At 59.8% G+C, this 115343-nt stretch carries 96 protein-coding genes and 5 pseudogenes (2 of these 101 cut by a window edge); 47 read left to right on the forward strand and 54 right to left on the reverse strand.

Translation table 11 applies throughout. The annotated features are described in order from the left end of the window. Nucleotides 1-654 (reverse strand): annotated as a pseudogene (locus AACY08_RS30465) (PAS domain-containing protein); its annotated part reaches 114 nt to the left of the window's first position; the annotation flags it as partial. Between the two features lie 239 nt (nt 655-893). Between AACY08_RS30465 and AACY08_RS13935 the strand changes: the two are divergent. Next, nucleotides 894-1274 carry a RidA family protein gene (locus tag AACY08_RS13935; RefSeq protein WP_339420219.1) on the forward strand — a complete coding sequence of 127 codons (381 nt, stop codon included), beginning with the start codon at nt 894-896 and terminating at the stop codon, nt 1272-1274. A 170-nt stretch (nt 1275-1444) separates the two neighbouring features. Further along, nucleotides 1445-3424 carry a peptidase U32 family protein gene (locus AACY08_RS13940; protein WP_339469936.1) on the forward strand — a complete coding sequence of 660 codons (1980 nt, stop codon included), beginning with the start codon at nt 1445-1447 and terminating at the stop codon, nt 3422-3424. Here AACY08_RS13940 and AACY08_RS13945 read toward each other — a convergent pair. Next, entirely contained in the window at nt 3402-4307 is a 906-nt protein-coding gene (locus tag AACY08_RS13945) for a DMT family transporter (RefSeq protein WP_339469938.1), read from the reverse strand. The genes AACY08_RS13940 and AACY08_RS13945 overlap by 23 nt on opposite strands. Before the next feature lie 109 nt (nt 4308-4416). Between AACY08_RS13945 and AACY08_RS13950 the strand changes: the two genes are divergently transcribed. Further along, nucleotides 4417-4857, forward strand: coding sequence for an Lrp/AsnC family transcriptional regulator (locus AACY08_RS13950; RefSeq protein ID WP_049708345.1), 441 nt, complete (start codon nt 4417-4419; stop codon nt 4855-4857). Nucleotides 4858-4889: 32 nt separating this feature from the next. Here AACY08_RS13950 and xylB read toward each other — a convergent pair whose 3' ends face one another. Genes xylB through AACY08_RS13975 form a run of 5 tightly spaced genes read right to left on the reverse strand, consistent with a single transcriptional unit; the run spans nt 4890 to nt 10848 of the window. Beyond that, on the reverse strand, nt 4890-6350 hold the full coding sequence (gene xylB / locus AACY08_RS13955) for a xylulokinase (RefSeq protein WP_339469940.1): 1461 nt from the start codon (nt 6348-6350) through the stop codon (nt 4890-4892). Between the two features lie 14 nt (nt 6351-6364). Next, nucleotides 6365-7357 (reverse strand): LacI family DNA-binding transcriptional regulator, encoded by a 993-nt coding sequence (locus tag AACY08_RS13960; protein WP_339469941.1) that lies wholly within the window; start codon nt 7355-7357, stop codon nt 6365-6367. A gap of 21 nt (nt 7358-7378) precedes the next feature. Next, nucleotides 7379-8311: an ABC transporter substrate-binding protein gene (locus AACY08_RS13965; protein WP_339469942.1), complete on the reverse strand. Its 933-nt coding sequence runs from the start codon at nt 8309-8311 to the stop codon at nt 7379-7381. Between the two features lie 34 nt (nt 8312-8345). After that, nucleotides 8346-9323: an ABC transporter permease subunit gene (locus tag AACY08_RS13970; RefSeq protein WP_339420213.1), complete on the reverse strand. Its 978-nt coding sequence runs from the start codon at nt 9321-9323 to the stop codon at nt 8346-8348. Further along, nucleotides 9316-10848, reverse strand: a complete 1533-nt coding sequence (locus AACY08_RS13975; protein ID WP_339469943.1) for a sugar ABC transporter ATP-binding protein — start codon at nt 10846-10848, stop codon at nt 9316-9318. The genes AACY08_RS13970 and AACY08_RS13975 overlap by 8 nt, the downstream gene beginning before the upstream one ends. A gap of 323 nt (nt 10849-11171) precedes the next feature. On the opposite strand from AACY08_RS13975, the gene AACY08_RS13980 reads away from it, so the two are divergent. The 3 genes from AACY08_RS13980 to AACY08_RS13990 are packed head-to-tail and all read left to right on the forward strand — an operon-like array spanning nt 11172 to nt 14107. Further along, nucleotides 11172-12512 carry a sensor histidine kinase gene (locus AACY08_RS13980; protein ID WP_339469944.1) on the forward strand — a complete coding sequence of 447 codons (1341 nt, stop codon included), beginning with the start codon at nt 11172-11174 and terminating at the stop codon, nt 12510-12512. After that, nucleotides 12497-12880, forward strand: a complete 384-nt coding sequence (locus AACY08_RS13985) for a response regulator (RefSeq protein ID WP_339469945.1) — start codon at nt 12497-12499, stop codon at nt 12878-12880. Before AACY08_RS13980 ends, AACY08_RS13985 begins: the two co-directional genes overlap by 16 nt. Before the next feature lie 9 nt (nt 12881-12889). After that, nucleotides 12890-14107 (forward strand): EAL domain-containing response regulator, encoded by a 1218-nt coding sequence (locus AACY08_RS13990; RefSeq protein WP_339469946.1) that lies wholly within the window; start codon nt 12890-12892, stop codon nt 14105-14107. Between the two features lie 80 nt (nt 14108-14187). On the opposite strand, the gene AACY08_RS13995 is transcribed toward AACY08_RS13990, so the two are convergent. The 3 genes from AACY08_RS13995 to AACY08_RS14005 all read right to left on the reverse strand — a co-directional run bounded on the left by AACY08_RS13995 (nt 14188) and on the right by AACY08_RS14005 (nt 15172). Continuing rightward, complete coding sequence (locus AACY08_RS13995; RefSeq protein ID WP_339469948.1) at nt 14188-14322, reverse strand: hypothetical protein; 135 nt, start codon at nt 14320-14322, stop codon at nt 14188-14190. A gap of 11 nt (nt 14323-14333) precedes the next feature. After that, the gene (locus AACY08_RS14000) at nt 14334-14546 is read right to left on the reverse strand and encodes a hypothetical protein (RefSeq protein WP_049708360.1); all 213 of its coding nucleotides are present in this window, start codon (nt 14544-14546) and stop codon (nt 14334-14336) included. A gap of 80 nt (nt 14547-14626) precedes the next feature. Next, nucleotides 14627-15172 carry a hypothetical protein gene (locus tag AACY08_RS14005; protein WP_339469949.1) on the reverse strand — a complete coding sequence of 182 codons (546 nt, stop codon included), beginning with the start codon at nt 15170-15172 and terminating at the stop codon, nt 14627-14629. A gap of 405 nt (nt 15173-15577) precedes the next feature. Between AACY08_RS14005 and AACY08_RS14010 the strand changes: the two genes are divergently transcribed. Both AACY08_RS14010 and AACY08_RS14015 read left to right on the forward strand, forming a co-directional pair. Next, complete coding sequence (locus tag AACY08_RS14010; protein ID WP_339469951.1) at nt 15578-16987, forward strand: circularly permuted type 2 ATP-grasp protein; 1410 nt, start codon at nt 15578-15580, stop codon at nt 16985-16987. 2 nt (nt 16988-16989) lie between these two features. Continuing rightward, nucleotides 16990-17940, forward strand: coding sequence for an alpha-E domain-containing protein (locus AACY08_RS14015; protein ID WP_049708363.1), 951 nt, complete (start codon nt 16990-16992; stop codon nt 17938-17940). A gap of 64 nt (nt 17941-18004) precedes the next feature. Here the strand turns inward: AACY08_RS14015 and AACY08_RS14020 are convergent, their stop codons facing one another. Together AACY08_RS14020 and AACY08_RS14025 are read right to left on the reverse strand one after the other, a co-directional pair. Beyond that, nucleotides 18005-18946 carry an alpha/beta fold hydrolase gene (locus tag AACY08_RS14020; protein WP_339469952.1) on the reverse strand — a complete coding sequence of 314 codons (942 nt, stop codon included), beginning with the start codon at nt 18944-18946 and terminating at the stop codon, nt 18005-18007. After that, nucleotides 18903-19151 (reverse strand): annotated as a pseudogene (locus AACY08_RS14025) (helix-turn-helix transcriptional regulator); the annotation flags it as partial. The gene AACY08_RS14020 and the pseudogene AACY08_RS14025, both read right to left, overlap by 44 nt. Before the next feature lie 241 nt (nt 19152-19392). On the opposite strand from AACY08_RS14025, the gene AACY08_RS14035 reads away from it, so the two are divergent. After that, complete coding sequence (locus tag AACY08_RS14035) at nt 19393-19590, forward strand: hypothetical protein (protein WP_339439231.1); 198 nt, start codon at nt 19393-19395, stop codon at nt 19588-19590. On the opposite strand, the gene AACY08_RS14040 is transcribed toward AACY08_RS14035, so the two are convergent. Both AACY08_RS14040 and AACY08_RS14045 read right to left on the reverse strand, forming a co-directional pair. Further along, the gene (locus AACY08_RS14040) at nt 19580-21844 is read right to left on the reverse strand and encodes an ATP-dependent DNA helicase (RefSeq protein WP_339469956.1); all 2265 of its coding nucleotides are present in this window, start codon (nt 21842-21844) and stop codon (nt 19580-19582) included. The two genes, AACY08_RS14035 and AACY08_RS14040, sit on opposite strands and share 11 nt — an antisense overlap. Beyond that, entirely contained in the window at nt 21841-23487 is a 1647-nt protein-coding gene (locus AACY08_RS14045) for a VRR-NUC domain-containing protein (protein WP_339469957.1), read from the reverse strand. Before AACY08_RS14045 ends, AACY08_RS14040 begins: the two co-directional genes overlap by 4 nt. Before the next feature lie 186 nt (nt 23488-23673). Between AACY08_RS14045 and AACY08_RS14050 the strand changes: the two genes are divergently transcribed. Next, nucleotides 23674-23898: a YgdI/YgdR family lipoprotein gene (locus AACY08_RS14050; RefSeq protein ID WP_339457037.1), complete on the forward strand. Its 225-nt coding sequence runs from the start codon at nt 23674-23676 to the stop codon at nt 23896-23898. A gap of 159 nt (nt 23899-24057) precedes the next feature. Here AACY08_RS14050 and AACY08_RS14055 read toward each other — a convergent pair whose 3' ends face one another. The 7 genes and pseudogenes from AACY08_RS14055 to AACY08_RS14085 form a co-directional block, all read right to left on the reverse strand. Beyond that, on the reverse strand, nt 24058-25392 hold the full coding sequence (locus tag AACY08_RS14055) for a TolC family outer membrane protein (protein WP_339469958.1): 1335 nt from the start codon (nt 25390-25392) through the stop codon (nt 24058-24060). A 2-nt stretch (nt 25393-25394) separates the two neighbouring features. Further along, the gene (locus tag AACY08_RS14060) at nt 25395-26708 is read right to left on the reverse strand and encodes an HlyD family type I secretion periplasmic adaptor subunit (RefSeq protein ID WP_339469959.1); all 1314 of its coding nucleotides are present in this window, start codon (nt 26706-26708) and stop codon (nt 25395-25397) included. Beyond that, complete coding sequence (locus AACY08_RS14065; RefSeq protein WP_339469960.1) at nt 26705-28456, reverse strand: type I secretion system permease/ATPase; 1752 nt, start codon at nt 28454-28456, stop codon at nt 26705-26707. Before AACY08_RS14065 ends, AACY08_RS14060 begins: the two co-directional genes overlap by 4 nt. A 103-nt stretch (nt 28457-28559) precedes the next feature. After that, a complete protein-coding gene (locus tag AACY08_RS14070; RefSeq protein WP_339420180.1) occupies nt 28560-28928 on the reverse strand; it encodes an AprI/Inh family metalloprotease inhibitor in 369 nt (122 codons plus the stop codon). A 49-nt stretch (nt 28929-28977) separates the two neighbouring features. After that, nucleotides 28978-30411 carry a serralysin family metalloprotease gene (locus tag AACY08_RS14075; protein WP_339469961.1) on the reverse strand — a complete coding sequence of 478 codons (1434 nt, stop codon included), beginning with the start codon at nt 30409-30411 and terminating at the stop codon, nt 28978-28980. Between the two features lie 363 nt (nt 30412-30774). Then, nucleotides 30775-31881, reverse strand: coding sequence for a DmpA family aminopeptidase (locus tag AACY08_RS14080; protein WP_339469962.1), 1107 nt, complete (start codon nt 31879-31881; stop codon nt 30775-30777). A 9-nt stretch (nt 31882-31890) separates the two neighbouring features. Then, nucleotides 31891-33255 (reverse strand): annotated as a pseudogene (locus tag AACY08_RS14085) (APC family permease). Nucleotides 33256-33454: 199 nt separating this feature from the next. On the opposite strand from AACY08_RS14085, the gene AACY08_RS14090 reads away from it, so the two are divergent. Beyond that, on the forward strand, nt 33455-34240 hold the full coding sequence (locus AACY08_RS14090) for a helix-turn-helix transcriptional regulator (RefSeq protein WP_339469963.1): 786 nt from the start codon (nt 33455-33457) through the stop codon (nt 34238-34240). 45 nt (nt 34241-34285) lie between these two features. On the opposite strand, the pseudogene AACY08_RS14095 reads toward AACY08_RS14090, so the two are convergent. From AACY08_RS14095 to AACY08_RS14120, 6 genes and pseudogenes are all read right to left on the reverse strand, one after another. Further along, nucleotides 34286-34453, reverse strand: a pseudogene (locus tag AACY08_RS14095) (spermidine/putrescine ABC transporter substrate-binding protein PotF); the annotation flags it as partial. A 125-nt stretch (nt 34454-34578) separates the two neighbouring features. Further along, nucleotides 34579-35001 carry a hypothetical protein gene (locus tag AACY08_RS14100; RefSeq protein WP_339469966.1) on the reverse strand — a complete coding sequence of 141 codons (423 nt, stop codon included), beginning with the start codon at nt 34999-35001 and terminating at the stop codon, nt 34579-34581. A 235-nt stretch (nt 35002-35236) separates the two neighbouring features. Then, nucleotides 35237-36316 carry a polyamine ABC transporter substrate-binding protein gene (locus AACY08_RS14105; protein ID WP_339469967.1) on the reverse strand — a complete coding sequence of 360 codons (1080 nt, stop codon included), beginning with the start codon at nt 36314-36316 and terminating at the stop codon, nt 35237-35239. 60 nt (nt 36317-36376) lie between these two features. Continuing rightward, complete coding sequence (locus AACY08_RS14110) at nt 36377-36718, reverse strand: cupin domain-containing protein (RefSeq protein ID WP_049708379.1); 342 nt, start codon at nt 36716-36718, stop codon at nt 36377-36379. 26 nt (nt 36719-36744) lie between these two features. Continuing rightward, on the reverse strand, nt 36745-38151 hold the full coding sequence (locus AACY08_RS14115; RefSeq protein ID WP_339469971.1) for an NAD(P)/FAD-dependent oxidoreductase: 1407 nt from the start codon (nt 38149-38151) through the stop codon (nt 36745-36747). 48 nt (nt 38152-38199) lie between these two features. Further along, nucleotides 38200-39009: a helix-turn-helix transcriptional regulator gene (locus tag AACY08_RS14120; RefSeq protein ID WP_339469972.1), complete on the reverse strand. Its 810-nt coding sequence runs from the start codon at nt 39007-39009 to the stop codon at nt 38200-38202. Nucleotides 39010-39266: 257 nt separating this feature from the next. Here AACY08_RS14120 and AACY08_RS14125 point away from each other — a divergent pair, with 257 nt between their 5' ends. After that, nucleotides 39267-39539, forward strand: a complete 273-nt coding sequence (locus AACY08_RS14125) for a DUF1652 domain-containing protein (protein WP_049708382.1) — start codon at nt 39267-39269, stop codon at nt 39537-39539. 136 nt (nt 39540-39675) lie between these two features. Here AACY08_RS14125 and AACY08_RS14130 read toward each other — a convergent pair whose 3' ends face one another. Beyond that, on the reverse strand, nt 39676-42123 hold the full coding sequence (locus AACY08_RS14130) for a UvrD-helicase domain-containing protein (RefSeq protein ID WP_339469973.1): 2448 nt from the start codon (nt 42121-42123) through the stop codon (nt 39676-39678). A 219-nt stretch (nt 42124-42342) separates the two neighbouring features. Between AACY08_RS14130 and AACY08_RS14135 the strand changes: the two genes are divergently transcribed. Beyond that, nucleotides 42343-43038 (forward strand): pirin family protein, encoded by a 696-nt coding sequence (locus AACY08_RS14135; protein WP_339469974.1) that lies wholly within the window; start codon nt 42343-42345, stop codon nt 43036-43038. Between the two features lie 55 nt (nt 43039-43093). On the opposite strand, the gene pgm is transcribed toward AACY08_RS14135, so the two are convergent. The 4 genes from pgm to AACY08_RS14155 all read right to left on the reverse strand — a co-directional run bounded on the left by pgm (nt 43094) and on the right by AACY08_RS14155 (nt 49396). Beyond that, a complete protein-coding gene (pgm, locus tag AACY08_RS14140; RefSeq protein WP_339469976.1) occupies nt 43094-44737 on the reverse strand; it encodes a phosphoglucomutase (alpha-D-glucose-1,6-bisphosphate-dependent) in 1644 nt (547 codons plus the stop codon). Between the two features lie 105 nt (nt 44738-44842). Then, nucleotides 44843-46249 carry an aminotransferase-like domain-containing protein gene (locus AACY08_RS14145; RefSeq protein ID WP_339469977.1) on the reverse strand — a complete coding sequence of 469 codons (1407 nt, stop codon included), beginning with the start codon at nt 46247-46249 and terminating at the stop codon, nt 44843-44845. Further along, a complete protein-coding gene (locus AACY08_RS14150) occupies nt 46246-47670 on the reverse strand; it encodes a hypothetical protein (RefSeq protein WP_339469979.1) in 1425 nt (474 codons plus the stop codon). Before AACY08_RS14150 ends, AACY08_RS14145 begins: the two co-directional genes overlap by 4 nt. Before the next feature lie 703 nt (nt 47671-48373). Further along, entirely contained in the window at nt 48374-49396 is a 1023-nt protein-coding gene (locus AACY08_RS14155) for a zinc-dependent alcohol dehydrogenase family protein (RefSeq protein WP_339469981.1), read from the reverse strand. A gap of 247 nt (nt 49397-49643) precedes the next feature. Here AACY08_RS14155 and AACY08_RS14160 point away from each other — a divergent pair, with 247 nt between their 5' ends. Next, nucleotides 49644-50558 (forward strand): LysR family transcriptional regulator, encoded by a 915-nt coding sequence (locus tag AACY08_RS14160; protein WP_339469983.1) that lies wholly within the window; start codon nt 49644-49646, stop codon nt 50556-50558. Nucleotides 50559-50829: 271 nt separating this feature from the next. Here AACY08_RS14160 and AACY08_RS14165 read toward each other — a convergent pair whose 3' ends face one another. The 5 genes from AACY08_RS14165 to AACY08_RS14185 all read right to left on the reverse strand — a co-directional run bounded on the left by AACY08_RS14165 (nt 50830) and on the right by AACY08_RS14185 (nt 57701). Further along, nucleotides 50830-52437, reverse strand: coding sequence for a GMC family oxidoreductase (locus tag AACY08_RS14165; protein ID WP_339469985.1), 1608 nt, complete (start codon nt 52435-52437; stop codon nt 50830-50832). Nucleotides 52438-52506: 69 nt separating this feature from the next. Then, on the reverse strand, nt 52507-53724 hold the full coding sequence (locus tag AACY08_RS14170; protein ID WP_339469987.1) for a mandelate racemase/muconate lactonizing enzyme family protein: 1218 nt from the start codon (nt 53722-53724) through the stop codon (nt 52507-52509). Nucleotide 53725: 1 nt separating this feature from the next. Next, a complete protein-coding gene (locus tag AACY08_RS14175) occupies nt 53726-55045 on the reverse strand; it encodes an MFS transporter (RefSeq protein ID WP_339469988.1) in 1320 nt (439 codons plus the stop codon). A 156-nt stretch (nt 55046-55201) separates the two neighbouring features. Beyond that, nucleotides 55202-56626 (reverse strand): aldehyde dehydrogenase, encoded by a 1425-nt coding sequence (gene aldA / locus AACY08_RS14180; RefSeq protein WP_339469989.1) that lies wholly within the window; start codon nt 56624-56626, stop codon nt 55202-55204. A gap of 142 nt (nt 56627-56768) precedes the next feature. Next, nucleotides 56769-57701: a LysR substrate-binding domain-containing protein gene (locus AACY08_RS14185; RefSeq protein ID WP_339469991.1), complete on the reverse strand. Its 933-nt coding sequence runs from the start codon at nt 57699-57701 to the stop codon at nt 56769-56771. A gap of 380 nt (nt 57702-58081) precedes the next feature. On the opposite strand from AACY08_RS14185, the gene AACY08_RS14190 reads away from it, so the two are divergent. Continuing rightward, a complete protein-coding gene (locus AACY08_RS14190) occupies nt 58082-59317 on the forward strand; it encodes an MFS transporter (RefSeq protein ID WP_339469992.1) in 1236 nt (411 codons plus the stop codon). Here AACY08_RS14190 and AACY08_RS14195 read toward each other — a convergent pair. Further along, nucleotides 59255-60169 (reverse strand): LysR family transcriptional regulator, encoded by a 915-nt coding sequence (locus tag AACY08_RS14195; RefSeq protein WP_339469993.1) that lies wholly within the window; start codon nt 60167-60169, stop codon nt 59255-59257. The genes AACY08_RS14190 and AACY08_RS14195 overlap by 63 nt on opposite strands. A gap of 116 nt (nt 60170-60285) precedes the next feature. On the opposite strand from AACY08_RS14195, the gene AACY08_RS14200 reads away from it, so the two are divergent. From AACY08_RS14200 to AACY08_RS14235, 8 genes are all read left to right on the forward strand, one after another. Next, entirely contained in the window at nt 60286-61167 is an 882-nt protein-coding gene (locus AACY08_RS14200) for a HalD/BesD family halogenase (protein ID WP_339469995.1), read from the forward strand. 57 nt (nt 61168-61224) lie between these two features. Continuing rightward, nucleotides 61225-62454, forward strand: coding sequence for a M24 family metallopeptidase (locus AACY08_RS14205; protein WP_339469996.1), 1230 nt, complete (start codon nt 61225-61227; stop codon nt 62452-62454). Nucleotides 62455-62905: 451 nt separating this feature from the next. Next, nucleotides 62906-64540: an ABC transporter substrate-binding protein gene (locus AACY08_RS14210; RefSeq protein ID WP_339469998.1), complete on the forward strand. Its 1635-nt coding sequence runs from the start codon at nt 62906-62908 to the stop codon at nt 64538-64540. 75 nt (nt 64541-64615) lie between these two features. Further along, nucleotides 64616-65569, forward strand: coding sequence for an ABC transporter permease (locus AACY08_RS14215; RefSeq protein ID WP_339470000.1), 954 nt, complete (start codon nt 64616-64618; stop codon nt 65567-65569). Further along, the gene (locus AACY08_RS14220; protein WP_339470001.1) at nt 65566-66402 is read left to right on the forward strand and encodes an ABC transporter permease; all 837 of its coding nucleotides are present in this window, start codon (nt 65566-65568) and stop codon (nt 66400-66402) included. The genes AACY08_RS14215 and AACY08_RS14220 overlap by 4 nt, the downstream gene beginning before the upstream one ends. A 2-nt stretch (nt 66403-66404) precedes the next feature. Next, nucleotides 66405-68051 carry an ABC transporter ATP-binding protein gene (locus AACY08_RS14225; RefSeq protein WP_339470002.1) on the forward strand — a complete coding sequence of 549 codons (1647 nt, stop codon included), beginning with the start codon at nt 66405-66407 and terminating at the stop codon, nt 68049-68051. Nucleotides 68052-68212: 161 nt separating this feature from the next. Beyond that, nucleotides 68213-69319 (forward strand): hypothetical protein, encoded by a 1107-nt coding sequence (locus tag AACY08_RS14230; RefSeq protein ID WP_224793967.1) that lies wholly within the window; start codon nt 68213-68215, stop codon nt 69317-69319. A gap of 183 nt (nt 69320-69502) precedes the next feature. Beyond that, on the forward strand, nt 69503-70378 hold the full coding sequence (locus AACY08_RS14235; protein ID WP_339470003.1) for a LysR substrate-binding domain-containing protein: 876 nt from the start codon (nt 69503-69505) through the stop codon (nt 70376-70378). 62 nt (nt 70379-70440) lie between these two features. Here AACY08_RS14235 and AACY08_RS14240 read toward each other — a convergent pair whose 3' ends face one another. From AACY08_RS14240 to fae, 4 genes are all read right to left on the reverse strand, one after another. Beyond that, complete coding sequence (locus AACY08_RS14240) at nt 70441-71805, reverse strand: MFS transporter (RefSeq protein ID WP_339470004.1); 1365 nt, start codon at nt 71803-71805, stop codon at nt 70441-70443. 98 nt (nt 71806-71903) lie between these two features. Further along, entirely contained in the window at nt 71904-73337 is a 1434-nt protein-coding gene (locus tag AACY08_RS14245) for an NAD-dependent succinate-semialdehyde dehydrogenase (RefSeq protein WP_339470005.1), read from the reverse strand. Next, nucleotides 73334-74368, reverse strand: coding sequence for an aldo/keto reductase (locus AACY08_RS14250; RefSeq protein ID WP_034135577.1), 1035 nt, complete (start codon nt 74366-74368; stop codon nt 73334-73336). Before AACY08_RS14250 ends, AACY08_RS14245 begins: the two co-directional genes overlap by 4 nt. 10 nt (nt 74369-74378) lie before the next feature. Continuing rightward, nucleotides 74379-74891 carry a formaldehyde-activating enzyme gene (gene fae, locus AACY08_RS14255; protein ID WP_339470007.1) on the reverse strand — a complete coding sequence of 171 codons (513 nt, stop codon included), beginning with the start codon at nt 74889-74891 and terminating at the stop codon, nt 74379-74381. Between the two features lie 735 nt (nt 74892-75626). Between fae and AACY08_RS14260 the strand changes: the two genes are divergently transcribed. Together AACY08_RS14260 and AACY08_RS14265 are read left to right on the forward strand one after the other, a co-directional pair. Beyond that, entirely contained in the window at nt 75627-75830 is a 204-nt protein-coding gene (locus AACY08_RS14260) for an Arm DNA-binding domain-containing protein (RefSeq protein WP_339470008.1), read from the forward strand. A gap of 63 nt (nt 75831-75893) precedes the next feature. Further along, nucleotides 75894-76256, forward strand: a pseudogene (locus AACY08_RS14265) (IS30 family transposase); the annotation flags it as partial. A 38-nt stretch (nt 76257-76294) separates the two neighbouring features. On the opposite strand, the gene AACY08_RS14270 reads toward AACY08_RS14265, so the two are convergent. Then, nucleotides 76295-76765 carry an SDR family NAD(P)-dependent oxidoreductase gene (locus AACY08_RS14270; RefSeq protein WP_339470009.1) on the reverse strand — a complete coding sequence of 157 codons (471 nt, stop codon included), beginning with the start codon at nt 76763-76765 and terminating at the stop codon, nt 76295-76297. A gap of 302 nt (nt 76766-77067) precedes the next feature. Between AACY08_RS14270 and mexE the strand changes: the two genes are divergently transcribed. The 4 genes from mexE (at nt 77068) to AACY08_RS14290 (ending at nt 83668) form a co-directional block, all read left to right on the forward strand. Beyond that, entirely contained in the window at nt 77068-78306 is a 1239-nt protein-coding gene (gene mexE, locus AACY08_RS14275) for a multidrug efflux RND transporter periplasmic adaptor subunit MexE (RefSeq protein ID WP_339470010.1), read from the forward strand. A gap of 15 nt (nt 78307-78321) precedes the next feature. Next, nucleotides 78322-81501 (forward strand): efflux RND transporter permease subunit, encoded by a 3180-nt coding sequence (locus AACY08_RS14280; protein ID WP_339428247.1) that lies wholly within the window; start codon nt 78322-78324, stop codon nt 81499-81501. Next, on the forward strand, nt 81498-82913 hold the full coding sequence (locus AACY08_RS14285) for a TolC family protein (RefSeq protein ID WP_339428246.1): 1416 nt from the start codon (nt 81498-81500) through the stop codon (nt 82911-82913). Before AACY08_RS14280 ends, AACY08_RS14285 begins: the two co-directional genes overlap by 4 nt. 230 nt (nt 82914-83143) lie before the next feature. Then, nucleotides 83144-83668 (forward strand): hypothetical protein, encoded by a 525-nt coding sequence (locus tag AACY08_RS14290; RefSeq protein ID WP_339470011.1) that lies wholly within the window; start codon nt 83144-83146, stop codon nt 83666-83668. Between the two features lie 425 nt (nt 83669-84093). Here the strand turns inward: AACY08_RS14290 and AACY08_RS14295 are convergent, their stop codons facing one another. Then, on the reverse strand, nt 84094-85116 hold the full coding sequence (locus AACY08_RS14295; protein WP_339470012.1) for an AraC family transcriptional regulator: 1023 nt from the start codon (nt 85114-85116) through the stop codon (nt 84094-84096). A 170-nt stretch (nt 85117-85286) separates the two neighbouring features. On the opposite strand from AACY08_RS14295, the gene efeU reads away from it, so the two are divergent. Genes efeU through efeO (AACY08_RS14315) form a run of 4 tightly spaced genes read left to right on the forward strand, consistent with a single transcriptional unit; the run spans nt 85287 to nt 89510 of the window. Then, the gene (efeU, locus tag AACY08_RS14300) at nt 85287-86132 is read left to right on the forward strand and encodes an iron uptake transporter permease EfeU (RefSeq protein ID WP_339419100.1); all 846 of its coding nucleotides are present in this window, start codon (nt 85287-85289) and stop codon (nt 86130-86132) included. 10 nt (nt 86133-86142) lie between these two features. Further along, nucleotides 86143-87345, forward strand: coding sequence for an iron uptake system protein EfeO (gene efeO, locus AACY08_RS14305; RefSeq protein WP_339470013.1), 1203 nt, complete (start codon nt 86143-86145; stop codon nt 87343-87345). A gap of 14 nt (nt 87346-87359) precedes the next feature. Further along, a complete protein-coding gene (efeB, locus tag AACY08_RS14310; protein ID WP_339470014.1) occupies nt 87360-88664 on the forward strand; it encodes an iron uptake transporter deferrochelatase/peroxidase subunit in 1305 nt (434 codons plus the stop codon). A 27-nt stretch (nt 88665-88691) separates the two neighbouring features. Then, nucleotides 88692-89510, forward strand: a complete 819-nt coding sequence (efeO, locus tag AACY08_RS14315) for an iron uptake system protein EfeO (protein WP_339470015.1) — start codon at nt 88692-88694, stop codon at nt 89508-89510. A 60-nt stretch (nt 89511-89570) separates the two neighbouring features. Here the strand turns inward: efeO (AACY08_RS14315) and pssA are convergent, their stop codons facing one another. Beyond that, nucleotides 89571-90914 carry a CDP-diacylglycerol--serine O-phosphatidyltransferase gene (gene pssA, locus AACY08_RS14320; protein ID WP_339470017.1) on the reverse strand — a complete coding sequence of 448 codons (1344 nt, stop codon included), beginning with the start codon at nt 90912-90914 and terminating at the stop codon, nt 89571-89573. A 125-nt stretch (nt 90915-91039) separates the two neighbouring features. Between pssA and AACY08_RS14325 the strand changes: the two genes are divergently transcribed. Together AACY08_RS14325 and AACY08_RS14330 are read left to right on the forward strand one after the other, a co-directional pair. Then, the gene (locus tag AACY08_RS14325; protein ID WP_339470018.1) at nt 91040-91603 is read left to right on the forward strand and encodes a TetR/AcrR family transcriptional regulator; all 564 of its coding nucleotides are present in this window, start codon (nt 91040-91042) and stop codon (nt 91601-91603) included. A gap of 54 nt (nt 91604-91657) precedes the next feature. Continuing rightward, nucleotides 91658-92137: a nuclear transport factor 2 family protein gene (locus AACY08_RS14330; RefSeq protein WP_339470019.1), complete on the forward strand. Its 480-nt coding sequence runs from the start codon at nt 91658-91660 to the stop codon at nt 92135-92137. Between the two features lie 96 nt (nt 92138-92233). Here the strand turns inward: AACY08_RS14330 and AACY08_RS14335 are convergent, their stop codons facing one another. Then, entirely contained in the window at nt 92234-93391 is a 1158-nt protein-coding gene (locus AACY08_RS14335; RefSeq protein WP_339470020.1) for a PQQ-dependent sugar dehydrogenase, read from the reverse strand. A 12-nt stretch (nt 93392-93403) separates the two neighbouring features. After that, complete coding sequence (locus AACY08_RS14340; protein WP_339470022.1) at nt 93404-93718, reverse strand: hypothetical protein; 315 nt, start codon at nt 93716-93718, stop codon at nt 93404-93406. A 184-nt stretch (nt 93719-93902) separates the two neighbouring features. Between AACY08_RS14340 and ku the strand changes: the two genes are divergently transcribed. After that, nucleotides 93903-94736 (forward strand): non-homologous end joining protein Ku, encoded by an 834-nt coding sequence (ku, locus tag AACY08_RS14345; RefSeq protein WP_339470023.1) that lies wholly within the window; start codon nt 93903-93905, stop codon nt 94734-94736. Nucleotides 94737-94739: 3 nt separating this feature from the next. Then, nucleotides 94740-97217, forward strand: a complete 2478-nt coding sequence (gene ligD, locus AACY08_RS14350; RefSeq protein WP_339470024.1) for a DNA ligase D — start codon at nt 94740-94742, stop codon at nt 97215-97217. 19 nt (nt 97218-97236) lie between these two features. Here the strand turns inward: ligD and lpxO are convergent, their stop codons facing one another. After that, entirely contained in the window at nt 97237-98136 is a 900-nt protein-coding gene (lpxO, locus tag AACY08_RS14355) for a lipid A hydroxylase LpxO (protein ID WP_339470025.1), read from the reverse strand. Nucleotides 98137-98457: 321 nt separating this feature from the next. Here lpxO and AACY08_RS14360 point away from each other — a divergent pair, with 321 nt between their 5' ends. Next, nucleotides 98458-98844 carry a TIGR03067 domain-containing protein gene (locus AACY08_RS14360; protein ID WP_339470026.1) on the forward strand — a complete coding sequence of 129 codons (387 nt, stop codon included), beginning with the start codon at nt 98458-98460 and terminating at the stop codon, nt 98842-98844. 136 nt (nt 98845-98980) lie between these two features. Here AACY08_RS14360 and AACY08_RS14365 read toward each other — a convergent pair whose 3' ends face one another. After that, the gene (locus AACY08_RS14365; protein ID WP_339470027.1) at nt 98981-99793 is read right to left on the reverse strand and encodes a class I SAM-dependent methyltransferase; all 813 of its coding nucleotides are present in this window, start codon (nt 99791-99793) and stop codon (nt 98981-98983) included. A gap of 155 nt (nt 99794-99948) precedes the next feature. On the opposite strand from AACY08_RS14365, the gene AACY08_RS14370 reads away from it, so the two are divergent. From AACY08_RS14370 to AACY08_RS14380, 3 genes are all read left to right on the forward strand, one after another. Beyond that, nucleotides 99949-101187 (forward strand): MFS transporter, encoded by a 1239-nt coding sequence (locus AACY08_RS14370; RefSeq protein WP_339470028.1) that lies wholly within the window; start codon nt 99949-99951, stop codon nt 101185-101187. A gap of 142 nt (nt 101188-101329) precedes the next feature. Further along, the gene (locus AACY08_RS14375; protein WP_339418942.1) at nt 101330-102916 is read left to right on the forward strand and encodes an ABC-F family ATPase; all 1587 of its coding nucleotides are present in this window, start codon (nt 101330-101332) and stop codon (nt 102914-102916) included. A 224-nt stretch (nt 102917-103140) separates the two neighbouring features. Beyond that, a complete protein-coding gene (locus tag AACY08_RS14380; RefSeq protein ID WP_339470029.1) occupies nt 103141-104316 on the forward strand; it encodes an MFS transporter in 1176 nt (391 codons plus the stop codon). Here the strand turns inward: AACY08_RS14380 and AACY08_RS14385 are convergent. Both AACY08_RS14385 and AACY08_RS14390 read right to left on the reverse strand, forming a co-directional pair. After that, nucleotides 104310-105347: an alpha/beta hydrolase family protein gene (locus AACY08_RS14385; RefSeq protein WP_339470031.1), complete on the reverse strand. Its 1038-nt coding sequence runs from the start codon at nt 105345-105347 to the stop codon at nt 104310-104312. The genes AACY08_RS14380 and AACY08_RS14385 overlap by 7 nt on opposite strands. A gap of 241 nt (nt 105348-105588) precedes the next feature. Beyond that, nucleotides 105589-106200: an FMN-dependent NADH-azoreductase gene (locus tag AACY08_RS14390; protein WP_339457247.1), complete on the reverse strand. Its 612-nt coding sequence runs from the start codon at nt 106198-106200 to the stop codon at nt 105589-105591. A gap of 124 nt (nt 106201-106324) precedes the next feature. Between AACY08_RS14390 and AACY08_RS14395 the strand changes: the two genes are divergently transcribed. Together AACY08_RS14395 and AACY08_RS14400 are read left to right on the forward strand one after the other, a co-directional pair. Then, nucleotides 106325-107233: a LysR substrate-binding domain-containing protein gene (locus tag AACY08_RS14395; protein ID WP_339470033.1), complete on the forward strand. Its 909-nt coding sequence runs from the start codon at nt 106325-106327 to the stop codon at nt 107231-107233. Beyond that, nucleotides 107230-107586: an MmcQ/YjbR family DNA-binding protein gene (locus tag AACY08_RS14400; RefSeq protein ID WP_339470035.1), complete on the forward strand. Its 357-nt coding sequence runs from the start codon at nt 107230-107232 to the stop codon at nt 107584-107586. Before AACY08_RS14395 ends, AACY08_RS14400 begins: the two co-directional genes overlap by 4 nt. A 514-nt stretch (nt 107587-108100) precedes the next feature. Here AACY08_RS14400 and AACY08_RS14405 read toward each other — a convergent pair. Next, nucleotides 108101-108484: a DUF1294 domain-containing protein gene (locus AACY08_RS14405; RefSeq protein ID WP_065909282.1), complete on the reverse strand. Its 384-nt coding sequence runs from the start codon at nt 108482-108484 to the stop codon at nt 108101-108103. Continuing rightward, nucleotides 108481-109311 (reverse strand): undecaprenyl-diphosphate phosphatase, encoded by an 831-nt coding sequence (locus tag AACY08_RS14410; RefSeq protein WP_339470036.1) that lies wholly within the window; start codon nt 109309-109311, stop codon nt 108481-108483. Before AACY08_RS14410 ends, AACY08_RS14405 begins: the two co-directional genes overlap by 4 nt. 220 nt (nt 109312-109531) lie before the next feature. Here AACY08_RS14410 and AACY08_RS14415 point away from each other — a divergent pair, with 220 nt between their 5' ends. From AACY08_RS14415 to AACY08_RS14425, 3 genes are all read left to right on the forward strand, one after another. Then, nucleotides 109532-111166 carry a methyl-accepting chemotaxis protein gene (locus AACY08_RS14415; RefSeq protein WP_339470038.1) on the forward strand — a complete coding sequence of 545 codons (1635 nt, stop codon included), beginning with the start codon at nt 109532-109534 and terminating at the stop codon, nt 111164-111166. Nucleotides 111167-111267: 101 nt separating this feature from the next. Beyond that, a complete protein-coding gene (pnuC, locus tag AACY08_RS14420; protein ID WP_339418932.1) occupies nt 111268-111831 on the forward strand; it encodes a nicotinamide riboside transporter PnuC in 564 nt (187 codons plus the stop codon). Then, nucleotides 111828-112349 (forward strand): AAA family ATPase, encoded by a 522-nt coding sequence (locus AACY08_RS14425; protein WP_339470049.1) that lies wholly within the window; start codon nt 111828-111830, stop codon nt 112347-112349. Before pnuC ends, AACY08_RS14425 begins: the two co-directional genes overlap by 4 nt. 30 nt (nt 112350-112379) lie before the next feature. Here AACY08_RS14425 and ggt read toward each other — a convergent pair whose 3' ends face one another. Next, nucleotides 112380-114104 carry a gamma-glutamyltransferase gene (gene ggt / locus AACY08_RS14430; protein WP_339470039.1) on the reverse strand — a complete coding sequence of 575 codons (1725 nt, stop codon included), beginning with the start codon at nt 114102-114104 and terminating at the stop codon, nt 112380-112382. Between the two features lie 375 nt (nt 114105-114479). Between ggt and AACY08_RS14435 the strand changes: the two genes are divergently transcribed. Then, on the forward strand, nt 114480-115343 hold the 5' portion of the coding sequence (locus AACY08_RS14435) for a MalY/PatB family protein (RefSeq protein WP_339470041.1). It continues 288 nt past the right edge of the window; only the first 864 of its 1152 coding nucleotides appear in the window; it begins with the start codon at nt 114480-114482; the stop codon falls past the right edge of the window.

Raw genomic sequence — 115343 nt, forward strand, 5'->3', positions numbered from 1 at the left:
GAATTGCCCGGTGAAAAATTCGCCATTGTTCAGGCGCCCCCAGAAGTCGGCATATTCACCGCTGTTGACCAGGGTCGGTTCGCAAAACAGGCGGTGGTGTTTGCCTTTGAGTTCCGCCAGCGAATAACCCATCACGCTCAAGAAGTTGGCGTTCGCGTCCAATACGTTGCCGCCGAGGTCAAACTCGATCACGGCCATCGCCCGGTCCAGCGCGACCAGTTTGCTGGAAGCGGCCGCTTCCTGTTCCACTTTGGCGGTGACGTCCAAGGCGTACTTGACCACTTTCAGTACCTGGCCGTGTTCATCCAGGACCGGGTTGTAGCTCGCTTCCAGCCAGACCGTCTTGCCGTTGGCATCGACCCGCTTGAAGGTGCCTGACACAAATTTGCCCGCCTTCAAATCACTCCAGAATTGGCTGTAGGCCGAACTGCTGGTCAGCGCCGGCAAGCAAAAGTCGCGGTGGGATTTGCCGCTCAATTGAGCAGCGCTGTAGCCCATGGTCTTGAGAAAGTTATCATTGGCCAGCAGCACCTTGCCATTGAGGTCAAATTCGACCACGGCCATGGAGCGTTCCAGTGCGACGATCAGTCCTTTGTACTCGGTGGATTCGGCCTTCCTGGCCGCCAGTTCTGTTTTGAGTGCTTTATTGAACATGACGTACCCTCAGCCGTGCGGAAAACTGATTTCTTTATTGGCTATCGGCTGCGTAATACGCGACTTGACGGGGAAAAAAATTTTATTTTCTGGCGCCAGATTATTGCTGGAGCCCCCGTCATTCAGGGCTTTGCGTCGAGCAGTGCCAGTGTGCTGTTCCGCCGCTGGGCGTAGTTTGCCCCTGCTGTCGTTTTCGAGGACCATGGGCGCCTTTCTGAACCTGCCAACGCGAGGCGCCCATGGCCAACCACGACCTGCACTACACCCCTGATCCAGATGCCGACTCGATTTCATCGGATGTGATCGGCTTCAACGGCATACTGGTGTCCACCCAGATCCCGACCCGCGCTGATGGCAGCCTGGAACTGGGCGACATCACCCTGCAAAGCGAATGCACGCTAGAAGCCTTGAAGGTCGCGCTGGAAAAGGCTGGCAGCTCGATGGACCGGGTGATGCACTTGACCATCTACCTCACCGACATGGCCGATCGCGCCGCTTTTAATGAAGTCTACAAACGCTTCTTCGCCAAGCCCTGGCCCGTGCGCGCGGCGGTGGGTGTGGCGGCGTTGGCGGTAGAAGGCATGCGTGTGGAAGTCACCGCGATGGCTGCCAAGGCCTAAGCCGCACTCGGTCAACAATGTGGGAGCGAGCAAGCCCGCTCCCACAGTTGATTGGGTTTGCCCCCTCAAAGCATGGGGAGCACCGGCGGTCGGCCCTGCGGTAGGTGCCTGCCCAGCGTTTCACAGCTACAATGCGCGCCTCAACCGTGACAAGCCTGACTAAAAAAACTATGTCCTTGCCCAAGCATCACCTCGAATTGCTCAGCCCTGCCCGCGATGTCGCTATCGCGCGCGAGGCCATCCTGCATGGCGCCGACGCCATCTACATCGGCGGCCCGAGCTTCGGCGCGCGCCATAACGCCTGTAACGAAGTGAGCGAGATCGCTTCCCTGGTGGAGTTCGCACGCCGCTACCACGCGCGGGTGTTCACCACCATCAACACCATCCTGCATGACAACGAGCTGGAACCCGCGCGCAAGCTGATCCATCAGCTTTACGACGCCGGCGTCGATGCATTGATCGTGCAAGACCTGGGCGTGATGGAGCTGGATATTCCGCCCATCGAGCTGCACGCCAGCACCCAGACCGACATTCGTACCCTCGGCCGCGCCAAGTTCCTCGATCAGGCCGGTTTCTCGCAGCTGGTATTGGCCCGTGAGCTGAACCTGCAGGAAATCCGCGCTATCGCTGATGAAACCGATGCGGCCATTGAGTTCTTTATCCACGGCGCCCTGTGCGTAGCGTTCTCCGGGCAGTGCAACATTTCCCACGCGCAAAATGGCCGCAGCGCCAACCGTGGCGACTGCTCCCAGGCCTGCCGCTTGCCATACACCTTGAAGGATGACCAGGGCCGCGTCGTGGCTTTTGAAAAGCACCTGCTGTCGATGAAAGACAACAACCAGAGCGCCAACCTGCGCGCCCTGGTCGAAGCCGGCGTGCGCTCGTTCAAGATCGAAGGCCGCTACAAAGACATGGGCTATGTGAAGAATATCACCGCCTATTACCGCCAGCGTCTCGACGAGATTCTTGAAGACCGCCCGGACCTGGCTCGCGCTTCCAGCGGCCGTACGGCGCATTTCTTCCTGCCCGACCCGGAAAAAACCTTCCACCGTGGCAGCACTGATTATTTCGTCAGCGACCGCAAGATCGACATCGGCGCCTTCGACACCCCGACGTTTACCGGCTTGCCGGTGGGTGTGGTGGAAAAAGCTGGCAAGCGCGACTTGCAGGTTGTCACCCATGAGCCGCTGTCCAACGGCGACGGCCTCAATGTGCTGGTCAAGCGTGAAGTCGTGGGTTTCCGCGCCAACATCGCTGAGCCTAAAGGCGAGTTCGAGGAAGACGGCGAGAAACGCTACCGCTACCGCGTCGAGCCGAATGAAATGCCGGCCGGCCTGCATCAACTGCGCCCGAACCATCCGCTGAACCGCAACCTGGATCATAACTGGCAGCAGGCCTTGCAAAAGACCTCCGCCGAGCGCCGTATCGGCCTGGCGTGGGCCGCTCGCCTGCGTGAAGACCAACTGGAAGTCACCGCGACCAGCGAAGAAGGCATCAGCGCCAGCGTCACCCTGCCCGGCCCGTTCGGCGTGGCCAACAAGCCGGAACAGGCGCTGGACACCCTGCGCGACCTGCTCGGCCAACTGGGGACCACTGAATACCACGCGACAGACATCCAGTTGGATGCACCGCGAGCGTTCTTCATCCCCAACTCACAGCTCAAGGCACTGCGCCGCGAAGTGATTGAAGCGCTGACCGCCGCCCGCATCGCCGCTCACCCGCGCGGTGGCCGCAAAGCCGAAACCACGCCGCCGCCGGTTTACCCGGAAGCGCACTTGTCGTTCCTGGCCAACGTCTACAACCAGAAAGCCCGCGACTTCTACCACCGTCACGGTGTGAAGCTGATCGACGCCGCCTTCGAAGCCCATGAAGAAACCGGCGAAGTGCCGGTGATGATCACCAAGCACTGCCTGCGTTTCTCGTTCAACCTGTGCCCCAAACAGGCCAAGGGTGTCACCGGTGTGAAGACCAAGGTAGCGCCGATGCAGTTGATCCATGGCGATGAAGTGCTGACCTTGAAGTTCGACTGCAAGCCGTGCGAGATGCACGTGGTGGGCAAGATCAAGGGGCATATCCTTGGCTTGCCGCAACCGGGCAGCGCGGTGGAGCATTTCAACCCGCAAAACATCATCTTTCAGGGCACGCACTAACCCTGTGGGAGCGGGGCCACCACCAGCCCCGCTGCAACCCCGCAGCCGCCAGCAGAATCGCCGCTACCCCCAGCCATTGCAGCCAGCCGAGGCGATGCCCGAAGGCAATCCAGTCGACGAAGATGGCCGCGATCGGGTAGATAAACGACAGTGCTCCGGTGATGGCCGTCGGCAACTTCTGGATCGCGCCATACAACAACACATACATCAAGCCGGTGTGCACTACGCCAAGCGTTACCAGTGCGGCCCAGGCGTTTGGCGCAGTTGGCAGGCCGCTCCAGGGCACCAAAGGCGCCAGCAGCACCGCCCCGGTTGCAACTTGGATCAACGCCATCAAATGTGGCGGTACGTCTTTCAAACGCTTGATGATCAACGCTGCAATTGCATACAAAAACGCTGCGCCCAACGCTAGCGCGATACCCGCCAGGTAATCCCCGCCGCTGCTCTGCTGATCGCCATGGGCGGTAACAATCGCCAACATCCCGAGAAACGCCACGCTCAGCCACGCGAGCTTCTGCACGGTGATTTTTTCACCCAGGAACACCGCCGCCAACATCACCAACATGAACGGCTGCACGTTGTACACCGCCGTACTGATGGCAATTGACGCGTGGGAATAGGACTCAAACAGCAACAACCAATTACCGACAATCGCCACGCCACTGAGCATCGCCAGCCCGACCTTGGCCCAACTGAGCAGGTCCAGTCGCAAGTACCCGAACATCGCGCACACCAGCAACAGTGTCAGCCCGCCGATCACGCAGCGCCAGAACACCACTTCGATCACCGACACGCCAGAGACCAATACAAACCAGCCAATGGTGCCTGAGATCAGCATGGCGGCGACCATTTCCCACGACCCGCGACGAATGGATGTGTCCATGATTAAGGCTCCTCAAGTGAGGCTCAATTATGGCAATCTGCTTGAGAGCGGCTCCAGTGACTAAAAAAGGTCAAACACCTGGATGACCTTTACTTATTAGGCGGACCCCATGATTGACACCATCGACCAGCAACTGATCGCCGCTTTGATGGACGACTCACGCTTGTCGCTCAAGGCCCTGGCCGGCATTACCGGGCTGTCCTCGCCCAGTGTTGGCGAGCGTTTGCGGCGTCTTGAAGAGCGCGGCGTGTTGACCCACTACACCGTGGATATCGACCCCAAGCATTTTGGCTACCTGTTGCAGGCCATCGTGCGTATCCGCCCGTTACCCGGCAAATTGCAGGAGGTGGAGCGCCAGATCCAGGCCATCCCCGAGTTCACGGAGTGCGACAAGGTCACGGGCGAGGATTGTTTTATTGCGCGGCTGCATGTGCGCACCATGGATCATCTGGACAGTTTGCTTGACCGGCTTAACGCGTATGCCGAAACCAACACGGCGATCGTCAAGAAGACCCCGGTGAAACGGCGATTGCCGCCACTGGGGGATTAACGGGGCAGCTCCCACAACTAGAACTGTTTCGTTTATTCGTGCAGTATTTTGGCTGCTGCCAATAAGCCTCGGAACTTACGATAACGCGCATCCAGCACTGACCGTTGATTTGCATCTGGCAAATACCTCGCCTTCACGGGCATCCCTGCCTGCAACAACGCCTCCCCCTGCCCAATCGCCAGGAACCCCAGCTTCGCCGCGCCAATACACGCACTCAACTCACTGCCGTGCAAGGTGAAGATTTCTCGCTGCAGGATATTCGCCAGCAACTGTGCCCAGTATTCACTGCGCGCCCCGCCCCCCACCAGGGCGCATGCCCCCACACTCGCACCCGCCGATTGCACGGCGTGCAAGGCATCGAGCAAACCGAAGCCCACACCTTCCATCACCGCGTAGCCGAGCATGGCGGGCGTGCAGTCATGGCCCAGGCTCATGAACCCACCGCGCAGCAACGGATCGTTATGGGGGGTACGTTCACCGGCGAGGTACGGTAGAAACAGCGGTGTGTTCAAAGGCACAGGCTGCCCGATTGGCAACTGCAGTTGCACCTGGCCCAACAACGTTTGCTCATCCGCCGTGCCGGTCAGCCGCGTCACCCAGCGCAAGCAACTGGCACCGGCCAGCATCGCGCCCATGGTGTACCAACGGTTGGGTAACGCATGGCAGAAGCTGTGCACGGCACTGGCCGGGTTGCCGGCAGCGTGGTCAGTGATTGCGACAATCGCCGCGCTGGTGCCGAGGGTGATGAAGCCATCGCCTGCGTTGATCGCACCGATACCCACGGCGGCCACCGGGTTATCGCCACCGCCGCCCGCAAGCACTACGTCAGTCGACAGCCCCAGCTCGGTCGCCGTCAAACCCGCACTCGCGGCGCCGCCTTCGACCAACCTGGGCATCTGTTCCGGCACAAGGCCCGTAGCGCGCAGCATCGGGGCGAACCACTCACGCTGTGCCACATCCAGCCACAACGTCCCGGCAGCGTCGGACATCTCGCTGATACGCTCGCCACTCAGGCGCAAACGCAGGTAGTCCTTGGGTGACAGCACACAGTCGATGGCCTTGAATACCGCAGGCTCATGCTGTTGCAACCAGAGCAATTTCGGCGCCGTGAGCCCGGCCATGGGCAGGCTGCCCGTGACGTCGGCAAACCCCGCCCCCAACTGTTCAGCTTCAGTGATCGCGCGGGAATCGTCCCACAGGATTGCGGGATACAACACGCGGTTGTCATCCCCCAACAACACAGCACCGTGCATTTGCCCGGACAGGCCGATACACGCCACACGCCCAAACCCCTCGTGCGCACGCAGTTGCCCCAACGCCTTAACACACGCCTGCCACCAATCTTCCGGCGCTTGCTCGGACCAGCCGCTGTGGCGCCGCGACACACTCAAACGCACGCCAGCGTGGGCCAGCACCCTACCGTCAAGGTCCATCAGGATGGCCTTGAGTTCAGAGGTGCCGAGGTCTATTCCGAGGGAAACAGGCAGGTTCATACGTAATTTTCCAATCAACTACCGCCACATGAGTCACGCAATTGCAGGGTTGGCGCCAGGCGCACGCTCTGGGGCGGTGCCGTGGGCGAAGCCATGCGCTGCAACAACAGGCCGACAGCGCGAGCGCCGAGTGCCTTGACCGGTTGAGCGATCAAGGTCAGGCGCGGCACGAAAAAGTCCGCCCAGTCAAAATCATCAAAGCCGACCAAGGCCATCTGCCCCGGCACGGCGATATGTGCGTCACGCAGCGCGTGCATGGCACCAAGGGTCATCAGGTTGTTGCCGGCCATGATTGCCGTGGGCGGCGCGGCCAGGCCCAGCAACTGCGCCGTGGCCAGGCGTGCCGGCTCGGTGTTGGAGCCGCCATTGACCAACAGTTGTGGATCAAACGCCAGCCCCGCCACGTGCAACGCTGCGCGGTAACCGGCCACTCGCTCATCGGTGGTGCTGAACCCCTCGCGCCCGGCGATAAAGCCAATGCGGCGGTGACCATGGGCGATCAAATGTTCAATAAGGGCCTGGGTGGGCTCGGCGTTGTCCACCCCGACCTGGTCAAACTGCTCGCTCATCATGCGGTCCACCAGCACCGCTGGAATCTCGTTGGCCCGCAGGTATTCCAGCGCTTTTGAGCCGTTCGAGGGGGCCAGCACAATCCCGTCGACACGCCGATGATGCAGCGCCGTGACCACCCGCAGCTCCTGCTCCGGGTCGTCGTGGGTGTCGACAAACAGCATCATGTAACCGTGCTTGGCGCATTCGGTTTCAATCGCGTGCACCGTTTCACTGAAGTAATGGTTGGACAGCGCCGAGATCGCCACGCCAATCGTGCTGGTACTTGACCGCGCCAGCGAGCGCGCCAGGGTGTTGGGGATGTACCCCAGTGCCTGGATTGCCTGCTGCACCGCTTGCACCGTGGCCGGGCTGACCTTGCGGGTACCGTTCAACACATGGGACACCGTTGATGTCGACACCCCCGCCCTGCTTGCGACGTCATCCATGGTGACCACGGCGCTGTTCCTCTCACTGATTCAACGTTTACTCGACCAACCGCTGTACGTACCGATGTTGTCACGGGTGATCAGTTTTGGCGTGAGCAGGGTCACCGCTTCGGCTGGGGCTTTGTCGTTGAGAATGTCATTGCCCACGTCCACCGCGGTCTGCGCCATGGCCCAAGGGTCCTGGCTGGCGGACGCCTGGATTTGCGTGTCGGTCTTCAGCGCATTCTCGATATCCGGCGCGCCGTCCACTGAGGTAATAATGATGCCGCTGCGCTTGAGTTGCTTGGCCGCCAGGTCACTGCCGATGGCTTGCGGGTCGTTGATCGCGAACAGGCCGTCGATTTTCGGGAAGCGCGTCAGGTAACCCTGCATGGCGTTCAAGCCACCTTCGCGCGAGCCCTTGGCGTCCTGGTCATCGGACAGCACCTTGATCTGCGGCGCACTGGCGAGTGCCGCCTTGCACCCTTTGACGCGGTCGGTCACAGCAGTGACTTGCGGGCCGTTCTGGATGATCACATTGCCCTTGCCGCCGAGCTTATCCACCAGGTACTGGCAGGCCAGCTTGCCGGCCTCGACGTTGTCGGTCTGCACCGTGGCGTTCACGCCCTTGGCGTCGACATCCACGGCGACCACGACAATGCCCGCGTCGCGGGCTTTTTTGATGGCCGAGGCCATGGCGGACGGGTCTACCGCGTTGATCAGGATCAGGTCGACCTTGGACGAGATAAAGTTGTCGATCTGCGAAAACTGCTTGCTCAAGTCATAGTCGGCCGACACCGAGGTGACCTTGACGTTGGGGTTTAGCTCCTTGGCCCGCGCGGTGGCGCCATCGGCCAGGGTCACGAAATACGGGTTGCCCAGCGAGCCCATGCTGATGCCGAGGGCTTTGAGTTCGCGCGCTTCGACGGCTTGGGACATCAAGGCAGCCAAGGCAATAACGGGAAAGATACGTTTGACGTTCATGCGGGTCTCTCTTGTGATTGTTGTATGAGTGAAATCAGGTCCGAGCACCGGACTGGCGATAACGATCCAGCGCGACTGCGCCAATGATCACGATGCCCTTGATGATGTATTGCCAGATATCCGACACACCTAGCAGCACCAGGCCGTTGGTGAGTACCGCGATGATCAGCGCGCCGATCAGTGTGCCGCCGATGGTGCCGACGCCGCCGGTAAAGCTGGTGCCACCGAGGATCACCGCGGCAATCGCGTCCAGCTCATAGGATTGCCCCAGTTGCAGGCCGTTGGCCGCGAACAGGCGCGAAGCGCTCATCACCGCGCCCAGCCCGGCCAACGCACCGGACATGGCGTAGACGAATAGCAGCACCTTCCACACCTTGATCCCCGACAATCGCGCCGCTTCCGGGTTACCGCCCACCGAGTAGATCTGCACGCCCATCACCGTCCGGCGCAGGATGAACCACGACAGCGCTACCACCGCGACGGCAATGATCACCAGCCAGGGCACACCGAGCACCGAGTCATTGCCGATAAACGCAAACGGCAGGTCGGGGTTGAAAACGGTCTTGTCATCGGCCAGCAGGCGCGCCAAACCGCGCATGGCGGTGAGTGCGCCGAGGGTGACGATAAACGGCGGCAGGCGCATAAAGGCGATCAATCCGCCGTTGACCAGGCCCAGCAACAGCCCGAAGCCAATACCGGCAGCAATCCCGAACATGCCGAATTGCGGCGACATCGACGCTTGCAACGCCACCACCGCCGACGCGGCCAGGATCGCGCCCACCGACAGGTCGATACCCGCCGTGAGGATCACAAAGGTCATGCCTGCCGCCAGCACCACATTCACCGAGGCCTGCTGAGAGATGATCGACAGGTTCTGCACTGTCAGGAAGTTCTCGCTAGCCAGGGCAAAGCCCACCAGCAACAGGATCAGTACCGGCAACATGCCGACGGTGCGCATCAACTCGCGTGCGCGTTCAGCTTTACCTATTGTTGCAACGTTCAATTCAGCCATGGGCAACCACCTGATCGCCACCGGTGGCGAGGTCAATAATACGTTCTTGGGAAATAACCTGGCCCGACGCCCCGCCGACTTCAGCCACCAACTGGCCTTCGCGCATGATCAGCACGCGGTCGCAGGTGCCGATGATTTCCGGCAACTCGCTGGAAATCACCACAATGCCCACACCGGCTTGCGCCAGTTGATTGATGATGCGGTAGATCTCGGACTTGGAACCGATGTCCACGCCGCGTGTGGGTTCGTCGAGGATCAGCACATGCGGCTTGACCTCCAACAGCCGCGCCAGCAGCACCTTTTGCTGATTGCCGCCGGACAGCGCGCCGACATTGACCTTGCCCGACGCCACGCGAATCGACAGTGACTTGATCGCGTCCCTGGCGCGTTGCGCCGCATGGCCACGATCGAGCACACCACCGGCATGGGCATCCGGTACACACGCGCAGACATTGATGTTGTCCGCCACGCTCATGTCCAAGAACAGGCCCTGAGCCTTGCGGTCTTCGGTGAGGTAAACGACGCCGGCGCGAATCGCATCCGCCGGGGTGCGCAGTTGGGTGATGGTCTTGCCGACTACTTCCAAGGTACCGGAGGTGCGTGGGTCGGCGGCAAAGATCAGCCGTGCCAGTTCGGTGCGCCCTGCCCCGACCAGGCCGGCAATCCCGAGCACTTCGCCGGCATGCAGGTCGAAACTACAGCTGCGCACGCGCTTGCCATCAGCCATGTCGCGCACGCGCATCACCACGTTGCCGGGGTTATACGCGGCGTGTTCCTTCTTGTAGAACCCCGACAGGTCGCGGCCCACCATCATTTTCACGAGCACGTCGGCCGACAGCGCCTCGCGGGTCAGCTCGCCGATGTATTGGCCGTCACGCAGCACCGAGACGCGGTCCGACAGCTCGTAGATCTCGGCCATGCGGTGGCTGATATAGATGATCGCCAAACCTTGGCTGCGCAACTGTTTGATCAGCGCGAACAAACGATCAGTCTCGCGGGACGACAAGGGTGTGGTGGGTTCGTCCATCACCAGGATCTTGGCGTGGCCATGCAAGGCGCGGGCGATTTCCACCAGTTGGCGCTCGGCAATCGACAGGCTGCTGACCCGCGTTGACGGGGTGAACTCCGCGCCAAGGCGTTGCAGCACTTCGATGCACCCGGCCTCCATGCCTTTGCGGTCGATGGTCCAGCCACGCCGCAGTTCGCGGCCCAGGTAGATGTTCTCGGCCACGCTCAGGTTCGGGCACAGGCTCAGTTCTTGATAGATCACGGCAATGCCGAGAGCTTTGGCGGTGGCAGGGTCGAAGGTGGGGATGGGCTGGCCGGCAATGCGGATTTCACCGCCGGGGTCGGCTTGATAGGCGCCGGAAAGGATTTTCATCAAGGTCGATTTGCCGGCGCCGTTCTCCCCCATCAAGGCGTGGATTTCGCCGGGGTAGACCTTCAGGCCGACATTCTTGAGCACGCGCAAACCATTGAAGGTTTTGCTGATGCCCTGCATCTCAAGCAAGGGTTCAAGGCTCATGAATGAGCTCCTGGGATTATTATTTTTGTAATCAAGTGGGCCGACTCTAATTCAGATACATTTTCTTACGCAAGCGCTTGCGTTGACCATTTGTCGACAGATGAAACGTTTCATCACGTTTAAATTCGAAAAACACTGTTTTCGGATCGAATATATCCATTCGAAGGTATTTCTCCTTTGCCCAGCCATCAAAACGCCACAATCTCTGCTATTGTCCAAGGACCTCATCTCCTCCTCGTCGCCGCCAAGCGATCTGCTGTGAGCATGCTCTGCGCCATCGCCGATTGACGACGGCGGGCCTGGACACCACGGAACGCCCTGCGATGGACACACCGCTCCCCGAACAGCCGCAATCGCGCGCCGAAAAAATCGTCGAGTTCAAACGCCAGAAAACCCTGCTCAAGACCGGCGCCCTGCAAGACGCGATCTTCAACAGCGCCTATTTCTCGAGCATCGCCACCGATGAGAAAGGCGTGATCCAAATCTTCAATGTAGGCGCCGAACGCATGCTCGGCTATGCCGCCGCCGATGTGGTCAACCGCATCACCCCCGCCGATATTTCCGACCCCATCGAACTGGTCACCCGCGCTGCCGCGCTCAGCCAGGAACTGGACACGCCGATCACGCCGGGGTTCGAAGCGCTGGTGTTCAAGGCCTCCCGGGGTATTGAAGACATCTACGAGCTGACCTATATCCGCAAGGATGGCAGTCGCCTGTCGGCCATGGTGTCGGTGACCGCCTTGCGTAACCGGCATGACACGATCATCGGTTACCTGCTGATCGGCACCGACAACACCGCGCGCAAGCGGGAAGAAGCCGAACGCAAAGGCTTCGAGCGCGCCCTGGAAGAGAAGAACCTGGAGCTGGAGCACGCCAGCCACATGAAGTCCGAGTTCCTCGCCACCATGTCCCACGAACTGCGCACGCCGCTGAATGCGGTAATCGGTTTTTCCGAGGCGCTCAAGGACGGGCTGGTCGGGGAAATGAGCGAGACCCAGCGCGAGTACATCGGTGATATCTTCACCAGCGGCCAGCATTTGCTGTCATTGATCAACGACATTCTCGACCTGTCCAAGGTCGAGGCCGGCATGATGGAGCTGGAACTGGAGAGCGCGGAGCTTTCCGGCTTGTTGGCCAACAGTCTGTTGATCGTGCGGGAAAAGGCCGCGCTGCAACGTATTCAACTGAAGCTGGAAAGCCCTGAAGACTTCGGCTGTCTGGAACTGGACCTGCGCAAGACCAAGCAGATCGTCTACAACCTGCTGGCCAATGCGGTGAAGTTCAGCGAGCACGGCAGCTCAGTGACGCTGATGGTGCGCCAGGTGGCCCGCGAGCAGGTCGGGCAGATTCCCGGCGAATGGCCGGTGTACCGCTTCGACTTGCCCGACAGTGCGCATCAACAGTTCCTCGAGTTGAGCGTCAGCGACACCGGGATTGGTATCGCTGAAGGCGACATGGGCAAGCTGTTCAAGGCGTTCAGCCAGATCGACAGCAGCCTGGCGCGCAAATTCGAAGGCACCGGCCTGGGGCTGGCGATGGTCAAGCAACTGACGGATTTGCACGGCGGCAGTGTAGCCGTGGCCAGCCGTGAAGGCTGTGGCGCGCGGTTTGTCGCGTGGTTGCCGCTGCATCGCACGCCGGAGGCAGCATGGCCGAGATCCTGATCATTGAAGACAATGAAGCCAATATGCGCCTGGCGCGCCTGTTGTTAGTGAATGCCGGCCACACGGTGCTGTGGGCACCCGATGCCGAAACCGGCCTGACCCTGGCCCGCGAACAACAACCGGCGTTGATCCTGATGGACATCCAACTGCCCGGCATGGACGGCTTGGCGGCCACTGCGCTGCTCAAGCAAGACCCGCTGACCGCACACATCCCGGTGGTCGCCTTGACGGCCATGGCGATGAAAGAAGACCGCGAAAAGACCCGGCTCGCCGGTTGTGACGCCTACATCACCAAGCCGTTGCGTTACAAAGAGCTGTACCAACTGATCGACACCTTGCTGCAAACGCCCAACAGACCCCTCACATGAGTCCGCTCCATGGCCAGCCAACCCGCGACGTTGTTGATCGTTGATGATGACCCCCAGGTGCGCAAACTCCTGGAAACCCTGCTGCAGCACGAAGGCTACCAGACCCTGAGTGCAAGCAGCGGTGAAGAAGCCTTGCAGTTGGTGGCGCAGCAGCCCCCGGACCTGATCCTGCTCGACGTGATGATGGCGGACATGGACGGCTATGAAGTCGCCAGCCAATTAAAGGGTGATGAAACCACCGCGGGTATCCCGATCATCATGTTATCCGCCCTCAGTGAGCAGAGCGCCCGTGTCAGTGGGCTGGAGGCCGGCGCCGAGGAGTTCATCAGCAAGCCGGTAGAACGTGTCGAGTTGTGGTTGCGAGTGCGCAACCTGCTGCGGCTCAAAGAGCGTGGCGACCTGGCAAGCCATTCGCGCGAGCTGGGGCAACGGCAAACGGGAGTGAACGTGCATGACTTGGCCCTTCAGGACCTCGAAAATGCCTTGCGCCACGCCGTCGAGCGCGAAGACTTCACCGTGCATTACCAGCCCAAGGTCGATATCGCCAGCGGCCGCCTTTGCGCCCTCGAAGCGTTACTGCGCTGGGAGAGGCCCGACTACGGCCCCGTATCCCCGGCCGTGTTTGTGCCGATATTGGAGCGCCTTGGGCTGATCTTACCTGTGGGACGCTGGGTGATAGAGCAGGTTTGCCAACAGATTGCCGAGTGGCAACGTGGGGCCATTGGTGCGGTGGAGGTGTCGGTGAACGTCTCCGGCCATCAACTGATCGAAGGCGACCTGATTGCCGATATCGCGCGCACTCTGGCGCAAACCGGGGTCGAGCCGCATTGGCTCGAAGTGGAGCTGACCGAAGGCTCCTTGATGGAAAACACCCAGCACACCATCGCCAGCCTGCAGCGCCTGCACGCGATGGGCGTGAAGATTTCCATCGATGACTTCGGCACCGGCTATTCGAGCCTGGCGTATCTGCGGCGTTTTCCTATCGATACGTTGAAGATCGACATTGCGTTTATCCGCGAAGTCACCAGCAACCCGCAGGACGCGGCGATCACCCGCACCATCATTGAACTGGCCCACAGCCTCAACCTGCGGGTAGTGGCTGAAGGCGTGGAAACCCGGGCGCAGTTGGCGTTCTTGAAGGAGGCCGGTTGTGATCAGATCCAAGGCTACCTGTTCAGCCGGCCGTTACCCGTGGAAACCTTGGAGCGCTTGTTGCTGGAGCGTTGAGAGGTCCCTCTGACTGCATGTGCATGGATGCCAGGGGACACTACGGATCCGGCCCGCCGCCGCGAGCGCCAGGTGAGCACTCAGTCCTGATTCTCGGTCTTGCCCACATCCGCCGCTTCATCCAGATCGTTGAGCGGCACTTCTGCGTCATCCATCAACGAGCCAGGGTCTTCATTGCCTGGGTCGTTGAGTTCGTCATCAAGTTCTTTTGACATCACCGTCTCCTCTAACCGCCTTGGGTATCGATATCGGCATCGGTTTCAGCCTTGGGCTCCGGCTCAGGCTCGAAGTCTGGACTGTAGTCGTTTTCTTCAGCCTTGGGGTCTTTGGCCGGTGCCGGATCTTTTGGCGCGTCGGCTGCAGTACCTGGCGCGGGTTCGCCGCCGTCGATGGCCGGGTCGTTGCGCCCGCTGACTTGGGGATCGTCGTGTGTGCTCATGGGTCACCTCTTCGCAGTGTTGGGAAAATACTGCCTGCGTAAAGGTAAGGTCACGCCCTGGCCAATGAAGTTCAAATTGCTTAAGAGCCTGGGTTATCGACCTGGATGTAGAACGCATAGGCGGCGAGCATTATCCAGAACACCATGAAGATCCAAGGTGTACGCACCGAGAACAGCAAGGATTTGCGGTAGCCCTTGTGCGAGGACTCCACTTCGGAAAACAGCGGCGACTCGTCATAAGCCAAGCCCATCACCGGCTCGCTGCGCAGCAGTTCGCTCTGCTTGAAGTGCCAGTGATCGATGATGTCATACGCCGCGCGTATGCCGGGCCACGCGTTGAGTGAGCTCAGAATGCCCAGGAGCGCCAGGAACAGCGGGACCAACAGTGTGAACAATTTGCCCCATTCCGGGTTGAGATTGCCCATGCCAGAGACAAAGGCGATCACCAGGAACGACTGCGCCGTCAGGTAGGCGTCGGTGCGGTTGGCCAGGATCGTGGTTTCGTACTGTATCTCGCGCCGGTAAAAGTCGAGGCGGTCTTTGGGTGAGCCGAAGATCTTGGCGTTGTGTTCACTGTGATCGGTCAGGGTCGATTCTGGGGATTGGGGGGAGATGATTCTGGGCACATGCGTGTTCCGTTTTGGATCGAGTCTGTTTAGAAGGAAGGGGCGCTGGCGAAGTTCAAGTTAGTTCGCGCACCAATCTGGCGCATTTTGTAGTGAGCGAGCCTGCCCGGCGCTGGCGTGCGTAGCGCTCCCGTTTTTTTTGGGGCCGCTGCGCAGCCCAGCGCGGGGCAAGCCCGCTCACTGCAATAGGGTTATTGGTGGTTTCGGCACAGGCATTGCTTAACCCTTTCATCACTCACCTGCCTTGCCCGCTTACAGGAGCATTCGTTACCCACCGACCCAGAGCCGACCCCATAAGAAAGTAAGGACCAGGCCGGTTGGCACCTTCAGCCACGGCCTTATAAAAATGCGTTTTTTGAAGCGGCAGTGCCACTTGGCAATCCTCGGCACTGACAAGGTACTGGAATGGCTCGATCTTTCTTCGATGAAATGAATGACGCAAACGGCGCGTGCCGTGCACATTATCAAGACTTCTCCCGCTGGCTGGCGAATACGCCGCCGGAACTGCTGGCCCAGCGTCGCCGTGAAGCCGACTTGCTGTTCCACCGCGCCGGGATTACGTTCACGCTGTATGGTGACGAGCAAGACACCGAGCGCCTGATCCCCTTCGACATCATCCCCCGCAGCATCCCCGCCAGTGAATGGAGCCTGATCGAACGCGGTTGTATCCAGCGCGTCAACGCGCTGAACATGTTCCTTGCCGACATCTACCACGACCAGCGCATTATCAAGGCCGGGATCATTCCGGCGGAACAGGTGCTGGGCAACGAGGGTTATCAGAAGGCGATGGTCGGCCTGGACCTGCACCGCGACATCTACTCGCATATTTCCGGTGTCGACCTGGTGCGCGATGGTGACGGCACCTACTACGTGCTTGAAGACAACCTGCGCACCCCCAGCGGCGTGAGCTACATGCTCGAAGACCGCAAGATGATGATGCGCCTGTTCCCCGAGGTGTTCGCCAAGCAGCGTATCGCGCCGGTGGACCATTACCCCAACCTGCTGCTCAAGACCCTGAAAAGCTCCAGCCGCCTGGACAACCCCAACGTGGTGGTGCTGACGCCAGGGCGCTTTAACAGTGCATTCTTCGAACATGCGTTCCTGGCCCGGGAAATGGGCGTGGAACTGGTGGAAGGCGCGGACTTGTTCGTGCAGGACCTCAAGGTGTTCATGCGCACCACCGACGGCCCCAAGCCGGTCGACGTGATTTACCGGCGTATCGACGACGCCTTCCTCGACCCCAAGGCCTTCAACCCCGATTCGATGCTTGGCGTGCCCGGCCTGGTGGCCGCCTATTGCGCCGGCAACGTGGTGCTGGCCAATGCCATCGGCACCGGCGTGGCTGATGACAAGTCGATCTACCCCTACGTGCCCGAGATGATCCGCTTCTACCTGGATGAAGAACCGGTGCTGCAAAACGTGCCGACCTTCCAGTGCCGCAAACCCGATGAACTGTCCCACGTTCTGGCCAACCTGCCGCAACTGGTGGTCAAGGAAACCCAAGGCTCCGGCGGCTACGGCATGCTGGTCGGCCCGGCCTCCAGCGCCGCCGAGATCGAGGACTTCCGCCAACGCATCAAGGCCCGACCCCACGCGTATATCGCCCAACCCACACTGAGCCTGTCCACCTGCCCCACCTTTGTCGAGAACGGCATTGCTCCGCGCCATATCGACCTGCGGCCCTTTGTGCTGTCGGGCAAGGAAACCCGCCTGGTACCGGGTGGTCTTACCCGTGTTGCGCTGAAGGAAGGCTCACTGATCGTCAACTCGTCGCAAGGCGGCGGAACCAAGGACACCTGGGTGGTGGAGGACTGAGTATGTTGAGTAGAACCGCCGCAGACCTGTACTGGATGTCCCGTTACCTGGAGCGCGCCGAGAACCTGGCGCGGATGCTCGAGGTCAGTTATTCCCTGTCGTTGATGCCCCAGGCCGGGCGCAGTGATGGCCTGGATGAACTGGCCATGTCGCTGCTCAGCAGCGGCACCCTGGACAACTACCTTGAGCGGCATAAGCAACTGGATGCCGAGCGCATGTTGCACTTCTTCGCCCTTGACGAAGAAAACCCCGCCAGCATCTACAACTGCCTGCGCGCCGCGCGCGGCAATGCCCATGCGGTACGCGGGCGGATCACCGCCGACATGTGGGAAAACCTCAACGCCACCTGGCTGGAAATGCGCAGCATCGCCGCGGGCGGCCTGGCGCGGCATGGCATCAGCCACTTTTGTGATTGGGTCAAGCAGCGTTCGCACCTGTTCCGGGGGGCCACCTCCGGGACGATCATGCGCAATGACGCCTATCGGTTTATCCGCCTGGGCACCTTCGTAGAGCGTGCGGATAACACCTTGCGCCTGCTGGATGCACGCTATGAGATGTTTGGCGAGGAGTCGGAAGAAGTCAGTGACTTGTCGGCACGCGGTTATTACCAATGGAGCGCCCTGCTCCGAGCGTTGTCGTCGTTCGAGGCGTATACCGAGTTGTATCCAAATGCGTTGAATGCTCGCTCGGTCTCAGAGTTGCTGTTGTTGCGCAGCGATGTGCCGCGTTCGTTGCATGCGTGTATCGAGGAGTTGAGTCACATCCTGGCGGACTTGCCCGGCAGTTACGGGCGCACGGCGCAGCGGTTGGCCGCGGAGTTTGAGGCGCGGCTCAGGTATACGGGCATTGATGAGATTCTTGAGGATGGGTTGCATAGCCGGTTGACGGAATTTATTGACACGGTTCGGGAGTTGGCGCAGGCGATTCATAGTTCATATCTGGAAGTGGTTTAGAACACGACGCCGATCAAAATGTGGGAGCGGGCAAGCCCGCTCCCACATTTTGATCGGGTTGGGGTTACGGTTTTCGTAGGAACGCGAGCATCAGCGTGTTGACCTGCTGGCTTTGTTCGTTCTGGATCCAGTGGCCGCAGCTGGGCAGCACGTGTTGTTCAAGGTGAGGCACTGAATCGGGCATGCGTTTGAGCGTGTGCGCCTCGAACACGCCGACTGGGTCGCGGTCACCGATGAGGAATAGCGTGGGTTGCAACACCTGCTGGCCAGCCAGGCATTCGGTGCGTTGCCAGTTGCGTTCGAAGTTGCGGTACCAGTTCAGCGGGCCACGAAAACCGTGGTCGGCGAAGGTTTTTACGTAGACGTCCAGATCGGCCTGGGAACACCATTGCGGCAGTGCGCCGGGGGCTGGAACGCCTTCAAGTAACCTGGCGCTCGGCGGTTTCTTTTGCAAAAACACATCCTGATCCTGCATGAACAGGCGCAACGTGCGCTCGATGTCAGCGTTCAACTCCTGCTCGGCAACGCCAGGCTCCTGGAAATACAGGATGTAGTTGAAACGGTCGGCATACAGCTCGCGCATGATTTCGATGACCGGACGCCGCGCGCGCCCAGCGAATGGCACGGACATCGTGATCAAGCGCGTGACACGCTCGGGTTCGAGCAGCGCCAGGTGCCAGGCCACCACTGCCCCCCAGTCATGGCCGACCATCACCACCTGCGCATGGCCAAAATGGTCCATGGCCTGCTGGATATCCCCGCACAGGGTCAGCAGATCATAATCGGCGATCGCCGCGGGCGAACTTGTCTGGCCGTAGCCGCGCATTTCCGGGGCGAACACTCGGTAACCCGCAGCCGCCAATGCGCGAATCTGCTCGCGCCAGGAGTGCCAGCATTCCGGGAAACCGTGGAGCAGCCAGATCGGCGGACCTTCGTCGGCTCCCGTGACCTGCACACTTAACTCAATGCCGTTGACCTTGATCCTGTGCTGCCGGGTAGCGTTCATCAGAGGCGTCCTTGTGTAGTTTCCGCTCGCGGTACTCTCGCGGTGAGCAATTCATCAAACGTTTGAAAGCACTGCTGAATGCGCTGTCCGACTGATAACCCAATGCCTGGCCGATGCAGGACACACTGCTGCTGGAGGTGTTCAACGCCTGTACCGCCAAATGCATGCGCCAGCGGGTCAGATACGCCTGAGGTGCCATGCCAACACTCCCCCTCCACCACCGCGTTGAACTTGATGCCACCCGGTGGTGGAAAATCCAGCGCCCAGTTGCCGCCCGCCTTCAACCCTGCAAAATACGAGTGGTGACTGCGTAACAACGCCACCCCATCAGACAGGGTATCCATAAATAAAAAAGCTCCGGACGATCGCGACAGAAATACAGACTTTAGGCTATTCCGCGTCCGGCCCCAAAAAAACACTATAGGTCCTCCTGAGTGGAGAGCCTTATGACCAGCAAGCAAACCCCTATCAACAGCGGATTCGACGTCGCCGTGGTGCTGGACCAGCGTGGTCAAGCATGCGATGTAGCCGCCCCCGCTCACGATGAAAGCAGGCGCTCCGGCGTCTATCCCTGGGCCGTCGACCCGGAGCACGCCGAGCGGTTATGGGCATTGAGCGAGCGACTGTGTGGCGTCACGCTCTGATCGTCGGTGCCCACCAGCGCGGCAACAATTGGCGCACCCGCGCCTCGCCGAACCGGTCATCGATCAACATCACCACGCCCCGGTCCTGCTGGCTACGGATCACCCTGCCCGCCGCCTGCACCACTTTCTGAATGCCGGGGTACAGGTAGGTGTAGTCGTAACCCGCGCCGAAGATCGCGCCCATGCGCAGTTTCATCTGTTCGTTGACCGGGTTCAGTTGGGGCAGCCCGAGGGTGGCAATAAAAGCACCGATCAAGCGCGCACCGGGCAAGTCAATGCCCTCGCCGAATGCGCCACCCAGTACGGCAAAACCGATGCCCTGGCTGTGCTCGGTGAACTGGTCAAGAAAGGCCTGGCGCTCGGCCTCCGCCATGCCGCGTGACTGCTGCCAGAGCACGATCTGCGGGTGTCGCTCGCCGAGCAACTGCGCCACCTGCTGCAGGTAATCAAAGCTTGAGAAAAACGCCAGGTAGTTGCCAGGCTGTTGGGTGTACTGGTGGGCGATCAGCTCAACGATGGGTTCCAGCGAGGCGTTGCGATGCACGAAGCGTGTGGAGATTGCATCGACGATGCGCACCTGCAGTTGCTCGGCCTTGAACGGTGACTCCACGTCGATCCACGCGGTATCCGCCGGCAGGCCCAGCAAGTCGGCGTAGTAATGACGAGGGCTGAGGGTGGCGGAAAACAGCACGCTGCTGCGGGCCGCGGTCAATCGCGGGCGGATGAACTCAGCAGGTACCACGTTACGCAGGCACAGGGTCGAGCTGCTGCGTTTGCCGCTGAACTGGCGCTTGCTGATGTCGAAAATAAAGTGCTCGTTGAACAGCTCGGCAACCTTGGCGAATTGCAGCGCCTCGAAATAAAACGCTTGCAGGTCGCCACTGAGGGACTCGGGATGCTCGTTGAAATATTCGCCCATGGCGCTGGCGCACAGGGTCAGGGCCTGTAACAGTTTTTCGGGTCGGGCGACATAAGCCTGGTACGGCGCGAGCTGGTCCTTGTGCAGCGCGTTCCACTCACGGTTGAGGCGCTGCAAGGGTTTCTTTAACGCTTCTGGCGCGGTGTCGCGCAGGGTCTTGAGGCTGTACTGGTCAAGGCTGGCGCTGTACATCGAACGGGCACGTTCGACCAGGTTGTGCGCCTCGTCCACCAACACGGCGGCGCGCCACTGATTGAGCTGGGCCAGGCCAAACAGCATGGCGCCAAAGTCGAAGTAGTAGTTGTAGTCGGCGACCACCAAGTCGGCCCAGCGCGCCATTTCCTGGCTCAGGTAGTAAGGGCAGACGTCATGGGCAAGGGCGACGTCGCGCAGGTTTCGCTGATCGAGCAGGCGCACCTTGGACGCGGCAATGCGCGCGGCGGGCAAGCGGTCATAGAAGCCTTGGGCCAGGGGGCAGGAATCGCCGTGGCAGGCCTTGTCCAGATGTTCACAGGCTTTGTCCCGCGCCACCAGTTCCAGCACGCGCAATGGCAGGCCGGGGCTGCTGGCGTATAGCACTTGGGCCGCATCCAGGGCGAGCTTGCGGCCGGGGGTCTTGGCGGTGAGGAAGAACAGCTTGTCCAGTTGCTGGGGCGTCAGGGCCTTGAGCAAAGGGAAAATCGTGCCGATGGTCTTACCGATACCCGTAGGCGCTTGAGCCATCAGGCAACGCCCGGTGCTGACGGCCTTGTACACCGACTCGGCCAGCGAACGCTGGCCAGGACGAAACCCGGCATGGGGGAAAACCAGGGTGTGCGCGGCGTTGTTGCGCGCTTCGCGATGCTGCATTTCCTGCTGGGCCCAACCGAGGAACAGCGTGCATTGCTGATTGAAGAACGCCTCCAGCTCAGTCGCTTGAAAGCGTTGGTTCAGCACCGTCTCGCCTTCGCCGACGATATCGAAGTACACCAGTGCCAAGTCAATGTCCGCAAGGCCGAGTTTCTGGCACATCAGCCAGCCGTAGACCTTGACCTGGGCCCAATGTAGTTGGCGATGGTTGGCGGGCTGGGCATCGAGGTCGCCACGATAGGTTTTGACTTCTTCCACACGGTTGGCGTCCGGGTCATAGCCGTCCGCCCTGCCCCGTACCTTGAGCTGCTGGTAGTCGCCTTCAAGCGCGACTTCATTCTGATAGTGCTTGCTGCGCCGTGAAGCGACGGTGCGGTGGCCGAGAATGCCTTCCTGGGCGCTGGGGGAAGGCGTAAAGCGCAGGTCCAGGTCACCGACCTTGGCCGTGAACTCACACAACGCACGCACGGCAACGCTGTAACTCAAGCGGACTCTGCCCAGCGCACATAGCAGACCGTCACTGGCATCTGGTATTCGCCGCAGAACTCCAGCCAGCGCAACTGGTTGTCTTGCAGGCGATCGCCAGGGCCCTTGACCTCGATCATGCGGTAGGTCTTTTGCTCGGGCCAGAACTGGATCAGGTCGGGCATGCCAGCGCGGTTGGCGCGGATGTCCAGCAGCAGCCGTTCAAACCAGTAATGCAGATGCTCGGCGGGCAGGCATGCCAATGCCTGTTCCAGCAGATCTTGGCTAAGCAGGTTCCAGAACACAAACGGCGACTGGATTCCCCACTTTTCGCTATAACGCTGGCGGATGGTGGTTTTATAGCGCTCGTCCTGCAACTGCTCGAAACACCCGGCGAACAGCGGCGCGCGGCGCTGGTGGAAGTCTTCGCTGTGCAAATCTGCGGGGCCGCGCTGGAACGGGTGGAAAAACGAACCTGGCAGCGGCGCAAAGATCACGTCCCAGCACAGCAGGCCGAACAGCGAATTGATCAGTCCGTTTTCAACGTAATGCACCGGGCCATCGGGCTCGCTGAGGTGAGCCTGCACGCAGTACTCCACCGACATCAACGGCTCGGGCAGCGCCAGGGCAAGATCCAGTCGCGTGACCGGCCGGGGCTTGGTTTTGGGCAACGCCGGTTCGCCCAATTTGCGCCGCAGGCGTGGCAACACACGCAACACGTGTTGCTGCTCGGCGGCGTTTTCCGGCATTTGTTGAGCGGCGTAAGCCAGGGCAATGGCCTGGGTGTAATCTTCCTGACGCTCCAGCACGCGGATCAGTCGCGCGCGGGCACCTGGGTAGGCGCACGCGCGGTAAATCTGCTCCGCCAAGCCCAGTTCCGCATTGCGTTCACAGTACTGGCCCACTTGGAACAATAGCTTGGCCCGGCGTTTTTCCAGCCAGGGGTTGTCGGTGTTCAGGGTGGCGATCCGCACGAGCACCTCTTCCAACGCCTGGCCCGTTTCAAAGGCCTGCTGGCATTGGTGCAGGAACAGAAAGCCGTGCACGTCGTCACGGCTGCGCAAACCCCGGGATTCGGCACAGAATTCGACTTTTTCATAGGTATAGATGCCAAGGTCGGCCAGCACGAATTCTGACCAGTCCTGATGCAGGTTGCCAAAGAACATCAGGCGCAGGCGGTCGCACAATTCCATCACGGTGAGGCTGTACAGCGTGTCAGCCAATGCGGGGCACCACGTGGCGAAACTGCGGCTGTTGACAAACTGCGCCGCCAGCCCTTCCAGCCAGTCGGTTTTCCTCGCTTTGGGTTGGTCGATCCAAGGCTTGAACGCCGCGAGAAGTTCGCCTTTCTGCAACAAGGCGAACAGCTCTTCAAAGCTCAGCAGGCATTGATCATTCACCCAGCCCAGTGCCAACAACGGCTCGGCAGCGGCGTGCGGGCAACCGATCTCGAGGTAACTGAGCTTGCCCGCACGAAAATGCACACCCTTGCGCATCACCATGCGCACCAACAACGCCTGGGACGCTTGCGGCAACCTGTCAAATTGCTGAATGAAATGCTGTTCGTCCGGATCAAGCAAATCCCCATAGCGCTGCCCCAGCCAATGCAGGACCTGGCGGAAGTTATGCAGGTAATAGAGCGGGTCTTCGAGGGGATTGGCCATGGCGCACAGCGATCAAATACTGGTTATGCATACAGAGTGCCGTCGCAGATGCCAGGTTGCAATCGGTAATAGATAAATGGCGCCTGCAACTTTTTACATAAAAGTGATCAGATGGGTGAGTCGATGGCGTAACATTTGTGGCCCGCGGCCTCTGGCGTGGGACTTTTCAGGGTTAAGGTAAGGGTTATGAACATGAAGAATTTGAGTCTGCCACTGGTTGCACTCACTTTTCTGGTATTGGCCGGTTGCGCGACGCAAACCGTGGTGACGCTGCAAAATGGCACACAGTATTTGACCAAGGACACCCCAAAAACCAAGACTGCCGACGGTTTCTACGAATTCACCGACATTGCCGGCAAACGCATCCGTGTCAAAGCCGACGACGTAGCCACCGTGCGCAAGGAAGATTAGGCAACGCAGGTCAAATGTGGGAGCTGGCTTGCCTGCGATAGCGGTATCTCAGATACATAGCCGCTGCATGACACTCCGCCATCGCGGGCAAGCCCGCTCCCACAGTGAATTGCATTCCAGCCTCCCGGCTGATGTCCATCTCCCGCAAAAAAACCACCGCTACAACCGCGGCCCAAACGCCTCATCCACCTTCGCTAAATCAGTATCCCGCAGATTCCCCGCGTAATAATGCAACTTGGTCCAAGCCATCAAATAGTCATACCGCGCCTGCGCCAGGTCACGCCGGGTGCTGTACAACTGCTGCTCAGCGTTCAGCGCATCAAGGTTGACCCGCTCCCCCCCGAGGATGCTCTGCTTGGTCGACACCACCAGCGCTTCGGCTGACACCAACGCCTTCTGGTACGCTCGCAACTTGCTCACCCCCGACAGACACGCACTGAACTGGCGACGCAGCTCGATCAGGGTTTCGCGGGTCTTGCCCTCCAGCTCGTACTCGGCCTGCTCCATGGCGCGGCTGGCCTGGCGGGTGGACGCCGAGATACCGCCACCGGCATACAGCGCCAGGCTGACTTCGACGCCGATGGTGTTGGTGTCATAGCGTTGGTTGTAGGTATTGCCGCTGTCGGACTCCTGCTGGCGCGAACTGGCGTACGCCGTGACCTTGGGCAAATGCCCGGCGCGGTTGCGTTCCACCTCATAACGCGCCACTTCCAGGGCCTGGCGCTGGGAAGCCAGCGTGGGGTTGTTGCTGATCGCCAGTTCATGCCAGGTGTCATAGTTGGCCGGGGTCAAGGTGAACGCGACAAAACCCTGGTTCAAAGGGGCCAGGTCATTGATGTTGACGCTTTGCACGCCGATCAATGCACCCAGCTCGCGCAAAGACGCGTCCTGTTCATCCATCGCCTGGATTTCTTCGGCGGTGGCCAGTTCGTAGCGCGACTCGGCCTCCAGAATGTCCGTGCGAGTACCCTCGCCCTGCTGGAACAGGTGCTGGTTTTGCTGGAACTGCTGCTCGAAGGCCCTCTTCTTGGCGCGGGCGATGTCGATCTGGTCCTGGGCAAACAACGCCTCGGTGTAATACGTCAGCACGCGCACCAGCAGCGCCTGGCTCTTGTCGCGAAAGCTTTCATCGGCGAACAGCGCCTGGGCCACGCCTTTACGGTAGTTGGCGTAGGCCTCGTAGTCGAGCAGCGGCTGTTGCAGGCTGAAGGTAGAACCGTAGCTGTTGTAGTTGCGGTCGTCGTGATAACTGCCGCCGCGCCCGTCCGGCAAGGTGGCCTGGGAGTTATTGCGGCCCTTGTTGTAGTTGTACGACAGTTTGGGCAACAAGCCCGCACGGCCGATGGCGCGATTCTCCAGGCCGGCGTCACGCTCTTTGATAGCGCCGAGGAACACCGGGTCGTTACGCAAGGCCTGCTCGTACACATCGAACGGGCCCATGGCGGCCTGGGCGTTGGCGCAGGTCAACAGCAAGGCGATAAACACAGCTTTCATGTCTATTCCTCGGTCATCGCGGAGCCGGCGCGGTCGAGCAGCGGCTTGAACAGGTAATTGAGCAACGAGCGCTCGCCGGTACGCACGAACATCTCGGCGGGCATGCCTGGCTTGATCACCAACCCGTGGAGTTTTTCCAGTGCCGCGTCGCTGACCGTGGAGCGCAGCACGTAATACGGCGCGCCAGTTTTTTCATCGAGCATCTGGTCGGCGGAGATCAGGCTGACCTCGCCCGGCACACGCGGTGTGCGGCTCTGGTTGAAAGCGGTGAACAGGATGTCGACCGGCAGGTGCGTTCCCACTTTGTCCACCAGGTGCACCGGCAAGTGCCCTTCCACTTCCAGGCGCGTGTCCTGGGGCACGATCTCCAGCAAGGTCTCGCCGGCGCGCACCACGGCACCGACGGTGTGCACGCCGAGGCTGACCGCGATGCCATCCGCCGGGGCGTTGATTTCGCTGTGTTGCAGGTCGAACCCGGCTGAGGTGAGTTGCTGTTCCAGGGTCAGGCTGCGCAGTTGTGCGTCGGCCAATTGGCTGCGCACTTCCTTCTGGTATTCCTCGCTGTGCTGCTGCAATTTCAGGCGCGATTCGAGGATGCCCTGCTCCACGCGTCCACTTTCGCCGGTGTTCTGCGCCAAGTCCTGTTGCACTTGGGACAACTGCCGCTGGTACTCCATCAGCCGGTTGCGCGGGATGTAACCGTTGTCGGCCAACGGTTGCAGGTTGCCGAGTTGCTCGCGCAAGGATTGGGCCTGCGCCGTCAGGTCGCTGCGGGCACGGCGCATGCCGTTCAGTTGCGCAGTGGCACCTTCAATATTGGCGCGGATACCGGCCTGTTCGCGGGCAAACGCTTCGCGACGGCTGCTGAACAGTTGGCGCTGGCCTTCCAGTACCAGCGCCAGGGCTGGGTCGGGATTGGCGCCCAACTCGGCAGGAAAGGTAATGCGGGTTTGGTTGTCACGCTCGCTCTGCCAACGCGCCACGCTGGCCCAGGCCATGCGGTACTGGGCTTGCAGTGACTGCACGTCGGCCTGGTGCTGGGTCTGGTCGAGGCGAAACAGCGGTTGGCCTTGTTTAACCGTTTCACCCTCCTTCACCAGAATCTGGCTGACCACACCAGGGCTGAGGGTTTGCACAGCTTTGCGCTTGCCGGATACCACCACCGTGCCCTGTACAGGAATGCCCTGGTCCAACGGGGCCAGGCTCGCCCACAGGAAAAATCCGCCGGCACCGACTACCGTCAGCAACCAGCCCATTCGGGCGAAGAACCCGGCGTCGCGCTCTTTGAAACGCGGTTCAAAAGTGATGCTGCTCATGCGCCTGGATTCCTTCCGGCCTGGTACTGACGACTGAAACTGACGCCGGTTTTTTCCTTCGGTGCTTCCTGCTGACCCGACAACGCCCGCAGCACCTCCTGGCTCGGCCCGAACGCCTGCAAATGCCCTTCACTGAGCACCAGCAGCTTATCGGCCTGGGCCAGCGCCGAAGAGCGATGGGTCACCAGCACCACGCTGCTGCCCTGGGCTTTCATCTGCACGATGGCGCTGGCCAGGGCGGCTTCGCCGACGGTGTCGAGGTTGGAGTTGGGCTCATCCAGCACGATCAGACGCGGGCCGCCATACAATGCGCGGGCCAGCGCCACCCGTTGTTTCTGGCCGCCGGACAGGCCACCGCCGTTGTCGCCCAAAACGGTGTCGTAGCCCTGGGGCAACCGCAGGATCAGTTCATGCACGCCCGCCTGCTGCGCGGCGCGCACCACTGATTCGGGATCAGCTTCGCGAAAGCGCGCGATGTTGTCGGCGATGCTGCCGCTGAACAGTTCGATGTCCTGGGGCAAGTAGCCGATGTGCGGCCCCAGGTCGTTGCGGTCCCAGCGATGAATATCCGCGCCATCCAGGCGCACGGTGCCGGCCAGCGTCGGCCATACCCCCACCAATACACGCGCCAGGGTGGATTTGCCAGAGCCCGATGCGCCGAGCACACCGAGCACTTCACCGGCGCCCAAGTTGAAGCTGACCTGCTGCAAGGTCGCCACACGCTTTCCGGGCGGGCCCGCACTGACCTGCTCGAAACTGATTTGGCCGAGCGGCGTCGGCAATTTCATCTGCTCCACTTGCGGAGGAAACTCGCGCAGCAACTCATCCAGCCGCTGGTAGGCCAGCTTGGCCGAACTCCACTGCTTCCACACCGCAATCAACTGGTCGATGGGGCTGAGCACCCGGCCCATCAGGATCGAACCGGCAATCATCATCCCGGCGGTCATATCGCCTCTGATCACCAGTAAAGCGCCGAGCCCCAGCACCAGCGATTGCAGGCACAGGCGCAGGGACTTGCTCAACGACGTGACCACCGAACCGGTATCACTGGCCTTGTTCTGCAGGCCAAGGAACCGCGAATGCACAGCAAACCAGCGTTTGCGCAGCGCGCCGAGCATGCCCATGGCCTGAATGGTCTCGGCATTGTGCAAGTGGCTGGTGGCCAGTTGCGTGGATTGCTGGGAGTAACCGCTGGCCTCCCCCAACGGCTTTTTGGTCAGGTATTCATTCAGGCATGCCAAGCCGATCAGCAGCGCGGCACCGGCGGTGGCCAACACGCCAAGCCACACGTTGAACAGGAAGATCACGAACAGATAAATGGGAAACCACGGCGCATCGAAAAATGCGAACAACGCAGGGCCCGTGATGAACTGACGAATATGGGTCAAGTCGCCCAAGGATTGCCCGGCATGCCCCTGGCCACGTTGCAGGTTGCGTTCAAACGCGGCCTTGTAGACGCGCAAGTTGAAACGCCGCTCCAGTTGGCTACCGATCCGGATCACGATAAAACTGCGGATCACCTCAAGCAGGCCGATAAACGCAAAAAAACCTACGACCATCAGCGTCAACATCACCAGGGTGGTTTCATTCTGGGAGGACAGCACACGGTCATACACTTGCAGCATGTAAATCGACGGCACCAGCATCAACAGGTTAATCAATGCAGTGAAACAGCCAACACTGATCAAGATGCTCTTGTATTCACCCAGCGCCTTGAATAACGGCGCGACGGCATGGGACTTAGCCATGGTGTCTGATCTTCCCTGAACCAAATTGCGCGCGATAGTTGCCTTTGCCCCGACGCACAGGGCGGCCAACTAATAAAATCAAGTTATAAACGTATAACAATAACTAAGGTGTGCGTTGCAGGACAACTTCCAGCCCACTGGGCGTGCGACCTTTATATTCGCCCTCTGTCTGGCGGTTCAGGTGGGTAATCCCGCTGCCCTCGGCATTCATCAGCCAAATTCCGTCCGGTGTTGGCGACCAGCTCAGGGGCTTGTCGCCCAGCCACTGCTCGACACACGCCACGTCGCCGCCCAAGGCATTGGCCTGCTCCAGCAGGTCCAGCGCGCACACCCGATCCTGCTGGTGCAACTGCCAATGGCCGGCCAACTGGGCGGTGGTAGGTAATACAAGACTGCTCGCCATTGCGTGGGCTCCTGCCGACACGAACATCACCTGCAACACGCAGGCGATCAATTTGAAAAAACGCTGCATCGCTATGCTCCCTCCGTAAAGCGCGACGCCGAAGCGCCGCGCCCGTGCATCACGCTACGATGTCGCTGACCGCAGCCTGGCCGACGGTGGTGACGAGGAAGTCCGCCACGCCGTGCCCGGTGAAGTCCACTGCCAAGGTGCCCAGGTTGGTACCTGCGGCGTAGGTCAGCACAGCATCGCCGGCATGCCCGGTGAAGGCATTGACGAAGGTCAGGCCTGCACCTTTGGTAATGCCGGACAGGTCGATCTTGTCCGAACCCGAGGCAAAGTCAAAGATCTTGTCCGCAGCCCCTGGCTTGGAGTCGGAACTGGCACCGAACACAAAGGTGTCGTTGCCGGCGCCGCCCCACAGCTGGTCCGCACCGCCGCCGCCGTAAATGAGGTCGTTGCCGGCCCCGCCCTTGATTACGTTGGCGGCGTTGTTACCGATGATCAGGTCGTTGCCCGCGCCACCGAACGCGTTCTCGAGGGTCACGCCCTTGGCGATGGACACGTTGCCCACCAAGCCACCCACGTCCGAGAACGAAGCCTCATTGAGGTTGATCTTCTGGTTCTGAGTGAAACCGGAGAAGTCCAGGGTGTCATTGCCACCACCGTCCCACACCGAGAACACCAGCTTGTCGGCATTGGACGAAGCGCTGAGGAAATCACGCCCGGTGTTGGAGTTGAAACCGTAGGTAGTGTCGCCGGCACGGGTGTTGTAGTTGGCGCCGTAGAGCTTCTGGATCGCGGCAATGTCGTCGATCAACGGCCCGGACGCGTAAGCCTCGACGCCGCCTTTGCTGAAGTTCTGGTTAGTGTTGCTCTCGCTCCAGTAGCTCATCAGGCTGTAGCCGCGCGTGTCCTGTCCATAGGTCGCGTCGTTGTAGGTCGGGTTGCCATTCCCGGCGTTGTAGTCGCCAGGGTGAGCCAGGCCCAGGGTGTGGCCGATTTCGTGGGTCAGGGTTTGCCGGCCGTAGTTGTTCAGGTCCGGGGTCTTGTTGGGCGTGTAGCTGTTGTTGGTCAGGTACCACGAGGTGCCGTCGTAGCCTGCGCCGGTGCCGGGCAAGTAGGCGAAGGCCGCCGCGCCGTCCTGGCCGCTGCTGTAGTTGCCGAAGGTCATGTGGCCGTCACCGCCGGTGGCTTTCTCGGTGAAGGTGATGTTGGCCACGTCCGCCCAGGATTGCATGGCCAGTGCGGCCTGTGCTTTCTGCTGGGTGTTGAACTGACTGAAACCCGAGATGCCATGTTTGTTCATGGTGCTCGAAGAGGCCGAGGTGAGGAAGGTGTAGGTCAGGTCGATCTTGCCGTTGCCGTCAAAGTCCCGGTACGCGGCGCCGTCGCGCAGCAGCTGGGTGGCTGCCTGGTCAACAGTGTAGGAGGGTTTGCCATTGACCGTGAGGTTGCCGCCACGGTCGTACAAATGGCTGAAGCTATCGATTTGCGAGTAAGCGGTACTGGCTTGGGCCGCCGACACGATAGCCTTGTCTTTTACTTTTGACATAAACGTACTTCCTTGTTTGCAAGTGCATCAGTCTTTGATCGATAGGAACCCCGCGGGCGAGATCGTCCTATCACTCGCCTCTTTTGAAGGCGTCACGAAACTGACACAACTTGAAATCTTTCGTCTAGCTCTTTTCCAGCGTTAAAAATCAGCCTGCCTTCAACCCAACTAAGTTCAGTGCCGTGTTTATTGGACAGCCTTGGTTTTGTCCGACAAAAAACAGCGCGCAGTTATTTAAATATTAAATAGCGCTAACGCCGCACACGTTGAGCGACGCTGTTAATTAAAGGATCCACTAGATTGCCAGGGTGTCATTGGCAACATTAAACAGCCATTACTTGTATTAATAACGTCGCGTGTCCCCTATTGCCGGGACATACTCCACCCCGTCTTGCGTAGTACTGCCAGCAATGTATCGCCACTCAGGCCAGGCACCAGGACGCCGTCATCAGTCACCATGTCCTCGCCTGCCAGGATCGCATTGATGATCGCCTCTTCCACCGCCTCTGCCGCCGCGCTGAACAGCGGCGAAATATGGTCATTGTTGACCATCTGCAGCGTGCTGCTGAACGGCAGGCCTTTGCGCCCGTAATCCGCCGCTGGTAAATCCCGGTTACCCGTGGAAAACGCCAGGAACAGGTCACCGCTGGAGTCCTCGGTGCCGCCGCCGGTACGCGCGATGCCGATGGACGCGCGCTGCGCCAGTCGCTGGCATTGGTGCGGCAACAGCGGCGCGTCGGTGGCCAGGATCACCACGATCGAGCCCATGCCCGGCGTGCCTTGCTCGGCAAACGGCGAAGAAATCTCCATCAACTGGCGCCCCACCGGGTAGCCATCTACCCGCAGTTCCTGGCGTTTGCCATGGTTGGCCTGCACCAGCACGCCGACGGTCCAACCGCCCTGCTCCGCCGGCAAACGCCGCGAGGCTGTGCCGATGCCGCCCTTGAATTCATGGCAGATCATTCCGGTGCCGCCGCCGACTGCACCTTCCTGCACTGGGCCGGTTTCGGCGTTGTCCACGGCTTCACGTACGTGCTCAGGGCCGACATGCTGGCCCCAGATATCGTTGAGCAAGCCGTCATAGGTTTCCATCACCACCGGCATGCACCAGTACACCGCTGGGTCCGCCAGACGTTCGCGTTCCAGGGCAATCAGGCTGTCGCGCACAATGCCGATGCTGTGTGTGTTGGTGATGGCCAGCGGCGTGGTCAACAGCCCCGCTTCGCTGACCCACTCAAGGCCAGTGGCATCACCATTGCCATTGAGCACGTGGTACCCGGCAAAGCACGGTTGCTGCCGTGCCTCCCCGGCGCGCGGCTGGATCACGCTGACGCCGGTACGCACGTGCTTGCCGTCGATACGCGTGTTGAGCGTGCTGTGGCCAACCCGAACCCCGGGCACATCGGTGATCGCGTTCCACTCACTGGGCGTGCCCAGCCCCAACGTGATACCCAATTGACGTGCGCGCATAACCACTCCTTACAATTTCTGGAAGACCGGACTCGACCGGCCACTGATGCAATACAGAATCACTGACAGTGCCAGCAAACCGATGATGATCATGATGTCGCGGATCGAGGCTGCCGCCACCAGGGTGACCAACAGATAGCCCGCACCCAGCACCGCGAGCAACGCCGGCAGCGGCCAGAGCGGCATGCGATAGGGATGCTCGCGATCACGTAGCAGCACGCGGCTCATCAACGCACTCAACGCCACCACCAGGTACACCAGCATGATCAGCAACACACTGAAGGATGTCAGGTCGGCCAGGTTGGAGCTGAAACTCAGCAGCGCCGATGGGATCGCCAGGAACAGCGTAGCCAACCAGGGCGAATCCCAGCGCGGGTGAATGCGCGTAAAGAGCTTGTTGATGCCTGGCGTCCACAGCGCATCGCGCCCGCTGCTGAACACCACGCGGCCGATCTGGATCACGATGGCGACAATCGCATTGAACACCGACAGGAAGATCCCGGCGCTGACCAGGCGCGACAAGGTTTAATTGCCATGGCTGGTCAACAGGTAGCCGATAGGGTCCGGGCTGCTGATCATCTCGCTCAGCGACGGCGCACCGATCAACAGTGCGGTGATCGGCACCAGCTCGATGATCACCACCAGCCCCAAGGACCACAGCACCGCTTTGTGCACGCCCTTGCCGCCACACTTCATGTCTTCGGCCAGCAACACCGCCGGGCCGTAACCGTTGTAGGAAAACAGGCCGATGCCCACCGCGCCAATCACCAGGGCCCACGGCGCCAGGTGCAACACGCCGTTTTCGACGATTTGCGGCTGGAACAGCACGCTGGCCGGCTGGACGGGGTTACCGAAGCCGATCACCACGATCACCAGCAACGCCGCGACTTCCAACAGCAGGCAGGTGCCGGTGATCCAGGCATTCAGCTTGATATTAAGGATGCCCAGGGCGTAACTGCACACCACGATCACCAGGGCGACGGTTTGGGAATCGAACTTCGTGCCCAGGGCGTTATTCAAGTAAGTCGCCGCGCCCGTGGCGAGCACGGGCGGGATAAACAGCAGCATCACCAGCACCGTCAAGAACGTCGCATAGCCTGCCATGCCACCAAACACGCGCTTGGCGTACACATATTCACCGCCCGCACTGTTGTGGGCGCGGCCCAGTTCGGCATAGCAAAAGGCGAACATCAGCGCGAGCAAACCGGCCATCACAAACGCCAGGAACACGCCGCTGCCGGCTTGCTGGATGGCAAAGGGCGCAATCACAAACACGGAACTGGCCGGCGTCACCGCAGAGACGGTGATGGCGACCACATCGAAGACACTCAAGGTGGGTTTCAGCACGCCGTCAGGCGTGGGGGAAGTGCTGATATCGTTATCCTCTGTCGTTGTTCTTGGTGTGAGGCAGAAACGAAAAATGACGTTTTTTCGGGATATCTTTCCCGTTGAATGATCACGAACATAAACACTGCGTTTATGTCAGCCAATTCCCCTATTGGCGTACTCCCCTTGACGACACCCGGCAAAAGCCGAACCCTTGGCCGATCTTTTGCTGGCGGGAGCCATTGATATGAGCCTGTTTCGGGAAGTCGGCATGCACGCAGGCCTGGGCCGCACCGTCGCGCACATCGGCACCGAACGCTTTTGGAAACAACTGGTGCTGTTGTTGCACCAGTGCCTGCCCTTCGATAACGCCCTGGCGATCTTCTACCCCTTGGATGGCCCGCCCCAGGCGTTGGAGGAATACGACGCCCAGCCCAGCAGCAAACCGGCGTCGATGCTGGTGTACCTCAATGGTTTGTATCTGCTCGATCCGTTTTACCAGGCGTGCCGCGAGGGCTATGCCAGCGGCGTGTACCGCCTGGAAGAAGTGGCACCGGACCATTTTCGCCAGAGCGAATACTTCCTCAATTACTTCCACGACAACGTGCTGGAAGACGAGGTGCAATTCATTCTGCAATTGCCGGGCGCGGGGACGTTGTCGCTGTCGTTGGGCATGCAGCGACGGTTCAGTTTTGAGCAAACCGGGCTGATGACGACGGTGGCGGCCTGGGTACTGCCGTTGATGCAGCAGCACTGGCAGCAAAGCACCCAGCGGGCGCCAGCGATGGACAGCCAGATCCGGGATGCGTTGAGCCAGTTCGGTTGCGGCGTGCTGTCAGACCGCGAACTGGAAATCGCCCGCCTGGTGCTGCGCGGGTTTTCCTCCAAGGCCATGGCCGAACGCCTGAAGATATCGCCGGACACGGTGAAGGTGCACCGTCGGCATTTGTACGCCAAGCTGGATATCTCGTCACAGCCGGAGCTGTTTTCGTTGTTTATCCAGTCGTTGGGGCATGATTTAGAAAACCCGTGACCCCGGACGTACGCGGTCAAAAATGTGGGAGCGGCGGCGTTGCGCTTATTTACCAGTACGAATGGTATTCCACACCCGCGTACGCACCCGGTCGATATTCAGCGGCATCGCTTCCAGCGCAAACAACTTGCCCATCATGTCCGGGCTTGGGTACACCTTGGTATCCGCCTTGATCGCCGGGTCTACCAGGCTGTCTGCCGCCGCGTTAATGTTGAGCGTCCGTAGTTATTCCATTTTTTGATAAAAAAATGCCTCTCCAGCTTCTTGCAACGCTAGAGAGGCACATGACTCAATAAAAATAACGCGCTACCTATTCACATGAATAGATAAAAACAGGATTAGTTTGTCCCGGTTAGATTAAATTTTAAATCTACAGAATAGGACTTTTTGTCGTCAATGCCGCTGGCAACAATAGTACCTTGAATATTATTAGACGCATCGTCCCTCTTGAGTTCGACAGTACCCGAGGTCAAGCGGATCGGCGGCCTGCCTCCGAGCGCCCCACCGCCGCCGGGACTGGACAGTAGAACACTCACCAACTTCAGGTCCCCCAGGATGAGTTTGCCACCCTGCGTATTTTGGTCGCCCACGGCAACTTGCACACATATCGACTCTGTCGAGGTGTCCTGAGTGCCAAAGAAGCGAAGGGCCATACTCTCAGTATCGTACTCATAATTGATGTCACGGCGAACGGAGGTTGCGGAAAACGAATTTTTCACACCGTCCAAGGTGACATTCCCAGTCATTGTTCCAGTTGTCATGATTCAATACTCCAAGGCTAAGTTATACCGCGAAGTCATTGAACCACTGCTACTGCCCTCCAGGTACTGTCAACTATGACAGTCTAGTCAACGGTCTTTTAATAGCCATTGAATCTATTCGCGACCTTGTCACGACTCTACCGATATTGAGTCACCGTTTGCCCGGGCACAAACGGCGACTGCCACGGTGATAACACTGATCGATATTAACCGTTCACTTTCCAGAGAAGAGCACTCAGCGCCCGGTACGAATGGTATTCCACACCCGCGTACGCACCCGGTCGATATTCAGCGGCATCGCTTCCAGTGCAAACAACTTGCCCATCATGTCCGGGCTTGGGTACACCTTGGTATCTGCCTTGATTGCCGGGTCTACCAGGCTGTCTGCCGCCGCGTTACCGTTGGCGTAGTGCACGTAGTTGGTGATGCTGGCCATCACTTCCGGGCGCAGCAGGTAGTTCATGAACGCGTAACCGGCTTTTTCGTTCGGGGCGTCGACGGGCATGGCGACCATGTCGAACCAGATCGCAGCACCTTCCTTGGGAATGTTGTAGCCGATATTCACGCCGCTCTTGGCTTCCTTGGCACGGCTTTCCGCCTGCAGGATGTCGCCGGAGAAGCCGACCGCCACGCAGATATCGCCGTTGGCCAGGTCGGCGGTGTATTTCGAGGAATGGAAGTACGCCACATAAGGCCGCACTTTCATCAGCAGCGCTTCAGCCTTCTTGTAGTCTTCGGCTTTCTTGCTGTGGTGCGGCAATCCCAAGTAATTAAGCGCGGCCGGCAGCAGTTCCGGGCCGTTGTCGAGGATCGCCACCCCGCATTTCTGCAGCTTGGCCATGTTCTCCGGCTTGAAGATCAAGTCCCAGGAATCCACCGGCGCGTTGTCGCCCAGCACGGCCTTGACCTTGTCGATGTTGTAGCCAATGCCGGTGCTGCCCCATAGGTACGGAAAGCCATGGGCATTGCCCGGGTCATTGTTTTCCAAGGCCTTGAGCAGCACCGGATTAAGGTTTTTCCAGTTGGGCAACTGGCTCTTGTCGAGCTTCTTCAGCGCGCCGCCCTGGATCTGCCGGGCCATGAAATGGTTGGACGGGAACACCACGTCGTAGCCGGATTTACCGGTCATCAACTTGCCGTCGAGGGTTTCATTGCTGTCGTACACGTCGTAAGTGAAACCGATGCCGGTTTCTTTCTGGAAGTTCTTGGTGGTGTCCGGCGCGATGTAGTCCGACCAGTTGTAGATCTTCACCGTCTCGGCGGCCTGGCTGATAGAGGCCACCAACATCAAGGGCAACAGGGCAATGGCTTTCATGGTTCGATTTCCTGGCGGTTTTAGGGCTGTTGTTATGGCAGGCGATCAAGGATCAAAGCGTTACAGAATCAATACGTAAGTCTTGCGCACGGTTTCCTGGATATCCCAGATACCTGTGCTGTTGGCCGGCAACATCAGTGCATCACCGGCGTTTATATGGACGATTTCACCGTTGTCAGGGGTGAAGGTGCAGCGGCCCTGGATAAAGTGGCAAAACTCCTGGGATTTGATCTGTCGACGCCACACGCCCGGGGTGCATTCCCAGATGCCGGTTTCGACGCCGTCGTTGCGCTCAACGCTGAGGGTCGACGCGACGGCGATGGGCTCGCCCAAGGGCACGGCCACCGGTGACGAGTCCGGCAAATGGGCATTCAGCGCGTCTTTGAATTGAGTGATGCTCATGGGTTTTCCCGTGTGAGTGAATCGACTTAGTGCATGAAGCCTTCCATGAACCCCGCCACGCCGGTCGCCAGCTTGCGGCGCCAAGGGGCGGTATTGGGGTTGGCCAACACCTGGTCTTCATGGACGAAACTGCGAATGATCGCGTTGTAGCCCAACCAGCGGCAGGGCTCGGGCTCCCAGGGCTTGAGCGCCTCCAGGCCACGCTCGCGGATCACCCAGGGTTGGTGGACCAACGGTGTGTCCCGGCCCAGGATCAGGTCGGCCAGCGTGCGGCCACCCAGGTTGGTGGCGCCGACGCCCTCCCCGCCATAACCGCCGGACAGCGCGATGCCGGTCTTGTGGTCGCAGAGCATGTGCGGACGGAAGTTGCGCGACATCCCCAGGTTTCCGCCCCAGGAATGGGTAATCCTGACGTTCTTGAGCTGTGGGAAAAGCTCACCGAACAGGTAGCGACGCAGCTCCACTTCGCTGTCGGTCAAATCGAAGTCGTGCCGCAGTTTGCCGGCGAACTGATAACCGCCCCGCGCGCCAAACACCAAACGGTTATCCGCCGTGCGCTGGCCGTAGGTGACTTGGCGGCTGCTTTCGCCGAAGGCTTGGCCATGGCTCAGGCCGATTTCGTCCCAGGTACTGGCCGGCAACGGCTCAGTGGCGACGATCAGGCTTTGCACCGGCAATTGGTAACGGCCCAGTGGCGGCAAGGTCGTGGCATAACCTTCTACCGCTGGCACCACCCAGGCCGCCCGAACAGCCGCCTTGGCGGTGCGCAGGCTGCCGGACTGCCAGTGGGTGACCGGGGTGTTTTCGTAGATCGTCACGCCCATGCTTTCAACCACCCGCGCCAGACCGCGCACGAGCTTCGCGGGGTTGATGGTTGCGACGTGAGGCGCATAGATACCGCCATAGGGCTTGGCGATGCGGACCTGTTCAGCCAATTGTTGCGGGCTGAGCCAGCGGTAGTCGGCTTCGGTCAGGCCTTGGGCGTGGAGTTTGTCCAGGTAGCGGCGCAGGCTGCCTTCCTGCTCGGGGTAACGCGCAGCGCAGTACAGGGCGCCGCCCTTGCGGTAATCGCAGTCGATACCTTCACGCGCCAGCACCTGGGCCACTTCATCCGGGATGGCGTGTAACAGGTCAAAGGAGGCGCGGCGCTGTTCGGGATCAAGGCCGGCCAACAAACGGTCTTCACCCAGCAGGTTGCCCATCAGCCAACCGCCATTGCGACCGGAGGCGCCGAACCCGGCGGTTTGCGCCTCGATAATGGCGATGTTCAGCTCGGGGGCCTGGCGTTTCAGGTAATACGCGGTCCACAGCCCGGTGTAACCGGCGCCGATAATGGCCACGTTGACGTCCAGGTCATGCGCCAGCGCCGGCTGCGCTTGCAGCGGGTCGTCCAACTGGTCCATCCATAAACTGATGTTGCGCCATGCCGGCATGCCAGGTTCCCCTACCTCGTTTCGATAGGTGGATCCTAGAGCGCGCTGTCAGGGGCTGTCTTGCGCGCGTGCACGCAGGGAAATTTGTTTGACGTAGGCTTTGGGCGACTGGCCCGTGTGCTGGCGGAACGCGCTGTAAAACGCCGACAGCGAATTGAAACCGGCGGCAAACGCCAGGTCGTCGACCTTGATCGGCGGTACGGCGTTATCCAGCGCGGCCAGCAAATGCTGGAGCCTTGCCTGGTTGACGTAGCGGTAGAAGCTCTGCCCCAGCACCTGGTTCAGCAGGTAGGAAATCTGATTACGGCTGTAGCCACACTCCTTGGAAACCCGCTGCAGGTCCAGCTCCGGGTCCAGGTAGGGTTGCTTGCGCTCAAAATAGTGCTGCAGGTCATTGGCCATGTGCCCCAATTGCTGCGGCGACAGGCCCAGACGGCTGACCGAAGGCCGCGCGGCCTGGGCCGGCTGCTCATGCACCAGGGAAGCGTACTCGTGGACCCGCCAGATCAACCCATCCCGAACGGTGATGGCCTCGCTGGTGCGGAACGACACCAGCCCCTGGCCGCCGCGCAAGGTGATGCGGTACTGGATGAACGCAGTGTCACCCTCGGCGCGAATACGGTCGGTATGCTCAATCGCCTCGTCAGCCTCGCGTGGCATGCTGGCTTGCAGGTATTCGCGCAACTCAGCGAAACCGACGACACGGTTCTGGAAAAAATCGTGGTACTGGATGTCCGGGTGGTAGTAGGACATCACGCCCTCAAGATCCCGATGGCGCCAACACAGGTGGTGGCGCAACACCAGCTCACGTGTGACCTGGGATTGCTGGGTGTCATCGTCTGCAGCGATGTCTGGCATGGCAGGCTCGGCGGCGGGTAAACCGTGGAGAGTGCCGAATTTTGCGGGGGCCTTCAATGGTCAATTGGAACTTCTGACTAATGGCCTTTTGCCCAATTTCAAGTAGGACATGACCCACATCAAGCGACTGGAAAACAACTGCCGAACGGGGCAAAAAAAGTCACCTCGCAGTTGCGAACGAATGCTATTTTTAGTGCTTCAACGCCAAGACCAGTGAAGGACTTGGCCCTCCTGCGGCGAGCTAAAGGAAGCGCTCAATGAACAAGGTGGGCAATATGAATAAAGTGACGTTCCCCAACGCCTGCCAGCTGATGCGCTGGCATTTTCATCCGATGGGTTTCGAGGGCAGCATGGACGCGCCCGGCAGCATGATCGTCCGCCTGTTCGACCGCGCCAGCGGCGAGACGCTGATAGCCATCGCCGGCATCCCCTGTGCAACGGTGATGAATGCGGCGGATGTGGAGCGGATTATCGAAGCGGTGGAGGATGAGCTGGAGTCGTTTGTGCCGCCGCAGTCATTGCGGGCCTGAACACATTCTTTCAGCCAGTGAAGATCAAAGGGTGGGAGCTGGCTTGCCTGCGATAGCGGTGTATCAGTCACTGCAAATGTCGACTGATTCATCGCCATCGCAGGCAAGCCAGCTCCCACATTAGGTATTTGCAAGCCTAACTGCGTTGATCGTCAAAAAACGCTTTCTTGCCGTCCACCCGCTCCGACGCCTTGGGCACATTCACCGCCTGGCCTTCGGGCTTTTCCACGTACCAATAGCAATGGCTTACAGCCCGGGTAATGCCCACGTAGGCCAAGCGCAGCACCTCGTCTTTTTGCGCATTGTCATACGGCTCGCTGTCACCGTCCTTACCCAGGCCCGCCATGCGGTACACCTGGTTCTTGTAAGGCGAGCTTGTGACATGCTGGCAATCCCCAAGCAGAAATACCGCATCAGCCTGCAAGCCTTTGGCACTGTGATAGGTCAGTTGCTTCAACCTGCGCATCGGCGACGGCAAGCTAGAATCCACGTTAACCACAGACTGAATATGTTCTTGAATCAAGAGCTTATCGCTACCTTTTCGATACAGCATCAACACCGAATCACCCTTCTGGTAGTGCTCCTGCAACACCCGCCCCAATGCCGCATCGTCCCGTTCCAGCACCTTGACCGGCACCAGCGCCTTGGGCGCGCCACTGGCCTTGGCCTTCTTGCCGGGGATCGCCGGCGCGGCGCGCACGATATGCTCGGCCGCGTCGATGATGTGCTGATGGCTGCGGTAGTTCTCACCCAACATCACGCGGGTGGTGGCCGGTGAAGGGAATTCGTTGTTGAACGCCATGAAGTATTTGGGCGAACTCCCGCGCCAACCGTAGATCGACTGCCAGTCATCCCCCACGCACAGCAGCGATGAGCGCTGGGCGCCACGCCCGACGTGCATGGCCGGGCCACGGCTGCGGATCTCGCGCAGGCTGGCGCGGATCCACGAGACAATTTGCGGCGAAACGTCCTGGAATTCATCGATCATCAAATGCGACAAGGGCCGCAACAGCGTGTCGCTGAGCAGCTTGAGGTTTTCCGGCGTATTTTCGCCAAACAGCGAGAACATGCGGTTGTAGGTCATGATCGGTGGCGACTGGTCCAGCAGGTGATCTTCCAGGGCTTTCCAGAAGATACTCAAGGCTTCGAAGAAAAACCGGTCCGGGTCATCCTTGGCGAAGCTCATCTGCCCAACCGCAGTCGGTACGTCCAGGCCCAGGTTCTCGATGAACCCGGCAGCCATCACGAAACTGTCCAGCAACGGCGCCGAAGCCAATTCGCCTTTAACCTTGTAATCAAAGCCTGGCCCGGCAGTGGCATCACCGGCCAAGCTGCATAAAAGCCGCTTTGATGATTCATAACTATCGAGCCATATCAGAGGCTTACGGCAGAAAGCTTGAAACAGTGTGCGCTTAACGGCCCATTCTGCGCGCAGTGACAACTTTGCGTTGGGCCGGCTGAGCTGGGCGTTTTCCCGTGAATCAAAGCCCAGTACCACCCAAGCGTCTAGCTCGCGGATATAGCCATGGCAGTGAAATTGCGCGCCATTAATTTCCACAGTCTGCCGATTGGGCTCAATGCCTTTGATCGGCCAGGCGCCCGCACGGAACCACAGGTCCTCGATGGCGTCGCAGAGTTCTTCATCGCGCTTGGCCGCCAACTCGGTCACGGCCATGCGCTTTTGCACATCCGGATGATCCCGTTCCAACTCTTTGAGCTGCAGCCCGTGGCGCGCGAGGGGCGCAATCAGCTCACGAAAACGCGCGTGCTGCCCGTGCAGCCGGTGATAGCAGGCATTCATCTGCTGGCGCTGGGCTTCGTTGATACGCAGGTCGAAGGGGTTGCTGTCAGCGTCTTCGACGCCCGAGTTCAGGTTCTCGAACGCTTGAAGGCGCTCAAAGCCCGGCAAGCTGCGCACCATCGGCAGGATGCGCGAGTGAAAGGTGCGCACCACGGCTTGAGCTTCTTTAATAACAAGGGGTTGGCCCCATAGGCTAAGAACTTCCATGAGCTTGTTGATGAAGTCTTTGCGCGACTCACGGGTGAAGGTCACCACCGTCATTGAGCTCAGCTCGAAGCCCAGGTAATGGGTGAGCAGCAAAATACGCAGTACCAAGGAGGTTGATTTGCCGGCACCGGCACCGGCAATCACCGAGGTGGACGGTGTATCGCTGAAAATCATCTTCCATTGCGCCGCGCTGGGCTGGGCGTGAGCCGGCAACAATCGCGCAACATCAGCTTTGATGCGCTTTTTCAACTCGGCGGTGAGCGGCAGGCGCCAGTCATCAAACAGACTGTCATCAACTCCCGGCGCACGGTGCTCGTCCGGGCGGAAGTCGCGAATCAGCAGCACTTGCCGACCTTCCTCGAGGCCATCAGCCTTGCCCTCGCGATAGCCATATTCCACACCCGCTTCATGCCCGCTGCGAAAACCGTCGGCCTGACCGTGCAGCCATGAATACCGGTGCTGGGCGCGCAGGCGAGTCAAACCATGGCCAAACAGGCGCGCGGCCAGGCGTTTCAACCAAGGCATTTCAGCCAGAGGGCGCAGTTCGGGGGGCAAATCAGGCGGTTGTTGCGACACGCGGACTCCTGCGGTGAACAAGGTGTTTACATAAGGCCCCATGGTCGCCGGAATCGACGCTCAGTTCCAGCCAATTGCTTTGCAGTCATGCAGTTAGGCGATGAACTGAAAGTCAAAACGCCACTAAGCAATCAAGTAAATCGATAGGAGTCAGGCATTTTTTACGCTTTTTATCGATCATGAGCTGCAGGATCATAAGCGCATCCACAGGAGACGATCATGCTTGAACTTCGACCTTTCACTTCCTTGGGCGGCGCCCACCACGGCTGGCTCGACGCTCATCACCACTTTTCATTTGCCGAGTACCACGACCCCAACCGCATCCACTGGGGCAACCTGCGGGTGTGGAACGACGACATCATCGCGCCGGGGACCGGGTTCCCGCAGCACCCACACCGCGATATGGAAATCATCACCTATGTGCGCGAAGGTGCGATCAGCCATGCCGACAACCTCGGCAACAAAGGCCGCACCGAAGCGGGTGATGTACAGGTCATGAGTGCGGGCACCGGGATCGCTCACAGCGAGTACAACCTGGAAGATACGCCGACCAAGATTTTCCAGATCTGGATTATCCCGAATGAAGCCGGATTGCCGCCTTCCTGGGGAGCCAAGCCGTTTCCGAAAGGTGATCGCGAAGGATTTGTAACGCTGGCCAGTGGCAAGACCGGTGATAGCGAAAGCCTGCGTATTCGGGCGGATGCGCGGCTCGTTGCGGCGAATCTGAAGGCTGGGGAAAGCGCTGAATACCGGTTGGACAGCGGTCGACGCGCTTATCTGGTGCCTGCGACCGGAGTGATTGAGGTCAATGGTTTGCGTGCGCACGCTCGTGACGGCATTGCGGTAGAGGATGAGCAGGTGTTACGTGTTATCGCCATCGAAGACTGTGAAATTGTCTTGGTCGATCTGGCCTGACGCTGTCCAAATGTGGGAGCGGGCCTGCCCGCTCCCACATTGGGTTTTGTAAGTGTTACTCGGAGATGGCGCCGTCTACCAATACCTGCGCTTCTTCCACCAACTGTTTGAGGTGATCTTCGCCAATAAAGCTCTCGGCGTAGATCTTGTAAATGTCCTCAGTGCCCGATGGCCGTGCAGCAAACCAGCCGTTTTCGGTCATCACCTTCAAGCCGCCGATCGCCTGGTTGTTACCCGGTGCGTGGCTAAGGATCTGCTGAATGTGTTCCCCGGCCAATTCAGTCGACATCACTTGGTCCGGTGACAGCTTGCCGAGCAAGGCTTTCTGCGCCGGCGTGGCCTTGGCATCCACGCGAATCGCAAACGGCTCGCCCAGGGCGTCGGTCAGGCCGCGGTAGATCTGGCTTGGGTCCTGGCCTTTGCGCGAGGTCATCTCCGCGGCCAGCAGCGCCGGGATCAAACCGTCCTTGTCAGTGCTCCATACGCTGCCATCCTTGCGCAGGAACGAAGCGCCAGCGCTTTCTTCGCCGCCAAAGCCCAACGAACCGTCGAACAGTCCATCAGCAAACCACTTGAAGCCGACCGGCACTTCGTACAGGCGACGGACAATACGTGCAGCCACGCGATCAATCAGGCCGCTGCTGACCACGGTCTTGCCCACGGCTGCGTCAGCGCGCCAGTCAGGACGGTTCTGGAACAGGTAATCGATGGACACTGCCAGGTAATTGTTCGGTGCCAACAGGCCACCGGACGGCGTGACGATGCCGTGGCGGTCGTGGTCCGGGTCGCAGGCGAAGGCCACATCAAAGCGATCCTTGAGACCGATCAGACCTTGCATCGCGTAGCTGGAGGACGGGTCCATGCGGATCTGACCGTCCCAGTCGACGCTCATGAAGCGGAAAGTCGAGTCGACTTCAGTGTTCACCACGTCCAGGTTCAGGCGGTAGTGCTCGGCAATCGCCGACCAGTAGCGCACCCCTGCTCCGCCCAGCGGGTCCACACCCAGGCGCAGATCGGCGCTGCGGATGGCGTCCATGTCGATCACATTGACCAGGTCAGCCACATAGCTGTTGAGGTAGTCATGGCGATGGGTGGTGTCGGCTTTGAGCGCCTGTGCATGGGTGATGCGCTTGACCCCGGCCAGTTTGTTGGCCAACAGTTCATTGGCCTTGGCTTCGATCCACTTGGTGACGTGCGTATCAGCCGGGCCGCCGTTGGGCGGGTTGTACTTATAGCCGCCGCTCTGCGGCGGATTGTGCGACGGCGTGATGACGATGCCGTCGGCCAGGCCGCTGGTGCGGCCACGGTTGTAGCAGATGATCGCGTGGGAGATTGCCGGGGTCGGCGTGTACTCATCGCCTTCGGCCAGCATCACGTGCACGCCATTGGCAGCCAGCACTTCCAGCGCGCTGGCACCGGCGGGCGTCGACAGCGCGTGGGTGTCGAGGCCGACAAACAATGGGCCGTTGATACCCTGGGCTTCACGATAGAGGCAGATGGCTTGGCTGATGGCGAGCACATGCCATTCGTTGAAGCTCAATTCGAATGAGCTGCCCCGGTGCCCGGAGGTCCCGAAAGCCACACGTTGGGTGGAGATTGCTGCATCAGGCTGGCCGGTGTAGTAGGCCGTAACCAGTCGCGGGATATCCACCAGCAACTGGGCTGGCGCCGGCTTGCCCGCAAAAGGACTGATTGTCATGCATAAACCTCGGAAAGAAGGATTTGGAAAAAATGGCAGTTTACTGAGAGTTGGACTGCTGCGCGACGTTATCGATCCTACAACAATAAGAGAAACTTCACGCAATCAACCGGTCTGTGCCTGATGCAGTGCGTCGCTTATAGCAGCCAGGGCGATATCCAGGTCGGGTTGCCCGTGAAAGGCGTAGCTCAAGCGCAGGTTCTGTTGATGCAGGCCACTGACACTAAACAACTCGCCGGGCGCAATCACTACCTGCTGGGCGAGCAGGCGCTGGAACACCTGGCGCATATCCACAGGCTTTGTGGAGCCCAACCAAAACGTCGCCCCGGCAGTTGGCGCGCGGTAGGCCACTTGGTCTCCCAGATGCTGCTCCAGGCGGTGACGCATTTCCTCTGCCTGCTGGCGCAACTGCAGGTGCAGTGTGCGCAGGTGCTGGTCGATGCGCCCGCTTTGATAAAGACGGGCAATCGCGCGCTGGCGAATCGACGACAACCGAAAGGAACGCAGCAGGAACTGGCGCTGCAATTCACTGCTCTTGCGCCGAGACAGCAGATAACCATAAGGGGCTTCCGACCCAAGGACTTTCTCGAAAGAGGAAAACACCATCAGTCGCTCGGGGTTCACCAGTTCGCGCAAGGCTGCCTGCGGTTCTGTAAACCCCAATTCGCCATAGGTGTCGTTTTCCAACAGCCAGCAACCGTACTGATCGAGCATTTGCGCAACGGCCAGGCGGTCCTGGGTCGGCATAGCCACACCTGCCGGCAGGCTGACTGCCGACGACAGCAACACCAGGTGCACCGGCTCATCGCACAACAATTGGTCAAGAGTCACCAGGTCCAGACGCCCCTGCAGCGTCCAGGGCAACTCGATAATACGTACCCCGGCATCCTGGAGAAGGCGCAAGACCAGCCAGTCGCAGGGTGATTCCACAATTACCGTCGTCCCCCTCAGGTCCAAGACTTCGACGAGGATGTCCAGTACACCGCGCAGGTCGGCACCGATGTAGACGTCATCGGCATGCCAACAGCGAGTGGGCGAAGAGGTATAACGCGCCGCCAGCGCTGCGCGCAGTTCCCAGACACCGCAGGGCTGGGCCCAGGGTTGCAGATGTTGCGGGTATTGGCGTACCAACTCCCGCTCCAGGCGCAACAGGTTGCTATCCAGCGACACCAGCAACGCAGGTTCATCGCCACTGAGCACCACCATGCCCGGGCGGCGAGCCGCTGCGTAAAGCCGATCGAGCAGGTCGCCAGCGGCCCACGCCAGCGGGTTTGCCGACATAGGCCAGGCGTAATAGCCCGACTTGGCCACCGAATAGACCCTGCCCTCCTTCTCAAGCAGCGAGTAGGCGTACTGGACGGTCGAGATCGACACGTTCAGGCGCCCCGCCAATTGCCGCAGGGACGGCAGCTTTACCCGCGCGTCGGTACTGACGTCGTTAATCAGGTTGATCATGTAGCGGTAAACCGCCTGATACGCGAAATCCGCCCGCCGTTCGCCGCGCAGTATCATTGCCCGGACAATTGACAGGCCTGCGCGCTGTCATAGCCCGTGGCACCCGCACTGCGCAATTTGCCGCCCGCGTTGACCAACGGACGTTTGCGATAGAGGTGCTGCAGCAAGGGCATTGGCAAGCCGCTGGTGTCGGTGACCCATTGCTGCAACATCTCAGCGCACGGCTTGCCCTGCAGGACCTTGTGCAGCTCGGGCAAAGCAACCAGCATGCCGGGATGGCACTGGCGCAAATAGCCTTCCAGGCGTTCGCCATGATGGATAAACGGCGAAAACAGCAGGCAAATCAATTGAGTCTCGTCCAGGCCGAAGAACTGCTGGGCGTGAGTGCTCGACTGGCTGCGCCCTTCACGCGTCCCCGCCTGCGTGAGTAACGCCTCGGGCATGTTCATGCGACTCAAGAAGTGTGCTGCCTGTTGGATAAAGCCTTGCACCCCTTCTTCATAGCTCATATCTCGCAAGCATTGAGCCTGCAACCCACGCAGATGGGCCATCAGCAGCGGGATGGAATAGCTTGGATGGCTGAAATGAAACCCCAGCGGATCAGGGGCAAAGGCCATGAAGTCGGTGAGCATGGGCGAGGATGGGAGGTCTACGTTGTCCAGCAAATCGGCAACGCCGATGTAGGACAGGTTCCGGTGGCCGGTCTTGCTGGGGTTGTCACTGGCGACATAATGCTCCCCGTATGCATCACGGTAATAACCGGTACTCCATTCGTCCATACGTGCGAACAGACCGGTCAGCGACGACGGCCAGGCCTCAGGCATGGCTATGCCAGAGCCCACTGCCGTGTTCTTGAGCCAGGCAAGAAACTGTCTCTGCTTGCGCGGAGAGTCTGCGCTGACCAGTGCGTGCACCCCGCCATTCCAAGCGGTAACGCGCTGGTAAAAATCCCCCAATGCCAGGTAGGTGTCACTGCACACCGTGGCGCGGCAATCACCGGAACTCAGATGGCCGACAATCAACCTGTTGCGTTGGCTGCTTTCTCGCCCAACGACAGAGGCGGGTCGCAGGTGGTTGAAGAGCAATACTTCCTGGTTATCCACCATCAGTAACTCAACCCTTGGATCATCGTGCAGAAACAGGCGGCCATAGCCTTGATCGAGGCTGTCGAGCCTGCCCTCGGTCATGCCCGCATGCCGCAATGTCGCCACCCTCAAGTGAAAGGTACGCGGGGCGCGGCCAGCGATGGTCAACTGCGCGGCACGCAACAACGCCAAGGTGTAGCTGCTCACTTCGCCACCACCATGCGCCACCAACACCTTGTAACCGCCCACTTGCTCCATGCCGCCGGCTGCCACGACGATTCGCTGGACCAGCAATTGGAGTGCCGTGCGTTCTGCGCGAGTAAAGTGCCCGATCAACCGCTGCAGAACTTGTTGGTAAACATAGTTCATAGCTTGTTCGTGAATAGTGCTCATCGTTTTACTACCTGAGTTGAAATATTAGTTTCAAGCAACTGCTGACAGTGTTTGCTCGACCGATTGCGTCTGTAAGAAATTCGCGCACAGCCTTGTACGCCGATGACTAGACACTAGCACCGTGCAACACAACGACACGAGTATCCGAGGGCAAAGCCCAAGACCTGCAAGCGCGTAAACCTCTGGATCTATTGGGCCAAAACAAATCCGATCACAGTCCTAGGAACTTTCCGACAAGCTCTTACACACCGTTAACCGACTATTAAAGGAACTGTCCGACACGCGCGCCAACCAACTTCCCCACTCATGGGCACGAAACTTTTCATGAGCGCACCTATTTCCCTCATGCCATGTGAACGCCGCGACATTAGTTTCAGGCGCTCGCAACAGTAGTGTCAGATATTCAATCATTGCTCAGTCCTTGAGATGAAAGTGAAGACGCAATTATCAGTGCTGGAATAATGATTAATAGATACAGAACCCTGGCGAAAACCAGTGCAGATGAGCAACCGCCAGCCCAAACTCACGCGCACACAAAGACGCCGCACTGGAATTCAGGGCGGCGTCAGCGAAAAAGTCAGGATTCAGGGGTTAAAGTGCCAGCAGGCACCTGAAGGGGGGATACAGTTTAAGCCCTGTCAAATGGCGCATTTGCCCCATGCGCCAAGTGCCAGGAAGACGCGTTTGAGAACCTTCCTACGTACTAAACAGCTTCAACCTGCAACGCAACACGCTCGCGGCACGGGCATTCGTCCATGTATCGGTGCGCTTCCACGAACTGATTGAACGGGAACACGGTGGTTTTCAACGGCACCAGCACGCGGTCGGCTGTCAGTTGGTTGATATCGCGCAACGCCCGTTGCAAGGCTACGTGGTCCTGAATGATGCCCAGCTCCGGTTTGCCAGTGAAGTTACCGATGCAGTGCACAAAAAACTGAATGTTCTTCTGGAACGCCGCGCACGCCGGGAAGGGCGTCTGGTTACCGCCCTGCAACCCATACAGCACCAAGCTGCCACGGGGTGCCAGTACGTCACCGAGCAAGGACATCTGCGGGCCACCCAAACCGTCGAACACCACGTCGACACCGCGGTTGTCGGTGAACTTGTTGATTTGCATCAGCAGGTCTTGCTCTTCGGTGACGATGACCTTTTCCGCACCGAGCGACAGCAGATACTCACGCTCCGCGCTGTCCTTGGTAGCGGCAATCACCCGCACCCCAAGGGCCTTGCCCAGCTGTACAAAGGATGGACCGGCGCAGTGGCTGGCGTCCGTCACCAAGGCAAATTGCCCGGGCTTGACCCGTGCCAAGTCCACGTAGGCGAAGTAGGCGATCAACAGCGGCGTGTAGTGCACGCTCGCTTCAATAGGGCTCAAGAGATCCGGGTACCGGGTCAGGGCCGAACGGGGCAGGACGATCTGCTCACCATACACCGGGTAGTCATTGGGGCTCTCGGCCGGAAAACTGGCGACTTTATCGCCCACTGCGAAGTCATCCACGCCATCGCCTACGGCGACCACCACCCCGGCCATTTCATGGCCAAGACCGGACGGTAATCTTGCATGGGAAGACGCCAGGTTCTGGCGCCACAAAATGTCATACCAACTGATGCCAATCGCTTCGACACGCACCTGCACTTCGCCGGGTGCGGGCTGCGCGGCTGCATGCTCTTCGCATTTGAGCACCTCGGCCGGACCAAACTTGTGAAAACGGATCATGCGGGACATCGCAAACCTCGTCAAAGTAACCTCTAATGCCATGAACTCTATCTGGGCTTTACGGGTAAGGCCACCGGTCGCCATTAATAGTCGACATGTCTGTCATTGATTCAGCGTCTGAGGAATAGACCTCAGCTCTTGTAAGAAAACTCAATTTTCCTGTGCAGAGTAACAGCCTTTCCCCGTAAGATTCGTGCTGGCCATTGTTGTTATATGCCCGCTCTCGTCAAGTCAGCTGACTCTTCCAGGACACAAGATGAACCGTAACGACCTGCGTCGTGTCGACCTTAACCTCTTGATCGTATTCGAAACCTTGATGCATGAGCGCAGTGTGACCCGCGCCGCCGAGAAACTGTTCCTCGGCCAGCCAGCCATCAGCGCGGCGTTGTCACGCCTGCGCGGGCTGTTTGATGACCCGCTGTTCGTGCGCACCGGACGCAGCATGGAACCGTCGGCCCGAGCGCTAGAAATCTTCGCCCTGCTCTCCCCGGCCCTGGACTCCATTTCCACCGCGGTCAGCCGCGCCGCTGAATTCGACCCGGCCACCAGCACCGCAGTGTTCCGCATCGGCCTGTCCGACGACGTCGAGTTCGCCCTGCTGCCTCAACTGCTTAAACGCTTGCGCGCGGAGTCACCCGGCATCGTGCTGGTCGTGCGTCGCGTCAATTACATCCTGATGCCCGGCCTGCTGGCCTCCGGCGAAATCTCCATCGGCGTCAGCTACACCGCCGACTTGCCGGCTAACGCCAAGCGCAAAGTATTGCGCCGCAGCCTGCCGAAACTGCTGCGCGCCGACAGCGTGCCGGGTTCGCTGAGCCTGGACGACTTCTGCGCCCGCCCCCACGCGCTGGTGTCATTTGCCGGTGACTTGAGCGGGTTCATTGATGAAGAACTGGAAAAACTCGACCGCAAACGCCACGTGGTATTGGCGGTGCCGCAATTCAACGGCCTGGGCACCTTGCTCGCGGGCACGGACATCCTCGCGACCGTGCCGGACTACGCGGCCGAGGCGTTGACCTCGGCGGGTGGGTTGCGTGCGGAAGACCCGCCATTGCCGGTGCGCAGCTTTGAGTTGCATATGGCGTGGCGTGGATCACAGGATAATGACCCGGGCGAGCGCTGGTTGCGGTCGCGGATTCAGATGTTTTTTGGCGACCCTGAGAGTCTTTAGGTGTCGTCGGACAGGGTCTTTTCCTGATCATTTCTGCCTTTCCACAAACCATGGAGCTCCATTCACTTCCAGTGGATTGCTACGGTGGGGGCACATCTGAGGGCATACTTTGGATGGATTAAAAAGGATGCCCCCAGTCTAAGGTTAAGCACCGTTCCCTCTTGGTCAGTTGGATCAAGGGTTCGACAACTATCGATCCCAGCTTTCGTATTGTCGAATACTCAGGTTAAACAAAAAAAATCGGCGGGCTTTCAATCACTATGGCAACGAATCAGGCGTCCTGCAAAATCAGGTCGGCGCCCTTCTCCGCCACCATCAGGACTGCGGCGTGGGTATTGCCGCTCGTCACATTGGGAAAAATCGACGCATCGACAATGCGTAGACCATCGAGACCATGGACTTTAAGCCGTTTATCGACCACTGAGTTCTGTACATCCGCCCCCATCGCGCACGAGCCGCACAGGTGGTAGATCGAACCGCTGTTTTCGCGAAAGTACTGCAGCATCTGTTCATCGCTTTCGACCACCGGCCCCGGGAGGACTTCAGCAACCGTGATGCTTTTCAAGGCCGGCGCCTGCATGATTTTGCGCATCAGCCGACTGCCTTGGATCACTTCGTCGATGTCTTTTTGCGTACTCAGGTAATTGGGATCGATCAGCGCAGCGTCTCGAGGGTTATTCGACTGGATCTCGATATGCCCACGACTCGTCGGCCGGCACGGGTTGAAACATAGCAGGAAGCCGGAATACGGCTCAGGCTTGAGGCTGGCCTTGTTGTTTTTCGGGATCTGGTACGACAGCGGATTGAAGTACAGTTGCAGGTTCGGGTTGGCCTGCGACTCGTTGCCACGGAAGAAACCACCGGCCTGGTTGACGCTCATCGCCAAGGCACCCTTGCGGGTCAGCAGGTATTTAAGGCCGAGCTTGAACTGCCCGAACAGCGAGCCGAGCTGGTCATTCAGCGTCGGGATGTTGGCCTTGTAGTAGTAGCTGACGCACAAGTGATCCTGAAGGTTCTTCCCCACCGCCGGCAGGTGCTTGACTAGCGGGATCTGGTGCCTGGCCAGCAACGCCTGATCGGCGACACCGGATAGCTGCAGAATCTTCGGTGTGTCGACGGCACCGGCGCAGAGGAGCACCTCTTTGCGCGCCTGGAAGGTGCGGACCACGCCGTGTTGGGTCACGGAAATGCCGCTGGCCCGCTCGTTCTCGAACAACACCCGATCCACCAGTGCGTAATGCTCAACCGTCAGGTTTGGGCGGCTTAGTGCGGGATGCAGATGCGCAAAACTACTGGAGCTGCGCTGACCGTCCTTGGTGTTGACGTCGTAGATACCCGAACCTTCGAATTTCGGTCCGTTGAAGTCGTCACTATGCGGGTACCCGAGTTCGTCGCAACCCTTGAGGAACACATCGCAGATCGGATGGGTCTGGCCCTTCATCGGAGTGATGCTGATCGGGCCGCTGCCGCCGTGATATTCGGTGTCGCCCAGCGGGTGGTTTTCCAGTTTGCGGAAATACGGCAGCACGTCCTTGAAGCCCCAGCCGTCGTTGCCGTTGGCGGCCCAGTCGTCGAAGTCATGGGCTTGGCCACGGACATAGACCATCGCATTGATCGAGCCCGAACCGCCTTGGACCTTACCGCGCGGGGCATAGATTTCGCGATTGTTGAGCTGCTTTTGCGGCTGGCTGTAGTACATCCAGTTGAAGGTCGGGTTGTAATACATTTTGGCGAAGCCGACCGGGATCTTGAACCACAGGGAACTGTCCTTGCCGCCCGCTTCCAGTAGCAGCACCGTGTGTTTGCCGCAGGCCGAGAGCCGGTTGGCCAGGATGCAGCCTGCAGCGCCTGCGCCAGCGATGATGTAGTCGTATGTCATGCACGGTTACCGCGTAAGTCGTTATCCAAAAAAACACCCGTTCCCACAAGTGAACCACGGGGAATTCCGTCAGCCTCTGGCCGGCGATGTGTCTTTGACGTCTGCCGGCGTCGGCGCCATTTGCAGGTGCAAACGCTCGCCGGTGTATGGCGAATGCCTGCGCACCACGTCCATGTTGAGCTCCACCCCAAGCCCCGGCTCGGTGGATGGGATGATGTAGCCGTCCTCCCATTGCAGTGGTTTGGTCAGGACTTCGGCGTGAAAACCACCCCAGGTCATGATGCTTTCCTGGATCAGGAAATTCGGAGTGCAGGTTGCCAGCTGGAAACTCGCCGCCGCGCCAATCGGCCCGTTATAGAGGTGTGGCGCGATCTGCGCGTAATAGGCCTCGGCCATGCTCGCGATCTTCTTGGCTTCCAGCAGCCCGCCGCATCGGGCGACGTTCATTTGCAGAATCGACGCACCAGCGGCCTGCAACAGCTTGAAGAATTCGTACTTGGTGGTCAGCCGCTCGCCCGTGGCAATCGGGATTGTGGTCTTGGCCGCGACTTGCGCCATTGCCTCCTCCTGTCCCGGTGGCACCGGTTCCTCAAACCACAACGGGTCGTACTTCTCCAGGCGCTTGGCCAGGCGAATCGCCGAGGAAGGGACCATTTGCCCGTGGGTACCGAACAGCAGGTCGCACTTATCGCCCACCGCTTCGCGGATCTTGCGGCAGAAAGTTTCGCAGCGCTCCAGTACTTCCAACGATATCTGGTGCCCGGAGTACGCGGTGTAGGGCCCCGCCGGGTCGAACTTCACGGCGGTGAAGCCTTTGTTCATGTTCTTGATGGCGCATTCGGCAGCCAGGTCCGGGTCGTCGTAGTCGTATTCGCCCTTGCTGTTGACGGGATAAAGGTAGGTGTAGGAACGCAGACGCTCGTTGACCTTGCCGCCCAACAGTTCATACACCGGTTTGTTCGCCGCTTTGCCGATGATGTCCCAGCAGGCCATCTCCAGACCGCTGACCACGCCCATCATGGTCAAGTCCGGACGCTGGGTAAAACCGCTCGAATAGGCCTGACGGAAAAAGCGTTCAATGTGATGCGGGTCGTGGTTGAGCAGATAGCGTTCGAACACGTCTTCGATGATCGGCAGCATGGCTCTGGGGCCGAAGGTCGCAGCATAGATTTCGCCGACACCTTCAATGCCGCAATCGGTCTTGAGCTTGACGAACAGCCAGTACATGCCGCCGATATGCGGTGGCGGGACGGCGACGATATGAGTTTCAAGGGCGACGATTTTCATCTCAGGCACCTGTTTTATTCGAAGATTGACGATTGATACGCGCGCACAAGGTCAGGGCCGCGAGGGTCCCGATCAGGCCGACGGAGGCGATGTAGCCGAAATACAGCTTGTAGCCAACGGCGCCGGGGAAGTGCTCGGTGAGGTAGCCGTTGATCAATGGAATGAAGGCGTCCGGGAGGTAACCGACCACCGAGACAATGCCGATGGCCAGGCCGGTGATGCGCAGCGGAATATTGCAGGTGTCGAGGATCGCCCAGTACAAACCGCGAATAGCGTAAGTCATCAGGCCGATGAAGATCACCGTACCGATCAGCAGGCCCATGCTGTTGAGCGCCGGGAACACGATCAGGCCGACCATCGCCAACGTCGCGAGGAACAGCGCCACTATCAGCACCGAGATGTTCGAGAACTTGTCACCGAGCCAGCCACCGCCGATACCGCCAATCGGGCGCATCCACAATTTGATGGTGGTGATGGTGCCGGCCATGACCGCCGTCATACCGCCGCCCTGCAAATAATCGGAAAAGCTGTAGGTGGCCCAAAAGATGTGATAACCGCAGAAGACGATGGTCGTCACCAACCACAGCTCCGGTATTTTCACCAACGTCGCCAGGTCGCTGAGCAGGTTGTACTTGCCCTTCTCCACTGGCGCAGTGTCTTGCATCGACTTCGGGTCCTTGATCAACACAAGCACACAGCCAATGGCGATGCAGGTGAAGGCGTACAGGTAGATCACGTGCTTGAAACCTTCAGCGGCGGACTCGCCACGGGTTTCAGTGGCGAACGCGAACAGCCCCAGGGCGACCGTTGCGAGCAACGCTTCGACCAGGCCGCGACCGCCGTCGAGGATGCCGAAGAACCGCCCCTGTTCAGCGTGATGTGCAATCATCTTCACCCGCTTGAGCACCGAGGCCCAGAACGTCAGGCCGGTGGTCAGGCCCCAGCAACCGAAGATGATCATCAAACTGGTCATCGACGGTGCCGTGGAGTACCAAAGCCCCAAGGCTCCGGTGGCCACCAGCGAAAAGAAAATCAAAAACCGTGGCGCGATCCGGTCCGCCAGCCAGCCACTCGGTAGGTAGCTGAGCAAGAAAATCGTCCCCAGCATCGAGTACAGATAACCCAGCTCGCTGTGGTTGATCTGGAACACCTCGAGCATGGTCGTCTGGTAGACCTGGCGCAGGTACAGGATCGGGTAGATCGCCCCGGCGGCCAGCACCAGCAGCATCAACTGGACGTAGCGACTTCCCGTGTCACTGTGTTTTTTTGCACTCGCTTTCAAACCCTGAACAGCGGCAACAGTGGTTGCAGACTTGGACATCTGTGAGACCTCGGGCAGCCCGGTGGTCGGGGCGCCCCAATAATTGTTTTTATAGGTTTGGAGCAGTAGCAAGCGCAAAGCTACAAGCGGCAAGTCAGAGCCGGCTGCTGTTCGCTTTTACTTGCCGCCTGAAGCGTGGAACTTGTAGCTGCCGGTCTAGTACTTCATCACCACGAGTCGGGTCTGGGTGAATTCCAGCATGCCGTGTTTGCCGTCATCGCCGCCAAGGCCCGAGCGTTTCCACCCGGCGTGGAAGCCCTGGTAGGGGTCGGCCGGCGTCCGGTTGACGTACAACTCGCCGGCCTCGATGGTGTTGGCGACTTTCATGGTGGTCCGGTAGTTTTCGGTGTACAGCACCGACGACAGGCCGAACTGATGGTCGTTGGCCATGGCCAGCGCGTCTTCGATGTCGCGGTACTTGAGCACTGGCAGCACCGGGCCGAAGATTTCTTCCTGGATGATTTCCATATCCTGGCGACAGTTGCTCAACAGCGTCGGCGGGTAGAAATGGCCGTTGCCCTCAGGAATGAAACCGCCTGTTTCCAGTACAGCACCGTCGGCGACAGCGCGCTCGACCATGGCGTGGATGTTCTGCTGCGAGCTTGCGTTGACCAACGGGCCCATCAGGCTGGCGTCGGTGGCGCGGTCGCCAAACTTCACTGCGCTGATTTTGGCTTTGAGCAACCCGAGGAATTGTTCGTAGACACTGTCCTGCACATAAACCCGCTCCACCGCCGTGCACAACTGACCGCAGTGCGTGGTCTTGGACGCGACGATAGCGCTGGCGGCGGCTTCAAGATCAGCATCGGCTTCGATGATCGCCGGGGTTTTGCCACCCAGTTCCAGGGACGGCTTGGCGATGTTGGCCTTGCAATAATCGAGCACGATGCGCCCGGCGTTGACGCTTCCGGTCAGGGTGATCAAGCCGACTGCTTTGTGGGTGCAGACCGTAGCGGCGGTGGCATGGTCCATGGTCAGGATGTTGACCACGCCAGCGGGTAGACCGGATTGCTGCACAGCCTTGGCGATTTCAAACGCCGAGGTCGGCGTGTTGTTACTCGGGCGCACCACCACGGTGTTACCGGCAATCAGTGCCGGGGCGATTTTGCGCAGCAAGGTGTAGACCGGGTAGTTGAACGGAATCAGGCAGGCGACCACACCAATCGGCTCGCGGTGCAGGAAAAGGTTTTCGTTCGGGGTATCACTGGGAATGATCTCGCCTTCGATCCGTCGTGCCCACTCGGCGTGGTAACGGGTGATTTGCGCGGCGTAACGGGCTTCGTTGCTGGCGTCGCTGACACTTTTGCCGGACTCGGCGGCCAGGGCAGCACCGATGCTCTCGGCGCAGGCCTCCAGGGCGTCAGCGAATGAGCGCAAGTGCTCGGCGCGTTCGATGCTGGTGAGCTTGCCCCAGCGCGTCTGGGCGGCGGCGGCGGCTTCAACAGCGGCGGTGGCTTCAGCGCTGGTGGCGGCCGAGACCTGACCGACCAAGGCTTCGGTCGCTGGGTTGTAGACCGCAATCAGCGCATCGCTGGCAGGCTCAATGAAGTGACCGTTTACAAAGTTTCGCTCAAGTCGCATGTCAATCGCCCATCGTTGTTTTTATCCAATTCCGGCAGTCTTGGCATCCTGAGGAGGTTGAACAAACGATTTATTGAGCGTTGGAACATTCGAAAAATGCAGGTTACCTCTTGAACGACTCAAATCCGGGTGGGGTCGAGGTTCAACTGGCGGCGGTGGAGGGTTCGAGCTGCCTTTGCGCCAACCAGATTTCCTCCTGCAACCACTGGCTGAACACCTGTAATTGCGGCATCAAGGTCTGCTCCGGCCGAGTTACCAACCAGTAGGATTGATGCCCTTCCACATGCACGTTCAGTACCTGGGTCAACTGCCCGCTGGCCAGTTCCGGGGCAACCATGTGCCAGTCAGCAATGGTGATACCCAAGCCGTCAGTGGCGGCGCGAATCGCCAGGTCCAGCAGGTCGAATTCATAGCCGCCCTGGGTATCGACACCGCTGATTTTCGCCGCGTCGAGCCAGTGTTTCCAAGTCAGGTAACGCTGGTCTTCCCTGGCCAACACATGCAGCAAGGTCAGGCGATTAAGGTCGATGCCACGCTCGCTCCATTCCCGCGCATACAACGACGGTGCACACACCGCGATGTGCCGTTCCTGGATCAGCAGCGAGCTGTCCAGCCCATCCCATTCGCCATCGCCAAAGCGGATCGCGCAGTCCAGGGTGCTGGTTTCCGCCAGGCTGTCCTGCAAGCGCGTGGTAATGCTCAGCTCCAATTCGGGGTGCTTCTCCCGCAGCCGCCCCAGGCGCGGCATCAACCAGCGGCTGGTGAACGTTGGCGGTGCGTTGATGTGCAGGCGATTGGCGTGAGACTTCTGCTGGATGCTGCGTACCGTCAGCTCGATTTTGTCGAAGGATTGATGCAGCGCCCGCAGCAAAACCCGGCCGGCGCTGGTCAGTTCGAGGTAGTGATGCCGGCGTTCCAGCAGATTCTCACCGAGCTGTTCTTCGAGCTGGCGCACCTGGCGGCTGACCGCACTCTGGGTGACATTGAGCAGCTCCGCCGCGCGGGTAAAGCTGCCGGTACTGCCGGCCACTTCGAAGGCTTTGAGCGCATTGAGCGCGGGCATTTTGCGTTTCATGAACAGTACTCGCGCTGGGGCTGACGAGCCCCAAGCATCCCACGGCTTGCGGGAAATTTCCTGAGTAACATGCATTTTTGTGTTGTGCGGGGCAATTTCCCCGGACGGGCATCAATTCCTATGGCGAGGGGGTTGCCCTCCTCGCCACAGGTAACCGTCAACCGTCGTATTACGTCGGTTTCAGCCCTGCCACTGTCGCGGACGTATAAATAGCATGAGTATTTCGCAGCACACTCATGACTATTAAGCATTGGCTGTTTTCTTTATATAAACGCTAGTCTTATTTCAATTAAACACCTGACCAAACCCACGCACTCACATAGGGCAGCTCCTGCACTTTCGCCCCAATCTATTGCAATTAAACTGACCGAGCCAACCCCATGCCAATCAACACACACTCACCCACAAGAAGTATTGTTTTATTGGCGCTTATCTTTACCGCGTGTAACGCCACCACCCACGGCTTCAGTATCTTCCTTTATTCGGCCCTATTACCCCAGATCCGCCAAGTGTTCGAGCTGAGCTACAGCCAGGCCGCGTTCATCGCGGCGCTGCTGCAACTGTTCTACATGGGTGCGTCCATTGTCAGCGGCATCGCCGCGGCGTGGATCAGCCCGCGCACCATGGTAAAGCTGACGATGGCCTTGAGCCCGGCGCTGCTGGCCTTGGCGGTCGCCACCCCATGGGTGCTGCCGTTCGCGCTATGCCTGGCAATGGTCTCGGCCTGCGCCGTGTCGAACTGGAACGCCATCGCCGCACTGGTCAGCGAAGTGATCCCCGCCTCCCACCGCAGCCGCGTGCTGGGGCTGGCGTCGTCGGGGGCGGCGTTTGCGATCTGCCTTAACGGTGTGCTCATCACCCTGTTGCAGGGCATCTCGTTGCGACACTTCTGGCTGATTTGCGCCGGGATGACGCTGATTGCCACTCTATTGACCTTTTGGGTCTTGGCGCCGTTGGCGACAGGCCAGCGCATCAAGCCAAGCAGCGCGCCGTCGCTGCGTCGGGTACTCAGGCAATGGTTGAAGCTGTGCCTGGAATACCCGGTGGCGCTGCACATACTGCTGCTCAGCGCCTTTATTGGCGGGATCAGCGGTCCCTTCCTGAATTTCCTTTCGGCGTTTGCCAGCGAACGGCTGGGCGCCAACGCGCAGGTCACCGGCTCACTGTGGACACTGATCGGAATGAGCGGAGTTGTCGGCGGTTTGTTGCTGGGTTCGCTGGCGGATCGCTGGGGGGCATTGAGGGTGATGGCATTGAGCATCAGCGCTTTCGGCCTGGCAATGCTCGCCCTACTCTGGCAACCGAGCCTGAGCATGACCTGGCTGGCGGCCGGGCTGTTCGCGCTGTTCTATTTCCCGGTCTGGGGCCTGATGGCAGCCTACCTCAGCACACGCTTGAGCCCCGTGCAAAGCCTGCAAGTGGTGAGCCTGAGCATGGTCGGTTATGGCTTGGGCAGCGCCATCGCCAATTGGCTGTGCGGCTGGCTGCTACAAGCCACCGGGCAGTTTGGCCTGGTGCACGGCTGGATAGTCTGCTGGGTTACCGCAAGCCTGTTATTGCTGGGGCTGATGGCCCGCCGTCAACGCTGTGAGCCGGCGCTCGGCCAGCCACTCTGAACGGCCTAAGCGGCGCGACAAAATGTCCACCAAAGCCTCCACTGCCAGCGCCGCGCACTGAGTAGAACGCCAGAACATCAACCGTGCCGGCTCAATCGGCGGAAAGCCCTGAGCCTCGTCCAGCACCTGCCAACCCGCCGGCACCAGGCGCCGCGCCGTGACGCCGACCGACTGGCCCTGTTCAATGGCAATCCCGATGCCACGCGGGCTCTGGCTGGTGTAAACCACATGCCACGCCCGCCCGGCCTCGGCCAGCGCCCGTACGGCGTTGGCACGAAAGGCGCAGCCCTCGGCATAAACCGCCAGCGGCACCGATGCATCCGCACCGGCGCACCACCCCTCAGCCGCCACCCACACCAGCGGCTCGTCGCACAGGTATTCACCCGCTTGCAGATTGGCGTGTTGCACACCGAGCACCAGGTCCAGTTCACCGCGTTGCAAGCGACTGACCAGCGCCGTCGACATCTCGCAACAAATGTCCGGCCGCACCTTTGGGAACTGCTCCTGAAAGTCGCGCAACACCCCGGCCAGGCAAAACTGGGCGTAGTCCTCGGGCATGCCGACGTGAATGCACACCTGCTCATCGGGCAGCTGCACGGCGTTGATCGCATCGGCGTGCAGTTTGAGGATCTGCCGCGCATAGATCAGAAATGTCTCGCCACCGGGTGTCAGGCTCACAGAGCGACTGGTGCGCTGGACCAACGGCGTGCCGACGATCTCTTCCAGACGCTGCAAATTCTGGCTGATGGTCGATTGGGTTTTGTGCAAGCGCTCGGCCGCCGCAGAAAACCCGTGGCACTCGATAATCGCGACAAACACTTTAAGTAAGGTCCCATCCAGTTCGCCTGACATAACTATCGCCCCTGCCGATGGATTCGATCACAACTTGTAATTTCCACTTCACACCTCTTTAAGCAACTATCAATTCAACGCCAAACACTGTTAATTGATAGTTCCAGGAGACTTGCATGAGCCTTCAACTTGCCGACGCCGAAGTGGGCGATATCAGCGATATTATTAATACCGAGTTGTACCCCATACATGATTCGGGCCATGTCCGGTTGCAGGCGTTGATCGAACACGCCCGCGCCGAATTGGCCGAGGACGGTTGCTGCCTGCTGAAGAATTTTCTGCGGCCCGAGGCGCTGGAACAGGCGCGTGCCGAGGGTCAGGCGCTGTCGGGCAAGACCTTTTATTCGGTGCGCAAGGTCAACGCCTACTTCACCGAAGACGACCCCGCCCTGCCCCAGGATGATCCGCGCCGCACATTCATGGAGCGCACCAGCGGTTTTGTCACGCGGGACATGATTGCCCCGGACGCAATCATTCATCGCCTGTACGTCTCGCCGATGATGAAGCGATTCATCGGTGCCTGCCTCGACGAGCCGGAGATTTTCGAATACGCCGATCCGTTCGCCGGGCTGGTGATCAACGTGATGCCCGAAGGCACCGAGCAGCCTTGGCACTTCGATACCAACGAATTCATCGTCAGCATGATGACCCAGAAGCCTGAGGCTGGCGGCCTGTTCGAGTACGCACCGATGATCCGCACGCGTACCCAGGAAAACCTCGGCGCCGTCGGCAACGTGGTGCGCGGGGACGACCGCATCCGCGTGCAGGAACTGGAACTCAACCCAGGCGACTTGCAGATCTTCAAGGGCCGCTTTTCAGTGCACCGGGTAACCCGGGTCGAAGGCGCTACTGAACGTAATACGGCGATCTTCGCCTACTCCGAAAAACCCGGAATCATCGGCCGTGCCCAGCGCACCAAGCAGCTTTACGGACGCCTGTCCGAAGCCCATCTGCAAGCCGAACGCAACCTGGTGCGCAGCGACCAGTTGCTCGACTGAGCCATTCCAAAAACTATTAGAAAATACCAACCGTATTTGCCCTGCGAGGAACACCCCATGAGTCTGTCCGGCCCTAACCGCAACCCCGCCGACTGCGAACCGACGTACGACGAGATCCAGCAGATCCAGCTCGACCGCTTGCAAAGGGTGCGTAACGAACTGAAAAAACGCGACTACGCCGCGTGCGTGCTGTTCGACCCGACCCACATGCGCTACGCCACCGGCTCGCGCAACATGCAGGTGTACTCGGCGCGCAATCCGGCACGTTACGCCTTCATCCCGGCAGAAGGCCCGGTGGTGGTCTTCGAATTCGGCGGCTGTCTGCACCTGGCGGAACAGCTCAACACCGTCGATGAAGTGCGCCCAGCCAAAGCCATCTCCTATTACTTCTGCGACAGCTTCCTCAATAACGTCACCGCCGAATGGGCCGCTGAAATCGATGACCTGGTGCGCAAGCACGGCGGCGGCAACAAACGCATCGCCATCGAAAGCGCGACCTCGGCCGCTGCGTTCGAACTGCAAAAACTCGGCTACCAGATTTTCGATGCCCAGGAACCACTGGAGCGAGCGCGCTGCATCAAGGTGCCGAACGAATTGAAGATGATCCGCGCCAGCCTGCGTGCCACCGAGGCCGGCGTGCGGTTGATGGAAAGCAAACTGGTGCCAGGCATCAGCGAAAACGAACTGTGGTCGCACCTGCACCAGCACGTGATCGCCACCGACGGTGACTACGTCGAAACCCGCCTGCTGTCCTCCGGCCCGCGAACCAATCCGTGGTTCCAGGAATGCAGCACCCGGCCCATCGAAGCCGGTGACCTGGTAGCGCTGGACACCGATGTGGTCGGGCGTTTCGGCTACTACGCGGACTTTTCGCGAACCTTCCTGTGCGGCGAGCAAGCCGCCACCGCCAAGCAACAGGAGCTGTACAAGCTGGCCTACGAACAAGTGCAGACCAACATGGAAATGCTCAAGGCCGGACGCAGCTTCAAAGAATACGCCGAGCTGGCCTGGCGCATCCCGGACAACTACAAGGCCAACCGTTATTTCGCCCTGGCCCACGGGGTTGGCATGACCGGTGAATACCCGTACGTGGTGCACCGCGAAGACATTGATGCGCTGGGTTACGACGGGGTTTTCGAAGCCGGCATGACCATCTGCGTGGAAAGCTACATCGGCCACGATGAGGGCGGCGAAGGGGTCAAGCTCGAAGAGCAGATCTACATCCACGAAAACGGCATCGAATTGCTCTCGGACTACCCGTTCGATCCGCGCCTGATGCCGCGTTGAGTTGCCCCCGACGGCACCGTCACCTCCTTCGGCACCGTCCGTTTTTCCCCTTGTTCCCATCCGGAACAAGGGGCGTTTGCGGCCACCGCGCAGTGTTCGTACCCGCGCTTTCCTCCGTCCGGCCTGTCTAGCTCAAGCGGCAGCCTTACTTACGGTCAGTAACATGCATTTATCGAACGTTTCAGCATTGAATTTATCGTTTGTCGATCTTTGCCCAGATGACAAAACTGCGGGCATCTCTAATAAAAACAACATGAGAGCAGCCCTATGTCCTATCCCGCCTTCGTCTTCCTGATTGCGTTGCGCCTTGTTCTTCTGCCGGCTTTACGCCTGTCACGCCTGCGCGCTGCTTGCCACTGACAGTCTCGGTTCATCGAACCGACCGCGTCTGCCGCTCGCCCCATCTGCGGCCAGTCGAAAAACGCACTTTTGCACGTTATCGGAGAGGCATATGAAAGACTTAATGACACTGGACGGCGCCTTGCCGCATCCAGCGGTAAACGACCTGTGTACCCAAGTCAAAAGTGGCGAGATCAATCGTCGCCAATTCCTGCGCACCGCCGCGCTGCTGGGCGTAACCGCCGCCAGCGCCAGCACTTTTCTCGGTTCCGCGCTGCTCGGTAACTCGGCCCATGCCGCTGAAGCGGTAACACCGCGCCAGGGCGGCAGCCTGCGGTTTGCCTGCGCCATCCAGGAAATCCAGGACCCGATGCTTATCACCTGGATCGAAGCCTCGAACCTGCTGCGCAACTCCCTGGAGTTCCTGACCTGGGTCGATGCCGACAACGTCACTCACCCGTACCTGGCCGAGAGCTGGAGCCCGTCCGACGACCTGAAAACCTGGACCTTCAACCTGCGCCAGGACGTGAAGTGGAGCAACGGCGACACCTTCAACGTCGAAGACGTGCAGCACAACATCGAGCGCTGGATTGCCGCCGACTCCAAGTCGGTCAACCGCACCGCGTTCCAGGACATTACAGCGTTCGAAAAAGTCAGTGACTTCCAGTTCCGCCTGGTGCTCAACCGACCGATGCTGGCGATCCCGGAAATGCTCAATGCCTTCACTTGCGCCATCGTGCACCGCAGCTTCAAGGCCGGTGACGACTGGGCGAAAAACCCGCTGGGCACCGGCCCGTTCAAACTGGTGTCGTTCGCGGTCAACAAGCAGGCGACCTTTGCCAAGCGCGCCGATTACTGGCGCACACCGGCCAACCTCGACGAGCTGCGCTACGTCGACATGGGCACCGACATTTCCACCCATCTCGCCGCGCTGCAGGCTGGGCAAGTGGACGTGTTGTACCGGGTAACGGTGGCCGAACTGGATCTGGCGAAACGCTTGCCGGGCGCGCAATTGCTCACCTGCAAGTCGGCACAAACCATCGTCATGCGCATGGCCTGCGACCAGAAGCCGTTCGACGACCTGCGTATTCGCAAAGCCGTAGTGCTCTGCGCCGACAACGCGCAGATGCTGAAAATCGCCTATCGCGGCATGGGTACGTTGGGCGAAGACCACCACGTCGCTCCGTCCCACCCGGAATACTTCCCGCTGCCCAAACGTGCGCGGGACGTGGCGGGTGCGAAGAAACTACTCGCCGAAGCCGGCCATCCGAACGGCATCGACATCGATCTGATCGTCGGCAACACCCAGGGTCGCTACGAACAGGATTGCGCGCAGATCCTGCAACAAAACTGCGCCGAGGCCGGCATTCGTATCAACCTCAAAGTGATCCCCGCCACTCAATACTGGCCAATCTGGGACAAAGCCGCGTTCAGCCTCACCTACTGGGCACATCGCCCGCTCGGCGTGATGTCGCTGGAACTGGCCTACCGCAGCGGCGCGGCCTGGAATGAAAGCCACTACAGCGACCCGGCATTCGACGCAGCGCTGGACAAAGCCATGGGCATCATCGACCCGAAACAACGGGCAGCAGCGATGCAAAGCGTCGAGCAGATACTGCAAGACGCCTGCGTTATGGTCCAGCCGTTCTGGGGCGATAAATTCACCGCCGCGAGCAAGAAAGTCCAGGGGTTCCAGGTTCACCCCTCGGACTTCTACCCAATGGATCAAGTCTGGTTGAGCGCCTGATTCAAGCGCCCCGAACGAGCCCGCCCATTCAGCTGCGGCGGGCCGCCATCCCTTGATTAGCCGGAGCGTGCGAGCATGGCTGAATTTCTATTGCGCAAGTTATGTGCGCTGGCGGCAACCTTGCTGTCGGTGTCAGTGATCGTGTTCCTGGCGCTGGAACTGAATATCGAAGACGTCGCAATCAACGTCCTCGGCCCCTACTCCGCCGCCGACCAGCGCGCTGCATGGCTGGTGGAACACGGTTACAACCAACCCTTCGTCTGGCGCTACCTGGTGTGGCTGAAGGATTTTCTCAGCGGCGATTGGGGCACCTCGGTGCATTTTCGGGAGCCGGTGATTGACCTGCTGCTGCCGAACCTGGGGCAAACGTTGATCCTCGCTGGATTGGCGTTGGCAGTGATGGTGCCGGTAGCGTTGACACTCGGTATCCTGGCCGGGATTCGCCAGGGCTCGGCGGTGGATCGATTGGTGTCGTTTCTGTCGATCGTCACCACGTCGATACCGGACTTCGCCAGCGCGGTGTTTGTCTCGGCGATCTTCGTGTTCTGGCTCAACTGGCTGCCGGGTGTGAGCAGTATGAGCGACGGTTTCAATCCCGTGGAACTGGCGCTGCCGCTGATGGTGCTGTGCCTGTTCGGCATCGGTTATCTGGCGCGTATTACTCGGGCCTCCATGGTCGAAGTGATGCAGGCGCCGTACATTCGCACCGCCCGCCTCAAAGGCGCATCGACCGCGCGGATCGTGTTGCGCCATGCCCTGCGCAACGTGCTGATCGCGCCAATCACCGTGATTATGTTGTACATCCCGTGGCTGCTGTCGAACGTGATCGTGGTCGAGGTGTTCTTCGCCTACAAGGGTTTCGGTTCGCTGCTGTACACCGCATCGCTGAACCATGACGTCTACCTGATCGAAGCCTGCGCGATGATCAGTGGCATCGTGGTCGGCGCGACCAAAATCTTCTCGGACCTGGCCTACACCTGGCTCAACCCGCGCATAACGTTGCGCAGTCTTGGCGGAGGTGGCCAATGAACGTCCTCAATTCGTTCAAAAATCCCTTGGCGTTACTCGGTTTGCTGTTGGTTGGCGGCTGGGCGCTGATGGCGCTGTTTGCGCCATGGCTGGCGCCCCACGACCCGTTGGAAAGCTTCACCCCGCTGCTGACGCCGATGACTCCGGATGGCGACGGCCTGCACTTTCTGCTGGGCACCGACATGATCGGCCGGGACATTCTCTCGCGGCTGATCTGGGGCACGCGCACCGTGTTGTTCTGGTCGATTCTGGCGACGCTGACCGCATTCGCCGTCGGCATCGCCATGGGCCTGTGCGCCGGCTACTTCAATGGTTGGGTCGATGCGCTGCTGTCCTATGTCGCCGACACCGTGCTGTCGTTCCCGGTGCTGGTGTTGTACATCGTGATCATCATCGCCCTCGGCGCTTCGGCGCTGAACATTCTGATTGCGGTGACCTTCACCAGTGCCCCGGCGATCTTCCGGATCATGCGCGCACTGACCATCGACATCCGTTCCCGGGATTACGTGCTCAGTGCCATCACTCAGGGCGAAGGGTCGTTGCGGATCATGCTGGTGGAAATCCTGCCCAATTGCGGCGGCCCGTTGATCGTCGATTTCTGCCTGCGCATCGGCTACACCGCGATCATGATCGGCGCCCTTGGCTTCCTAGGACTCGGCCTGCCACCGCCGACGCCGGATTGGGGCGGCATGATCAACGAAGGCCGCAGCATGGCCATCGTCTTCCCGCACTTAGTGATCTTCCCGTGCATTGCCATCTCCACCCTGATGCTGGGCCTGAGCCTGTTGGCGGACGGTCTGGACGAAAACGCCCAAAAAGGCGCAAGGAGCTGAGCATGAGTCATCAACAAGTATTGAGAGTGGAAAACCTCTCCATCGAACTGCCCGCCGGCGCCGATCGTAGCCACGCCGTCAAGGGCATCAGCCTGGATGTACGCAAGGGCGAAATTCTCTGCGTGATCGGCGAGTCCGGCTCCGGCAAATCGGTGCTCTCGGCCGCAATCATGGGCGATTACGCCAAAGGCCTGCGCCACACTGAAGGCGTGATTGATTTCCTCGGCGACGATATTTGCCGCATGGACGAAAACGCTCTGCGCAAGCTGCGCGGCAACCGCATTGCGATGATTTTCCAGGAGCCCATGGCGGCGCTGAATCCGGCGATTCGCATTGGTCAGCAGGTCGAGGAAATATTCGACATTCATGCGCCGCAGATGCCCGCCACGGAGCGCCGCGAACGTATGCTCGCCCTCCTGGATTCAACACAATTGCCTGATCCGCCACGGATCGCCAACAGCTTTGCGCATCAACTTTCGGGCGGCCAATGCCAACGGGTGGTGATTGCCATGGCGCTGGCGATGAACCCGGATTTGCTGATTGCCGACGAACCGACGACGGCGCTGGATGTGACCACACAGGCCCAAGTGCTGAAACTGGTTCGCGATCTGCGCGGTCGTGGTCAACACGGCATCCTGTTCATCACCCACGATTTTGGCGTAGTGGCGGAAATCGCTGACCGCATCGCCGTGATGGAGGGGGGTGTGCTGGTGGAAATCGGTGAGCGCGATCAAGTACTCAACTCGCCGAGACACCCGTACACGCGCAAATTGATCGCCGCTGTGCCGGCCCTGCACCCAGAGCTGCACGCACCGTGCGCGGACGGTGAGTTGGCGTTGCGCATCGAGCACCTGACCAAAACCTACAACGTCGGTGGTCGTTTGATCCCGGCGCTCAAGGATGTCTCGCTGCAACTGCCACGGGGCAAGACGCTGGCGATTGTTGGCGAGTCTGGCTCGGGCAAAAGTACCCTAGTGAAAGCGGCGATTCGGCTGGTGGACAGCGACAGCGGCCACGTCTGGGTTGGTGACACGGACTTTCTCGCGTTGCGCGGTTCTGCGTTGGCGGCCAACCGGCGGCGTATTCAGATGATTTTCCAGGACCCGTACGGCTCGCTCAATCCACGGCACCGGGTCGGTGACATCATCGCCCGCGCCGCGCAATTGCGCGGGTTGTCGGCCAAGGATGCGTGGACCGAGGCCGGTGATCTGCTGGAACAGGTCGGGCTCAAGCGTGATGCCCTCAAGCGCAAGCCCCGGCAGTTCTCCGGCGGCCAGCGTCAGCGCATTGGCATCGCCCGAGCCCTGGCGATGCGACCGGAAGTGCTGATCGCGGATGAAAGTGTCTCGGCACTGGATGTCTCGGTACAGAAACAGGTTCTGGAGCTGCTCGCCGAGCTGCAACAGCGCCTCAACCTGAGCATCTTGTTCATCACCCATGACCTGCGCGTGGCGGCGCAAATCAGTGACTACATCGCGGTGATGCGCCAGGGCGAAGTGGTGGAGTACGGCACGGCGGAACAGGTGTTGCTGCGACCGCAAAACACCTACACCCAGACACTGCTCGCGGCGGCACCCGGTGCTTCGGCGATCCCGGAAGTTTCTGCCATCGAACCCACGCTGAGGCTGATTCGACCGCAAGCCAACTGAATCAACAACCCTTTTCCCAGGTAGCAGCGTTCGCTGCTCCATGGGCTGCTGTTGCCAACGATAACTAAAAAACCAGGAGTATCACTGTGCGCACAACTACTCAGATTGCGGTCCGTTCCATCGCTCTCATTCCGTTGCTCGGCGCCTTCGCGGCGCCGGTCATGGCGGTGCAGGTCACCGACAACCTCGACCTTGGCGGCGCCATCCGGGCGCGCTGGGACTATGACCCGGACCGCGACATCCAGAAGTTTGGCCTGGACACGGTGTTCCTGAGCGCCAAGTACAACTCTGACACCTGGATCGGCGAGGCCCAGTACCGTTTCTACGGACGCTCCTATCCTTACCAGTACACCAAGAACTACGGCGATATCCAGTTCGCCAAGTTCGCGTGGGTCGGCTACAAATTCAATCCCGACCAGCAAGTGCAGGTAGGCCTGAATACGGTGCCGTTCGGTTTGCAGCCGTACTTCGGCAGCACCTTTTACGAAACCCTGGGCAACGTCATCGGCCTGGAAGATGTGCAACAAGTCGGCGCCAAGTACATCCAGCAAAGTGGCGACTGGAACATCCAGGCCGGCTACTACCTGCGCCCGGCGTGGCAAGGCAAAGGCACGAGCAAAGGGGTGACGTATTCCAGCGTGGTGTCCGGGGCCGACAGCTACGTGGGCGACGGGAGCGACAACCAGGAACGCAATACCGTGGTGCTGCGCGTGGCCAAGGCCTTGGACCTGGGCGCGTGGAAATCCGAAATCGGCCTCTCCGGCCTGACCTCTACCCTGGAAAACAAGGACACCGATAACGATGGCCGTCGCAACGCGGTGGCCGTGCACTACCTCGGCAAGAACGGTCCGTGGGGCGTGCAACTGCAAGCGGCGCGGCAACAAATGTCGCCGCGTAACCGTGGCAGCGATGAAGTCGTCACACTTGGCGGGTACGACGGCACCTACAACGTCGCCAGTCGGGGCAACTTGTACGTCGCCGATCTGAGCTACGACGTCGCCGGCAAATACCTGTTCGACCAGATCAGCGGTGTGAAGCTGTACGCCAACTATAGCGCCTTCGACAAATCCGCCGACGCGTTCAAGACCTCGCAACGGCTGATCCTGGGGACCTCGTTTTCCTTCAGCAAACTGTGGATCGCGACGGAATGGCTGTACGGAAAAAATGACCCGTACATTGGTGGCAGCAGCTACACCCAAAGCCTGGCGGCGGGTGGGAGTAACCAGTGGGAGAATCAGCTGTACATGAACATTGGGTACTACTTCTGATCCGGATTGTTTGGCGTTTCTGAAGGCCTCTTCGCGAGCAAGCTCGCGAAGACTTTTACCCCAAACACCACTTGCATCAGCCTCTCAGAAAGGAGTCAGATACGCCGTACAGAATATTCACCAAAAACAATAAACCTGCCCGCGCACTCCTGCGTCGAAGGCGGGTATGGAGTCATTCTTTTCATGCGTCAACTGCCCTCGCTCAACATGCTGCGCGTCTTTGAAGAGGTCGCACGGCATCGTAGTTTCAGCCAAGCGGCTTTGGGGTTGAACGTCACCCAAGGCGCTGTCAGCCGTCAGATCAAGCAACTCGAAGATTATCTCGGCGTGGCGCTGTTTATCCGCACGCCCCAAGGCCTGTCACTAACGCAAACAGGCCTCGCCCTCTCCCCCCAATTGAGCGATGCCTTCGACCACGTCGAACGCGCCCTGCAAGCAGTGCGAGTGCCCAACCTGCGCCAACGCCTGCGTATCGTCGCACCACCGACCTGGGCCACGCGCTGGTTGTCGGCGCACTTGCGCGCATTCTGCCAACGCTACCCGGACATCAGCCTCAGCGTGACCCACCAGAACGGCTACGAGAACCTCGCGGAAATCGACTGCCACATTCGTTTCGGCCTCGAAGCGGTCAACCATTGCAGCAGTCAGTTGCTGGTGATGGAACGGCACATAGCGGTGGCCAGCCCGGAGTTGTTCGTCAACGGCCAGCCGCCGGATCTGCGACAGTTTTCGCTGCTGCACATCCTGCATGACGGCAAACGCTTGAAGGTGTGGGAGAACTGGTTGGCGGCGATGGGCCGCGAGGATGTCGATGCTGCGCAAGGGCTGGAGTTCAGCACGCTGGACCAGGTGATCCACACGGCACTGGCCGGTGGTGGGCTGGCGGTGATTGACCGACAGATGATTGAAAAGGAGCTGGCGAATGGCAGCCTGTTGCCGATCACTGCGGTGGAAGTGCTTGGGCCTTATGGGTATTGGCTGGATGTGGCGAATGAGAAACAGGGGCTGTCGAAAGTGCAGTTATTTACTGATTGGTTGGGATTGGTCAGCAATCCCTGAAACACCGAGATTCAAATGTGAGAGCGGGCTTGCTCGCTCCCACATTGGGTGTGTGGTGGGTTTTAGATTGGGGCTGCGACCTTTGTGGCAGCGGGTGCCGCGCTCTCGATCGGACCCTGCGCCTTGCACGCCTGGCTCAGTGTCAGGGATTTGGTTTCCGGTGCCCAGGCCCAGGAAATGATCGCGCCCAGTGCGAGAATCGACGCCAGGATGCCCATGGTTGGGCTCAAGCCGATACCCGCCACACTCACCGGCAACAGGAACGTGCTGACCGCCGAGCCCAAGCGACTCACAGCCGTAGCAAGGCCAATCCCGCTGGCCCGCACTTCTGTCGGAAAGCTCTCGGCCGGGAATACGCCCACCAGGTTGCTCACCGCTGACAACACCAGCGTGAACACGCCGAATACCAGTACCATCAGGAACGGCGCGCTGCCCGGCAGAGATGCCAGCAGGAACAAGGCCACCGCTAGGATGATGAACGAATTGATCAGAAAGCCTCGCCGCGAGAACTTCACAGTGCACCAGATGCCGATCAAGGCGCCGATGATCAGCAGCATGTTCAACATCAATTCAGTGCCAAAGCCCTCCGCCAAGCCCAGCTTCTGCAGAATCGACGGCAGAAACGTGTAGATCGCAAAATACGGCATCACGATGCAGACGAAGAACAGGCAGTTGAACGCGGTGCGCTTGCGGTATTCGCGACTGAATAGCACCGCATAGCCGGAACGGGTTTCGGTGGAGCGGGTTTCATCGAGTTCGATATTATCGCCCAGGTGTTTTTTGACAATTGCCCGTGCTTCGGCAATCCGCCCCTGATTGACCAACCAGCGGGGTGACTCGGGCGTACCGATCCGCGCGATTAGAATTAACGCTGCCGGAATGGCTGAAGAGGCCAGCATCCAGCGCCAAGCGTCATCGCCGAGATGGAGCATGGCGGTGCCGACGAAGGTCGCGGCAACATAGCCGAAAGTCCAGATAACGCTGAATGAACCCAGCAACACGCCCCGGTGTTTTTTGGGCGAGAATTCGGCGAGCATTGCGTGGCCGACGCTGAAGTCGCCGCCCAGTCCGATGCCGATTATCACCCGACAGAGGAATAACTGCATCGCCGTTTCGGCGTAGAACTGCATGACCGAAGCAAGGGTGATCAGGACAAAACTGACCAGGAAGATTTTCTGCCGCCCGACCTTGTCGGAAATCCAGCCGAAGAACAGGCTGCCAAGAAACAGGCCAATCAGTGCCGAAGCGCCGATCAGTCCTTGCCAGAAGGCATCTAGCTGCATCTGCGGGCTGAGTAGTGTGAACGCAATACCGATCAGGCCCAGGATATAGCCGTCGGTGAAATGTGCGCCGAACGTCAGACCGGCGATTTTAAGGTGGAAGCGCCCGATGGGCAGGTCATCGATCTTTATCGATTGGGCGGACATGTTCGTCTCCAGTTGTTGTTATTGAAGGAGAAAAGAAATCGATAGCGCTCGAACCTGTGGGGCGAGCTTGCTCACTCCCACAGGCGTTACGGTTGGGGTCAGAGGCCGCCCATCAACAGGTATTTGATTTCCAGATAGTCTTCCAGACCGTACTTGGAGCCTTCGCGACCCAGGCCAGACTCCTTGATGCCGCCAAACGGCGCGACTTCCGTGGAGATGATGCCTTCGTTGATCCCGACCATGCCGGCCTCCAAACCTTCGGCCATGCGCCAGACGCGACCGATGTCGCGGCTGTAGAAGTACGCCGACAATCCGTAAGGTGTGTCATTGGCCCGTTGCAATACTTCAGCTTCGTCCTTGAAGCGGAAACACGCGGCTACCGGGCCGAAGGTTTCATCCTGGGCGATCAGCATGTCGCTGTTGGCGTCGGTGAGGATGGTCGGCTCGTAGAACGTACCGCCCAGCGCATGACGACGACCGCCGCACAACAGCGTGGCGCCCTTCGCCAAGGCGTCACTCACGTGCAACTCAACCTTGGCCAACGCCGCCGCGTTGATCAACGGACCTTGCTCGGTTTCACCGTCCAGTGCACTGCCGACGCGCATCGTGGCGACCGCTTCGGCGAGTTTGCCGGTGAACGCCTCGTAAACGCCGTCCTGGATGAAGAAACGATTTACGCAGACGCAGGTCTGGCCGGTGTTGCGGAATTTCGAGGCCATCGCACCTTTGACAGCAGCGTCCAGATCAGCATCGTCGAACACAATGAATGGCGCGTTGCCGCCCAATTCCAGCGAGACTTTTTTCAGCGTATCCGCCGCTTGGCGCATCAGCAGCTTGCCGGTACGTGTCGAGCCGGTAAACGACAGTTTGCGCACGATGCCGGACGCTTGCAGCGCCCCGCCAATCGCCACGGCGTCACCGGAAACCACGTTGAACACCCCGGCCGGAATCCCCGCCTGCTCGGCCAGCACGGCCAGGGCGAAGGCTGACAACGGCGTCTCCTCCGACGGCTTGAGAATCATTGTGCAACCCGCCGCCAGCGCCGGACCGACCTTGCGCGTGACCATTGCCAGCGGGAAGTTCCAAGGGGTGATCGCCGCAACCACGCCGATGGCTTCCTTGACCACAATGATTCGCGCATCAGCCCTATGGCTCGGGATTACGTCGCCGTAAGCGCGCTTGGCCTCTTCGGCGAACCATTCCAGAAAGCTTGCGGCGTAGACCACTTCACCCATGGCTTCGGCGAGCGGTTTGCCCTGTTCGCGGCTGAGCAAAGTGGCCAGGTCTTTCTGGTTGCTCAGCATCAATTCGCTCCAGCGCTTGAGGCGCTGGCTGCGTTCTTTGGCGGTCAATTTTCGCCAGGCCGGCAAGGCACGATTAGCTGCGGCGATGGCGAGGTTGGTTTCCTCGGCGCCGGCTTTTTGCACCTCAGCGATCATTTCGCCATTGGCCGGGTTCAACACCGGATAGGTCGCCCCCCCGCTCGACCATTGGCCGTCGATGAAATTACCGTTACGGATCAGCGAGCTCATGCCACAGCCTCAGTCAGAGTAAAGCGTTCCAGACCCGGGCGAGCCGAGCGCAGGATGCGTTTGCCGGCGGTGTAATCGTTGATCACGTCGCACGGGGTGTAGTTGCGTTCCAACTCATGCAGTTCTTCGGCGTCGAGCCTGGTTTCCAAGGCTGCCAAGGCACTGTCGAACTGCGCGGTGGTGTCGGCGCCGACCAGCATGCAATCGACGCCCGGATGATTGGCAACCCAGGCTTGAGCGATCTGCGCGTTCGAGACACCACGGGCGCGGGCCACGCGCTGTACCGAATGAGCGATCTCGAACGAGGCCTCGTCGCTGTACATCTGCTGGGTGAAAAAGTCGGTCTGGTTACGGGTCGATTGCACATCACCGGTCAGCAAGCCGCGAGCCAGCGGACTGAACACCGAAACGCCAAGACCCTGATCACGACAGAACGGAATCATCTCGCGCTCTTCTTCGCGGTAGGCGCAGTTCAGTTGCAGTTGCATGTTGATCGGCTTGACCCAGCCGTTGCGTTCGCAGGCCATGAGGATCTTCGCCAGCTGCCCGGTGAGCATGGTCGACACCCCGATGTAGCGGGCCTTGCCGGAGCGCACAATGTCGTTCATCGCACTCATGGTTTCTTCAACCGGGGTATTCAGGTCGAAGTAATGCAGCATAAACACATCGACGTAATCCATGTTCAAGCGCTTCAGCGAGGCGTCGATGCTGTCCATGATGTGCTTGCGCGAATGGCCGCTGGCGTTGATGCCGTTGCGGGTGCCGTAGCCGACCTTGGTGGTGATCACCAAGTCTTCACGACGAGCCAGACGCTTAACGATGCGCCCGACCACTTCTTCACCGACACCCGCGGAATAGAAGTCTGCCAGGTCAATGAAGTTCACCCCGTTGTCGAGGGCATGGGCGACGATCGGCTCGCTTTGCTTTTCATCGAAGATCCACGGTTTCCAGTCCGGGGTGCCCATGTTCATGGTGCCCAGGCACAGGCGGGAGACTTGCAGGCCGGAGTTGCCCAAACGAATGTATTGCATGGCGCAGACCTCAGGCTTTTGGGGTGTAGAAGGGGTTGCTGATGTGAGCGACCACATCCGCCAGTTGCGCAGTTTCCGGTTTGCCGGTCAGGGCGGCGCGGATCGCGGTGCGGCAGGCGTTGTAGTTGTTCAGGTATACCGCATCGAGGTCATCGCAGGCCGGGTTGACCCAGTTGGCAGTGACAATGGCCCACTCGTCCTCGGCTTCCGGTGGCAACGTGCCGTCCAGCAGCGCCTCCAACACTGCCTTGGCAATCCCGGCCTGGGACGCGCCCCACGTAGCGTTCCCGTGGAAGTCGCTGCTGATCGCGGCTTTGTTGACGTAAAGGGTCATCGGCTTGACCGGAATGTTCGGTTGGGCGATCACCATAAAAGGGCAATGCCCCTGGCTCGGCGACGCCAAACTGTTGGCAAACGCCTGCCCCGCCGGCCCGTTGCGCGGGCCGATCAGGATGTTGATGTGTGCGGCATTCACGCCAGGACCTTCGAAACCTTCACCGATGTACAGGTCGAGTTCTTTCATGGGTCGTTACTCTTTTTGGATTTTTTGGGGGTGATCAGAAGCGCACGCAGATCGTAAAGATCACGTGGCAAACATCGGGATACGAAGAGCGCAACACGAGGCTGGCGGGGACGCGGCAGTGGGGCTTAGTCATGATTGCAAACGCTCTTTTTGTTATTGATGAGCTGTGTTTGCGATTTTTTAACATCGGGGGCCGGAGGGGCTGTAACCATTAAAAGTCATGGGGGTATGAGCTCTCCTCATACCCAGAAAAAATCCCGCGCGGAACGGGAAGACAAATTGTTCGCCAACCAGCCTGCATGGTAGAACGCGATTTCGCATTTATGGTGTGCGTCAGGGGGGCAAAACTGGGGGCAAATTTCAACTCGGCCGACCTTGAATCACTGCGCTAGAGCCAAGTCAAAATGTTTTTTGGCGACCCCGATAGCTTGTAATGGAGCGCCAGTAAATTCCATAAAATTATTTTATAACAAATAGTTATTGTAATTTCAGTCTATTGCCGTCTGTCCAAATCCAATGGACTCCACGACTCATGGGGGCAAATTTCGGTTCCTTAAAAAGAATGCTCCCACCGATGCCCTCAGACAATGCGGTTGGTTTCAAATGAAAACTGAGCGATGCCTTGATCCGCTCGCTGACCAAACCCGGCAAACACGCCGATGGCGAAGTTCCTGGCCTCTACTTGGTGGTGAGGCGTCGAGCAAGGTCGGCAAATCCCCTTCCAAGGTTTGCAGATTGAAGTATCGGCTGCATGGCAAGGAAAACCGCTTCTCCATCGGCACTTACCCCGACATTGGTCTCAAAGAAGCGCGTGACAAGACCGATCCGCCGCATTTGAACCTCGTGCCGATGGCTCAGCCTGAACCCGTAGCGTCCGCCAGAATCATACTGCAGCACCGCAGAGCACTACACTTCAAAGCCAAATGCCCGAATATCTAGCTTGGTTAGGCAAGCCCTGACCGGTTTAAAAAACGGGCAACCGCGGAAACTGAGTGCAACACCTACAACGCGGTGTATGCCCTGCCGGTGGGCGAGCTGCGCAAGGAACTGATCGTTTGCCTGCGGCAAGGTAAACGTACGCGTAGACCACGCGCAGGTGCTGTCGATCGGCGTAACCAGATGCCGGACATGGTCAGCATCCACGTCCGCCCGCCGGAGATCGAGGATCGCCTGATGCCTGAGCATTGGGCGGGTTATTTGATCAAAGGTAAGGCCTACGCCTCGTCGGTTTGCACGCTGGTCGAGCGCACCAGCGGTTATGTGATGCTGATCGAAACGGCCACATCGGCGGTGGAAGGCTTTAGCGCGGCGCACAATCGCATGCCGCTGCCCGTGCGTGAAAGCATGACCTGCGACCAAGACCGGGGCACCGAGGTGTTTGGCCAACTGGATCGCGAACGTCCCTATACCGCCAGAACCCGCAGGAATGAGACTTTCTGTCCTAGGGGTGGATATATGGCTTGCGCCTGATAAAGCTCGGCAGCATGGGCTTGGCGAATGTCGCTCAGCAACCCCTGATGCGCCTGATCCAGCGCATCCCAACGACCCGCCGCGTGCAGTGGCGCAATAGCGACTAGCTCGCGACGGTCATAGCCGACCAATGCGGCTTCTATCAGCTCTTCAACATCCATGACTTCGGAAAGCGTGCTGAGGTCGATCGCGGCGCGCTCCCAGATTTCGGTGCGGGTTGCTGCTGGCAGCACGTCGACAGCCACGCTGGTGTCTTTACGTAGGCGTTCGGGCAAGGTCTCAAGGCGTGCCTTGTCACGTGCAACAGGCATCAGGTCGTGGCCATGACGAGCAAAGCGTTCGGCATAGGTGGCGCCAATCCCGGAGGAGGCGCCGGTGATGAGCACAGTAGCAGGCGTCGTCATGCGGTGAACTTCTTCATAAAGAGTGCTGGCACGGACTTGGCTGCTTCAGATAAATGGCTGATGTCGTCAGTCGCTTATTACCTCGACTGTTTCAACCTCCCCCTCAACCTTCCTTGCAGTTCCCGTAAAAGACCTTTGTCATCACGCCCATTGATAGCTCCCTAACGAAAGCCCCAGGCTAGAGGGCTAAACTCGCGCTTATATCATTCCGAATGATAGTTACCTTTGCTTCATTCGATTCGTGACATAGCACATCGCCGCGCATGATCCGCCCATCTCAAATACATTGGCGGATGCACCTCATGGAACAGTCACTCAAACATTTGCGCTTCCCCTTGGCGATTTTGGCCGTAGTGGTGATGAGCGCGTGCGGCAAGACCCCGGAACAAGCGGCCGCCATGCCTGCTGCCAAAGTCAGCGTGGCGAAGGTGCTTGAACAACCGGTCAACGAGTGGGATGAATTCACCGGTCGCCTGGAAGCCCCGGAAACCGTGCAGATTCGTCCACGGGTGTCTGGCCAGATTGACCAAGTCGCTTTCACCGAAGGCGCCTTGGTCAAGAAAGGCGACTTGCTGTTCCAGATCGACCCGCGTCCGTTCCAGGCTGAAGTGCGCCGCCTTGAAGCCCAGTTGCAACAAACCCGCGCCGCCGCCTCCCGCAGCGATAACGAAGCGCGACGTGGCGAGCGCCTGCGCCAGAGCAATGCGATTTCCGCCGAACTGGCCGACTCGCGCACCACCGCTGCCCAGGAAGCCCGCGCGGCCGTTGCCGGGATCCAGGCGCAGTTGGACCTGGCCAAGCTGAACCTGAGCTTTACCCGTGTGACCTCACCGATCAGCGGCCGCGTCAGCCGTGCCGAAATCACTGCCGGTAACCTGGTGACCGCCGACACCACCGCGCTGACCAGTGTGGTCTCCACCGACAAGGTCTACGCTTACTTCGACGCCGATGAGCGTGTGTTCCTCAAGTACACCGAACTGGCTCGCCAAGGCCGCCGTGGTGCAACCACGCCGGTGTACCTGGGCCTGTCCAACGAAACCGGCAACCCGCACTTGGGCAAGATGAACTTCATCGACAACCAGGTCAACCCGGCCACCGGCACCATCCGTGGTCGCGCTGTGTTCGATAACAGCAAGGGCGAGTACACCCCTGGCCTGTATGCACGCCTGAAACTGGTCGGCAGCGGCACCTACTCTGCCGTGTTGATCACCGACGAAGCCGTCGGCACCGACCTGGGCAAGAAATTCGTGCTGGTGATGGAAGGCGACAAGCCGGCCTATCGTTCGGTGGAGCTGGGGCCGAAGATCGAAGGTTTGCGCATCGTGCGCAGCGGCCTGAACAAGGACGACACCATTATCGTCAAGGGCCTGCAGCGCGTGCGCCCAGGGTCGCCGGTGGCCCCGCAAACCATTCCGATGGCCAGCCAGGAAACCCTCGCCGCCTTGGCCAAACAACGACAAGCGCTTGAAGCCAGCAACCTGGAACAAGTGGCGCCGGATAAAGCCTCGCACAAACTTGCCAGCGCGACTCCACGCGGTTAAGGGATACGACTCAAGATGAATTTTTCCAAGTTCTTCATTTCGCGGCCGATCTTCGCAGCAGTGCTCTCGCTGTTGATCCTGATCGCCGGGGCGATCTCGCTGTTCCAATTGCCGATCAGCGAATACCCGGAAGTGGTGCCGCCGACTGTGGTGGTACGCGCCAACTTCCCGGGCGCCAACCCCAAGGTCATCGGCGAAACCGTGGCCGCTCCGCTGGAGCAGGCGATCACCGGCGTCGAGAACATGCTGTACATGTCCTCGCAGTCGACCGCCGACGGCAAGCTGACCCTGACCATCACCTTCGCCCTGGGTACCGACCTGGACAACGCGCAGGTGCAGGTGCAAAACCGTGTGACGCGGACTCAGCCGAAACTGCCTGAGGAAGTGACGCGCATCGGTATTACCGTGGACAAGGCCTCCCCCGACCTGACCATGGTGGTGCACTTGACCTCCCCGGATCAGCGCTACGACATGCTCTACCTGTCCAACTATGCGTTGCTCAATGTGAAGGATGAGCTGGCGCGTCTGGGCGGTGTCGGTGACGTGCAGCTGTTCGGCATGGGTGACTACTCCCTGCGGGTATGGCTGGACCCGAACAAGACCGCTTCGCGCAACCTGACCGCCACCGATGTGGTGACCGCGATCCGTGAGCAGAACCGTCAAGTGGCTGCCGGTGCCCTGGGTGCGCAACCCGCGCCGTCTACCACTGCATTCCAGTTGTCGGTGAATACCCAAGGTCGCCTGGTGACCGAGGAAGAGTTCGAGAACATCGTGATTCGCTCAGGCGACAACGGTGAAATCACCCGCCTCAAAGACATCGCACGGATCGAGCTGGGTTCCAGCCAATACGCCCTGCGCTCGTTGCTCAACAACCAGCCGGCGGTGGCGATCCCGATCTTCCAGCGCCCTGGCTCCAACGCCATCGAGATTTCCAACGAAGTGCGCGGCAAGATGGATGAGCTGAAAAAGAACTTCCCGCAAGGGATGGACTACAGCATCGTCTATGACCCGACCATCTTTGTGCGCGGCTCCATCGAAGCGGTGGTGCACACCCTGTTCGAAGCGCTGATTCTGGTTGTTTTGGTGGTGATCCTGTTCCTGCAGACCTGGCGCGCCTCGATCATTCCTTTGGTGGCGGTGCCGGTTTCGTTGATCGGTACGTTTGCGGTGATGCACCTGTTTGGCTTCTCGCTCAACGCGTTGTCGCTGTTCGGCCTGGTATTGGCCATCGGTATCGTGGTGGACGACGCCATCGTGGTGGTGGAGAACGTCGAACGGAATATCGAGCTGGGCCTGGAACCGTTCCCGGCGACCGAAAAGGCCATGAGCGAAGTGACCGGCCCGATCATCGCGACGGCGCTGGTGCTGTGTGCAGTGTTCATTCCGGCTGCCTTTATCAGCGGCTTGACCGGGCAGTTCTACAAACAGTTCGCCTTGACCATCGCGATTTCGACAGTGATCTCGGCGTTCAACTCGCTGACCTTGTCCCCTGCCCTAGCCGCCGTGTTGCTGCGTAGCCATGACGCGCCGAAGGATCGTTTCTCCAAGATGCTCGACAAGCTGTTTGGTGGCTGGTTGTTCAAACCGTTCAACCGCTTCTTTGAAAAAGCCAGCCACGGCTACGTCGGCACCGTACGCCGGGTGATTCGCGGTAGCGGTATCGCGCTGTTCCTGTATGCCGGTTTGATGGTGCTGACCTGGTTCGGCTTTGCCCACACCCCGACCGGTTTCGTACCGGCCCAGGACAAGCAATACCTGGTGGCCTTCGCTCAATTGCCGGACGCCGCGAGCCTGGACCGCACTGAAGACGTGATCAAGCGCATGTCTGACATCGCGCTGAAACAACCGGGTGTGGAAGCTGCCGTAGCCTTTCCGGGCTTATCGATCAACGGTTTCACCAACAGCCCGAACAGCGGCATCGTGTTCGTGACCTTGAAACCGTTCGACGAACGTAAAGACCCGAGCATGTCCGCCGGTGCGATTGCCGGCGCGTTGAACGGTAAATACAGCGACATCCAGGAAGCCTACATGGCGATCTTCCCACCGCCGCCGGTACAGGGCCTGGGTACGATTGGTGGCTTCCGCCTGCAGATCGAAGACCGTGGCAACCTGGGTTACGACGAGCTGTACAAAGAAGTGCAGAACATCATCACCAAGAGCCGTAACACGCCGGAGCTGTTCGGCCTGTTCACCAGCTACACGGTCAACGTGCCTCAGGTCGATGCGGCTATCGACCGTGAAAAGGCCAAGACTCACGGCGTGGCGATCAGCGACATCTTCGACACCCTGCAGATCTACCTGGGTTCGTTGTATGCCAACGACTTCAACCGCTTCGGTCGCACCTACCAGGTCAACGTGCAGGCTGAGCAACAGTTCCGCCTTGATGAAGACCAGATCGGCCAGCTGAAAGTGCGCAACAACAAAGGCCAGATGATCCCGTTGGCGACCTTCATCAAGGTCAGCGACACCTCGGGCCCGGACCGCGTGATGCACTACAACGGCTTTATCACGGCTGAAATCAACGGCAACGCTGCACCGGGCTACAGCTCGGGCCAGGCAGAAGCTGCGATTGAAAAACTGCTGAAAGACGAACTGCCCAACGGCATGACCTACGAGTGGACCGACCTGACGTATCAGCAAATTCTCTCGGGCAATACCGCGCTGTTCGTGTTCCCGCTCTGCGTACTGCTGGCGTTCCTGGTACTCGCCGCCCAATACGAAAGCTGGAGCCTGCCGCTGGCGGTGATCCTGATCGTTCCGATGACGCTGCTGTCGGCGATTACCGGGGTGATCATCTCGGGCGGCGATAACAACATTTTCACCCAGATCGGACTGATCGTATTGGTGGGCCTGGCGTGTAAGAACGCGATTCTGATCGTTGAGTTCGCCAAGGATAAACAGGCAGAAGGCCTCGACCCACTGGCTGCGGTACTGGAAGCCTGCCGTCTGCGTCTGCGGCCGATCCTGATGACCTCGTTCGCCTTCATCATGGGTGTGGTGCCCCTGGTGTTGTCCAGCGGTGCCGGTGCCGAGATGCGCCATGCGATGGGCGTGGCGGTGTTCTCCGGGATGATCGGTGTGACCTTCTTCGGTCTGTTGCTGACGCCAGTGTTCTACGTACTGATCCGTCGCTATGTGGAGCGCCAGCAAGCGCGCAAAGCGGCCAAGGCCTTGAAGCTGGAGACACAGCAATGAGTGTGAAAGTATTCTTGCCGAGCTTGTTGGTGCTGGCACTGAGCGCCTGTGCCGTAGGCCCGGACTACAAAACCCAGACCCCGGAGGCGGCCAATGTCACGGCCGCCGCCGATGCCAAGAAGTATGACCACGCCAAGTTCGAAGGCATCTGGTGGCAGCAGTTCGAGGACCCGACCCTCAACCAGTTGGTGACTCAGTCGCTGCAGGGCAACCGTGATTTGCGCGTCGCCTTTGCCCGTCTGCGGGCCGCCCGCGCCATCCGCGATGACGCCAGCAATGACGCCATGCCGACCATCACCAGCCGCGTCAGCAGTGACCAGGGCAAAGGCCAGATTCCGGGCCAGACCACCCGTCGCGTCAAGACCGAGCGTTATGACCTGGGCCTGGACATGGCTTGGGAACTGGACCTGTTCGGCCGCATCCAGCGCAACCTGGAAGCCACCGACGCCGACCAGCAAGCCGCCGAGGCTGACTTGTACCAACTGCAAGTCACCATGATTGCCGAACTGGTGGATGCCTACGGTCAACTGCGCGGCGCGCAACTGCGTGAACGCATTGCCCTGGACAACCTGAAGAACCAGCAGGAATCGCGCACCATCACCGAAAGCCTGCGCGATGCCGGCGTGGGTGATCAGTTGGATGTGGAACGTGCCGACGCACGCCTCGCGGCGGTTGAAGCCAGCGTGCCGCAACTGCAGGCCGAGCAAGTGCGCGAGCGTAACCGCATCGCCACCCTCCTCGGCCAGCGTCCTGACAAGCTGACGGTGGACCTGAGTCCTAAAGACCTGCCAGCGATTGCCAAGGCATTGCCGATTGGCGACCCGGGGCAACTGCTGCAACGTCGCCCGGACATTCTCAGTGCCGAACGCAAACTGGCCGCCGCCACTGCGCGTATCGGTGTGGCCAAGGCCGATTTGTTCCCACGGGTCAGCCTCAGCGGCTTCCTCGGCTTTACCGCCGGGCGCGGTTCGCAGATCGGCTCGTCCGCTGCGAATGCCTGGGCCCTCGGCCCTAGCATCACCTGGGCCGCCTTTGACCTGGGCAGCGTACGCGCCCGTTTGCGCGGTGCCGATGCCGAGGCTGATGGCGCGCTGGCGAACTACGAGCAGCAAGTGCTGTTGGCCCTGGAAGAATCCGAAAACGCCTTCAGTGATTACGGCAAGCGTCAGCAACGCCTGGTCTCGCTGATCCGCCAAAGCGAATCCAGCCGCGCCGCCGCCGACCTGGCTGCGATCCGCTACCGCGAAGGCACCGTGGACTTCCTGGTGCTGCTTGACGCGCAACGTGAGCGTCTGGCGGCCGAAGACTCCCAGGCCCAGGCCGAAGTGGATTTGTATCGCGGGATTGTAGCGATCTACAAAGCACTCGGTGGTGGCTGGCAGCCAGACACGGTTGTTGCCACCGCCAAGTGAAGTAAAGAGCTCCTTTGGTTGGTCGCATCCAGCCAATTTTTAGCCCCGTGGTCCATTCGGTCACGGGGCTTTTTTTGGTCGGGTGTTTTACAGGGATGATAGTTAGGAAGTTGCCTGCACGTTAGTCAGCCTTATCTGTCAGAGGGTTCTGAAATTTCTTCAAAAGCTAATGTTGGACTCTAGTACGTCGATAACGGGGGTGTAATTCTTAATACAGACAGGAGATTGTTATGGGCATGCTCGTTACGAACACAGCGACCACGTTATCGAAGCAAACTGATGCTCGTGTGGTCAGAAACCCAACCATGGTGACGAATGCCTTTACGCTGACGGAAGAGTCCAAAGCGGCGGAGACGCTGAAGCTTAAGGACCCAGAAAAAATTAACGACCTGAACATTTTCTTAAAACGTTATGACTTCACTTCCATCAGCACCAACGAGCTTAAAGAAGTGGGCAGTATGCTCTACGACAACAAACTCATCGATGACAATACGTTCATGATGTTCATAGCTGGAGACGGCGCATCAGATGCTAATGGCCGCCAAACGAAAATGGACGTTAAATTCAATGCAATCGCTTTGTTTAACGAAAAGTTGGAGGATAACTTGGCGTATTTCAAGACCGATCGATACTCGAAACCTGAGCACGTTGCCTATATCACTCACCGGATGGTCAGTGCCAATCAGGCGCTTAATGCGATGGTTTACTTCGTAAATTCCCCAGCCAGCACCCTTTCTATAGATGAACACGCATGATCAATAAACACTCAAAAAGCAGCGCGTTGAAGGTGTCTGTCAACGCGCTGTTTGCAGGGTACAAGCACAACGCCGACACCTGAAACGACAACCCCAGCAATAAAGCAAATGAAACAGTATAAGACGCTTCACAAATTCACCTTCATAAATAAATGATTGGATCCTCAGCATGCACCGAATACAACAAAGCAACCACAGGCTTTCAATTTATCCATAGGCGACCCTCACGGTTGGCAGACGATATATATCGACTATTCATGCTGTGCCTTAACTAGCACCCAGTAAACATCGGCGAGCACCACGCCACTTACTATGCATGAACGTTCAAACGCGATGAGCCGCCCGCCTCCCAAAAATTGCGGGAAATCTCTTTAGACTTTTATGAAGGACGACGGTGTATATATCTCTGATCTTCAAACCTAAAACTAAACGCCCGCAACCTCATTCAAAATCAAACTCCGATAATGCCCCGGATTCGACCCGCTCCATTTACGAAACGCTTTATAAAACGAACTGGTATCGGCAAACCCCAACCGCTCTGCAATTTCGGCGAAGCTGATCTGCGCTTCCGCCAGCCAAACAATCGCCAACTCTTTACGCACGCTGTCCTTGAGCCCTTGAAAGGTCTGCCCCTCTTCAGCCAATCGGCGTCGCAAGGTTGAGGCGGAGATGCACAGGCTGGCGGCGAGGCCTTCGGTTTCCGGCCAGGTCTCGGGAGGCATTTGGCGCAGGTCGTGTTTGATGCGGGTAGCGAGGCTGTCGGGGTCGCGGTACTTGACCAGGATATTGGCCGGCGCGTGGGCCAGGAAACGTTTGAGCTCTTCTGCGCTGCGCTTGATCGGCAGGTCCAGGCAGTCGGCGGAGAAGATCATGCGGGTGCGCGGTCGGTCGAAACGCAGGTTGTCGGAGAACATGACTTGGTAATCATCGCAGAAGTCTGGTTTTGAGCAGCGCAGTTCAATCGCAAGAATTGGAATCCTACGTCCCGCCAGCCAACAGGCCACACCGTGCACAATCATCCAATAGGTAAAGTAGGTGAAGGCGCGATTGGGTTCGGACTCGGGCTCGAGCAGCACAATCTCGGCCAGGCTTTGTTGGCGCACCAGTTGCGCGGGCAAGCGTTCCAACATCAGTGACAGGAACGCCAGGCCGGTTTCCAGGCTGGTGGCGAGGGTCGGCTGCGCTATCGCGGCGCGGCACAGGAACGTCAGGCTGCCGGACTTGAGCTTGCGCGGGTCCATGCCGAAGAACTCGTCATCCCTGCGCCGCGCCAGCAGGCGCCACAGGCGCGCGTAGGTCGTGGCAGAGACGCGTGCGGTGGGCTCGCTTAACAGTGCCGGATCGATACCGGCTTTATGCAGCACTTCGGCACTGGCCGTCCCGGGCACGCAGCTCTGCAACAAAGCTTCGCGCACGAGGTGGATGGAGATGGTGTCTTTTTCCAACATGAGGGATCGGGCATCCGGCTGCACAACAAATAATGGCATGCATCATAAAGTGGGTCGCGATTTGCCACCACCGTTCAGGCCCTGTTCAGCTAAAGTCAATATTTCTTGTTTAGCAATGAGTATCATTATGCTACAACTTAGCACCCTATCTAGTTCTACTGCGGTGCCAAATGCTCGTTCCTTTTCTCATCATGCTGCGCGAAGGCATTGAAGCCGCACTGATCGTTGGCATCATCGCCAGCTACCTGCAACAGACCGGCCGTGGCCAGTGGATGCCCGCCGTGTGGATCGGTGTATTCCTCGCTGCTGCGCTGGCCCTGCTGGTCGGTGGTGGCCTTGAATTGGTCAGCGCCGAGTTCCCGCAGAAACAGCAGGAACTGTTCGAAGGCATCGTCGGCCTGGTCGCCGTGGGCATCCTCAGTTCCATGGTGTTCTGGATGCGCAAAGTGGCGCGCTCCATCAAGCATTCCCTGCACGCCTCCCTGGATCACGCGTTGGCCGGTTCCAAACACCAGGTGACCGCGCTGATCCTGATGGTGTTTTTCGCGGTGGCCCGTGAAGGCCTGGAAACCGTGTTCTTCCTGCTGGCGGTGTTCCAGCAGAGCGAAGGCCCGGGCGCGCCGATGGGCGCCCTGCTCGGCCTGATCCTGGCGATCATTGTCGGCTTCCTGATTTACACCGGCAGTATGCGCCTGAACCTTGGCGCGTTTTTCCGCTGGACCGGCCTGTTCATCCTTGTCGTCGCCGCCGGCATCCTCGCCAACTCGGTGCAAGCCCTGCACGAAGCGGGCGTGTGGAACCACCTGCAAACCGTGCTGTTCGACTTCAGCACTGCTTTGCCGATGGACAGCCCGCTGGGTTCGATACTGGCCGGCATGTTCGGCTATCAGGAAGCACCCACCGTCAGCACCCTCGGTGCTTACCTGACTTACCTGGTGGTGGCGCTGGTGATGTTCTTCCTGCCCGCTGCACCGCCCAAACCTGCCGCCACTCCTTCTTCCGTTTCCACCCACTAAGGACCGCCTCTTGTCCAACCCAACTCCTCAACCGGCTCTGCCACCCCGCGCCTTGCGTTGGGCCGTGGCGGGCTCGGTGGTCGTGATGATCGCCGCCGGTGGCCTGTTCTATTACGCCTCGCAACTGGCGGCCAGCAAGCGCCAGGTCAACCACAATGAAATTGCGGTGACCATCCACGGCCATGCCTGCGAACCGAATGAACTGACTGTACCCGCTGGCCGCGCGAGCTTTCGCATCATCAACCGCTCCGAGCGTGCCGTGGAATGGGAAATCCTCGACGGCGTGCTGGTGGTCGAAGAGCGCGAGAACATCGCCCCCGGTCTAAGCCAGGTGATCAACGCCAACCTGTTGCCCGGCGACTACGCGATTACGTGCGGCCTGCTGAGCAACCCGCGCGGCACCTTGCACGTAACGCCCACCGCCGAATCCGACGCCCAGGCCAAAGCCAAGCCGTCGATGGTGGCGTTTATCGGCCCATTGTCGGAGTTCCGCGTGTATCTGAGCAGCCAAGGCAGCGCATTGGTCAAGGCGGTGACTGCCTTACAGCAAGCCATCGATGCGGGTGACCTGGCGCAAGCCCAAGCGCTTTACCTACCGGCGCGCGAGGCTTACCAGCGACTGGCGCCGGCGGCGCAACGCCTGGCGCAGTTGGACAACGCGATCAACGCCCGCGCCGACTACTTTGAGAAACGCGAACAGGATCCGGCCTTCAGCGGCTTCCACCGCCTGGAATACGGCCTATTCCAACAACGCAGCCTCGATGGCCTCGCGCCGATTGCGCAGCGCCTGGTAACCGACGTCACGACACTGAAGCAACAACTGCTGGCCCAGTCCCTGCCGCCCGAGCAACTGGTGAGCATCGTGGTGCGCATCCTCAATGGCCTGGCCGATGTGCGCGCCATCAGCGGTGAAGAAGAGCGCTACAGCCACGTCGACCTGAATGGTTTTGCCGCCAACCTGCAAGCCGCCCACAAGGTCGTCGAGCTGATGCGCCCGCTGCTGAGCAAGTCCGCCGCCGACCTGTTACCAAAAGTCGACAGCGCCCTCGCGGCGTTCGACAGCGAACTCAATGAGTTGAAAGTCGACGGCCAGTACCGCCGCTACGACAGCGTGACCGCCGATCAGCGCAAGCAGATCGCCGACAAGGCCAAGGCTCTGGCCGTTGCACTCGATGGAATCGACCCCGCCCTTGGCCTTTCCGGCCTGCAGTGAAGACGACCGCCTACATGAGTAATTCAGAACAGTTTGACCTTCAGCGCCGCCGTGTCCTGTTGGGCATGGCCGCCACCGGCGCCGCGATTGCCGGTAGCACATTGAGCTGCCCGGCCATGGCCGCCGCAGCGGAACAAGTCACCGCGGCACCCCGCAGTGAAAAAACCCAGGACCACCACGATTTTTTTGGCAAGCACCAGACTGGCATCGTCACTCCGCGCCCGGCCTGCGGCATGCTCGTGGCGTTCGATGTACTGGCCAGCGACCGTGAAGACCTGGAACGCCTGTTCCGCACGTTGAATGAACGCATCGCTTTTCTGATGACCGGCGGCACCGTGCCGCAAGTCGATCCGAAACTGCCGCCCACCGACTCCGGCATTCTCGGCCCGGTGGTGACGCCGGACAACCTCACCATCACCGTGTCTGTCGGTGAGTCGCTGTTCGACGAGCGCTTCGGCCTCACGGCAGTCAAGCCCAAGCGCCTGAGCCGCATGGTTGGTTTCCCCAACGACGCGCTGGAACCGGCGCAGTGCCACGGTGACCTGAGCCTGCAATTTTGCGCCAACACCACTGACACCAATATCCACGCCCTGCGCGACATTGTGAAGAACCTGCCGGACCTGCTGATGGTGCGCTGGAAGCAGGAAGGCAGCGTACCGCCGCAGGCGCCGAGCAAACCCGGAGAACCTGCGCAGAGCGCGCGTAACTTCCTTGGTTTCCGTGACGGTTCGGCCAACCCGAATTCCAACGACGCCAAGGCCATGGACCAGATTGTGTGGGTCCAGCCTGGCAGCGACGAACCGGCCTGGGCGGCCAATGGCAGCTATCAGGCGGTGCGCATCATCCGCAACTTCGTCGAGCGTTGGGACCGAACCCCGCTGCAAGAGCAGGAAAGCATCATCGGCCGCATCAAGCCGACCGGCGCGCCGATGGACGGCGCCAAAGAAACCCAGGTGCCCGACTACAGCAAGGACCCGGAAGGCAAATTGACCAAGCTCGATGCCCATATCCGCCTGGCCAACCCGCGCACCCCGCAGACTCAGGCCAATCTGATCCTGCGCCGGCCGTTCAACTACTCCAACGGCGTTAACAAAAACGGTCAGTTGGACATGGGGCTGTTGTTCATCTGCTACCAGGCTGACCTGGAGAAAGGCTTTATCAGCGTACAAACCCGGCTCAACGGCGAGCCCCTGGAGGAGTACCTCAAGCCGGTCGGCGGCGGATACTTCTTCACCTTGCCGGGGGTCACTGGGCCCAAGGATTTCATCGGGCGCACGCTGCTGGCTGCAACGCACCCTCACACCACTGCCACTCCCTAAAACAACCCCCAGAGCGGAAATCGTCCTATGAAGAAGTCGACCATTGCGTTGTCGTTGTTGCTGACCCTTTCGCCGCTGGCAGCGTTTGCCGCTACCGCGCCGCTGGACCTGGTAGGCCCGGTGTCGGACTACAAGATCTACGTCACCGAAGAAATCGGCGAGCTGGTCACCCAGACCCAGGCGTTCACCGACGCCATCAACAAAGGCGACCTGGCCACCGCCAAAAAGCTCTACGCTTCGACCCGCGTACACTATGAGTCCATCGAGCCGATTGCCGAACTGTTCAGCGATCTCGATGCGTCCATCGACTCCCGCGTCGATGACCATGAAAAAGGCGTGACCGCCGAAGATTTCACCGGCTTCCACCGCCTCGAATACGCACTGTTCTCGCAAAACAGCACCCAGGGCCTGGAAACCCTGACCGCCAAACTCAACACCGACGTCAACGACCTCAAGACCCGCGTCGACGGCCTGACCTTCCCGCCGGAAAAAGTCGTCGGCGGCGCCGCAGCGCTGCTTGAAGAAGTCGCCGCCACCAAGATATCCGGCGAGGAAGACCGCTACAGCCACACCGACCTGTACGACTTCCAGGGCAACATCGACGGCGCGAAGAAAATCGTCGACCTGTTCCGTGGCCAGATCGAGAAGCAAGACAAAACCTTCCTGGCCAAAGTCGACAAGAACTTCGCCGCCGTGGACAAGATCCTGGCCAAGTACAAGACCAAGGACGGCGGCTTTGAGACCTACGACAAGGTCAAGGAAAGCGACCGCAAGGCGCTGGTGGGTCCGGTCAACACCCTGGCTGAAGACCTGTCCATGTTGCGTGGCAAGCTGGGCCTGAACTAAACGCTGGATAAAAAAAGACCCCGCCCTGTTGAGGGGCTGGGTCTTTTTTCGCCTGCAGATCTACAGGATGCGGTACAGCAGCCGCTCGATCCGAACGCGGCTGACCCGACGCAGGAATTTGCCGACCGCCTCCGGGTAGTCCAGCAGCGTTTGCAGGTCCTGATAACGCTCAATGCGCGTGCTGTGCTGGAAAATCTGCGCCAGCTCGGTGCGGCGCGGTTCAAGCCACTGGCCTTGCGGGTCGTCGATCAGCAAAGCGTTTTCCAGGTCGAGGCGGAACGCCCGCGGGTTGAGATTGTTGCCGGTGAGCAACGTGTAGCGCTGGTCGACCCACATGCCCTTGAGGTGGTAGGTGTTGTCGCCGTCGTGCCACAGGTGCAGGTTCAACTGGCCGTGGTCGATGTCGCGCTGATGGCGCTTGGCGAAGCGGCGTAGGCTGATTTCGTAGAGGTAGGGCAGCGCAGCAATGACCTTGAACGGCTCGCTCGGCGGAATGTAGAAATCGTTGGCGGTCTTGTCGCCGACGATGATGTCGACCTTCACACCTCGCGCCAGGGCGCGGTTGATTTCGCGAGTCACCGGCAGCGGCAGGTTGAAGTACGGCGTGCAGATGGTCAGCTGGTGCTGGGCGCTGGCGATCAGTTCGAGGATCACCCGGTTCAGGGGGTTGTTCTTGCCAACCCCGAGCAATGGGCTGACCAACAGGTGACCATTGGGCAACTGCCCCGTCGTGGTGTCATAGGTCGCGTGCTTCAAACGGCTGCGCAAGTCGCCGATATCATTGCGCAAGCTGCGCGTGGTCGGGGGATTGGGCAGGTCCAGGCGATTAACCGCCTTGGAGGCGACAAGCCCGTGTTCCACCAGGTGCTGCATGGAGTCGGCAAGCGGTTGGCTGTGGATCAGGTGGTAACGGTCGAAGCGGTACTTGTCGAACTTGTGCAAGTACACGTTATTCAGGCTGGCACCGCTGTACAGCACCGTGTCGTCGATCACAAAGCCCTTGAGGTGCAGCACGCCGAACAACTCGCGGGTTTGCACCGGCACGCCATACACCGGCACTTCAGTGCTGTGGCTTTGGGTCATGGACTGATACCAGGCGCTGTTGCCTGGCTGCTTGCCGGCGCCGATCAAACCGCGCTGGGCGCGCAGCCAGTCGACCACCACCACGATGTCCAACTGCGGCCGTGCCGCCTTGGCCGCGTGCAGCGCATCGTAGATCTCCTGGCCGGCCTCGTCCTGCTGCAAGTACAGCGCGACAATGTAGATACGCCGCGTGGCCTGGGCAATCTTCTCCAGCAGGCAACGGCGATACGCGTCGGCGCCGGACAGCACCTCAAGGGCGTCGGGAGTGAGGGGGAAACCGCGCAGTTTGGGCAACAGGGAGCGTTTGAAGAACGACGGCATAAGGCTCGCAATGGGTCGAATCCGAAGAGGCCCCGAGCTTACACCATGGGGGTGCTCAGGTCTCGCTGTGCTGCATGAAAAAAACTTAATTGACCAAGAAGAACGACCGTTCTACTGTTTGCAGTATGAACGACATAACCAGCAATGAAACCCGCAATATTATCCTCGACGTCACCGAAAAGTTGATCTACCGCCATGGCATCGCCGCCACTGGCATGGACTTTCTGGTGAAGACCGCCGGTGTCTCGAGAAAAAGCATTTACCGCTACTTCGCCAATAAAGACGAACTGGTGATTGCCGCTCTGCAGCGCCGCGATGAGCGCTGGATGCAGTGGCTGCGCGATGAGGTGGAACGCAGCGAAGGCACAGGTGAGCGCCTGCTTGCGCTGTTCAGCGCGCTCAAGGCCTGGTTCGGTACTGCAGATTTTCGTGGCTGCGCCTTTATCAATACCAGTGGCGAAACCGGCGACCCGCAAGACCCGGTGCGCCTGCTGGCCAAGGCGCATAAACAAAAACTGTTCGAGTATGCACTTGAACTGTGTCAGGCACAGGGTACCCCCGCGCCCGAACGGCAGGCCGCGCAACTGCTGATCCTGATCGATGGCGCCATTACCGTTGCCCTGGTGATGGGCGATTCAACAGCGGCCGATCAAGCGCAAGGCATGGCGCGAACGTTATTGGGACTTTGAATGCACTTGGCAGGCGCAACGCTCGATAAACCCTATTGCTTGAGGAATTACACGATGTCATCGATTGCAGAAACACGTCCGCCCTTGCCGCCGTTTACCCGCGCGTCGGCCATCGAAAAAGTGCGCTTGGCCGAGGACGGCTGGAATTCGCGCGACCCGCAACGGGTGTCCTTGGCCTACACCCTGGACACGCAGTGGCGCAACCGTGCCGAATTCGCGCATAACCGCGAAGAAGCCAAAGTTTTTCTGACCCGTAAGTGGGCCAAGGAGCTGGATTATCGGCTGATCAAGGAACTGTGGGCATTCACCGATAACCGCATCGCGGTGCGCTATGCCTATGAGTGGCACGACGATTCGGGTAACTGGTTCCGCTCCTATGGCAACGAGAACTGGGAATTCGATGAGAACGGCCTGATGGCCAATCGTTTTGCCTGCATCAACGACCTGCCGATCAAGGAAAGCGAACGCAAGTTCCACTGGCCGCTGGGCCGGCGCCCGGATGATCATCCGGGGCTGTCCGACCTGGGCTTGTAACCCTTTGGAACTGGCTTGCCTGCCTTGGTGCACCTGATACACCGAGGTGCCTGCACCGCAGGCAAGCCAGCTCACACAGGCAAGTGTCGGCCTACCTCAGTCCTGATTCAGCCCAATCCGATACAGCACGCCATCCTTCTCATCCGTCAGCACGTACAAAAAGCCATCGGGCCCCTGCCGCACATCGCGGATCCGCGCTTTCAAGCCGCCCAACAAACGCTCTTCGTGAACGACCTTGTCGCCATCGAACTGCAACCGGATCAACTCCTGGCTGACCAGCGCGCCGATAAAGACGTTGTGCTGCCAGGCTTTGAAGCGGTCTGCATCGTAAAACGCCATCCCGCTGATACCCGGTGATTTCTCCCAGACGTGATGCGGCGGCACCGTGCCCTCCGCCGTTTTGCCCTTGGCTTCGGGTATGGGTGTCAGCGAATAATTGATGCCATGGGTTGCCAACGGCCAGCCGTAATTCTTGCCCCGTTCGATGATGTTGATCTCGTCGCCGCCGCGCGGCCCATGTTCGTTTTCCCAGATCGTACCGCTCCACGGGTTCAACGCCAGGCCCTGGGGATTACGTTGGCCGTAGGACCAGATCTCCGGGCGTACGCCTTGCTGGCCGACAAACGGGTTGTCATCCGGCACGCGGCCGTCCGGGTAGATACGCACGACCTTGCCTTGCAACTTGTCCAGGTCCTGGGCCGTCGGGCGAGCGTTGTTTTCCCCAAGGGTCACGAACAGGTAGCCGTCACGGTCGAAGGCCAAGCGCGAGCCGAAGTGATTGCCGGTGGACAGCTTAGGCTCCTGGCGCAGGATCACTTTGAAGTCGGTCAAGCCACTGAGATCTGTCGCCAGCCGGCCACGGCCCACCGCAGTGCCGGCCGTGCCGCCCTCGCCGCCGCCTTCCGCGTAAGACAGGTAGACCATGCGGTCCTGTTTGAAATCCGGAGACAGCACCACGTCCAGCAGACCGCCCTGCCCTTTGGCCCACACTTCAGGCACGCCCGTCAGTGGCGCGGAGAGCTTGCCGTCCGGGCTGACAAAGCGCAGGTGGCCGGGACGTTCCGTCACCAGGAAGCCTTGCTTGTCCGGCAGAAAGGCCACCGCCCATGGATGGTCCAGGCCTGTGGCAATCGGGGTGGCGGTGATACTGCCTTGTTCGCTGGGGAACTGCTGGGCTTCGGCGGCGACAGCCGCCGTCAACGGCAGCAGCGTGGTTGCACAAACGGCGGCTAGCAGGGTTTTGCGTAGAAACATAAGGCTGGATCCTTACCGGCGATTGCCGCTGGCGTCATAAGTGGGGGCTTTGGTTTCGGTGGCCGGGCGGCTCGGGGCGGCATCGCGCTGGGGATAGCGGTTGCCGATGCCGCCGTTCTCCAGGGTCGGCGTACGTGTGGTCGGCCCAGTCTGAATACCGCGAATGGCCGGCGCATTGGGCTGGGTGCCCTGCATGCTGTTGGGGTTGGCCCGGTGAATCGGACCGTTATTGGCGTTGTTGTTACCGGGCAGGTTTTGCGCATGGGCCAAGGGGACAAGGGCCAAACCCAACACCAGCGCTGCAACGTGACGCACACAGCTGTTCATGACAAAGCCTCTCTGGGGCGAGGAGTACGTGCTTTCGATAACACGCTACGCCTCAGGTTCGGCTTTCGACACTAAATAGTTTCTCATCAGGTGTAACACGATCTGTCCGTGCATCTGTCCGTGGAAACTTTCCGCACAGGGTCCGAGTCACCAGAACACAGCCTCTAAGTAAGGAATCGCACATATGCCACGGGCAATCTGGAAAGGCGCCATCAGCTTTGGCCTGGTGCATATACCGGTGTCACTGGTCTCGGCCACGTCATCACAGGGCGTTGACTTTGACTGGCTCGACAAACGCAGCATGGACCCGGTGGGCTACAAGCGCATCAACAAGACCACCGGTAAGGAAGTCACGAAAGAGAACATTGTCAAAGGCGTCGCGTTCGAAAAAGGCCGTTACGTGGTGCTCAGCGAAGAAGAAATCCGCTCGGTCCACCCCAAGTCGACCCAGACCATTGAAATCATCGCATTTGTTGCCAGCGACCAGATTCCGTTGCAGAACATCGACACCCCCTACTTTCTCGCCCCGGACAAACGCGGCGGCAAGGTGTATGCGTTGCTCAGGGAAACCCTTAAAAAAACCAATAAAGTCGCCCTGGCCAATGTGGTGCTGCACACCAAGCAGCACTTGGCCGCATTGATGCCCCTGGACTCGGCCCTGATACTGGTGATGTTGCGCTGGCCCGCCGAGGTGCGCAGCCTGGACGATCTTGAATTGGGCAGCGACGTGACCAAACCCACGTTGGCTAAAGGCGAGTTGGACATGGCCAAGCGCCTGGTAGAAGACATGAGCGCCGACTGGCAACCGGATGACTACCGCGACAGCTTCCAAGAGAAAATCATGGCGCTGGTGGCCAAGAAGGCCAAGGCCGGCAAGATCGAGGACGTCGAAAGCAGCGCGGACGGTGAGGAGCGTAAGTCAGCCGATGTGATTGACCTGACGCAATTGCTCAAGCGCAGCCTGGCCGGCAAGCCGGCAAAGAAGCCCGCCGTGAAAAAATCCACCAAGGCCTCATAAGTCATGCCAAAGCCCCTCAGCGACTACAACCGCAAACGCGACTTCGGGATTACCGCCGAACCACAAGGGAGTGCGCCCGCCGGCAAAAGGAAGGCCTCGGCGCTGTCGTTCGTGGTCCAGAAACATGACGCGCGCAACCTGCACTATGACTTCCGCCTGGAGCTTGATGGCGTGTTGCTCAGTTGGGCGGTGCCCAAAGGCCCGAGCCTGGACCCCAGCCAGAAACGCCTGGCCGTCCACGTTGAAGATCACCCCCTCGGCTATGGCAGCTTCGAAGGCAATATTCCGGCGGGTCAGTACGGCGCAGGCGACGTTATCGTGTGGGACCGCGGCGTGTGGCAACCGCATGACGACCCGCGCAAGGCTTACGCCGCTGGCAAACTCAAATTCACCTTGGTCGGCGAGAAACTCTCAGGCGACTGGACCCTGGTGCGCACGCGCCTGAAGGGCAGCGGCGATAAACAACAATGGCTGCTGATCAAGGAAAAGGACCCACAGGCACGCCCTACCGATGACTACGATATTGTCCAGGCCCAACCGAACAGCGTGCTCAGCAACGCGTCGGTCGGCAAACCCAACGCTAAAGCCAAGCCCAAGCCCAAGCCGCGAAAAACTGTAGTCACCCTCCCCGAGCAATTCGCCCCGCAATTGGCCACGCTGGTGGACCGCGCGCCAGAAGGCGATTGGCATTACGAAATCAAGTTCGACGGTTACCGCATGCTCGCGCGCGTTCGTGACGGCGAGGTACGCCTGTTCACCCGCAACGGCCATGACTGGACCGAACGCCTGCCCCGTCAGGCCAAGGCCCTGCAAGCGCTGAAACTCAAGGACAGCTGGCTCGACGGCGAGGTGGTCAGCCTCAACGGCGACGGCCTGCCGGACTTCCAGGCGCTGCAAAACGCGTTTGATATCGGGCGCAGCCTGGACATTGTCTACTACCTGTTCGATGCGCCGTTCCTCAATGGCCAGGACCAACGCGAAGCGCCTGTCGAGGATCGCCGCGCGGCCCTCAAGGCCGCGTTGGCCGGTAGCCGTAGCAAGTTGCTGCGCTTCTCTGAGGCGTTCACTGCGCACCCTCGTGACATCTTTGAAAGCGCTTGCGACTTGGCCCTGGAAGGCGTGATCGGTAAACGCCTCGGCAGCCCCTACGCGTCGAGTCGCAGTGCCGATTGGATCAAGCTCAAATGCCGCTTGCGCCAGGAGTTCGTGATTGTCGGCTACACCCGGCCGCAGGGCTCACGCAGTGGTTTCGGGGCGCTGTTGCTGGCGGTGAATGATGATTCCAGGCTGGTGTACGCCGGGCGTGTGGGCACAGGCTTTGATCAGGCGTCGCTGAAGTCGATCTACGCGCAACTTACGCCGCTGGAGTGCAGCACGTCACCCTTGGAAAAACCGCTGACCAGCGCCCAGGCCCGCGGCGTGCATTGGGTGCAGCCGACGCTGGTTGGCGAGGTGCAATTTGCCGAATGGACCCGAGAAGGCGTGGTTCGCCAGGCAGCGTTTGTCGGCATGCGTACCGACAAGCCCGCTGCGCAGATCATTCACGAGCAACCGCGCGCGGCCAAATCCATGAAAACCGCGAAAAAACCCAGCGGCAACGTGAACATCACCCATCCCGACCGCGTAATCGATAAGCAAAGCGGTACGCAAAAACAGCAGCTGGCGCAGTTCTACGACAGCATCAGCCAATGGATTCTGCCCTTCCTGCGTCACCGTCCGGTTTCGCTGCTGAGAGCGCCCGAAGGCATTGAAGGCGAGCAGTTCTTCCAGAAGCATTCCGAGCGGCTCGCCATGCCTGACATCAAGCAACTGGATCAGGCGCTCGACCCTGGCCATTCACGCCTGATGGAAATCGACAGCGCCGCTGCATTGATCGGTGCCGTGCAAATGGGCACCGTGGAATTCCACACCTGGGGCGGTACCACCGACAAGCTCGAAACCCCGGACCTGTTTGTGCTCGATCTCGACCCGGACCCGGCACTGCCTTGGAAAGCCATGTTGGAAGCGGCGCAGCTCACGCTGTCGGTGCTTGACGAATTGGGGCTGCAGGCGTTCGTCAAGACCAGCGGTGGCAAGGGCCTGCACCTGGTCGTGCCACTGGCGCGGCGCGACCATTGGGACACCGTCAAGGCGTTCGCCAAGGCGATTGCCCAGTTCATGACCGCGCAATTGCCGGAGCGTTTTACCGCAACGTCAGGGCCCAAAAACCGTGTCGGCAAGATCTTTATCGACTACCTGCGCAATGCTCGAGGCGCCAGTACCGTGGCGGCCTACTCCGTGCGCGCCCGCCCGGGATTGCCGGTATCGGTGCCGGTCAGTCGTGAGGAATTGAAGGGCTTGCGCGGTGCCCAGCAGTGGACGGTCGCCAACGTGCATGAGCGTTTAAAGGCGTTGAAGGTTGATCCCTGGGCCGGGTATGCCAATCGCCAGAAAATCAGCAAGAAGATGTGGGATAAGCTGGGCGCCCATCCACCGCAGTGAAGAGCGCCCAGGGCGCCCCTCAGATCAGTAAAAAGATCAACGCCAACCCAGCGAAGATCGCCCACTTTTCCAGGTAGTAGCGCATGCGGTTGCGCTTTTTCAGCGCTTTGCCGCGCAGACGGATCTTATACAGGCGCGTGAAGGCGCGATTGAGCCCACCGGTCTGGTCACCGGCATCGTTAGGCGAGCCCGCAGCGGCCATGACGGAACGGCTGAACCAGCGATTGAACGCCGCGGCCCAGCGGTATTTCATCGGACGCTCGATATCGCAGAACAGGATGATGCGGTTCTGCTGCGTGGTGTTTTCGGCGTAGTGGATGTAGGTCTCGTCGAACATCACCGGCTCGCCGTCACGCCAGTAATAGTTTTCGCCATCCACATTGATGTAGCAGCCCGGGTCATTCGGGGTGTCCAAGCCCAAGTGATAGCGATACGAGCCTGCATACGGGTCGCGGTGACGCACCAGCCTGGAACCTGGCGGCAGTTCGGCGAACATCGCGGCCTTGATCGAGCCAATGCCCTGGACCAGCTCAGTGGTGCGCGGGCAGAGCTTCATCGCGGAAGGATGGCTGTCGCCATACCATTTCAAGTAAAAGCGCTTCCAACCGGATTTGAAGAAGGAATTGAAACCTACGTCGTTGTACTGGTCCGAGCGCTTGATCTCCCCGGCGCGCATCAGGGCCAGGCCTTCCTGGCGAATTTCTTGCCAGTGCGCCTGCAGCGGGCTCAAGTCCGGGAAATCGCCGGGCGACAGATAAGGTCGGCTGGGCAGTTTAGAGAAGAGGTAGAGAAAGCAGTTGATCGGTGCCAGGAAGGTCGAATGATCACTGAGTTGGCGGCCTAGCTTATGCCGCACCCGACCGCGCAGGTGTACATATGCAATCGAGGCAACGTAGAGCATAACAATGATGAGTTTCACGGGGATTCGTCACACGTCAGAAGAAAACAGGCTGCTCCTACGTGCCCACTACGGCCGCGGTTGGATAGCAACGCCTGAAATCAAGATTCACACAATCGGCACGACCGTCTGATCGACATCCGGTACGTAGCCATTGGCACTTATTTAGCCATAATTTGTAACCATAAATTAACTAAGAATTGTGAAAAGCTGTCTTGCAAATAGGTTGGGCTGGGGCTTGAGGGTTCCAATCGATGACTAGGCGCATCAGGGCATAAATGCTAAAAAGCGTCGCATCATCTTCACAGCCGACGATTTACCCTTCAGCAAAAAGGAATTTGTATGTCATCGATAACAGACCCCGATGTTCAAGCGCTTCAAGGTGCCTGGGAGCAAATAGCGCTCGAAGACAGTGGCGTGCTCAACCCAGTCGATGCCCACAGCGCCCCGGGTGCAATCACCACTATCACCGGCGACCGGTTCGAAGTGAAGACCGTCAGCGGCGAGGTATTGCTGGCTGGCCGGTTTTCCCTGGACAGCAGCACCGTTCCCAAGCGCATTACCTGGATCGACTCCATTGGGGATGACGCAGGCAAACACTTGCCCGCCAGTTATCGCCTGGAAAAGGATGAGTTCGTGTTTATTGCAGCCGATGAAAGTATGCCCAGGCCAATTGCGTTCAGTACTGGCCCAGGTCAAACCATGCGCACTTTCGTTCGGCGCGCCTGATCGGAGCGCCATCCGAATGAGCGACAGTATTTTCACAAAACGTTCACCTTCGGGGCTATAGGGTCAGCCTACCTACTCCAGTGAATCCCTTAGCCCGCCTCTCCTTGCGGGCTTTTTTTGCCTGTCGAATATGGGTTCAATCGGGCCGTTTGATGGCGGTCAGGGTGAAGCACATTGGTAATTGCGCAGGCTGGTGTTCGTACCTGTCGTAAAGCTCTTCGCGATTGGAGTGGGGATATTCCTGCAGGTCGCTGATCTGTAACTGCGCGCAGATCGCAGCATTTACTACCTCACCCAACGTGTGCACGTACCAGTAGGACGTTGGCCCGGCAACTTCGCCCTGGCCTTCATAGACAATTGACTCCTGCAGCACAAAGGGCTCGCGCTGGAAGTAAGAGCTGGCTGGCAAGAAGGGGTTTTGCGCCCGAGGATCAAACACCTCCAGGAACGGATGGGTTTCATACATCACCAGCGTGCCGCCAGGTTTCAAGGTGCTGGCGACGTGGCGCATGAACAGCGCCACATCCGGCATCCAACCCAGCACGCCGATAGTCACCAAGGCGATATCGAAGCGTTGGTGCAAATCCTGCGGTAGGTGATGGATATCGCTTTCGATGAACTCGGGGTTGTGCGGCGAAACACTGGCCAGTTCACGGGCCTGCTGCAGAAACGCCCGTGATTGATCCACGCCTACCGCCGAGCGCGCGCCCAGGCCAAACAACGACAAGGTTTCACGACCGTTGTTGCAGCACAGTTGCACCACATCCTTGCCGGCTACGCCGATGTCTTGCAGCAAGCCGGTAAGGGTGGGGTCCAGGCAAGAAAAACCGGCGTCACCCACGCTGTTGAGCAACGCGTTCCAGGTGTCGGTGGTTTTATGCAGGTTGGCAGATTGGTCCCAGGCGTCCTTGTTGCTGGCAATCGCCTGTTGCGCTGAGGGCATGTCCATTGCATCTCCAGATAATCAGTACTGCGGGACTCAGAAAATAAGCCAAGTGCCCATGGATTAAAACCCCGAGCAGCGTGCGAAACTTATCGCAAAGCCCGGGGGTCATTAACGCAATGAGCGCTCAGCCCTTGAACGCCGCCTCCGAAGATCTAGCCATGGCCACACAGTCTGACCTGCGTAACGCCTTGTCCCTGGACAGCCTGAATTTCTTCCTGGCGGACGTCCGCGATGGCCTTGGCCCCTACCTCGCTATCTACCTGCTGGCCGTGCATAAATGGGACCCGGCCAGTATCGGCGTGGTCATGACCCTGGCAGGTATCGCCGCGCTGCTCACCCAGGGCCCGGCGGGCGCGCTGATTGATCGCACCCGCAGCAAGCGCGCGGTGATTGCGCTGGCCGCCATCGTAGTGACGCTCAGTTGTGTGCTGCTGCCTTTCGTCAGTTCTTTCGGCCTGGTAGCGCTGACCCAGGCCGCCAGTGCTGTTGCCGCGTCGGTGTTCGCGCCGGCGATCAGCGCGATTTCCCTGGGCATTACCGGGCCACGCGCCTTCACCCGTCGTACAGGGCGCAACGAAACCTTCAACCACGCCGGCAACGCCGTGGCCGCATTGCTGGCTGGTGGCCTGGCCTACCTGTTTGGTCCTGTGGTGGTGTTTTACCTGATGGCGTTTATGGCAGTCGCCAGTGTTTTGGCCGTGAGCTGCGTGTCGGCAGCAGCGATCGACCACGACGTTGCCCGCGGCTTCGATCCTGAGCATCACACCGATCATGAACAACCTTCCGGCCTCAAGGCATTGCTGGCGAACCGCCCGCTGTTGTTATTCGCCATCTGTTGCGCCCTGTTCCACTTGGCCAATGCCGCCATGCTGCCGCTGGTCAGCCAAAAGCTCTCACAGATAAACCTGCAAATGGCCACGCCGCTGACGTCGGCCTGCATTGTCGCCGCGCAATTGGTGATGGTGCCGATGGCTTGGCTGGTCGGGCTCAAGGCCGACATCTGGGGGCGCAAACCCTTGCTGATGGCCGGTTTCATGATCCTGCCGCTGCGCGGTGTGCTCTACACGCTGTCCAGCGATCCTTACTGGCTGGTGGCGGTGCAAATGCTCGACGGCATAGGCGCAGGGATTTTCGGCGCTTTGTTCCCGGTGATCGTCAAGGACCTGACCCATGGCACCGGCCGCTTCAACGTCAGCCTGGGCACCCTCACCACCGTGTTCGGCCTGGGAGCGGCGCTGAGCAGCAGCCTGGCCGGTTTCGTGGTGCAACAAGCGGGCTACAACGCGGCGTTCCTGACACTCGCCGGCGTTGCAGCGCTGGCCCTGGCGCTCTTATGGCTGGCGATGCCGGAGACGTTGATGAAACCATCCTTCGCTCGACATACAACTGTCGCCTGACATATGCGACAATACGCGCCAAATTCCAACACACATCCAAAATTTTCTGCTCAGCGACCGGGTTTCGCGCCTTGATGTCGCTGTTGACGCATGCCTGAAGGCTCCTGCCGACACGCTCGCAACCCATTGATAGGTAAAGTAATTGATCTCCACAGCTAACATCACCATGCAGTTCGGCGCCAAGCCGCTCTTCGAGAACGTCTCGGTCAAGTTCGGCGCAGGCAACCGTTATGGCTTGATCGGTGCCAACGGTTGCGGCAAGTCGACCTTCATGAAAATCCTCGGTGGCGACCTCGATCCGTCCGGCGGCCAGGTCATGCTGGAGCCGAACGTGCGCTTGGGTAAACTGCGCCAGGACCAGTTCGCCTACGAAGAATTCACCGTGCTCGACACCGTGATCATGGGCCACGAGGAACTGTGGAAGGTCAAGGCCGAGCGCGATCGTATCTACTCGCTGCCGGAAATGAGCGAAGAAGACGGCATGGCCGTGGCCGAACTGGAAACCGAATTCGCCGAGATGGACGGCTACACTGCCGAATCCCGCGCCGGTGAGCTGCTGCTGGGCCTGGGCATTCCCCTGGAACAGCACTTCGGCCCGATGAGCGAAGTGTCCCCTGGCTGGAAACTGCGCGTATTGCTGGCCCAGGCGCTGTTCTCCGACCCTGAAGTGCTGTTGCTCGACGAACCGACCAACCACTTGGACATCAACACCATCCGCTGGCTGGAAAACATCCTGACCCAGCGTTCCAGCCTGATGATCATCATCTCTCACGACCGTCACTTCCTGAACAGCGTGTGCACCCACATGGCTGACCTGGACTACGGCGAGTTGCGCCTGTTCCCGGGCAACTACGACGAGTACATGACTGTAGCGACCCAGTCCCGCGAACAACTGCTGTCGGACAACGCCAAGAAGAAGGCGCAGATCTCCGAACTGCAATCCTTCGTCAGCCGCTTCTCGGCCAACGCCTCGAAAGCCAAACAAGCCACCTCCCGCGCCAAGGCGATCGACAAGATCCAGCTGGCCGAGGTCAAGCCTTCGAGCCGTGTGAGCCCGTTCATCCGCTTCGACCAGAACAAAAAACTGCACCGCCAGGCGGTCATTGTCGAGCGTATGGCCAAAGGCTTCGATGGCAAACCGCTGTTCAAGGACTTCAGCTTCCAGGTTGAAGCGGGCGAGCGCGTGGCGATCATCGGTCCGAACGGTATCGGCAAGACCACGCTGCTGCGTACTCTGGTCAACGAACTGACGCCGGATGCCGGTAGCATCAAGTGGACCGACGCGGCTGAGCTGGGCTACTACGCTCAGGACCACGCCCATGACTTCGAAGACGACATGAGCTTGTTCGACTGGATGGGCCAGTGGACTCAAGGCGAGCAAATGATCCGTGGCACCTTGGGTCGCATGCTGTTCTCCAACGACGAGATCCAGAAGTCGGTGAAGGTGATTTCCGGTGGTGAGCAAGGCCGTATGCTGTTCGGCAAGCTGATCCTGCAAAAGCCGAACGTGCTGATCATGGACGAACCGACCAACCACTTGGACATGGAATCCATCGAGGCACTTAACCTGGCGCTGGAAAACTACCCAGGCACGCTGGTCTTCGTCAGCCACGACCGTGAGTTCGTATCCTCCCTGGCCACCCGCATCATCGAGTTGAGCGCCACCGGCGTGATCGACTTCAGCGGCACCTATGACGACTACCTGCGCAGCCAAGGCGTGGTGTTTTAAGAGCAGCGATTAGTTTTCGGCTGCAAGCAGCAAGTTAGAGCCCCGTCCAGTGTGACGGGGCTTTTTGCATCTTGAGATGAGCACGCTGTTTGTGGCGAGGCAGCTTGCTCCCTCGCCACAGGTTATTCGCTCCGGGAGGGATGTTGTTTAAGTAGTTAGTCTGCTTTCCTTTGCCCCTGGCCCTTGCCATGATGCGCCTACCGCCCGCCAGCCAACGAGTGCCCATGTCTGCCGCCACGCCCAACTCCCTGTCGATCACCCTGCAGATCGTCTCCATCGTCTTCTACACCTTCATCGCCTTTATCTGCATCGGCCTGCCGATTGCGGTCATACCTGGCTATGTACACGAGCAACTTGGGTTCAGCGCTGTAGTGGCCGGCATCACGATCGGCTCGCAATATCTCGCCACCCTGCTCAGCCGCCCCATGGCCGGGCGCATGTCGGATAACGTCGGCACCAAGCGTGCAATTGTGTTGGGGCTGGCCGGGATTCTTGTGAGTGGCGTGCTGACGTTTTTCGCGACGCTGGCGCAAAGCCTGCCGTCGCTGAGCCTTGGTATTCTGATCGTTGCACGTCTGTTGTTGGGCGTGGCCCAAGGGTTGATCGGCGTGGGCACCATCAGTTGGTGCATGGGCCAGGTCGGTGCCGAACACACCGCGCGGTCGATTTCGTGGAATGGGATCGCGTCCTACGGTGCCATTGCCATTGGTGCACCGCTGGGTGTCGTGATGGTGGCCGAATACGGCTACACCAGCCTCGGCATTGCGCTGTCAGTGTTGGCGGCACTGGGCCTGGTGCTGATCCGCAACAAACCGTCGGTGCCGGTTGTGCGTGGCGAGCGTCTGCCATTTTGGGCGGTGTTCGGGCGTATCGCGCCGTTTGGCGCCAGCCTGTGCCTGGCATCGATTGGCTATGGCACCCTCACCACCTTTATCACCTTGTACTACCTCAATCGAGGTTGGGTCGGCGCGGCTTACTGCCTCACGGTATTTGGCGCGTGCTTCATCCTGTCACGGCTGGTGTTTATTGCCGCCATCAGCCGTTTTGGTGGCTTTCGGGCAGCGATTGCCTGCATGACCATCGAAACCCTCGGCCTTACGCTGCTCTGGCTGGCGCCATCCACCGTGGTGGCGTTGGTTGGGGCCGGGTTGACCGGCTTTGGCTTGTCACTGGTGTACCCGGCGCTGGGGGTGGAAGCCATCAAACAGGTGCCCAACAGCAGCCGTGGCGCGGGGCTGAGTGCGTATGCGGTGTTTTTTGACTTGGCCCTCGCGATCGCCGGGCCGTTGATGGGCGCCGTGGCCTTGAACCTCGGCTACGGCTGGATCTTCTTCTGCGCCGCGCTGCTGTCGGTCACCGCCCTGGGCGTGACCCTGTTGCTCATGCGCCGCGCTTACTGATCAGCCGTTTGCATACCGGCGCGGGTGGATTGACCGAGAGTGTGGCTGAAAAAACGCCCCGCCTCAGAGATCAAGTCACGGTGAATGCCTTCACGGTCGACCCCGTCAGCATCCGTGCAAATCGCCGGCATCGCCGCCAATTGGTCGCTGTCACACGGCGCCATGAACACGAAGTGCCCTGCCCCGGCCAGCAGCTTGAAGTCGGGCGGCTCTGGCAGCTTGCGCGCCAGGGCGGCAGCGTTCTTGTCCACGGCCACCAACTTGTCGCCATCGCCACTGTAGAGCAGCACCGGCACATGCACGTCGGCCAGGGTGTCGCGGCCGAACATCAGGCTCAACGGCGCCATCAGCATCAAGGCGTGAATGCGCAGGTCGGATTGCGGTTGCAGGTCATCGCGGTCCACCACCAATTCGCCTTTGGTGGTCCAAGCATCGCGATCCTCCGGGCGCTCCTGGCAGTAACGGCGCAGGCGGTCGAAATCCGGCTTGGCACCCGCCAGGATCAACGCGGTTTCACCCCCGGCCGAGTAACCGATAACGCCCACCTGATCGACGTCAACGAATGGCGACAGCATCGGATCGCCCAGGGTGGCAGTGATCGCTTCAGAAATCTGAATCGGCCGGCCATACAGGTTGCTCACCGTGCCCAGTCGACTGTGGTCTTTGTAGTTGTCGCCAGGATGCAGCACCGCCACCACCACAAAACCTTTACGCGCCAGCGACGTGGCCAGGTCGTGCAGGGCCAGAGGTGTGCCGGTGTTGCCGTGGGACAGCATCAACATCGGAAATCGGCCAATGGCAATCTTGGAATCTTCGGAGGCCGCGACGTGATAGGCGCCCAACGGCGTGGTGTGTTCAGCGTCGGTGGACGGGTAGAACGCGATGGCTTTCATCGGCTGCAAGTCCAGCGGGTCGAGAAAAGTCATGCGGTGGAAACCCACACTCCAATGGGGGTGCGGCGCAGGGGCGGCGTGCACTGAAACCAGGCTGCCGAGCAGGGAAAGAACCATAACAGCACAAAGACGCATCATGGGGATGGCCACCTTTGCTGTGTGCCCACGTTCAACATCCGCGGCATATCTGGTTGAAAAATCCATGGTTTAAGGCGCTCGCACCGGGTGATAAACCCATGCGTGCATAACCTGGGCCAGAGTAATGACAGCGGGTAAACGAAAAAACTCCGTAGTCCGGTCGTTTTGAGGCGATCAGAATACAGAGTTTAGACGTGCCGCTTCAGATTGAAACGGGGAAAGGCGCTGTTTTACATAAGCTTTACGCGGCGGCGAACAACTGTTCGTTGATGCGTACGTTGGCGTCGCTCAAAGATTTGCTACGCGCGTCATCGCCGTAGGCCAAGCCTTCGGCCCGTACGATTTCAATGTCAGTGATACCTAGGAAACCAAACAGCAGTTTCAGATAGCCTTCATGTGCAGCGCCAGACGCCTGCCCGGCGTGCAAGCCACCGGACGTGGACACGATGATGACTTTCTTATTGCCGCACAGGCCTTCCGGGCCGGCTTCGGTGTAGCGGAAAGTCTGGCCGGCGACGGCGATGCGGTCGATCCAGGCTTTCAGTTGAGTCGGGATGGTGAAGTTGTACATCGGCGCACCAATCACCAAGGCATCGGCGGCGAGGAATTCAGCCAGCGACGATGCGCTCAGGTCGGCCTCGTGCTTTTGCGCGGCATCTCGCTGTTCAGCGGCAGTGCCCAGGGCGCCCAGGGTCGCGCCGGAGAAGTGGTTGATAGCTTCGCTGGCCAGGTCGCGGTAAGTCACTTCCACACCCGGCTCCGCCGCTTGCCAGGCCTTGACCACACCCGCGCTGAGCTGACGGGATGCCGAGTTGTCGCCGAGAATGCTGGAATCGATATGCAAAAGTTTCATGTGAGATCTCCGGTTAGGATCGTCAAGGGCGATCAGATGGTGGTGATGCTACACATGAAACCAATAGCCGATAAGACGGCTTAAATGCGATAGTTCGTCCCACTCACAGGACAATAGGCTGACCATGCAAGACCTCAACGACCTCTACTATTTCGCCAAAGTCGTGGAAGCCGGTGGCTTCGCGGCGGCCGGGCGATTGCTGGGGGTTCCCAAGTCGCGGCTGTCGCGGCGCATCGCTGAGCTGGAAGAACGCCTGGGCGCGCGCCTGCTGCAACGCACCACCCGCCAATTGACCCTCACCGCCGTCGGCGAGCGCTACCTGCGCCACTGCCAGGCCATGCTGCTGGAAGCGGAAATGGCCGATGAGGCCGTGGCCAGGATGTCCAGCGAACCCCGTGGTCGGCTGCGGGTCAGTTGCCCGGTGGGCATGGCGCAGCACATTCTGCCGGAGCTGGTCGCGGGCTTTCTCGCTGCCCACCCCCAGGTGCAGTTGGAAATGACCCTGGTCAATCGCCGTGTCGACCTGGTGGCTGAAGGTATCGACGTGGCGTTGCGCGTGCGTGAACTCGGTGATGAAGACCCGCTACTGGTGACCAAACGCCTGCGCCAGGCCCAGACCGTGCTGGTCGCCAGCCCCGAACTCGTGCGCGAGCGTCGAGTCAACAGCCTCGACGACCTCAGGCAACTGCCCATCCTAGGTGCATTGGAGGCAGACCGCATGGTGCATCAACGTATCCTCGACCCACAGGGCACCCCTCACGAACTGGTGATGGAAGCCCGCCTGGGCATCGAAGATTTCATTGTGCGTAAAGCCAGCGCCATCATGGCCGTGGGTTTTACCGTGTTACCGATGATGTATTGCGAAGAAGAGTTGGCCAACGGCCGATTGGTGCAATTGTTGCCTCAATGGTCATTGCCGGGCGGCTGGCTGCAAGCGGTTTACCCGCATCGGCGCGGCGTGCTGCCGGCGATACGGGCCTGGATCGACTACCTGGAAGAAGGCTTCAAAGGCTGTGGAGACCGCTTGCTATGAAGATGAGCGAAGAACACGTCGCCAGCTTCTGCCTGAGCCTGCCCGGTGCGCGGGAGGACTATAAATGGGGCGGTGTGCGTGTGTTCTCGATTGCCGGCAACAAGATGTTTGCCTTGCAGAACCTGCGCGGTGAGTCGCTGGCGTTCAAGGTCGATAAGGAACTGTTCCTCGGTCATGTGGACCGCCCAGGCATCCACCCTGCGCCGTATCTGGCCCGCGCGCAGTGGATCATCATGAACACGCCCTACCCGCTTGGGGCTGATGAACTGCGTGGCTTGTTGCAGCGTTCACACCAGTTGGTGGTCAGCAAGTTGCCCAAACGCACGCAGGTCGGGCTGTTGCTGGGTGATTGACGCAAAAGCACCCTAGTTATCTAAGTGACTATCGGTTGCTCTGCTTTTGATTTGCTCTGCTCAGCTTTTGATCTTGATCTTGATCTTGATCTCAGGCGCCCCGTCAACCACGCTGGCCGAACGCAGGCTTGAATCCGTGGGTAACCCGGCAGGACGCCGGGTTAGCCGCGCTGGGCCAAGGATGGCCCATCGCGGCGGCCCACGGATTCAAGCCGGAGTGAGGGCATGTCGAGCCTAGGCGAGACACCGAGTGGTGGGGCGAAGGCCTTTTGCTTACTTTTGGGCCTTTCCAAAAGTGAGTCGCTGTAAGAGCGAAACCCTAAGTGGCCGTTATCTAAATAACGGATATACACTCGATCCTAGTCGCCCGACACATAGCCATCGCAGGCAAGCCAACTCCCACATTTGAACCGTTTCTCGCCAGATAAAAGTCGCCGCATGCCCAGCCGCCGCGGGAGCAAGCTCCCTCGCCACAGGTCTGGCGCAGCCCCAAAAGCGCTGTAGATACCCAAACCTACAGCACTGAAACCAACGTGCCGCCGAGAAACATCTGGTCAAGCCAAAACACCTGATGCAACAACACAATCACCCAAAACAACACCTGATAAGACACTTTGCGCGTCTTGTGCCGGAACACCTGCTGGGCAATCAGCGCCCCCGGCCAACCGCCCGCCAACTCCACGGCATGCAGGATATTTTCCGGCGTGCGCCAACTGTCGGTGCGCGCCTTGCGCTTGTCGCTCCAATACAGGAAAAACGCGATCACGCTGACCACGCCATAGGCCGCCAGCGGGATCACGGTCTCGCCGCGCTGCCACACCAGTACCGAACCCAACAGCGGCGCCGCGCACAGCAGCACGAAGAGCGCTGCCTTCAAGCGTGGGTGCTGAATCATCATGCCTTGGCCGCGGCCCAGTCGATCCAGCCGAATTGCCAAGTCGCCAGGATCAACAAGCCGAACGCAATGCGGTACCAGGCAAACGCTGCATAGCTGTGGCTGGCGATGAATTTGAGCAAGCCCTTGACCGCAATCATCGCGAAGATGAACGAGGTCACAAAGCCGATGGTGAACACCGGCAAGTCCGCAGGCTGGAACAGGTCACGGTACTTGTAGCCCGAATACACCGCCGCACCCACCATGGTCGGCATCGCCAGGAAGAACGAGAACTCGGTGGCGGTCTTGCGCGACAGGCCGAACAACAGGCCGCCGATAATGGTCGAGCCGGACCGCGAGGTGCCCGGAATCATCGCCAGGCACTGCGCCAGGCCCACCTTGAGCGCGTCTTTCCAGGTGATGTCATCGACGGTTTCGGCATGCACTTCGTGCTCGCGGCGCTCGGCCCACAGCATGATGACGCCGCCCACCACCAGCGCCGTGGCCACGGTGATCGGGTTGAACAGGTAGTGATGAATCAGGTCGGCGAAAATCACCCCCAATACCACGGCCGGGAAGAAGGCGATCAAAAGGTTGACGGTGAACCGCTGGGCCTTGCGCTGGGTCGGCAGGCCGCTGACCACTTCGAAAATCTTGCCACGGAATTCCCACACCACGGCGAGGATGGCGCCCAGCTGAATGATGATGTTGAATGCATTGAAACGGTCGCCGGTAAAGTCGAGCAAGTCGGCGACGATGATCTGGTGGCCAGTGCTGGAAATTGGCAGGAACTCGGTAAGCCCCTCCACAACGCCAAGAATCAATGCCTGTATGGCGGTCCAAAAATCCATGCTTCCCCCAAAGGTCTTGCTCTATGGCAAGCCTCATTGATCTTTTTAATGGTTCACTGACGACAAGATACGATGCTGGACTTTAACCCCCAACCTGCAAAAATCTTGTGAAAAATCAGACAGTACTCAGGTTTTCCGAGTACAGGCCGAAAGCCTATCAGACAAGGCGGAAAAGTCGATGCAACGCCCACAATTATAAAAAGCCCGGAGTGACAGGACGATGAACAGTTTGCGCAATATGTCGATCAGCCGGCGCCTCTGGCTGATCCTGATAGTCGCCGTGCTGATGCTGTTGGCCCTGGGTTTGCTGATGCTCAAGCAGATCCATGACGATCTGTACCAGGCCAAGCGCCTCCAAACCCAACACGTGGTCCAGACCGCCAACGGGATTCTGACGTTTTATCACAGCCTTGAGACGACTGGCGTGATGACCCGCGAAGCCGCCCAGAAACAGGCCATGAGCGTGGTGCGTGGCTTGCGCTACGACCATGACGACTATTTCTGGATCAACGACCTGACGCCGGTGATGATCATGCACCCGGCCAACCCCAAGCTCGATGGCCAGAACCTTTCGGCCATTCGTGACCCTGACGGGTTTGCCGTGTTCAACGAATTCGTGATCCTGGCCAAGGCCAAGGGCGCCGGCATCGTCAACTATCGCTGGCCCAAGCCTGGGGCCGACGCACCAGTGCCGAAAACTTCGTACATCCAACTGTTCCAGCCGTGGGGCTGGATTATCGGTTCCGGTGTGTACGTGGATGATGTGCAGGCCGAGTTCAGCACCCAGGTCTGGAAAGCCTCGTTTATCGGCCTCGGCATTGCGCTGGTGATGGCGTTGCTGGTCTCACTGATCGCCCGCAGCATCGTGCGGCCGTTGCAGGACGCGGTGAACGCCATGGGCAACATTGCCAGCGGCGAAAGCGACCTCACCCGCACCCTCGACACCCACGGCCGGGACGAAGTCACCGAATTGGCCCATCACTTCAACACCTTCACCGCCAAGTTGCGCGAGGTGGTGAGCCAGTTGCAGGTATGCGCCAACGCGCTGGGCCAGTCCTCACAGGACCTGGGCAACAATGCGACCCAGGCCCATGACCGCAGCCAGCAACAGTCCCAGCAGATGGAACTGGTGGCCACCGCCATCAATGAAGTCACCTACGGCGTGCAGGACGTGGCCAAGAACGCTGAACACGCCGCCAGCGAAATGCGCGATGCACAGGCCCAGGCGCAGCAAGGCCAGGTCAATATCGACGGCAGCCTGCAACAGATCGACCAACTCTCCAACACCATCAGCCAGGCCGTGGAAGTGATTCGTACCCTGTCCGCTGAAAGTACCCAGATCGGCAGCGTGCTCGAGGTCATCCGTTCCATCGCCGACCAGACCAATCTGCTGGCCTTGAACGCGGCGATTGAAGCGGCACGCGCTGGCGAACAAGGCCGCGGCTTTGCGGTGGTGGCCGACGAAGTACGCCTGCTGGCTCAGCGCACGCAAAAATCCACGGCGGAGATCCAGGGCATGATCGAGCGCCTGCAAGGCCACTCGGAAGCGGCGGTCAACGTGATCAGCGACAGCCACAGCGCGTCGCAAATGACCATCGAGCAAGCCGGCCAGGCCGGCGCCAGCCTGACCGCCATCGGCCAGGCCCTGCGCAACCTCAACGGCCTGAATGCGTCGATTGCCAGTGCCACGCTGCAGCAGGCGCATGTGGTGGAAGACATCAACCAGAACGTCACCCAGGCCGCCGGTTTGTCCCACAGCACGGCGTTGGCGGCGGAACAGTCGAGCGTAGCAAGTGTGCACTTGCGCAGCCTGAGCGATCAGCTCGACGGACTCTTGCGCCAGTTCAAAGTCTAGTCCCGTAGTGAGCGGGCTTGCCCGCTCACTACAAGCCAATTCCTACGTCAATCTTCTTTCGTTACAATCCCAGCCCTCTCCCACTCTCCCAAGGAACCACCATGTCCGGGCTTGAACTGTTCGCCGCTGCCCTGGGGGTGATCGCTGTGTGGCTGACGGTCAAGCAAAACCCTTGGTGCTGGCCGATCGGGCTGGTCATGGTGCTGCTTTACACCTGGGTGTTCTACGATGTGAAACTCTATTCCGACATGCTGCTGCAGGTGGTTTACGCCGCCCTGCAAGTCTACGGGTGGTGGCAGTGGACCCGCGCCGGCCAGATCAAGCAAGGGCGCCAGGTCACCCGCCTTGGTGGGCTGGCAATCATGGCCAGCCTCACGGTGGGCGCAGTCGGCAGCCTGCTGCTCGGCGCCGCCATGGCCCACTGGACCGACGCCGCCCAACCCTGGCTCGACGCCGCGCTCACCGGTTTCAGCCTCGTGGCGCAAATGTGGATGGCGCAGAAGCGTGTGCAGTGCTGGGCGTTGTGGATTGTGGTGGACGTGATCTTCGTCGGGCTCTTCCTCTACAAAGGCCTGTACCTGACCGCCGCGCTGTACGCGCTGTTCACTGTGATCGCCGTGCAAGGCTGGCGTGAATGGCGCGCCGACCCGGCGTTGCACGCATGAAAGTGGTGGTATTGGCGGGTCCCGAATCCAGCGGCAAGAGCTGGCTGGCGGCTGAACTGCAAGCGCACTTCGGCGGGCTGATGGTCGGTGAATATGTGCGCCATTTCATCGACCATCATCGACGTGATACCACCTTGGCCGATATCCCGGCCATTGCCCGCGGCCAACTGGCCTGGGAGGACGCTGCCCGCGCCGAACAGCCTGAGTGGCTGATCCTCGACACGCATTTGCTGACCAACAGACTCTGGAGCCAGACCCTGTTCGGCGACTACCCAGCGTGGCTGGACAGCGAACTGCTGGCGCGGCACTACGACCTGCACCTGCTGCTCTCGCCGGATGATGTGGAGTGGACCGCCGACGGCCAACGCTGCCAACCGGAACTGGCGGATCGGCAGGCGTTTTTCGAGGATAGCCTGGCGTGGATGCAGCAGCATCAGCAGGCAGTCGTAGTGATCAGAGGGAATTGGGAGGAGCGCCGAGTCGCGGCCTTCAAGGCCGTAGAAGAATTATTGCTGTGAGCGAGGCAAGCCCGCTCACTGCAGGCGTGGTTAGTAGCCCAAGGAAAGCCCGGTGTTGCGACGCGGGTCATTCGCGCCATAGAAGCGGTTATTCCCCACCGGTTTGCCACCCAGGGATGGAGCACCCACGAGGATCGCCGCCAAGTGGTTGGCGTCCTGCGGGCCTGCAAACGTGTGGCCCCAGCTTTCAAGGATCTTCTGGGTGTCCGGGCTGACCGCGAAGGTCTCCAGGTTAGTCATCTCAGGCATCCACTGCTGGTGGAAACGCGGTGCGTCCACGGCTTCCTGGATATTCATCTTGTAGTCGATCACATTCAGGATCGTCAGCAAGGTCGCTGTGATGATGCGGCTGCCACCTGGCGTACCCACTACCATCACCGTCTTGCCATCCTTGGTCACGATGGTCGGGCTCATCGACGACAGCGGGGCCTTGCCCGGTGCAATGGCGTTGGCTTCACCCTGGACCAGCCCGTACATGTTCGGCACACCGACCTTGACGGTGAAGTCGTCCATTTCATCGTTGAGGATCACCCCGGTCTTGCTCGCCATTACGCCTGCACCGAACCAGTCGTTGAGGGTGTAGGTAACCGACACCGCGTTGCCCCACTTGTCGACGATGGAGTAGTGGGTGGTGTTATTGCCTTCATGGGGCGATACACCCGGCTTGATCGCCTGGGAATCACCGGCCTTTTGCGGATCGATCGCGTCACGCAGTTTCGTCGCGTAGTTTTTGTCCAGCAGGTGCTCGATCGGGTTCTTTACGAAGTCCGGATCACCGAGGTAGCTGTTACGGTCCACATAGGCGTGGCGCATGGCCTCGATCTGGTAATGCAGGCCTTGGGCCGAGTGATAGCCCAGGTCGGCCATCGGGAAGCCTTCGAGGATGTTCATGATCTGGCAGATCACCACGCCACCGGAGCTCGGCGGCGGTGCCGAAACGACGTGGTAGCCACGGTAGTCGCACTCGATGGGCGCCAGCTCGCGGGTTTTGTAGTTGTCGAGGTCTGCCTGGGTGATGATGCCTTTGCCAGCCTGGCTGGAGTCCACCAGGGCCTTGGCAACCCAACCTTTATAGAAACCGTCACTGCCCTTGGCCGAGATTTCCTTGAGGGTCTTGGCCAGGTCTTTCTGCACCAGTTTCTGACCCACCTGCAGCGGTTGGCCGTTATGCAGGAAGATTGCGCGCATGTCCTTGTCTTTTTCAAACTCGCCGGTAGCGGTATGCAGCAGGTCGATATCACCCTGCTCCAGGGCGAAGCCGTTTTCCGCCAGTTTGATCGCCGGGGCGATGACCTGGGCACGCTTGAGGGTGCCGTATTTGCTCAGGGCCAGCTCCATGCCCGAGACAGTGCCAGGTACGCCCACAGCCAGATGGCCCTTGGCGCTGAGGCCTTCGACGACGTTGCCGTCTTTGTCCAGGTACATATTGGCGGTGGCCGCCAGCGGCGCTTTTTCGCGAAAATCGAGGAAGGTCTTGCGCCCGTCAGCCAGTTGCACGGTCATGAAACCGCCACCGCCCAGGTTACCCGCCGCCGGGTATACCACGGCCAGCGCATAGCCCACGGCGACGGCCGCATCGACCGCGTTGCCGCCGGCCTTGAGCACATCCACGCCCACATGTGTTGCCAAATGCTGGGCCGTGACCACCATGCCATTTTCACCGGCCACCGGGGCCTGGGAGGCGGCTTGCACACCACTGACCGTCAACACCAGGGCGGTGGCAATCAAGGTACGGCTGAAGGGTTGGTATTTCATCCATGGCTACTCTGGTTATTGAGATGCACCAAAATAGCCCGTTGCGGATTTAATCCCCAGCGCAATGGCGTTTTTATTACAGAACCTGTCGGTCACAGAACGGGCTTGAAAAAGCCCATGTTCTATCGCTCGCTCAGGCCGGTACGTTCGGCGAGAATGCTGCGCAGAACCAGCGCCAAGTCTTTCGCTTGCTGAGCCGCTCAGTCAGTCGATTTCGTGTATCTACCGGCCATGGTGCGCGGCGCAGAAGCGGTCAACCGCGCGCTGGAGCAGGCTCATCAGCGACTGTCGGTGGCAATCAGCTCTGGCCTATAAAAATAATGGCGCTAGAATCAGCGCCATTCTTGCGCCTGACTCCCTGATACGAGCCCCCCCATGAGCTTTGATTTCGACACGATCCACCCCCGCCTCGGCACCGGCAGCACCAAGTGGAGCCGCTACCCGCAGGACGTTTTGCCGATGTGGATCGCCGACATGGACATCGCCGCGCCCCCCGCCGTGCTGCAGGCGCTGCATGCACGCCTCGACCAGCAGGTCCTCGGCTACAGCGTCGCCGGCCCGGATGTGCGCGAGGCGATCGTCGCCGACCTGTGGGCCAAATACGCTTGGCGCGTACAACCGGATGAGCTGCTGTTCCTGCCCGGCGTCGAACCGGGTTTCAACATGGCGCTGCACGCGTTTGTCCAGCCGGGCCAGCCGGTGGTGCTGCAAACCCCGAACTATCGGCCAATCCGCCTGGCCCCAGGACACTGGAACCTGCCGCGCATCGAAGTCCCCTTCGAGCTGATCGACGGTGAATACTTCACGCCACTGCCAGCCTTGCACGATGCGCTGGCCGGCGCGGGTGCACTGCTGCTGAGCAACCCGCACAACCCCATTGGCAAAGTCTTCCCGCGCGAAGAACTGCTCGCCGTGGCCAGCGCCTGCCTGGCAAACGGCGCGCTGATCATCTCCGATGAAATCCACGCCGAGCTGTGCTTTGACGGCCGCCGCCATATCCCCACCGCCAGCCTCAGCGATGAGATCGCCCAGCGCACCATCACCCTGATGTCGGCCAGCAAGGCCTATAACGTGGCGGGTTTGAAGACCTGCTTTGCGGTGGTCCAGAACGCCGAAATCCGCGAGCGCTTCAACGCGGCCCGTTGCGGCATGGTCGACAGCGTCAGCCCCCTCGGGCTGGAAGCCACTCGTGCGGCCTACAGCCAATGCGGCGACTGGCTCGACGCGCTGGTGCAGTAC

It is taken from the genome of Pseudomonas sp. EL_65y_Pfl1_R83, from assembly GCF_963970695.1.
In the GTDB taxonomy this organism is placed as follows: domain Bacteria; phylum Pseudomonadota; class Gammaproteobacteria; order Pseudomonadales; family Pseudomonadaceae; genus Aquipseudomonas; species Aquipseudomonas tritici.

Excerpts from the sequence above, each read along its gene's own strand:
- AACY08_RS13935 (WP_339420219.1), top strand. The coding sequence starts at position 894 with ATGGCCAACCACGACCTGCACTACACCCCTGATCCAGATGCCGACTCG.
- AACY08_RS13940 (WP_339469936.1), top strand. The coding sequence starts at position 1,445 with ATGTCCTTGCCCAAGCATCACCTCGAATTGCTCAGCCCTGCCCGCGAT.
- AACY08_RS13945 (WP_339469938.1), bottom strand. The coding sequence starts at position 4,307 with ATGGACACATCCATTCGTCGCGGGTCGTGGGAAATGGTCGCCGCCATG.
- AACY08_RS13950 (WP_049708345.1), top strand. The coding sequence starts at position 4,417 with ATGATTGACACCATCGACCAGCAACTGATCGCCGCTTTGATGGACGAC.
- xylB (WP_339469940.1), bottom strand. The coding sequence starts at position 6,350 with ATGAACCTGCCTGTTTCCCTCGGAATAGACCTCGGCACCTCTGAACTC.
- AACY08_RS13965 (WP_339469942.1), bottom strand. The coding sequence starts at position 8,311 with ATGAACGTCAAACGTATCTTTCCCGTTATTGCCTTGGCTGCCTTGATG.
- AACY08_RS13970 (WP_339420213.1), bottom strand. The coding sequence starts at position 9,323 with ATGGCTGAATTGAACGTTGCAACAATAGGTAAAGCTGAACGCGCACGC.
- AACY08_RS13975 (WP_339469943.1), bottom strand. The coding sequence starts at position 10,848 with ATGAGCCTTGAACCCTTGCTTGAGATGCAGGGCATCAGCAAAACCTTC.
- AACY08_RS13980 (WP_339469944.1), top strand. The coding sequence starts at position 11,172 with ATGGACACACCGCTCCCCGAACAGCCGCAATCGCGCGCCGAAAAAATC.
- AACY08_RS13985 (WP_339469945.1), top strand. The coding sequence starts at position 12,497 with ATGGCCGAGATCCTGATCATTGAAGACAATGAAGCCAATATGCGCCTG.
- AACY08_RS13990 (WP_339469946.1), top strand. The coding sequence starts at position 12,890 with ATGGCCAGCCAACCCGCGACGTTGTTGATCGTTGATGATGACCCCCAG.
- AACY08_RS13995 (WP_339469948.1), bottom strand. The coding sequence starts at position 14,322 with ATGTCAAAAGAACTTGATGACGAACTCAACGACCCAGGCAATGAAGAC.
- AACY08_RS14000 (WP_049708360.1), bottom strand. The coding sequence starts at position 14,546 with ATGAGCACACACGACGATCCCCAAGTCAGCGGGCGCAACGACCCGGCC.
- AACY08_RS14010 (WP_339469951.1), top strand. The coding sequence starts at position 15,578 with ATGGCTCGATCTTTCTTCGATGAAATGAATGACGCAAACGGCGCGTGC.
- AACY08_RS14015 (WP_049708363.1), top strand. The coding sequence starts at position 16,990 with ATGTTGAGTAGAACCGCCGCAGACCTGTACTGGATGTCCCGTTACCTG.
- AACY08_RS14020 (WP_339469952.1), bottom strand. The coding sequence starts at position 18,946 with ATGAACGCTACCCGGCAGCACAGGATCAAGGTCAACGGCATTGAGTTA.
- AACY08_RS14035 (WP_339439231.1), top strand. The coding sequence starts at position 19,393 with ATGACCAGCAAGCAAACCCCTATCAACAGCGGATTCGACGTCGCCGTG.
- AACY08_RS14045 (WP_339469957.1), bottom strand. The coding sequence starts at position 23,487 with ATGGCCAATCCCCTCGAAGACCCGCTCTATTACCTGCATAACTTCCGC.
- AACY08_RS14050 (WP_339457037.1), top strand. The coding sequence starts at position 23,674 with ATGAACATGAAGAATTTGAGTCTGCCACTGGTTGCACTCACTTTTCTG.
- AACY08_RS14055 (WP_339469958.1), bottom strand. The coding sequence starts at position 25,392 with ATGAAAGCTGTGTTTATCGCCTTGCTGTTGACCTGCGCCAACGCCCAG.
- AACY08_RS14060 (WP_339469959.1), bottom strand. The coding sequence starts at position 26,708 with ATGAGCAGCATCACTTTTGAACCGCGTTTCAAAGAGCGCGACGCCGGG.
- AACY08_RS14065 (WP_339469960.1), bottom strand. The coding sequence starts at position 28,456 with ATGGCTAAGTCCCATGCCGTCGCGCCGTTATTCAAGGCGCTGGGTGAA.
- AACY08_RS14070 (WP_339420180.1), bottom strand. The coding sequence starts at position 28,928 with ATGCAGCGTTTTTTCAAATTGATCGCCTGCGTGTTGCAGGTGATGTTC.
- AACY08_RS14075 (WP_339469961.1), bottom strand. The coding sequence starts at position 30,411 with ATGTCAAAAGTAAAAGACAAGGCTATCGTGTCGGCGGCCCAAGCCAGT.
- AACY08_RS14080 (WP_339469962.1), bottom strand. The coding sequence starts at position 31,881 with ATGCGCGCACGTCAATTGGGTATCACGTTGGGGCTGGGCACGCCCAGT.
- AACY08_RS14090 (WP_339469963.1), top strand. The coding sequence starts at position 33,455 with ATGAGCCTGTTTCGGGAAGTCGGCATGCACGCAGGCCTGGGCCGCACC.
- AACY08_RS14100 (WP_339469966.1), bottom strand. The coding sequence starts at position 35,001 with ATGACAACTGGAACAATGACTGGGAATGTCACCTTGGACGGTGTGAAA.
- AACY08_RS14105 (WP_339469967.1), bottom strand. The coding sequence starts at position 36,316 with ATGAAAGCCATTGCCCTGTTGCCCTTGATGTTGGTGGCCTCTATCAGC.
- AACY08_RS14110 (WP_049708379.1), bottom strand. The coding sequence starts at position 36,718 with ATGAGCATCACTCAATTCAAAGACGCGCTGAATGCCCATTTGCCGGAC.
- AACY08_RS14115 (WP_339469971.1), bottom strand. The coding sequence starts at position 38,151 with ATGCCGGCATGGCGCAACATCAGTTTATGGATGGACCAGTTGGACGAC.
- AACY08_RS14120 (WP_339469972.1), bottom strand. The coding sequence starts at position 39,009 with ATGCCAGACATCGCTGCAGACGATGACACCCAGCAATCCCAGGTCACA.
- AACY08_RS14125 (WP_049708382.1), top strand. The coding sequence starts at position 39,267 with ATGAACAAGGTGGGCAATATGAATAAAGTGACGTTCCCCAACGCCTGC.
- AACY08_RS14135 (WP_339469974.1), top strand. The coding sequence starts at position 42,343 with ATGCTTGAACTTCGACCTTTCACTTCCTTGGGCGGCGCCCACCACGGC.
- pgm (WP_339469976.1), bottom strand. The coding sequence starts at position 44,737 with ATGACAATCAGTCCTTTTGCGGGCAAGCCGGCGCCAGCCCAGTTGCTG.
- AACY08_RS14145 (WP_339469977.1), bottom strand. The coding sequence starts at position 46,249 with ATGATACTGCGCGGCGAACGGCGGGCGGATTTCGCGTATCAGGCGGTT.
- AACY08_RS14150 (WP_339469979.1), bottom strand. The coding sequence starts at position 47,670 with ATGAGCACTATTCACGAACAAGCTATGAACTATGTTTACCAACAAGTT.
- AACY08_RS14155 (WP_339469981.1), bottom strand. The coding sequence starts at position 49,396 with ATGTCCCGCATGATCCGTTTTCACAAGTTTGGTCCGGCCGAGGTGCTC.
- AACY08_RS14160 (WP_339469983.1), top strand. The coding sequence starts at position 49,644 with ATGAACCGTAACGACCTGCGTCGTGTCGACCTTAACCTCTTGATCGTA.
- AACY08_RS14165 (WP_339469985.1), bottom strand. The coding sequence starts at position 52,437 with ATGACATACGACTACATCATCGCTGGCGCAGGCGCTGCAGGCTGCATC.
- AACY08_RS14170 (WP_339469987.1), bottom strand. The coding sequence starts at position 53,724 with ATGAAAATCGTCGCCCTTGAAACTCATATCGTCGCCGTCCCGCCACCG.
- AACY08_RS14175 (WP_339469988.1), bottom strand. The coding sequence starts at position 55,045 with ATGTCCAAGTCTGCAACCACTGTTGCCGCTGTTCAGGGTTTGAAAGCG.
- aldA (WP_339469989.1), bottom strand. The coding sequence starts at position 56,626 with ATGCGACTTGAGCGAAACTTTGTAAACGGTCACTTCATTGAGCCTGCC.
- AACY08_RS14185 (WP_339469991.1), bottom strand. The coding sequence starts at position 57,701 with ATGAAACGCAAAATGCCCGCGCTCAATGCGCTCAAAGCCTTCGAAGTG.
- AACY08_RS14190 (WP_339469992.1), top strand. The coding sequence starts at position 58,082 with ATGCCAATCAACACACACTCACCCACAAGAAGTATTGTTTTATTGGCG.
- AACY08_RS14195 (WP_339469993.1), bottom strand. The coding sequence starts at position 60,169 with ATGTCAGGCGAACTGGATGGGACCTTACTTAAAGTGTTTGTCGCGATT.
- AACY08_RS14200 (WP_339469995.1), top strand. The coding sequence starts at position 60,286 with ATGAGCCTTCAACTTGCCGACGCCGAAGTGGGCGATATCAGCGATATT.
- AACY08_RS14205 (WP_339469996.1), top strand. The coding sequence starts at position 61,225 with ATGAGTCTGTCCGGCCCTAACCGCAACCCCGCCGACTGCGAACCGACG.
- AACY08_RS14210 (WP_339469998.1), top strand. The coding sequence starts at position 62,906 with ATGAAAGACTTAATGACACTGGACGGCGCCTTGCCGCATCCAGCGGTA.
- AACY08_RS14215 (WP_339470000.1), top strand. The coding sequence starts at position 64,616 with ATGGCTGAATTTCTATTGCGCAAGTTATGTGCGCTGGCGGCAACCTTG.
- AACY08_RS14220 (WP_339470001.1), top strand. The coding sequence starts at position 65,566 with ATGAACGTCCTCAATTCGTTCAAAAATCCCTTGGCGTTACTCGGTTTG.
- AACY08_RS14225 (WP_339470002.1), top strand. The coding sequence starts at position 66,405 with ATGAGTCATCAACAAGTATTGAGAGTGGAAAACCTCTCCATCGAACTG.
- AACY08_RS14230 (WP_224793967.1), top strand. The coding sequence starts at position 68,213 with ATGGCGGTGCAGGTCACCGACAACCTCGACCTTGGCGGCGCCATCCGG.
- AACY08_RS14235 (WP_339470003.1), top strand. The coding sequence starts at position 69,503 with ATGCGTCAACTGCCCTCGCTCAACATGCTGCGCGTCTTTGAAGAGGTC.
- AACY08_RS14240 (WP_339470004.1), bottom strand. The coding sequence starts at position 71,805 with ATGTCCGCCCAATCGATAAAGATCGATGACCTGCCCATCGGGCGCTTC.
- AACY08_RS14245 (WP_339470005.1), bottom strand. The coding sequence starts at position 73,337 with ATGAGCTCGCTGATCCGTAACGGTAATTTCATCGACGGCCAATGGTCG.
- AACY08_RS14250 (WP_034135577.1), bottom strand. The coding sequence starts at position 74,368 with ATGCAATACATTCGTTTGGGCAACTCCGGCCTGCAAGTCTCCCGCCTG.
- fae (WP_339470007.1), bottom strand. The coding sequence starts at position 74,891 with ATGAAAGAACTCGACCTGTACATCGGTGAAGGTTTCGAAGGTCCTGGC.
- AACY08_RS14270 (WP_339470009.1), bottom strand. The coding sequence starts at position 76,765 with ATGACGACGCCTGCTACTGTGCTCATCACCGGCGCCTCCTCCGGGATT.
- mexE (WP_339470010.1), top strand. The coding sequence starts at position 77,068 with ATGGAACAGTCACTCAAACATTTGCGCTTCCCCTTGGCGATTTTGGCC.
- AACY08_RS14280 (WP_339428247.1), top strand. The coding sequence starts at position 78,322 with ATGAATTTTTCCAAGTTCTTCATTTCGCGGCCGATCTTCGCAGCAGTG.
- AACY08_RS14285 (WP_339428246.1), top strand. The coding sequence starts at position 81,498 with ATGAGTGTGAAAGTATTCTTGCCGAGCTTGTTGGTGCTGGCACTGAGC.
- AACY08_RS14290 (WP_339470011.1), top strand. The coding sequence starts at position 83,144 with ATGGGCATGCTCGTTACGAACACAGCGACCACGTTATCGAAGCAAACT.
- AACY08_RS14295 (WP_339470012.1), bottom strand. The coding sequence starts at position 85,116 with ATGTTGGAAAAAGACACCATCTCCATCCACCTCGTGCGCGAAGCTTTG.
- efeU (WP_339419100.1), top strand. The coding sequence starts at position 85,287 with ATGCTCGTTCCTTTTCTCATCATGCTGCGCGAAGGCATTGAAGCCGCA.
- efeB (WP_339470014.1), top strand. The coding sequence starts at position 87,360 with ATGAGTAATTCAGAACAGTTTGACCTTCAGCGCCGCCGTGTCCTGTTG.
- efeO (WP_339470015.1), top strand. The coding sequence starts at position 88,692 with ATGAAGAAGTCGACCATTGCGTTGTCGTTGTTGCTGACCCTTTCGCCG.
- pssA (WP_339470017.1), bottom strand. The coding sequence starts at position 90,914 with ATGCCGTCGTTCTTCAAACGCTCCCTGTTGCCCAAACTGCGCGGTTTC.
- AACY08_RS14325 (WP_339470018.1), top strand. The coding sequence starts at position 91,040 with ATGAACGACATAACCAGCAATGAAACCCGCAATATTATCCTCGACGTC.
- AACY08_RS14330 (WP_339470019.1), top strand. The coding sequence starts at position 91,658 with ATGTCATCGATTGCAGAAACACGTCCGCCCTTGCCGCCGTTTACCCGC.
- AACY08_RS14335 (WP_339470020.1), bottom strand. The coding sequence starts at position 93,391 with ATGTTTCTACGCAAAACCCTGCTAGCCGCCGTTTGTGCAACCACGCTG.
- AACY08_RS14340 (WP_339470022.1), bottom strand. The coding sequence starts at position 93,718 with ATGAACAGCTGTGTGCGTCACGTTGCAGCGCTGGTGTTGGGTTTGGCC.
- ku (WP_339470023.1), top strand. The coding sequence starts at position 93,903 with ATGCCACGGGCAATCTGGAAAGGCGCCATCAGCTTTGGCCTGGTGCAT.
- ligD (WP_339470024.1), top strand. The coding sequence starts at position 94,740 with ATGCCAAAGCCCCTCAGCGACTACAACCGCAAACGCGACTTCGGGATT.
- AACY08_RS14360 (WP_339470026.1), top strand. The coding sequence starts at position 98,458 with ATGTCATCGATAACAGACCCCGATGTTCAAGCGCTTCAAGGTGCCTGG.
- AACY08_RS14365 (WP_339470027.1), bottom strand. The coding sequence starts at position 99,793 with ATGGACATGCCCTCAGCGCAACAGGCGATTGCCAGCAACAAGGACGCC.
- AACY08_RS14370 (WP_339470028.1), top strand. The coding sequence starts at position 99,949 with ATGGCCACACAGTCTGACCTGCGTAACGCCTTGTCCCTGGACAGCCTG.
- AACY08_RS14380 (WP_339470029.1), top strand. The coding sequence starts at position 103,141 with ATGTCTGCCGCCACGCCCAACTCCCTGTCGATCACCCTGCAGATCGTC.
- AACY08_RS14385 (WP_339470031.1), bottom strand. The coding sequence starts at position 105,347 with ATGATGCGTCTTTGTGCTGTTATGGTTCTTTCCCTGCTCGGCAGCCTG.
- AACY08_RS14390 (WP_339457247.1), bottom strand. The coding sequence starts at position 106,200 with ATGAAACTTTTGCATATCGATTCCAGCATTCTCGGCGACAACTCGGCA.
- AACY08_RS14395 (WP_339470033.1), top strand. The coding sequence starts at position 106,325 with ATGCAAGACCTCAACGACCTCTACTATTTCGCCAAAGTCGTGGAAGCC.
- AACY08_RS14400 (WP_339470035.1), top strand. The coding sequence starts at position 107,230 with ATGAAGATGAGCGAAGAACACGTCGCCAGCTTCTGCCTGAGCCTGCCC.
- AACY08_RS14405 (WP_065909282.1), bottom strand. The coding sequence starts at position 108,484 with ATGATGATTCAGCACCCACGCTTGAAGGCAGCGCTCTTCGTGCTGCTG.
- AACY08_RS14410 (WP_339470036.1), bottom strand. The coding sequence starts at position 109,311 with ATGGATTTTTGGACCGCCATACAGGCATTGATTCTTGGCGTTGTGGAG.
- AACY08_RS14415 (WP_339470038.1), top strand. The coding sequence starts at position 109,532 with ATGAACAGTTTGCGCAATATGTCGATCAGCCGGCGCCTCTGGCTGATC.
- pnuC (WP_339418932.1), top strand. The coding sequence starts at position 111,268 with ATGTCCGGGCTTGAACTGTTCGCCGCTGCCCTGGGGGTGATCGCTGTG.
- AACY08_RS14425 (WP_339470049.1), top strand. The coding sequence starts at position 111,828 with ATGAAAGTGGTGGTATTGGCGGGTCCCGAATCCAGCGGCAAGAGCTGG.
- ggt (WP_339470039.1), bottom strand. The coding sequence starts at position 114,104 with ATGAAATACCAACCCTTCAGCCGTACCTTGATTGCCACCGCCCTGGTG.